At 42.1% G+C, this 99,620-nt stretch carries 116 protein-coding genes, 5 tRNA genes and 1 pseudogene (1 of these 122 cut by a window edge); 25 read left to right on the top strand and 97 right to left on the bottom strand.

Features of this window, described 5'->3' with window-relative positions; all coding sequences use genetic code 11:
• The 4 genes and pseudogenes from NRI27_RS09610 to pxpB all read right to left on the bottom strand — a co-directional run.
• Positions 1–296 (bottom strand): annotated as a pseudogene (locus NRI27_RS09610) (hypothetical protein); the annotation flags it as partial.
• An 18-nt stretch (positions 297–314) separates the two neighbouring features.
• A complete protein-coding gene (locus tag NRI27_RS09605) occupies positions 315–1,085 on the bottom strand; it encodes a LamB/YcsF family protein (protein ID WP_371390479.1) in 771 nt (256 codons plus the stop codon).
• 61 nt (positions 1,086–1,146) lie between these two features.
• Positions 1,147–2,148, bottom strand: a complete 1,002-nt coding sequence (locus NRI27_RS09600) for a 5-oxoprolinase subunit C family protein (protein WP_371390478.1) — start codon at positions 2,146–2,148, stop codon at positions 1,147–1,149.
• Positions 2,145–2,843 (bottom strand): 5-oxoprolinase subunit PxpB, encoded by a 699-nt coding sequence (pxpB, locus tag NRI27_RS09595; RefSeq protein WP_371390488.1) that lies wholly within the window; start codon positions 2,841–2,843, stop codon positions 2,145–2,147. Before pxpB ends, NRI27_RS09600 begins: the two co-directional genes overlap by 4 nt.
• Before the next feature lie 496 nt (positions 2,844–3,339).
• On the opposite strand from pxpB, the gene dacB reads away from it, so the two are divergent.
• The 5 genes from dacB to NRI27_RS09570 all read left to right on the top strand — a co-directional run bounded on the left by dacB (position 3,340) and on the right by NRI27_RS09570 (position 7,632).
• Complete coding sequence (dacB, locus tag NRI27_RS09590) at positions 3,340–4,863, top strand: D-alanyl-D-alanine carboxypeptidase/D-alanyl-D-alanine endopeptidase (RefSeq protein WP_371390477.1); 1,524 nt, start codon at positions 3,340–3,342, stop codon at positions 4,861–4,863.
• Positions 4,864–5,035: 172 nt separating this feature from the next.
• Positions 5,036–5,920, top strand: coding sequence for a hypothetical protein (locus NRI27_RS09585; protein WP_371390476.1), 885 nt, complete (start codon positions 5,036–5,038; stop codon positions 5,918–5,920).
• 8 nt (positions 5,921–5,928) lie between these two features.
• Complete coding sequence (locus NRI27_RS09580; RefSeq protein WP_371390474.1) at positions 5,929–6,399, top strand: DinB family protein; 471 nt, start codon at positions 5,929–5,931, stop codon at positions 6,397–6,399.
• Positions 6,400–6,518: 119 nt separating this feature from the next.
• Complete coding sequence (locus tag NRI27_RS09575) at positions 6,519–7,037, top strand: RNA polymerase sigma factor (RefSeq protein ID WP_371390473.1); 519 nt, start codon at positions 6,519–6,521, stop codon at positions 7,035–7,037.
• Positions 7,015–7,632 (top strand): hypothetical protein, encoded by a 618-nt coding sequence (locus NRI27_RS09570; protein WP_371390472.1) that lies wholly within the window; start codon positions 7,015–7,017, stop codon positions 7,630–7,632. Before NRI27_RS09575 ends, NRI27_RS09570 begins: the two co-directional genes overlap by 23 nt.
• 194 nt (positions 7,633–7,826) lie before the next feature.
• Here NRI27_RS09570 and NRI27_RS09565 read toward each other — a convergent pair whose 3' ends face one another.
• The 8 genes from NRI27_RS09565 to NRI27_RS09530 all read right to left on the bottom strand — a co-directional run bounded on the left by NRI27_RS09565 (position 7,827) and on the right by NRI27_RS09530 (position 12,184).
• Positions 7,827–8,213 (bottom strand): hypothetical protein, encoded by a 387-nt coding sequence (locus tag NRI27_RS09565; protein ID WP_317946858.1) that lies wholly within the window; start codon positions 8,211–8,213, stop codon positions 7,827–7,829.
• 128 nt (positions 8,214–8,341) lie between these two features.
• Complete coding sequence (locus tag NRI27_RS09560; protein ID WP_371390471.1) at positions 8,342–8,794, bottom strand: GNAT family N-acetyltransferase; 453 nt, start codon at positions 8,792–8,794, stop codon at positions 8,342–8,344.
• A gap of 81 nt (positions 8,795–8,875) precedes the next feature.
• On the bottom strand, positions 8,876–9,043 hold the full coding sequence (locus NRI27_RS09555) for a hypothetical protein (protein ID WP_317946860.1): 168 nt from the start codon (positions 9,041–9,043) through the stop codon (positions 8,876–8,878).
• A gap of 85 nt (positions 9,044–9,128) precedes the next feature.
• Positions 9,129–9,629 carry an NUDIX domain-containing protein gene (locus NRI27_RS09550; protein ID WP_371390469.1) on the bottom strand — a complete coding sequence of 167 codons (501 nt, stop codon included), beginning with the start codon at positions 9,627–9,629 and terminating at the stop codon, positions 9,129–9,131.
• A gap of 9 nt (positions 9,630–9,638) precedes the next feature.
• Positions 9,639–10,346, bottom strand: a complete 708-nt coding sequence (locus tag NRI27_RS09545; protein WP_371390468.1) for a nucleotidyltransferase domain-containing protein — start codon at positions 10,344–10,346, stop codon at positions 9,639–9,641.
• 110 nt (positions 10,347–10,456) lie between these two features.
• A complete protein-coding gene (locus NRI27_RS09540) occupies positions 10,457–10,999 on the bottom strand; it encodes a GNAT family N-acetyltransferase (RefSeq protein WP_371390466.1) in 543 nt (180 codons plus the stop codon).
• Positions 11,000–11,099: 100 nt separating this feature from the next.
• Positions 11,100–11,645 carry a GrpB family protein gene (locus tag NRI27_RS09535; RefSeq protein WP_371390464.1) on the bottom strand — a complete coding sequence of 182 codons (546 nt, stop codon included), beginning with the start codon at positions 11,643–11,645 and terminating at the stop codon, positions 11,100–11,102.
• A 2-nt stretch (positions 11,646–11,647) separates the two neighbouring features.
• Positions 11,648–12,184, bottom strand: a complete 537-nt coding sequence (locus NRI27_RS09530; protein ID WP_371390463.1) for an AAA family ATPase — start codon at positions 12,182–12,184, stop codon at positions 11,648–11,650.
• A 449-nt stretch (positions 12,185–12,633) separates the two neighbouring features.
• On the opposite strand from NRI27_RS09530, the gene NRI27_RS09525 reads away from it, so the two are divergent.
• The 4 genes from NRI27_RS09525 to NRI27_RS09510 are packed head-to-tail and all read left to right on the top strand — an operon-like array spanning position 12,634 to position 15,029.
• Complete coding sequence (locus tag NRI27_RS09525; protein WP_371390462.1) at positions 12,634–13,353, top strand: ABC transporter ATP-binding protein; 720 nt, start codon at positions 12,634–12,636, stop codon at positions 13,351–13,353.
• Between the two features lie 14 nt (positions 13,354–13,367).
• Complete coding sequence (locus NRI27_RS09520) at positions 13,368–14,111, top strand: ABC transporter permease (protein ID WP_371390461.1); 744 nt, start codon at positions 13,368–13,370, stop codon at positions 14,109–14,111.
• A 52-nt stretch (positions 14,112–14,163) separates the two neighbouring features.
• Entirely contained in the window at positions 14,164–14,622 is a 459-nt protein-coding gene (locus NRI27_RS09515; RefSeq protein WP_371390460.1) for a LytTR family DNA-binding domain-containing protein, read from the top strand.
• Positions 14,619–15,029 carry a DUF3021 domain-containing protein gene (locus NRI27_RS09510; RefSeq protein WP_371390459.1) on the top strand — a complete coding sequence of 137 codons (411 nt, stop codon included), beginning with the start codon at positions 14,619–14,621 and terminating at the stop codon, positions 15,027–15,029. The genes NRI27_RS09515 and NRI27_RS09510 overlap by 4 nt, the downstream gene beginning before the upstream one ends.
• A gap of 157 nt (positions 15,030–15,186) precedes the next feature.
• On the opposite strand, the gene NRI27_RS09505 is transcribed toward NRI27_RS09510, so the two are convergent.
• The 6 genes from NRI27_RS09505 to NRI27_RS09480 all read right to left on the bottom strand — a co-directional run bounded on the left by NRI27_RS09505 (position 15,187) and on the right by NRI27_RS09480 (position 20,551).
• Positions 15,187–15,798: a LysE/ArgO family amino acid transporter gene (locus tag NRI27_RS09505; protein ID WP_371390458.1), complete on the bottom strand. Its 612-nt coding sequence runs from the start codon at positions 15,796–15,798 to the stop codon at positions 15,187–15,189.
• Positions 15,799–16,008: 210 nt separating this feature from the next.
• Positions 16,009–17,205, bottom strand: coding sequence for a class I SAM-dependent rRNA methyltransferase (locus NRI27_RS09500; RefSeq protein ID WP_371390457.1), 1,197 nt, complete (start codon positions 17,203–17,205; stop codon positions 16,009–16,011).
• Between the two features lie 205 nt (positions 17,206–17,410).
• Complete coding sequence (locus tag NRI27_RS09495) at positions 17,411–18,007, bottom strand: hypothetical protein (RefSeq protein WP_317943566.1); 597 nt, start codon at positions 18,005–18,007, stop codon at positions 17,411–17,413.
• A gap of 354 nt (positions 18,008–18,361) precedes the next feature.
• Positions 18,362–19,087 carry a MerR family transcriptional regulator gene (locus NRI27_RS09490; RefSeq protein WP_371390487.1) on the bottom strand — a complete coding sequence of 242 codons (726 nt, stop codon included), beginning with the start codon at positions 19,085–19,087 and terminating at the stop codon, positions 18,362–18,364.
• Positions 19,088–19,221: 134 nt separating this feature from the next.
• Positions 19,222–20,028 carry a hypothetical protein gene (locus tag NRI27_RS09485; RefSeq protein WP_371390456.1) on the bottom strand — a complete coding sequence of 269 codons (807 nt, stop codon included), beginning with the start codon at positions 20,026–20,028 and terminating at the stop codon, positions 19,222–19,224.
• 100 nt (positions 20,029–20,128) lie between these two features.
• Entirely contained in the window at positions 20,129–20,551 is a 423-nt protein-coding gene (locus tag NRI27_RS09480; RefSeq protein WP_371390455.1) for a GyrI-like domain-containing protein, read from the bottom strand.
• A gap of 115 nt (positions 20,552–20,666) precedes the next feature.
• On the opposite strand from NRI27_RS09480, the gene NRI27_RS09475 reads away from it, so the two are divergent.
• Positions 20,667–20,990, top strand: a complete 324-nt coding sequence (locus tag NRI27_RS09475; RefSeq protein ID WP_317943575.1) for a YbjQ family protein — start codon at positions 20,667–20,669, stop codon at positions 20,988–20,990.
• Positions 20,991–21,050: 60 nt separating this feature from the next.
• Positions 21,051–21,404, top strand: a complete 354-nt coding sequence (locus NRI27_RS09470; protein ID WP_371390454.1) for a hypothetical protein — start codon at positions 21,051–21,053, stop codon at positions 21,402–21,404.
• Here NRI27_RS09470 and NRI27_RS09465 read toward each other — a convergent pair.
• Both NRI27_RS09465 and NRI27_RS09460 read right to left on the bottom strand, forming a co-directional pair.
• A complete protein-coding gene (locus NRI27_RS09465) occupies positions 21,376–22,119 on the bottom strand; it encodes a GyrI-like domain-containing protein (protein ID WP_371390453.1) in 744 nt (247 codons plus the stop codon). The two genes, NRI27_RS09470 and NRI27_RS09465, sit on opposite strands and share 29 nt — an antisense overlap.
• Before the next feature lie 105 nt (positions 22,120–22,224).
• Complete coding sequence (locus NRI27_RS09460) at positions 22,225–23,106, bottom strand: DMT family transporter (RefSeq protein WP_371390452.1); 882 nt, start codon at positions 23,104–23,106, stop codon at positions 22,225–22,227.
• A 719-nt stretch (positions 23,107–23,825) separates the two neighbouring features.
• Between NRI27_RS09460 and NRI27_RS09455 the strand changes: the two genes are divergently transcribed.
• Entirely contained in the window at positions 23,826–24,572 is a 747-nt protein-coding gene (locus tag NRI27_RS09455; RefSeq protein ID WP_371390451.1) for a DUF3888 domain-containing protein, read from the top strand.
• A gap of 38 nt (positions 24,573–24,610) precedes the next feature.
• On the opposite strand, the gene NRI27_RS09450 is transcribed toward NRI27_RS09455, so the two are convergent.
• The 3 genes from NRI27_RS09450 to NRI27_RS09440 form a co-directional block, all read right to left on the bottom strand.
• Positions 24,611–26,068, bottom strand: a complete 1,458-nt coding sequence (locus tag NRI27_RS09450) for a carbon starvation CstA family protein (RefSeq protein WP_371390450.1) — start codon at positions 26,066–26,068, stop codon at positions 24,611–24,613.
• Between the two features lie 133 nt (positions 26,069–26,201).
• Positions 26,202–26,933, bottom strand: a complete 732-nt coding sequence (locus tag NRI27_RS09445; RefSeq protein WP_371390449.1) for a LytR/AlgR family response regulator transcription factor — start codon at positions 26,931–26,933, stop codon at positions 26,202–26,204.
• Entirely contained in the window at positions 26,930–28,675 is a 1,746-nt protein-coding gene (locus NRI27_RS09440; protein WP_371390448.1) for a LytS/YhcK type 5TM receptor domain-containing protein, read from the bottom strand. The genes NRI27_RS09445 and NRI27_RS09440 overlap by 4 nt, the downstream gene beginning before the upstream one ends.
• A 220-nt stretch (positions 28,676–28,895) precedes the next feature.
• Between NRI27_RS09440 and NRI27_RS09435 the strand changes: the two genes are divergently transcribed.
• Positions 28,896–30,260, top strand: a complete 1,365-nt coding sequence (locus tag NRI27_RS09435; protein ID WP_371390447.1) for an IS1182 family transposase — start codon at positions 28,896–28,898, stop codon at positions 30,258–30,260.
• A gap of 156 nt (positions 30,261–30,416) precedes the next feature.
• On the opposite strand, the gene NRI27_RS09430 is transcribed toward NRI27_RS09435, so the two are convergent.
• The 5 genes from NRI27_RS09430 to NRI27_RS09410 form a co-directional block, all read right to left on the bottom strand.
• On the bottom strand, positions 30,417–30,953 hold the full coding sequence (locus NRI27_RS09430) for a GNAT family N-acetyltransferase (RefSeq protein ID WP_371390446.1): 537 nt from the start codon (positions 30,951–30,953) through the stop codon (positions 30,417–30,419).
• Positions 30,954–31,023: 70 nt separating this feature from the next.
• Positions 31,024–32,028, bottom strand: a complete 1,005-nt coding sequence (locus NRI27_RS09425) for an NAD(P)H-dependent flavin oxidoreductase (RefSeq protein ID WP_371390445.1) — start codon at positions 32,026–32,028, stop codon at positions 31,024–31,026.
• Positions 32,029–32,046: 18 nt separating this feature from the next.
• Positions 32,047–32,415, bottom strand: a complete 369-nt coding sequence (locus NRI27_RS09420; protein ID WP_371390444.1) for a DUF5412 family protein — start codon at positions 32,413–32,415, stop codon at positions 32,047–32,049.
• A gap of 9 nt (positions 32,416–32,424) precedes the next feature.
• On the bottom strand, positions 32,425–33,573 hold the full coding sequence (locus tag NRI27_RS09415) for a PstS family phosphate ABC transporter substrate-binding protein (protein ID WP_371390443.1): 1,149 nt from the start codon (positions 33,571–33,573) through the stop codon (positions 32,425–32,427).
• 171 nt (positions 33,574–33,744) lie between these two features.
• Entirely contained in the window at positions 33,745–34,722 is a 978-nt protein-coding gene (locus NRI27_RS09410; protein ID WP_371390486.1) for an aromatic ring-hydroxylating dioxygenase subunit alpha, read from the bottom strand.
• A 187-nt stretch (positions 34,723–34,909) separates the two neighbouring features.
• On the opposite strand from NRI27_RS09410, the gene NRI27_RS09405 reads away from it, so the two are divergent.
• Positions 34,910–36,247: a uracil-xanthine permease family protein gene (locus tag NRI27_RS09405; RefSeq protein ID WP_371390442.1), complete on the top strand. Its 1,338-nt coding sequence runs from the start codon at positions 34,910–34,912 to the stop codon at positions 36,245–36,247.
• A gap of 260 nt (positions 36,248–36,507) precedes the next feature.
• On the opposite strand, the gene NRI27_RS09400 is transcribed toward NRI27_RS09405, so the two are convergent.
• Entirely contained in the window at positions 36,508–36,702 is a 195-nt protein-coding gene (locus tag NRI27_RS09400) for a YwbE family protein (RefSeq protein WP_317943600.1), read from the bottom strand.
• Complete coding sequence (locus tag NRI27_RS09395; protein ID WP_371390441.1) at positions 36,702–37,310, bottom strand: class I SAM-dependent methyltransferase; 609 nt, start codon at positions 37,308–37,310, stop codon at positions 36,702–36,704. The genes NRI27_RS09400 and NRI27_RS09395 overlap by 1 nt, the downstream gene beginning before the upstream one ends.
• A gap of 194 nt (positions 37,311–37,504) precedes the next feature.
• On the opposite strand from NRI27_RS09395, the gene NRI27_RS09390 reads away from it, so the two are divergent.
• The 3 genes from NRI27_RS09390 (at position 37,505) to NRI27_RS09380 (ending at position 40,395) form a co-directional block, all read left to right on the top strand.
• Positions 37,505–37,939: a hypothetical protein gene (locus tag NRI27_RS09390; RefSeq protein ID WP_371390440.1), complete on the top strand. Its 435-nt coding sequence runs from the start codon at positions 37,505–37,507 to the stop codon at positions 37,937–37,939.
• Between the two features lie 301 nt (positions 37,940–38,240).
• Complete coding sequence (locus NRI27_RS09385) at positions 38,241–38,807, top strand: RNA polymerase sigma factor (RefSeq protein WP_371390439.1); 567 nt, start codon at positions 38,241–38,243, stop codon at positions 38,805–38,807.
• Positions 38,785–40,395, top strand: coding sequence for a DUF4179 domain-containing protein (locus tag NRI27_RS09380; protein WP_371390438.1), 1,611 nt, complete (start codon positions 38,785–38,787; stop codon positions 40,393–40,395). The genes NRI27_RS09385 and NRI27_RS09380 overlap by 23 nt, the downstream gene beginning before the upstream one ends.
• 164 nt (positions 40,396–40,559) lie before the next feature.
• Here the strand turns inward: NRI27_RS09380 and NRI27_RS09375 are convergent, their stop codons facing one another.
• From NRI27_RS09375 to NRI27_RS09355, 5 genes are all read right to left on the bottom strand, one after another.
• On the bottom strand, positions 40,560–41,453 hold the full coding sequence (locus tag NRI27_RS09375; protein WP_371390437.1) for a S16 family serine protease: 894 nt from the start codon (positions 41,451–41,453) through the stop codon (positions 40,560–40,562).
• Positions 41,454–41,557: 104 nt separating this feature from the next.
• Entirely contained in the window at positions 41,558–41,770 is a 213-nt protein-coding gene (locus NRI27_RS09370) for an RNHCP domain-containing protein (protein WP_371390485.1), read from the bottom strand.
• A gap of 21 nt (positions 41,771–41,791) precedes the next feature.
• On the bottom strand, positions 41,792–41,947 hold the full coding sequence (locus tag NRI27_RS09365; protein ID WP_371390436.1) for a hypothetical protein: 156 nt from the start codon (positions 41,945–41,947) through the stop codon (positions 41,792–41,794).
• Between the two features lie 90 nt (positions 41,948–42,037).
• Positions 42,038–43,063, bottom strand: coding sequence for a hypothetical protein (locus tag NRI27_RS09360; protein WP_371390435.1), 1,026 nt, complete (start codon positions 43,061–43,063; stop codon positions 42,038–42,040).
• Between the two features lie 41 nt (positions 43,064–43,104).
• On the bottom strand, positions 43,105–44,679 hold the full coding sequence (locus NRI27_RS09355; RefSeq protein WP_371390434.1) for an amidohydrolase: 1,575 nt from the start codon (positions 44,677–44,679) through the stop codon (positions 43,105–43,107).
• Between the two features lie 110 nt (positions 44,680–44,789).
• Between NRI27_RS09355 and NRI27_RS09350 the strand changes: the two genes are divergently transcribed.
• From NRI27_RS09350 to pstA, 5 genes are all read left to right on the top strand, one after another.
• Positions 44,790–45,230 carry a YtoQ family protein gene (locus NRI27_RS09350; protein ID WP_371390433.1) on the top strand — a complete coding sequence of 147 codons (441 nt, stop codon included), beginning with the start codon at positions 44,790–44,792 and terminating at the stop codon, positions 45,228–45,230.
• A 1,252-nt stretch (positions 45,231–46,482) separates the two neighbouring features.
• Complete coding sequence (gene pstB / locus NRI27_RS09345; RefSeq protein ID WP_371390484.1) at positions 46,483–47,292, top strand: phosphate ABC transporter ATP-binding protein PstB; 810 nt, start codon at positions 46,483–46,485, stop codon at positions 47,290–47,292.
• 253 nt (positions 47,293–47,545) lie between these two features.
• Positions 47,546–48,553, top strand: a complete 1,008-nt coding sequence (locus tag NRI27_RS09340; protein WP_371390432.1) for a PstS family phosphate ABC transporter substrate-binding protein — start codon at positions 47,546–47,548, stop codon at positions 48,551–48,553.
• Positions 48,554–48,628: 75 nt separating this feature from the next.
• A complete protein-coding gene (gene pstC / locus NRI27_RS09335; RefSeq protein WP_317943795.1) occupies positions 48,629–49,579 on the top strand; it encodes a phosphate ABC transporter permease subunit PstC in 951 nt (316 codons plus the stop codon).
• Position 49,580: 1 nt separating this feature from the next.
• Entirely contained in the window at positions 49,581–50,465 is an 885-nt protein-coding gene (pstA, locus tag NRI27_RS09330) for a phosphate ABC transporter permease PstA (protein WP_317943620.1), read from the top strand.
• 102 nt (positions 50,466–50,567) lie between these two features.
• Here the strand turns inward: pstA and glmM are convergent, their stop codons facing one another.
• The 12 genes from glmM to NRI27_RS09270 all read right to left on the bottom strand — a co-directional run bounded on the left by glmM (position 50,568) and on the right by NRI27_RS09270 (position 60,504).
• Positions 50,568–51,920, bottom strand: coding sequence for a phosphoglucosamine mutase (glmM, locus tag NRI27_RS09325; RefSeq protein ID WP_371390431.1), 1,353 nt, complete (start codon positions 51,918–51,920; stop codon positions 50,568–50,570).
• 44 nt (positions 51,921–51,964) lie between these two features.
• Positions 51,965–53,236 (bottom strand): CdaR family protein, encoded by a 1,272-nt coding sequence (locus NRI27_RS09320; protein ID WP_371390430.1) that lies wholly within the window; start codon positions 53,234–53,236, stop codon positions 51,965–51,967.
• Positions 53,226–54,062 carry a diadenylate cyclase CdaA gene (gene cdaA, locus NRI27_RS09315; RefSeq protein ID WP_371390429.1) on the bottom strand — a complete coding sequence of 279 codons (837 nt, stop codon included), beginning with the start codon at positions 54,060–54,062 and terminating at the stop codon, positions 53,226–53,228. The genes NRI27_RS09320 and cdaA overlap by 11 nt, the downstream gene beginning before the upstream one ends.
• A 214-nt stretch (positions 54,063–54,276) precedes the next feature.
• Positions 54,277–54,909, bottom strand: a complete 633-nt coding sequence (locus tag NRI27_RS09310; RefSeq protein WP_371390428.1) for an anti-sigma factor family protein — start codon at positions 54,907–54,909, stop codon at positions 54,277–54,279.
• Between the two features lie 13 nt (positions 54,910–54,922).
• Complete coding sequence (gene sigW / locus NRI27_RS09305; RefSeq protein WP_371390427.1) at positions 54,923–55,486, bottom strand: RNA polymerase sigma factor SigW; 564 nt, start codon at positions 55,484–55,486, stop codon at positions 54,923–54,925.
• Positions 55,487–55,892: 406 nt separating this feature from the next.
• Complete coding sequence (gene rocF, locus NRI27_RS09300; RefSeq protein ID WP_317943628.1) at positions 55,893–56,798, bottom strand: arginase; 906 nt, start codon at positions 56,796–56,798, stop codon at positions 55,893–55,895.
• Between the two features lie 75 nt (positions 56,799–56,873).
• The gene (locus tag NRI27_RS09295) at positions 56,874–58,973 is read right to left on the bottom strand and encodes a sensor domain-containing protein (RefSeq protein WP_371390426.1); all 2,100 of its coding nucleotides are present in this window, start codon (positions 58,971–58,973) and stop codon (positions 56,874–56,876) included.
• A gap of 845 nt (positions 58,974–59,818) precedes the next feature.
• A tRNA-Gln gene (locus NRI27_RS09290) sits at positions 59,819–59,893 on the bottom strand.
• A gap of 54 nt (positions 59,894–59,947) precedes the next feature.
• Positions 59,948–60,032 (bottom strand) — tRNA-Tyr (locus NRI27_RS09285).
• Between the two features lie 122 nt (positions 60,033–60,154).
• A tRNA-Glu gene (locus NRI27_RS09280) sits at positions 60,155–60,229 on the bottom strand.
• A 118-nt stretch (positions 60,230–60,347) separates the two neighbouring features.
• A tRNA-Thr gene (locus tag NRI27_RS09275) sits at positions 60,348–60,420 on the bottom strand.
• A gap of 9 nt (positions 60,421–60,429) precedes the next feature.
• Positions 60,430–60,504 (bottom strand) — tRNA-Asn (locus NRI27_RS09270).
• Positions 60,505–60,694: 190 nt separating this feature from the next.
• On the opposite strand from NRI27_RS09270, the gene NRI27_RS09265 reads away from it, so the two are divergent.
• Complete coding sequence (locus tag NRI27_RS09265) at positions 60,695–61,360, top strand: polysaccharide deacetylase family protein (protein WP_317943630.1); 666 nt, start codon at positions 60,695–60,697, stop codon at positions 61,358–61,360.
• Between the two features lie 256 nt (positions 61,361–61,616).
• On the opposite strand, the gene NRI27_RS09260 is transcribed toward NRI27_RS09265, so the two are convergent.
• Positions 61,617–62,297, bottom strand: coding sequence for a KinB-signaling pathway activation protein (locus tag NRI27_RS09260; protein WP_317943631.1), 681 nt, complete (start codon positions 62,295–62,297; stop codon positions 61,617–61,619).
• Positions 62,298–62,407: 110 nt separating this feature from the next.
• On the opposite strand from NRI27_RS09260, the gene gerD reads away from it, so the two are divergent.
• Positions 62,408–63,043, top strand: a complete 636-nt coding sequence (gene gerD / locus NRI27_RS09255) for a spore germination lipoprotein GerD (protein ID WP_317943633.1) — start codon at positions 62,408–62,410, stop codon at positions 63,041–63,043.
• A 19-nt stretch (positions 63,044–63,062) separates the two neighbouring features.
• Here the strand turns inward: gerD and NRI27_RS09250 are convergent, their stop codons facing one another.
• From NRI27_RS09250 to NRI27_RS09225, 6 genes are all read right to left on the bottom strand, one after another.
• The gene (locus NRI27_RS09250) at positions 63,063–64,124 is read right to left on the bottom strand and encodes a P-loop NTPase (RefSeq protein WP_317943635.1); all 1,062 of its coding nucleotides are present in this window, start codon (positions 64,122–64,124) and stop codon (positions 63,063–63,065) included.
• 75 nt (positions 64,125–64,199) lie between these two features.
• Positions 64,200–64,913 (bottom strand): N-acetylmuramoyl-L-alanine amidase, encoded by a 714-nt coding sequence (locus NRI27_RS09245; protein WP_371390425.1) that lies wholly within the window; start codon positions 64,911–64,913, stop codon positions 64,200–64,202.
• 282 nt (positions 64,914–65,195) lie between these two features.
• A complete protein-coding gene (locus NRI27_RS09240; RefSeq protein WP_371390424.1) occupies positions 65,196–65,492 on the bottom strand; it encodes a rhodanese-like domain-containing protein in 297 nt (98 codons plus the stop codon).
• Positions 65,493–65,786: 294 nt separating this feature from the next.
• Positions 65,787–66,842 carry an LLM class flavin-dependent oxidoreductase gene (locus tag NRI27_RS09235; RefSeq protein ID WP_371390423.1) on the bottom strand — a complete coding sequence of 352 codons (1,056 nt, stop codon included), beginning with the start codon at positions 66,840–66,842 and terminating at the stop codon, positions 65,787–65,789.
• A gap of 2 nt (positions 66,843–66,844) precedes the next feature.
• On the bottom strand, positions 66,845–67,789 hold the full coding sequence (locus NRI27_RS09230; RefSeq protein ID WP_371390422.1) for a ring-cleaving dioxygenase: 945 nt from the start codon (positions 67,787–67,789) through the stop codon (positions 66,845–66,847).
• Between the two features lie 52 nt (positions 67,790–67,841).
• A complete protein-coding gene (locus NRI27_RS09225) occupies positions 67,842–68,282 on the bottom strand; it encodes a MarR family winged helix-turn-helix transcriptional regulator (protein ID WP_371390421.1) in 441 nt (146 codons plus the stop codon).
• 509 nt (positions 68,283–68,791) lie between these two features.
• Here NRI27_RS09225 and NRI27_RS09220 point away from each other — a divergent pair.
• Positions 68,792–69,730, top strand: coding sequence for a nuclease-related domain-containing protein (locus NRI27_RS09220; protein WP_371390420.1), 939 nt, complete (start codon positions 68,792–68,794; stop codon positions 69,728–69,730).
• A 426-nt stretch (positions 69,731–70,156) separates the two neighbouring features.
• Here NRI27_RS09220 and rpsI read toward each other — a convergent pair whose 3' ends face one another.
• From rpsI to rpoB, 43 genes are all read right to left on the bottom strand, one after another.
• Positions 70,157–70,549, bottom strand: a complete 393-nt coding sequence (gene rpsI, locus NRI27_RS09215; protein WP_317943648.1) for a 30S ribosomal protein S9 — start codon at positions 70,547–70,549, stop codon at positions 70,157–70,159.
• A gap of 19 nt (positions 70,550–70,568) precedes the next feature.
• Complete coding sequence (gene rplM, locus NRI27_RS09210) at positions 70,569–71,006, bottom strand: 50S ribosomal protein L13 (protein ID WP_317943650.1); 438 nt, start codon at positions 71,004–71,006, stop codon at positions 70,569–70,571.
• Positions 71,007–71,175: 169 nt separating this feature from the next.
• Positions 71,176–71,922, bottom strand: coding sequence for a tRNA pseudouridine(38-40) synthase TruA (truA, locus tag NRI27_RS09205; protein ID WP_371390419.1), 747 nt, complete (start codon positions 71,920–71,922; stop codon positions 71,176–71,178).
• Positions 71,923–72,726, bottom strand: a complete 804-nt coding sequence (locus NRI27_RS09200; protein WP_317943653.1) for an energy-coupling factor transporter transmembrane component T family protein — start codon at positions 72,724–72,726, stop codon at positions 71,923–71,925.
• Entirely contained in the window at positions 72,726–73,595 is an 870-nt protein-coding gene (locus tag NRI27_RS09195) for an energy-coupling factor ABC transporter ATP-binding protein (RefSeq protein ID WP_371390418.1), read from the bottom strand. Before NRI27_RS09195 ends, NRI27_RS09200 begins: the two co-directional genes overlap by 1 nt.
• On the bottom strand, positions 73,571–74,416 hold the full coding sequence (locus NRI27_RS09190) for an energy-coupling factor ABC transporter ATP-binding protein (RefSeq protein ID WP_317943797.1): 846 nt from the start codon (positions 74,414–74,416) through the stop codon (positions 73,571–73,573). Before NRI27_RS09190 ends, NRI27_RS09195 begins: the two co-directional genes overlap by 25 nt.
• A 291-nt stretch (positions 74,417–74,707) precedes the next feature.
• The gene (rplQ, locus tag NRI27_RS09185) at positions 74,708–75,088 is read right to left on the bottom strand and encodes a 50S ribosomal protein L17 (RefSeq protein WP_317943657.1); all 381 of its coding nucleotides are present in this window, start codon (positions 75,086–75,088) and stop codon (positions 74,708–74,710) included.
• Positions 75,089–75,118: 30 nt separating this feature from the next.
• Positions 75,119–76,063, bottom strand: coding sequence for a DNA-directed RNA polymerase subunit alpha (locus NRI27_RS09180; protein WP_317943659.1), 945 nt, complete (start codon positions 76,061–76,063; stop codon positions 75,119–75,121).
• Positions 76,064–76,198: 135 nt separating this feature from the next.
• Positions 76,199–76,588 carry a 30S ribosomal protein S11 gene (rpsK, locus tag NRI27_RS09175; RefSeq protein ID WP_239430248.1) on the bottom strand — a complete coding sequence of 130 codons (390 nt, stop codon included), beginning with the start codon at positions 76,586–76,588 and terminating at the stop codon, positions 76,199–76,201.
• Between the two features lie 25 nt (positions 76,589–76,613).
• Positions 76,614–76,979 carry a 30S ribosomal protein S13 gene (gene rpsM, locus NRI27_RS09170; protein WP_317943661.1) on the bottom strand — a complete coding sequence of 122 codons (366 nt, stop codon included), beginning with the start codon at positions 76,977–76,979 and terminating at the stop codon, positions 76,614–76,616.
• 24 nt (positions 76,980–77,003) lie between these two features.
• A complete protein-coding gene (gene rpmJ / locus NRI27_RS09165; protein ID WP_076758849.1) occupies positions 77,004–77,117 on the bottom strand; it encodes a 50S ribosomal protein L36 in 114 nt (37 codons plus the stop codon).
• A 40-nt stretch (positions 77,118–77,157) separates the two neighbouring features.
• On the bottom strand, positions 77,158–77,376 hold the full coding sequence (gene infA, locus NRI27_RS09160; protein ID WP_060203457.1) for a translation initiation factor IF-1: 219 nt from the start codon (positions 77,374–77,376) through the stop codon (positions 77,158–77,160).
• Complete coding sequence (locus NRI27_RS09155) at positions 77,376–77,807, bottom strand: hypothetical protein (RefSeq protein WP_371390417.1); 432 nt, start codon at positions 77,805–77,807, stop codon at positions 77,376–77,378. Before NRI27_RS09155 ends, infA begins: the two co-directional genes overlap by 1 nt.
• A complete protein-coding gene (locus NRI27_RS09150; protein WP_317943664.1) occupies positions 77,804–78,457 on the bottom strand; it encodes an adenylate kinase in 654 nt (217 codons plus the stop codon). The genes NRI27_RS09155 and NRI27_RS09150 overlap by 4 nt, the downstream gene beginning before the upstream one ends.
• Positions 78,458–78,506: 49 nt before the next feature.
• On the bottom strand, positions 78,507–79,799 hold the full coding sequence (gene secY, locus NRI27_RS09145) for a preprotein translocase subunit SecY (RefSeq protein ID WP_317943666.1): 1,293 nt from the start codon (positions 79,797–79,799) through the stop codon (positions 78,507–78,509).
• A complete protein-coding gene (gene rplO / locus NRI27_RS09140; protein WP_317943668.1) occupies positions 79,799–80,239 on the bottom strand; it encodes a 50S ribosomal protein L15 in 441 nt (146 codons plus the stop codon). The genes secY and rplO overlap by 1 nt, the downstream gene beginning before the upstream one ends.
• A 33-nt stretch (positions 80,240–80,272) precedes the next feature.
• The gene (gene rpmD / locus NRI27_RS09135; protein WP_317943670.1) at positions 80,273–80,455 is read right to left on the bottom strand and encodes a 50S ribosomal protein L30; all 183 of its coding nucleotides are present in this window, start codon (positions 80,453–80,455) and stop codon (positions 80,273–80,275) included.
• 13 nt (positions 80,456–80,468) lie between these two features.
• Positions 80,469–80,969 (bottom strand): 30S ribosomal protein S5, encoded by a 501-nt coding sequence (rpsE, locus tag NRI27_RS09130; protein ID WP_317943672.1) that lies wholly within the window; start codon positions 80,967–80,969, stop codon positions 80,469–80,471.
• Positions 80,970–80,991: 22 nt separating this feature from the next.
• Positions 80,992–81,354 carry a 50S ribosomal protein L18 gene (gene rplR, locus NRI27_RS09125; protein WP_317943674.1) on the bottom strand — a complete coding sequence of 121 codons (363 nt, stop codon included), beginning with the start codon at positions 81,352–81,354 and terminating at the stop codon, positions 80,992–80,994.
• Positions 81,355–81,386: 32 nt separating this feature from the next.
• On the bottom strand, positions 81,387–81,926 hold the full coding sequence (gene rplF / locus NRI27_RS09120; RefSeq protein ID WP_371390416.1) for a 50S ribosomal protein L6: 540 nt from the start codon (positions 81,924–81,926) through the stop codon (positions 81,387–81,389).
• Between the two features lie 30 nt (positions 81,927–81,956).
• Entirely contained in the window at positions 81,957–82,355 is a 399-nt protein-coding gene (gene rpsH, locus NRI27_RS09115; RefSeq protein ID WP_317943676.1) for a 30S ribosomal protein S8, read from the bottom strand.
• Positions 82,356–82,384: 29 nt separating this feature from the next.
• On the bottom strand, positions 82,385–82,570 hold the full coding sequence (gene rpsN, locus NRI27_RS09110; protein ID WP_020062302.1) for a 30S ribosomal protein S14: 186 nt from the start codon (positions 82,568–82,570) through the stop codon (positions 82,385–82,387).
• Positions 82,571–82,589: 19 nt separating this feature from the next.
• On the bottom strand, positions 82,590–83,129 hold the full coding sequence (gene rplE, locus NRI27_RS09105) for a 50S ribosomal protein L5 (protein ID WP_317943677.1): 540 nt from the start codon (positions 83,127–83,129) through the stop codon (positions 82,590–82,592).
• 26 nt (positions 83,130–83,155) lie between these two features.
• Entirely contained in the window at positions 83,156–83,467 is a 312-nt protein-coding gene (rplX, locus tag NRI27_RS09100; RefSeq protein WP_371390415.1) for a 50S ribosomal protein L24, read from the bottom strand.
• A 35-nt stretch (positions 83,468–83,502) separates the two neighbouring features.
• Entirely contained in the window at positions 83,503–83,871 is a 369-nt protein-coding gene (rplN, locus tag NRI27_RS09095) for a 50S ribosomal protein L14 (protein ID WP_317943681.1), read from the bottom strand.
• A gap of 39 nt (positions 83,872–83,910) precedes the next feature.
• Complete coding sequence (rpsQ, locus tag NRI27_RS09090) at positions 83,911–84,174, bottom strand: 30S ribosomal protein S17 (protein WP_147057446.1); 264 nt, start codon at positions 84,172–84,174, stop codon at positions 83,911–83,913.
• Between the two features lie 17 nt (positions 84,175–84,191).
• Positions 84,192–84,392: a 50S ribosomal protein L29 gene (rpmC, locus tag NRI27_RS09085; protein ID WP_009499049.1), complete on the bottom strand. Its 201-nt coding sequence runs from the start codon at positions 84,390–84,392 to the stop codon at positions 84,192–84,194.
• Entirely contained in the window at positions 84,382–84,816 is a 435-nt protein-coding gene (gene rplP / locus NRI27_RS09080; RefSeq protein WP_317943685.1) for a 50S ribosomal protein L16, read from the bottom strand. The genes rpmC and rplP overlap by 11 nt, the downstream gene beginning before the upstream one ends.
• Positions 84,817–84,818: 2 nt before the next feature.
• Positions 84,819–85,475 carry a 30S ribosomal protein S3 gene (rpsC, locus tag NRI27_RS09075; RefSeq protein ID WP_317943687.1) on the bottom strand — a complete coding sequence of 219 codons (657 nt, stop codon included), beginning with the start codon at positions 85,473–85,475 and terminating at the stop codon, positions 84,819–84,821.
• A gap of 3 nt (positions 85,476–85,478) precedes the next feature.
• Entirely contained in the window at positions 85,479–85,823 is a 345-nt protein-coding gene (gene rplV / locus NRI27_RS09070; RefSeq protein WP_317943689.1) for a 50S ribosomal protein L22, read from the bottom strand.
• A gap of 19 nt (positions 85,824–85,842) precedes the next feature.
• Entirely contained in the window at positions 85,843–86,121 is a 279-nt protein-coding gene (gene rpsS, locus NRI27_RS09065) for a 30S ribosomal protein S19 (protein WP_060203421.1), read from the bottom strand.
• Positions 86,122–86,184: 63 nt separating this feature from the next.
• Positions 86,185–87,015, bottom strand: a complete 831-nt coding sequence (gene rplB, locus NRI27_RS09060) for a 50S ribosomal protein L2 (protein WP_317943690.1) — start codon at positions 87,013–87,015, stop codon at positions 86,185–86,187.
• A 33-nt stretch (positions 87,016–87,048) separates the two neighbouring features.
• Positions 87,049–87,333, bottom strand: a complete 285-nt coding sequence (rplW, locus tag NRI27_RS09055) for a 50S ribosomal protein L23 (protein ID WP_371390414.1) — start codon at positions 87,331–87,333, stop codon at positions 87,049–87,051.
• Complete coding sequence (rplD, locus tag NRI27_RS09050) at positions 87,333–87,956, bottom strand: 50S ribosomal protein L4 (protein ID WP_317943694.1); 624 nt, start codon at positions 87,954–87,956, stop codon at positions 87,333–87,335. Before rplD ends, rplW begins: the two co-directional genes overlap by 1 nt.
• A gap of 24 nt (positions 87,957–87,980) precedes the next feature.
• On the bottom strand, positions 87,981–88,607 hold the full coding sequence (gene rplC / locus NRI27_RS09045; RefSeq protein ID WP_317943696.1) for a 50S ribosomal protein L3: 627 nt from the start codon (positions 88,605–88,607) through the stop codon (positions 87,981–87,983).
• 41 nt (positions 88,608–88,648) lie between these two features.
• Complete coding sequence (rpsJ, locus tag NRI27_RS09040; RefSeq protein ID WP_060203412.1) at positions 88,649–88,957, bottom strand: 30S ribosomal protein S10; 309 nt, start codon at positions 88,955–88,957, stop codon at positions 88,649–88,651.
• A 1,498-nt stretch (positions 88,958–90,455) separates the two neighbouring features.
• Positions 90,456–91,643, bottom strand: coding sequence for an elongation factor Tu (gene tuf / locus NRI27_RS09035; protein ID WP_371390413.1), 1,188 nt, complete (start codon positions 91,641–91,643; stop codon positions 90,456–90,458).
• A gap of 125 nt (positions 91,644–91,768) precedes the next feature.
• Positions 91,769–93,847 (bottom strand): elongation factor G, encoded by a 2,079-nt coding sequence (fusA, locus tag NRI27_RS09030; protein WP_371390412.1) that lies wholly within the window; start codon positions 93,845–93,847, stop codon positions 91,769–91,771.
• A gap of 51 nt (positions 93,848–93,898) precedes the next feature.
• On the bottom strand, positions 93,899–94,369 hold the full coding sequence (gene rpsG, locus NRI27_RS09025; protein WP_207959161.1) for a 30S ribosomal protein S7: 471 nt from the start codon (positions 94,367–94,369) through the stop codon (positions 93,899–93,901).
• A 41-nt stretch (positions 94,370–94,410) separates the two neighbouring features.
• Positions 94,411–94,833 (bottom strand): 30S ribosomal protein S12, encoded by a 423-nt coding sequence (rpsL, locus tag NRI27_RS09020; protein WP_317943702.1) that lies wholly within the window; start codon positions 94,831–94,833, stop codon positions 94,411–94,413.
• A gap of 102 nt (positions 94,834–94,935) precedes the next feature.
• A complete protein-coding gene (locus NRI27_RS09015; protein WP_317943703.1) occupies positions 94,936–95,184 on the bottom strand; it encodes a ribosomal L7Ae/L30e/S12e/Gadd45 family protein in 249 nt (82 codons plus the stop codon).
• Between the two features lie 125 nt (positions 95,185–95,309).
• Positions 95,310–98,903 carry a DNA-directed RNA polymerase subunit beta' gene (rpoC, locus tag NRI27_RS09010; RefSeq protein WP_317943704.1) on the bottom strand — a complete coding sequence of 1,198 codons (3,594 nt, stop codon included), beginning with the start codon at positions 98,901–98,903 and terminating at the stop codon, positions 95,310–95,312.
• Positions 98,904–99,073: 170 nt separating this feature from the next.
• Positions 99,074–99,620: the 3' end of a DNA-directed RNA polymerase subunit beta gene (gene rpoB, locus NRI27_RS09005; RefSeq protein ID WP_371390411.1), read on the bottom strand. The gene runs 2,996 nt beyond the window's last position; only the last 547 of its 3,543 coding nucleotides appear in the window; its start codon lies off the right edge, out of view; its stop codon occupies positions 99,074–99,076.

The following is a 99,620-nucleotide window of genomic DNA, read 5'->3' as shown; positions in this document are numbered from 1 at the left end:
AGTCCGCCTGCTACGACGAGTGCCGCAAGCAAGAACCCTAAACCCGGAAACACATCGTTTGCAATATCTTGTGCCCGCTTCTCGGAAACGGCGATAATCCGCCACACGTTCATTTGTGCTCCAATATCAATAATGATAGATACCAAAATGACAAATCCAAAGCTTGCAAGTAATGTTTCTGTGAAAAACGTCGTTTGTGTCAAAAAGCCCGGCCCAATAGCAGACGTTGCCATTAGAAACGCCGCGCCTAACAAAACCCCTCTATTTGATTTTTGAATCGTATTCCCTTTTCCCATGTGAACACCCCATCCCCATTATAAAAAACTAGCGATTTTCTTGATCTCGATTCCTTCCTGTTGCAACGCACTTGGTATTCGTCTCGCAAACTCAAGTGCTGTTTTACCGTCTCCATGAATGCAAATCGTGTCGGCTTTAATGCTGACATCCGTTCCGTCGGTCGCCGTCACTTTCCCTTCTTTCACCATCTTCACAATTTGACGAATGGCAAGTTCATGATCAGTAATTAATGCATTCGGCTCCCTCCTGGACGTCAACATGCCGTCCGGTTGGTACGTCCTGTCTGAAAACACTTCACTCGCAGTCTTCAAGCCAATCCGCTCACCCGCTTTCACTAGCTCACTGCCCGCCAAACCAAAAAGGATTAGCTCCGGATTCACTTTGTACACAGCTTCTGCAATCGCTTCTGACAAACGCGCATCTTTCGCTGCCATATTGTAAAGCGCACCGTGTGGCTTCACGTGTTGCAAACGCCCCCCTTCTGCCTGAACAAAAGCAGATAATGCACCAATTTGATAGACAACGAGGTCAAACGCCTCCATTGCACTAATAGCCATTTCTCTGCGACCGAATCCACTTAAATCCTGCAACCCCGGATGTACACCAATGCCGACATTCTTCTCCAGCGCCATTCGCACCGTTTTCCGCATCGTCGTTGGATCACCCGCATGAAACCCACATGCAATATTGGCAGAAGAAATCGTCTGCAAAATCGCTTCATCGTTGCCCATCGTATAGGCACCAAAACTTTCACCCATATCACAATTCAAATCAACTGTTAAAGCCATATCCTCCACTCCTATCTCCATACATGTAAAATAACCTCACAACCTTGAACACCTTACACGCTTAGCGGAATTTATTTTCAATCGCAGCACGAAGCGCTTTCAAGCTCATTTCTTGCTTCGCGACAAGCAGTTGTGATTGTTCAATTGTCACTTCCGTAAAGGTTAGCTGATCGCCAGCTTTCGCCTGTGCCAATTTCGTAAAATTGACCGAAGCAATCTGCCCAATTTTCGGGTAGCCACCTGTCGTTTGCTTGTCTGCCGCTAAAATAATTGGATTGCCATCTGACGGCACTTGAATAGATCCATATGTCACCGCTTCGGAAACTAATTCTGCAGAAACTTTCAACGTCAATGTCGGGCCACTCATTCGATAGCCCATCCTGTCAGACTGCGAGCTCACTGTGAAAGGTTCCTGCCAAAATCGTTGCTGGCTCTCTTCCGTAAATAAGTCGTATTGCCGCCCCGGCATGACTCGAATCTCATAGTGTTTTGAGAGATTTGGTAAGAGCTTTGAGGCGATTTTCCAGTCCGTTGAACGAAAAGGTAGCGATACTCCTGAAGTTTGAAGGCGTTTATAGACGAAAGCTCCAATACCAAGCGGTTTTCCCGTCGCAAGCTTATCGGCCTTTTTCAAAGCTCTTCCCTCATATCCACCAATTCGTGCTTTCAAATATGTCGAGCGACTATTTAGCACGTCAGGCACATCGAATCCACCTGCTACCGCCAAATACGCACGACTACCAGCAAGCGCAGCACCAAACTTTACAACGCTTCCTTTTTGGACAAAGACCGGTTTCCACATCGGCACACGCTCGCCATCGATCGACGGTTGTAAATCCCCTCCACAAATTGCAATGACGAGGTCTTGTTCCATTAACAAATGTGGACCGACTAGCGTCATTTCCAAAGTAGCCATGTGCTCTTCATTTCCAACGAGAAGGTTTGCAATTCGATGAGAGTAAGGATCCATGACACCACCTACGATGACGCCAAATTTCTGATAACCATACCTTCCTAAGTCTTGAATCGTATCTTGAAGACCTGCTTTCATGACGGTAATCATTCAAAGTCACCTCTCAACGCTTCGTATTCCTCCTGTGTAATCTCGTAAAACTGAATTGTATCTCCTGCCGACAATAAACTCGGCGGATCTTCAGTTGGCAAAAATAACTCGATTGGTGTCCTACCAATAAGTTGCCATCCACCTGGCGAGTCGATAGGATAGACACCCGTCTGCATGCCAGCAATTCCGACCGTACGAGCAGGAATATGTAAACGCGGGGACTGCCGCCTTGGTGCCGCAATCTTTTCAGACATGCCGCCAATGAAAGGAAAACCTGGCGCAAAACCAATCATATGAACGGTATACGTCCCCGATGTATGAATGCGGATAACTTCCTCGGGCGTCAATCCATTATGTTCCGCAACGAAAGCAAGGTCCGGTCCATGCACTCCACCGTATACGACAGGAATCCGAACAACTTTCTGCTCGCACATCGACACTTCTTTCACTTCATTCATCAATTCCTGTATACGCTTACAAATGGAATTATACGGACGGTTCTCTTTCAACCTATCAACCTTATAAATTACAGTAACGGTCGTATAAGCAGGAATGTACTCGACCATCCAAGACGGCTTCAATTCCTCCAAAGTCGCGACAATCGCATTCACTTTTTTCTCGGTTGCTGGACTGATTTCCGTCCCTACTTCAATGACGACTGCTTCGTCACCTAACGGGCTCAAGTTGTACTTCATGCTGCTCACACGCTCCCACCACACAAGATCTTTTTACACGTACTGATTATTCTACATTATTCTACATATTTCGCAAACTAGTATTTACAAATAGGTATAAAAATTAGGTTATTATCTGGTGATTTGATAGGTGACTAGAATTTCTACGATTATAGCACGTCTGAATGACGCGAGCTTTGCGATGCGAAGCCTTTGTATTGTGTTGCGAAACGGTTGCGTTGTGATGCGACGCGGTTACGATGTGATGCGAACCGAGCTTTGCAACGCAAGAATTTCGCTATGTGCAGCCTATCCAGTTATAAAAAAGCTTTCCGAAAACGCGAATTCTCTATGTTCCCTTCGAATGAATGACCTACTGTTGCATAAACTACTAAGGAATGACTATGTGTTCCATTAGTAAAAATGCTTCAATTTAAAACTTTCTGTAATTACATCTATATATACTTACTAAGTTGCAGTACAATCAAGCTAAAGGATGAAAGGATGTGAGCTAGTAATGAAGCAGCAAAATCTAATCAAGCGAGCTTTCTTAGCAGTTTCCATTGCTTTGATTGCTTTATTTCCGGTCGCACATGAAGGAACTTTTTCCTCTGTCGCCGCATCCGGGGAAACGACTCCCGTTGCATCCATTGAATCGACATCATTAGAAAGCAAGTTACATGCATTATTGGCAGACCCTAAGCTTCAAGGTGGTATTACAGGTGTCATTGTGCGAAAAGCGGATACAAACGAGAGTATCTTTTCGCATTTTAGTGATATCCGACTCCGTCCCGCTTCCAACATGAAGTTGCTGACGGGTACGACCGCAATGGACATTTTAGGCCCTGATTATCGGTTTACGACTGAACTGTTGACGGATGGACAAGTGAAAGGCAAAATGCTTCACGGCAATTTATTCATTAGGGGGAAAGGCGATCCCACTCTCTTAAAAGAAGACTTGGATCAATTCGCAAAAGACTTGAAGGCAAAAGGCATTACGAGAATTAACGGGGACTTACTAGCAGATGATAGTTGGTATGATGACGTTCGGTATTCACAAGACCTAAATTGGTCGGATGAACACAGTTACGTTGGTGCGCAAGTTTCCGCATTGACGATTTCTCCAAATACAGACTATGACGCTGGTACAGTTATTGTGGAAGTGAATGCTGGCAATAAGGCAGGCGACCTTCCAAAAGTAACCGTTACGCCAGAAACTAGCTACGTTGAAATTGTCAATCGCGCTTCGACAACGGCAAAAGGTACAACAAAAAACATTTCCATTGAACGTGAACATGGGACAAATCGAATTTTCATCGATGGAAACATGCCACTGGAAGGAACGAGATCGCGTTCTTGGACAGCTGTGTGGGAGCCGACTGGACTTGTTCTCGATGTATTCAAAAAATCGTTGGAAGCACATGGGATCCTATTTGTCGGTAAGCACCGGATGGAAACCGGTATGACCCCTGCTAACGCCACTATGCTCGCAGAAAAAAAATCCATGCCACTTGAAGAGCTCTTCATTCCATTTATGAAGCTCAGCAATAACGGACACGCGGAAACATTGGTAAAGGAAATGGGGAAAGTGCAGCAAGGAAAAGGTACATGGGATGCAGGACTTGCAGTAATGAAAGCGAAGCTACAGGAATTCGGTGTGAATACGAATACAATTGTACTGCGTGACGGCTCGGGCATGTCCCATAAAAATCTTGTTTCGGCGGATGAACTGACTACGCTGCTTTATCAAATACAAGACAAAAGCTGGTTCCCTGCATTCGAGGCATCATTGCCGATTGCTGGTGCGCCTGATCGAATGGTAGGTGGAACCCTTCGTAACCGAATGGGCAAAGGATTAACGGCTGGTAACGTCAAAGCGAAAACCGGTTCAATAACAGGTGTCTCCACTCTTTCCGGATATGTCACTGCGAAAGACGGAACGGAATTAATTTTCTCTATTATGATAAATAATTACGTGACGGGTCCCGTAACACCGATTGAAGATGCCATTGCAACAGTACTTGCAGAGCATGAATTTTAATGAATTTCTTAGATAATTAGTTGATTCATTCATAACCGCGTGAAATTCGAGGAGATTGATCCTTGAATTCACGCTTTTTTAATTGGATAAGTCTCATCAAAATAAAGGATTTACTCATTACACTAGCGAAAGAAGAGAGAACGAATATCTTTAGAAAGTAGGGATACTATTGGTGATTGAACAACTTCAGAAAGCAGAAACATTTCTCCAAACAAAGGCTAGACCATTAGAAAAGGTTCTATATACATTTGAATTTGTGAATGGTGACGAAGAGCAAGTGTTAGATGCATTAATGACCTATCAAAATGAAGACGGTGGTTTTGGCAACGGATTGGAGCCTGACTTCAGATGCAAGGCTTCTTCTGCGCTAGCAACAACAATCGGCTTACAACATTTGATTCGCATTGGGGCAGATGATTCGGAACCAATGGTGCAAAGCGCAATCAACTATCTGTTGCATACTTTCGATGAAGAAAAGATGGGATGGGAGATCGTCCCAGAGGAAGTGGAATCTGCGCCACGGGCGATTTGGTGGAATTACGGTGGAGATTGGCCATGGGGAAATCCTAGTGCCGAGATAACTGGCTTACTCCATCATTACAAAGGGCTTGTGCCTGCCGATTTTTTAGAAACATTGACAGCTCATACAATTACCTACGTGCAGCAAGTAGACACGAACGACCATCATGTATTACAATGCCTGGTCAAATTACTAAAGGAATTACCTGCAGATCAAGCTGAGAAGATTACCGATAGAGTGCGTCATATTGCCCGAAACAGCGTGACGACAGATCCCGAAAAATGGCATGGCTATTGCTTACTTCCTCTCCAAATCGTATCGATGAAAGAATCGTTTTTGTATGAAGAATTTAAAGACGCCATCCCATCCAATATTCAGCATCTGCTAAATACGCAAGTGGAAGATGGGAGTTGGAAACCGACGTGGGCGTGGGGACAATTTGAAGAGGAATGGGAAAAAGCGAAGCAAGAATGGAGCGGCGTATTGACGATAGAAAATTTGAGAATTCTTCATGCCTACGAAAAAGGAGCAATATAGGTGAAGAGATGAATCCATACGTACAGGCAGCATTCAATCAAATCTCCATTTCAATTCAATCAATTGCTGACCTATTGGACGAACTGGAGCCAGGGGATTTAGATGCCCAACCAACAGCGGATAAACTTTCCATTGGTCAGCTATTCACTCATATGGCGTTGATATGTAAGGCGGACCTACTAATTGCGAACGAAGCTTCCGAAGAAGAAATGAGAAACTTTTATGCATCCAACCATTTTACAGCTATTGGTGACATGAAAGATGATTTGTTAACGAATTTCTCGTTATTAAAAACTCGCTACATGAATTATACGGAAGATGAATTAATGCAAAAAACAACTTCCTACTGGGGAGTGTCCTATACAAGGTATGAATGGTTGCTAGAGATTTCTTCTCACCTCTACCATCATCGCGGGCAGTTACATGCTATGCTTGTGCATTGTTTAGGAAAAAATCCGCAAATACGATTATTTGAATGAATGTAGCGTTTGCATAATGTAACTTGTCATCGGTCGATTCCGTGGCAAGTTTTTTTATGGGAAACCGTTACCGATTTATTTCGTTTGCGTCTAAATGGTTGAGAAAGGGGGATGAAAGCGTGACGAATCGTGAGCAATGGTTTCATAATCATTTCAATCAAATTTACAGCTATATTTTACTACTTGTCAATGACGCTCACACTGCCGAAGACTTAACACAAGAAACGTTTTTGAAGGCGATAAGACACGAACAAACATTTAAAGGGCAATCTTCCGTAAAAACATGGCTTTTTCGAATTGCCTATACGACGACAATTAGTTATTTCCGAAAGAAACAACCCTTCACGCACTTCCTAGATACTGCACTTTTACGGTCGAAGCATGATTTATCACCAGAAGAAACGACACTGTTGAATGCTCAGCAGAAAGAATTTTATGCAGCGCTCCAACGGTTAAAACCGAGTTACCAGCAAGTAATTGTGTTGCGTAAAATCCAAGAGTTTTCGATCTTAGAAACGGCAACTATATTAGCGTGGACGGAAGGCAAAGTGAAAATGAGTCTATCACGTGCATTAGTCGCTTTTAAGAAAGAATTGGAAAAAGGAGGTTTTACGAATGAAACTCTATTCAGAAGATGATGTAACGAGGGAATTAAAGTCACTAAACGAAGCATTTCAACCTTCAACAAGCCAAAAAGAAAGTGCTTATCGAGCAATCTTCAAACAGACCGGCAAAAAAAGATCTTTTCGGAGACAACGATTGCTGCCAGTTATTTTAACTCTCATCCTATTCTTCACGGTCGGCACAGGAATGGTTACCTTGATAACAAGCGAATATGGGAATAATCCTACACGTACGTTGTCCGAAAAAAATCGCATTGATGTCACTTCTGCTTGGAATGGTGTCATTTTAACCCAGTCCAGTCAAACGAGTCCTACAACCTACATCATTACTTTCTATGACGAACAAATTATAATTCAAGATGACTATGGTAGTTTCATCGGATTTAACCCCGATGGCCAAATTAAGGATCCTTACAAAGGTTTTGCAATAAAAGATACCGCTTTAGACGCAGGCAAATACGAAAACTACACAGTTTTACAAGAAGACGATCAGTATACGATTACCGTCACTGGAAAGGAAACATTTACGTATACATTAACGAAAACTGCTCCACGAAAATTCGTCGGCTCAGATGGAGTTGAATATTCGTCAAGAAATTATATCGAATAAATAATTCAAGCGTGCCGCTATGCCAGCGCTACGATAAAGCAGCACGCTTATTAAAATAACAGAGTTTCATTGTTTATCCCACATTCATTTCCAACCGCTATCGTTCGCTACATTTGGATAAAGACCACTTCATTCCAATAAACGGTACCGCTTAGCAAGCGACTATTACGATCCCATCTAGTACAAGGAATTCGTTACAGTTCCAACTCATCACTCATTTCAAACACATCAAATACATTTTGCTGAATAATGAGCGACATGACTTTCCCCTCTTTTTCAAAGTAATGAACGTGACCAACTCGCTTGTCTTCAAGCTCTGTCCAACCCCACCGTTCAATTTCATCCAAGTAGTCTTGCGGTGGCGTTCCTTCCTCATCACCAATATCCTTTAGCTTGTATTTCGCAGACTTGGCAATCACATTTGTACAATCTTCCGGCTTTAATTCATACGCATTTTTTGGAATTGGAAACCCTTCATTGATGACCGCCATTCGATAACCGTCTTCCTTAGCATATTCATACGAACAACCCGTCATTATAATTGTTCCAACAATAAGGATTAGCAGCAATACGTTTCGCATTTAGACATCTCCCTCTCGGAAAGTTCAACAACTGTTACTTTCAGCTTAGTAGGAGTATGGTCTGTTGTCATCCAACTTTTTTGTGAACTTTCCGACGGTTGGACTCATAATGGGATTAGGTGAATAATCTAAACGCTTATCTCTAAGCGAATCATATCCCTGCACTGAATGTCATTTTCGAAAATGCGTTCTTCGTATTGATTGACAAAGAAATCTTTTACTACACCCGAAATGCGAAAACCGCATTTTTGATAGAGTGCAAGTTGACCAATACTGGAATTCCCTGTCCCAATTTCAACGGTTGTAGAACCACTCGCTTTCGCTGTACGTAGTGCGTCAAGTAGAAGCTTTTTACCGATTCCTCGACCTTGCAAGTCCTCACGTACAGCAACATTCTTAATCTCTGTCGTTTCATCATTTAATTTCACGATTACGTAGGTGCCGATAATCTCGTCTTTTCCCTCACATACATAACAGTCACCTTGCTGCAGATACGCTTCTATTAAAACCCGAGAAGGATCGGCTAATAGTAGAAGCGTATAGGGAGGTGTTTCTTGAAGTTGTAGTTTCCTGATTTTCATGAGGTCTTTTCAACAACTCCTTCCATACAGTTTTTGGTCCTAACTTCCATCTACTCACGTCTTGCGAAGAGAAGGTCCTATTCATTTACTATTATCGTCATCTTTGTTAGCAATTTTCTTAAGCGTCGTGTTGATATTGATGAGGGCAATAAGTATAAAACCTAGCATAACAAAAGTGACAATCTCACCGGTAAAAAAAGCGATAATGCCCAAAAGTAATGCATACAACGAATACATAAAATTGTTCATTTATCCTCTCCCTTTCTTGCATGACCAAGTACTTTCATCATCTTTCATAAAAGCATCTATTTCTTCATTCCTAGCGTATTAAGCATTAAATAGACAGGTTTTCAAGACGTAGGGCCGCCTCCATGATCACTTCATATGTAGTGTGCCATCCCTTGTAGTAGGCACTTACCTCTGCCGGATGAATAAGCGTACGCTCCGTTGACTCATACGCCGCATCAAATGACATGAAATCCGTGACATCCATCCGATAAAATACTTGATAGCCCACTTTCGGATAGGGACTGGCTTCGGTCCACAAAGGGTTTTCTTCATGATTCACTTCAATCGCCCCAAGGAGATGGGAAGTACCTTGTACATAAGCTTCTTCGAACACTTCACGATGTAGACAAGCTTCTACTGCCTCATCGACTTCAATATGTCCACCAGGAAAATCCCATCCTCGATCATTCAAGTTCACCATGAGCAATTTTCCTTCGTGAAAACAAAATGCGTGGACACTTGTGATGAGGTCCCGTTCAGGCAAAAGTTGCTCAATCCATGTCAACTTTACTTGATGACCGCCCCAATCCACATACGTAATCGACATCATCATTCCTCATTTCCCTATTGAGTAGCCTTCAAATAACCTTCCGCCATGCGGTTTTAATACTTCATCCACTAACAAGATGATGCCGTGTTTGTCACCGGTTTTATAAAAAAGATCGAACGCGTCCGTAAATCTTTTTGCAAATACTTCATCGTACTGTTTCAAGGCTTTTACAATCCACTTAGACGAGCCAATCCATTGGCAATTTGTTCGTAATACAAATTCGTGGATTGCTTCCGCTAACGTATTGGCGATAAAAAGTGCCTCTGCACCATTCTTGGAGCCGATTAGATCGGCGAGCATATCCGTCAACATGTATCTCTTTGTTAAAATCGTTTCCGCAGACCAAGGTACAGGTCCATTATTTAAAAGTTCACACGCTTCATTTTTAATGCTGGAAAGTATGCCGGCATCGACAAGAACAATTCCTTCTGCAACCATTTTTGGTAATGAAGGGCGAGCCCTTTCAGCGTCCGCAAGAAAAAAGGTTTTATAGGAAGTGAGTGTATGTACAAACACTTCAATTGGCCATCCGTAGTCAATATGGGATTCACGGTAAGGGGACTGTACGTGCTTATCAAATATGACAATGTCCAAATCCGATGTCGTCGTTGCCTCTCCTCTGACGACGCTGCCTGCAAGAATAGCAGCTTGGCAATGTGGAAAATACTCATCAACAAAACGTTTAGCAGCGAATGGCGGTTTCATCCTTTTCATTTCATTGTTCCTCCGATACTTTTTCTAAATGCCGTGTTCGCTAATGCCCCTTATTACCATTTGCAAGCTCTTTTCACTTGGAGCCCCAAGTGTTAAAAATTGCTCGCCCTTCATCTCCCCCTATCAAATTCAATTAACCAACAATCCCTATATGCACCTTCATGCCACTCGTGGTGCGGAAGCAGCTTGATCTTTGTAAATCCACACTTTTCATAACAGCGGATTGCCCGCTCATTCCACGCCTGTGGATCCATAACAATGCGATCCACACATTTGACGTTCAATAAATAATCCATCATGGTCTCGACTAGTTGCGTGCCTATTCCTTTATTCCAAAAAGGCGGCTCGCCGATGAACTGATCCATTCCGTATATAATTTCCATTGTATCGTCATAGCCATATAGTCTTCTTTCCTCTTCACTTATTGGATAAGAATGCACATAACCGATCGGTTCCTGCTTATATTCTATTAAACAACGTATTTCTTCACCTGGATCTCCAAAGAAATCTTCTATGACTTGCTCCATATCTAATGGGCGATCTCTACCCTCATAATACTGAAGCACTTTTGGGTCAGACAACCATTTTGCAAGGTGAAAACGATCCTCTACCAAAAGCTGTCGAATGACTAGTTCATTCCTTTTTATAAACATCTTGTATCCTCCGAATAAACTTTTATTGACAGCTTAGTGAAATATAGCAATCATGCATGTGGATACAACTCTTCTAGTAATAGATTACCACACGCACGTTCTATTTAACAGATAATTCTTTCATAGCTAATTGAAAGACTTTATCTACAAACGCTTTTTTCGCATCGGCATAACTTTTTTCACACGTTGGAAATTTCTTAGCAAGCTCCAATTTTAGTTTTTCATAGTCAGCAGCCACATGAAGATGGTTGTTTAAATAGTCCCTGAACAGCGTATGTTGCTGCCACCAATCTCCTCCATATTCCACAATGTGATACACATGTGTTTTCGTGAGCGCTTCTAAGTCCGAAAACTTCGCATAGACAACTTTCCCTTCAATCGCTACTCGACCTAATGGATAGATAGCCGCCTCTTTTAATCGAACCTTATCGAATTGTTTTACGTCTTCTAACGTTTTAACGCCAATTAATACATCTAGCATCGGTTTCGCTGCAATCCCTGCAATTGCAGTACTGCCAATATGTTGGATATCGATAATGTGCTCACCAATCAGTTCAACTAAAATCTTTTTCTCTTCTTCAAAAAGATTTCTCCACTGTGGATTGTAGGATGATAATTGCACTACGTCCTTATTCAAACCTAACATCTTTACTTCACTTCCTGTCTTATTTCATTGCAGATGAACTCCACAATTTCTTCTATTGGCACATCATCCGTTTGAATAAAATGATGGTCATCAAAATCTTTAAATCCTTGTATGCATTTGTCCGTTTGATTAAAGCACCAATTGCCAGCCTCTTCACCACGCGCGTGAAGACGTGCATGAATGGTTTCTTTTTCAGCAGTTAAACAGAAGTGGACTGTTTCCGGGTCAATCTCTAAAAAGCCATCATAAATCCTGTTAAAATAGCGCTTGTTGTAAATCGACATCGGCACTATTAAATCTCTTCCATACGTTGCACGAAGTTGTTTTGCCACTTCAACCGTTAACGGTTTCCACATATCCAAATCTTGAAAATCCCCTGTTTGTTCGTGCGCATGTTTGATATTTTCCGGTATGATGTGTCGCAACATATAACCAACCACTTCTGGATCAAAAAGCATGGCCCCGTCCATTTTACGTAACAGTTCGTTGGCAACCGTCGTCTTCCCCACACCGAATGCGCCATTGATCATCACAATCATTCCATTTCCCCCTCATTAACAATGAATCATACATTGTAGGTCCTTCTCTTTCTATTAATTCATCATACATCGTTTATTACCAAAAACAATATGACATATACTAAAATATGGGTTCTATATAGCGAGTGATTTCATGTGTAGCTACACTTTCTGCAATACACTAACCCCAAGTTATATACACATGCCTATCATAGAACCAAAACTTACAGACGCGAAGAGTCACAAAACATATGAAATCTTCATCTGACCTGTTCCAATGAAGCATTTTGACCCCCTTCTATACTTGTTATTCTACACACAACGTTATTTATCCTTTTTCATCTGTTGCAACTTATCGTTATTTTTTTGCAAGTGACCGACCGTAATTGTCCAGTTACCGAAAATCCGAAGACGTACTCAGCATTGTTTTCTATAGTAGAAGTACAAAGAATAACAACGGAGGGATGGCAATGAATATTGTTCAGGTGAAGCAACTGAAAAAGGCTTACGGTGCAAACCAAGTATTACAGGGGATTGATTTTACAGCTCAAGCAGGGGAAATTATCGGTGTCATCGGTAAAAACGGTGCTGGCAAATCGACTTTTTTAGAAATCGTAATGACGTTAAAACCCTATGACGAAGGAACCGTTTCCGTGTTAAATCAAGAGGTACGCACCTTATCGGCACAGCAACTTGTTGAGATGCGTATGCAAATTGCAGTCGTCTTGCAGCCAACTCAATTTTATAAGTCGTTAAAGGTTGTGGAGTTGTTGAAGTTGTTTAAGGCCTATTACCAGTCGACAGTAAACATTGAAAAAATCATCACCGACTTTAAACTCCAACCTTACAGAAAAAAGTATTTCGATAAGTTATCAGGTGGCTGGAAGCAAATCGTCAGTTTGGCCATTGCGTTTTTATCGGAACCGAAAATGCTCATTTTGGATGAACCGACGACTGGACTTGATCCGCATATGCGAAATATGTTGTGGATGTACATTACCGATTACAACAAACGGACTGGAGGTACTGTCATTTTGACAACGCACAATATGGATGAAGTGGAGTTGTATTGCGATAAAGTGTTGCTCATTAATAATGGTGTTAGTGAAGTGTTTTCGACGACAAAACAGATTTTAGATGACGGGTATTCATCCATTAACGATTTTTATCTTTCGAAAGTATCAGGTTAAGAGGGGGACTAAATATGTTAGCGAATCAGTTGAAATATGATCTTTTAATGTTTTCAAGGGAGCTATTCTATCTTGTGTTCACGGTGGTCGTTCCACCTGTTACGTATCTTTTCATGGGCGAGCTATATGGCGAGTTCATGTATGCCGGGGGATTGAATTATGCAGAGACGTATACCCCTTCCTTCATCTTGCTTATCACATTCGGCGTCGTCTTTTTCGCTTTTGGATTCAATAAAGTGCTGAATCGGTCGACAGGAGTTGAAAAACGGGTCAGCTTGGCACCGGTGCCGAAAAAAGTCTTATTGCTATCCGATATTTTAAAATCAATTATTGTAACGAGTTTCGGATATTTCCTTGTATTTTCCCTAGGTATGATCCTATACGATCTTTCCTTCCAGCTTATAAGCTTTCTCGTGTCGTATGGATTTTTCATTTTATTAAACGCGTCTTTACTCATCATCTCATCTGCAATTTATTCTTTTTTCAGGAGTATCAACGGCGCACTTGTCTTTTCAATTGTCCTCTTTCAAGTCGGTATGATTTCAGGAGGATTCACAATGCCGATTGAACGAATGCCGACTTTCGTGCAAGTCATTGCAGACTTCAATCCGCTCTATCATATGAATCAGCTGTTCATCGCTGTGTGGAATGGCCAGTTTGTCTTTGAAAGCGGTACATTCATGTCAATTGGCTACATTTTAAGTTGGGTCCTCGTAGCGCTTCTCATCATTCGTTTTGCAAAAAAAGTGAGAGTTTGAGGTTTTCGATGGTACGATATGAGAAGTAAGGTTTAAGGGGAGGTTTGGGGGAATGAAAGTAACGTTGGACATTGATAGTGATTATGAGGAAACAAAAGTGACGATCCACTGCAATGAAGTGGACGAATCGATTAAAGAAATCCTCGATTTTCTAAAAGGGAAGAAAACAGAGTTTCTCGTCGGCAAAGACGGAGAGATGCAACATATTATTCGGCCAGACGCCGTGCATTATTTTCATACGGAAAACGAAGGGGTCGTTGCGGTCACTTCAGAAGGGTCGTATATGTTAAGAGAAAAATTGTATGAGCTAGAGGAAATGCTTTCTTCATCAAAGTTCATTCGCTTATCCAAGTCAGTCATTGCTAATCTTCACGAATTAAATAGATTTGAAGCCTCTTTTAACGGAACGCTATGTGTACATTTCAAATCGGGTGCAAAAGAATATGTTTCCCGCACGTATGTCCACGGCATCAAGGAAGCGCTGAAACTGAACAGGAGGAAAAATGGATGAAGACATTTTTACTACGAAGCATATTGGGTATCTTTTTTGGCTCATTTCTTACACTTGTTGTCTTATTTATTGTCATATTTGTCGGGGATCATGACACACTCGACGCGTCCATTCTTGTGAAAAATGCAATTGGGCAAGTTTTTTGTGGTTGGTTCTTCACCGTAACTCCGTTGCTTTTTGAGAATGAAAGGCTATCGTTGCCTGTTCAAACTATGTTGCATTTTCTATGTGTATCCATCCTCTATTTCATCGTCGCATTCGTACTAGGATGGGTGCCATTCACAACAACCGGCTTTCTCGCCATACTCGGTCTCTTCATCGTCATCTACGCAATCATCTGGACCGCCTTCTACATGTACTTTAAAAAACAAGCTGCAAAATTAAACAAAGAACTACGTGAATTGTAATTAAAATTATTTTCACTATTCATAATTGTGCAGGTGCCTGTCCCCCGAAAAATTCTAAATTGTCTTGGGGACTGGCACCGCTAAAAAGCCACCTCCACGGAAGTTTCCGCGGGGTGGCTTTTTTGATTGGGCATGCTTCACTTACACCTTATGATTGTTATTCAACCAAACGGAATACCATGTAGATAGCGACGCCAAAGACAACGACGGCCGAGATTTTATTTAATACGTTGATAAACGTACCACTCGTATCCAACCTACCAATAAGACGCCCTGTTAGCGCAAGACCGAAAAACCAGCACCATGCGACGAGTATTGTCGCAACCGTAAATGCCATTCTTTCATCGCCTGTGTAGCTTAAAGCGTTTGATCCAATGACACCTATTGTATCAAGGATAGCATGTGGATTGAGTAGCGAAACGGATGCTGCAAAAATAATTTGTCGTCTTGGAGAAAATCGTTCGCCTTCATGCTTTGCAGGCGAGGAGTTGGTTCTCCAGAGTGAAATGCCTATGTATAACAAAAACAAAATTCCGATCCCAATAATAATCGTCTCAAGCCACTCAAACGTTAAAATGAGTAAGGAAACGCCTGAAACTGCTGCGACTATGAGGATTGTGTCACATATTCCAGCCGTAATGACGACTGGCAAAGCTCTTGTTAACTTGGGTTGAAGTGCGCCTTGATTGAAAACAAACACATTTTGTGCACCTAACGGCAAGATTAAGCCGAACGCAAGAATAACACCATGAATAATAGCTTGAATCATTTCCCCACCTCCTCAATCCATTAAACGTCCAAACACCTAAAATTGCAATAGTACACTTGTAATTATATGAACTATTCAGAATTAAGCGGGTGCCTGTCCCCAAAACAATTCCAAATTGTTTGGGGGACTGGCACCCAAACAAATGGCACCCAAACAAATACAAAAAAAGCCACCTCCTCGGATAGTGTCCGTTGGAGGTGGCTTTTGTTTTTATTTCAATTTCTGTAAGATGACGACTTTTAAGTAGTTGAATTCAGGGAAGTCGCGATTTGTACGGAAATCCTTTGGTAGCGATGATTCTTCAAGAATTTTATAGCGCGCACCTGCATCTTCGAATCCTTTGGCAATGAATGTCTTGAATTTCTTCATGCTGAAGCTTGCATTATTCGTGGATGCAATGATGATGCCATTTTTCTCTGTAATCGCAATTGCGTCAGCGATTAACGTTGGATAATCCTTCGCTGTACTGAATGTATATTTTTTTGAGCGCGCAAAACTTGGCGGATCTAGTACGACAACGTCAAATTTTAACGCATGGCGTTTTGCGTACTTGAAGTATTCAAACACGTCCATCACTTTAATGGTTTGTGCTTCATAGTCAATTCCATTCACACTGAACTGCTCTATGGTCTTCGGCAAACTCCGTTTCGCTAAATCGACACTTGTCGTCTCACGCGCACCGCCGAGAGCGGCTGCTACAGAAAAGGCACCCGTATACGAAAATGTGTTTAATACATGTTTACCTTCCGAATACTTGTCCCTCAACGCTTTACGCACATCACGTTGATCGAGGAAAATTCCTGTCATCGCACCGTCATTCAAATCGACGGCAAAATTCATACCGTTCTCTTTCACGATTATCGGGAAATCTCCTGGCTCGCCTTTAACAAAATCATCCTGTTCAATATACTGACCTTTCGTGTCAAAACGCTTCTTCTCATAAATGGCTTTATAATCCATAAGCTTATCCAACACACCATATACATGATGTTTCATTGAATAAATGCCTTCGCTGTACCAACTAACCATCACATACCCGTCAAAAAAGTCAATTGTCAATCCACCGATTCCGTCACCTTCACCATTGAACAGACGGAAAGCGGTCGTTTCTTCATTTTCAAAGAACGCCTCACGTCTAGATAAAGCAGCAGCAATTTTCCCTTCAAAGAAAGCAAAATCGATTTCCTCCTGATCATCTCTTGTGAGCACCCAGCCAATTCCTTTGTTTTGATTGCCATAATAGCCTTTCGCAACAAATTTACGGTATTTATCAACTAAACGAATGATTGTCCCTTCTTCATGCAATACTTCAGGGTTCATCACTGCATCTTTTAATATTAAGGGATAGCCCTTTTTAAAGGCTGCTATACTTTGTGCGTTCACTTGCACATCAATTGTTTTTGTCATCGTGTCATCCTTTTTCCTTCATTTTGTTCATTATCGCACGGAATTGTACAAAAGCGAAGAACAACCGCTTCAGCAGGTAAAAATTCTACTCTCCTGAACTTCAAATCACCTGTCGACTTGGACTAAGTGTTCCAAGCACAGACCTCTTATCCGTTCATAATAAAAAAGCTTCCCCAACAAATGAGAAGCTCCCTTCCTCACCTATTTATGCTAACAAGCGAAATGCTAAACTTTTCAACAAGCCCATCCGAATCGGCCGTTGCATTTGCTGACCTCTTACAGTTTGCAAATAACCGTGCAAGTCCCCTTCATAGACAAGTTGCATATGTGGCAAAAATGCCAAATGATGCGGCATTGTTAAACAAGGATTCGTCATCATCCGATGCGCTTCGCTTTCCTGCATAACGGTCGCCACGAATTGAGAACAGAAAAAAGCCCGTTTCCGTCGAATTTCCTTATTCAGCGCTACGCCGAACAAACCGATGAAGTTGTATTTGTAGTCGTTTTGATTTCTCTCAAACTGAACGATTTTCTGCCGGATTCGCATATATGCTTCCGCGGACACTTCACATCGATAAATAGCGCAAGCAGCATCTTGAAAAATCCCTTCCGCCACATTTTCGCGGACGAAACCTCCTAAAAACGGATTATACTGCTGTTTCCGTCCAAAGCTATAGATCTCCGTCAATTGCTCATCAAATGCAATCGATGCATGATTTAAATCTCTCTGTGTATACATACCGATTGCTTTCGATAGCAATGTCCCCGTATCAGTAAGAACAATATAAATTGTTTTCCCCATAATTCCCAACCCCTAACTCTTCTCTCTACAAGTATGTACGATTTACATCGCGCGCTAAACCGTCTGCAGATTGAAAATGACTAAGCCTTAAGTTGTAGCTGCGCTATTCGTTGTAGACAGTTCGAGCTTTTCTATATATCTATTATACGTGTCAACGTCATATGAAGTTTCATTCGAATGAAAATTTCATAATCTACAAACCGATAGTATCGTGTAACTATAAGCGAGTTAACAGAAACTCATGCAACAGAAGTTTACGATCATCTACTTCAAAGAATACGTGAAAAAGCCGGTGACAGGAATCCTTTCTTCTGCACCGACCCACCTTCAATTATTTACATTTTCTACAGAGCATCATTCACCTTTTTCTGCGTACACCTTCATTGCATCCCGCATGAATACCGCCAAGCCTTCTCCAAACTTATCAATATTCGTCATAAAGCGCTCATCCGCGACATACATTTCCCCTAATCCGGCGAATGCCTCTAAAGAGTAATCGCCAATTTTATTTAAGAACGTATACCATTCACCAATCGCCTTTTGCGCTTCTTCACTAGCTGGATCTTTATCTCTAAGCGCAGCCAGTTTGAAATAGATCTCGTTCATCTCCTCTTGTGCATCCTTCCCAAACGTACTAAATTTCTCATTCGTTCGATCGACAACCGCATTCCCCCATCGATCCCTAGCTTCCTGTTCGAATGGATTTGCACCAAAATCGAACCCTTTGAACTTTTCTTCATTCGTCATTGTAATTTCTCCTCTCTCTGATTGGACTGTTTTGTCGAGTGTTTCAATCATCCTATCCAGTTGCGTCCGTTTAACAATCAGCATTTCTCGTTGCAACTCAAACGCCTCTTTCCGATTGAATGAAGGACTGCTCAACAATTCACTAATTTTCTTTAAAGGAAAGCCAAGTTCACGGAAGAACAAAATTTGTTGGAGCGTTGCTACATTTTCATCTGAATAAACCCTGTAACCCGCCTCCGTTACAGTATCCGGTACGAGTAAACCAATGTCATCATAATGGTGAAGCGTCCGCACACTCACACCCGATAATGCTGCTACTTCCTTTACTTTCATCATTCCAGCCTCCCTTCACTATGCACTTTAAAGTATGACGTAACGTGAGAGTCAAGGAAATATTTAAAAGAAAAAAGCACTACTGTTTGTAATGCTTTCACCTCAACATTCCTCTCATACACATGCTTCAATTATCAGTCTTCCAAACTTAGCCAAAAGAAAAAAATCATAGTGTACGCAAGTTTTTCATCTGAAGAAATATGTGAACCAAATCGGACATAATCGTGATGCGCCGTACTGACGAAAGCAGGATGTGTTGCATACGGAAATCGTCCGTATCGATAGGTAGCAGTCATACGCCCCTGCTCATCCGTCACATCAATATCACCAGTCATATTCTTCGCTTCAAGTTGACGCCAAATTGAACCATTTGAGCCGTAAAGCGTTCCCCGATTAACGAGAACGGATTTCGCTAATTGTTGTATGTAAGTCCCAATCAACAAGCCTTCTGAACTCCAAAGTGATAACGTTACTTGCTTCACAGTATTTTTTATGCGAAACGTCGCAATTGGAGACCCATTCATGTCACAAATCGTATAGGAGACAGGGAAAATAAGCCCTTTTTCAAACAACTTTAACACCATAAAAGGACGAGCCCAATTTCTATTCGGTACGATCATGAATTGCGGTTGTCCAAAAGAATCGACATGGACAATTTTAGGTATGAGAGCTGGTACTCTTTTCAGCGTCAGCTCTGTCACTTCCTCAAAATGGAATACGTCAGTTGAAGTTTCATCAGCAGTTTTTAGCTTGTGAAAAGCATGCCGAAAATAAAAACCTGAACCAATTGCAGCGATAGCCGCAATTCCTAATTCGACTAACAGAGCTCCATTCACCACAAATTGATCATGCCAAATAAAATAGTAGACAACGGATAAAACCGCAAGTACACAACCACCGCTAAAACTAAAAATGTATAACTTCCGATAAATGTTCTTCATTCCAACGTCCCCCCTTTACGTTTCCTAGATCCGGGAGAGTAATAGTCAACACAAAAAACTACTATAACCAACAATTTCTAATTTCCGCTATGAAAGAGTTTTACTCAATCGCAACCCAAACTTCTGTCTCGTACCCTTCTGACCCCTCTGGATGAAGATACTTCTCGAATCCATAGCTGTGTCGAAGATTAATACCTGGCATTTGCATCAGCGCACCAAATACTGCAGGAATTTGATCCACTCCCCCGTCAACTTTTGCAACAATAAAATTACCACTTGGAACGACCACTTCTTTCGAATCTACCATTCCTTCTGCAAATTCTTTCCGTACACCCGCTATATAATGAAAGTTCCCATTCTCCATTGCTAACGTAATCCCGTACGATTCTTCCGACTTGGAGGCTCCACTTTCACAAAGCGCTCCATTCAGCTTGTCCCAAAGAGCAGGAATTTGTGAGACATCACCTTTCATTTCAAACCCTTTCACAATAAAACTCTCCACTTTTTCAATACGTGTATTCATCTACATCACTCCTTTCATTAACTATAATCCAATCAAACTACTACTTGTCAATATTTTTCTAAATAATGAAACTAAAAGTAGTTCCTATCGTATAAAAGTAAAAGGAGGAATGGCAATGTTACAAACAACAACAAACACGTTACAAGGGAAAAAGATTTTGGCTTATCACGGTATAGTGAGTGGAGAAGCGATTATGGGCGCAAATATCGTTCGTGATCTATTTGCATCGGTGACCGATATTGTCGGTGGAAGAAGTGCTGCGTATGAGGATAAATTGGCTGAAGGCCGGCAAATAGCGCTGAATGAAATGACAGAACGGGCTAGAAGTTTAGGTGCGAATGGAGTAATCGGCGTCGATCTTGATTTTGAAACCGTTCGTGAGGGCATGATGATGTGTATTGCGACCGGTACAGCAATTACTTACGAGGAAGAAGTATAAAAAACAAATAAGCGGATCACCTCAATTTCTTGATCCGCTTATCCATTGAAGGAGAATCTTATGATTTATATTGTTATGGCTGCTCTACTATTGCCGTTACTGCTAATGCTCGTTATCACCTATTTAAGTGATCCTGTACTGCGACGTTTCTGGCTTGGCTGGACGCTAGTCGTTCTTAGCATTGTGTGTTTCATCGCAGCATGGGCCATGTATTATGACATGTACCACAGACCAAAAGTAGGTGTTTTAGGGTCCCGTCTTTTAGAACGGACTTTTTGGGAAGCCCAAAGTGTTTCCATTGTTATCGCGGTTGTCTCATTCATACAAGGAATCGTATTCATAAGTATTGGCCGGTATGAAGCTTCTAAAAAAAAACGCAAGCATATTACACGATCGGCATCCAAATCTCAATGATGTCTTCTGTCGAACCTTCGGGATGGACATAACGTTCAAAGTCATAGCACTCCCTCAGTTGAATGCCCTCCATTTGAATGATGTAGTCATAGGCTGCCGGAATGCCAGGGATGCCACCTTCAACTGTTGCAACAATGAATCTTCCGGGCGGAATAATTACTTCATCTTTTCCAGGCAATTGCTCCGCCAACTCTGACTTTAATCCAGCGATGTACTGAATCACATCCCCTTCCATCTTTAAGCAAACACCAAACGATTCTTCCACGACAAGCCCTTTTTCGTGAATATCACCGTTTAAGATTGCCCACTTAGCAGGAATATCCGCTACTGGCCCTTTCATTTCGTACCCACGTACAACAAACCCTTCGCTCTCTACAATTCTCGTTTGCATTTGTTTTTCCCCCTGTTCAAGTAATTGTTGAATTGCAAGCTTAGCCCCACTCAATTCCTTCATTTCCCCGTCGATTTCTTCAATGCGTTTGCGCAATAATGTCTCCATCTGTTCATCTCCTGCTTGCAAGATGGCTGAAAGAGATACTCCAAATTGCCTTAATGTCTTAATCCGCAGAAGTTGCTGTTGCTCCTTTTGAGCATAATAGCGATAACCTGATTCAGGATTCACATATGATGGACAGACCAGACCAATGTCCTCATAATGTTTAATTGCCTTAACAGTCATCCCGACAAGACGTGCCGTTTTTCCGATTGATAGCATATGTTTCCTCCTTCTACTCTCACTGTAAACGTGCCCGTTAGGTACGAGTCAACTAGATAATAGAAGTTTTTTTAGGATGAACATGCATACAAATCCACTCCCTTGTCACGTCACTCGCTTCGACCGATTTTTTGCCATAAAACTCAATTTCGTTTCCGATAAAATAATAGCTCCAAGTATTAAAACAGCACCGATGCCCATTTTAATTGTAAGCACTTCACTTAATAAAATGACGGAAAACACCATTCCCCACAATGACTCTGTCGATAGAATAATGGCCGCTTTCGTTTCGGTAATAAATTTTTGAGCCACAGTTTGCAATAAAAATGCAATGGTCGTTGAGAAAATTCCTAAATACAATAAAGACGACAATCCACCGGGTTCCATACTGAATGCCATTTCCCCTTTAAGCAGAACTACAACAAAACCGATAACTGTTGCAGCTGCCATCTGAACAATCGTCAACACAATCGGATCTTCATTCTTAACAAATTGAGACGTGTAAAAAATATGGAACGCAAATGCAATGGCACAACAGAACGATAAAAAATCACCAATATTTACCCCAGCTGACCATTGTAATGACAAGATTGCGACACCAAACATCGCTAAAAATGCGCCCATCACTTCAAATATATCAAGTTTTCGTTTATATAACGCCAAGCCGATAAACGGTACAATCACCACGTTGACAGCTGTCAAAAAAGCATTCTTTGAAGGCGTTGTAAATTGTAATCCGACCGTTTGCAATGTAAATGCTATGTATAAAAACACACCTAAGATTGTCCCTTTCAGTAACACACTTTTTGTCATGAACTTCAATTTTTTATAGAAAACCGCACATAATAAAAGCGCACCAATTAAAAATCTCCCTGCTAAAATTTGATACGGCGTGTACGTTTCCAACGCCATCGCACTACCGACAAATCCACTTCCCCAAATGATGGCCGTAATGATCAAACCGATTTCACCTATATATTTTTTCATATGCCCCTCCGTATGCACTTGATGACTTTAGACAATTATAGCGTAAACTTTACCAAATCGGTCGAGTATTTTTAAATAGAAAATGTAAGACAAAAATGTATGATTATGCAATGCTCTGTTCAAAAACACGGTAGAGAACGCTCATTGAACACCTGTTAGAACTTTTCGCAGAGAGCTTGTTTTGATTACGGTTTACATTGCCGCGCTGCATGTAGTTGGCCAATTATGGTGTCGTTTGAATAGAATGCGTCGTTTTAGGCGATTATGCCGCGTTTTGTAAAATTTTGCTGTGTTTTGTGGGATTATGCCGCGTTTGAAAGAAGTTTGCGGCGTTTCGTGGAATTATGCGGCATTACGAAGAAGTTTGCGGTATTTAAGGATATCATGAGCAGTTACAGAGAAATTTCCCTGCTTTAATTACTTGTGAGCGCGGTTTTTTTTTGTTGGTGGAGTTGGTGTCGCGCTAAATGCATTTTACAAATTAAGGGTTTTATTTTAATAAGACTAGCTATGCGGCGTTTTGCGGGATCATGCCGTGTTTTGTAGAAGTTTGCTGTGTTTGAAGGAATTATGCCGCGTTTGGATAAAGTTTGCGGCATTATAGGATTTTATGCGGCGTTCCACGTAATCGATGGCCATGTCCATATTTTTTCGGTTACGTATTGATTCTCACCTACAGGTAATCCTAACTGCAAAGTCTGATGAGGAGGTGTTTAACATTGAGAAAATTACTGTCCGCCTTTGCTATTCTTATTTTCTTTTCGTCGTTTAATTTGCACTCCGGTCACGCCAGCACAACAATTGAACAGCAATCCGTCAAAGATGCACTTCTGACCACACTTGATCCTGTTATTAGGCAAGCAGTTGTCGCACATTATGGCTACGACAAATCGTATGGTCTGTTTGATGCTGACATTTTAAAGATTGAACGAGAAGAGGTCGGAGAATTTACGTTCATTGTCGATGTACAAGTTCAAACATTTGAAAATGCACACAATCCACCAATAGGTAAGGAAACTATACAATTCCGAGTAAGTCCTCAAGGCGTTGAACAACTGAGCTTTGCACATGAAGGCGATGACGAAGAAAAAAAGATGAAGCAGTTTTACAAAGATGTGTTGATTGATATCAAAAAGACTTTTCATCTGAACTTATTGCCTTATGAACGCTATGATTACAAACAATTACGCTATAAAGCAGAAAAGCATGATGCGTATAATTCACTTGCGGCAATCGCTGAAGAAATTGTTATCAATATTTTAAGTCCTGAAATTCAACCACCCTTTAAGAACGTCATTGACCCGGTTACTTTTGTAAAAGACGACGAAGGTTTCATTCTCTTTAAAAAATCTGATGGGTCGAACGTATACTATCAAGTGCAAAGGGAAAATGGCCTGTGGAAGGTTGTTGAGCAAGAGAGCAAAGCAGGTAAAAAGATGAAATATGATTTGCTTTGGTATATGTAAAAAGAGGCGACCGAATTGGCCAGCCTCTTTTTAGTTCATCAGTTGATCGTTGCACCTTTCCAGTTTGTAATGTCTTCTTCCAAAGGAATTTGCGCAGCCCGTGCTTTTACTGCTGCGAAGAAGAACAAGACAACAAGGAAGATGGAAATAACAGTTGCTCCAATATACGCCACGTTCATTGGTAAACCGAATCCGATCGTCGCATTTAAAATGTACGTCGTCGTCGCCATGAGCATGAATGTGCCTGGAATCAATGCAACCCAATAATTTTTTCTGGCAATGAACAAATACATTGCGCCTACAAATAATGCAATAACTGCAGTCGATTGGTTTGCCCATGAGAAGTAGCGCCATAAGATATTGAAATCGACTTGCGTTAAAATGATGGAAACGACAAACAACGGTACAGCAATCCACAAACGGCTCGCCATTTTAGCTTGTGGGAATTTCAAATAATCTGCAATGATCATACGTGCACTTCGGAATGCTGTATCACCTGAAGTGATTGGAAGAACGATAACCCCTAATACTGCCAATGTTCCACCAACAGCTCCTAACATCATCGTTGACGCTTCGCTGACGATTAGTGCTGGTCCACCAGCTGCAAGCATTTCACTCAAGCCGCCATATCCATTGAATAACGCCATTCCAGCTGCTGCCCAAATCATCGCGATAATTGCTTCGGCAATCATCATACCGTAGAAAATCTTACGTCCTTGACTTTCTTTTTGTGTCGTACGAGAAATGATTGGTGATTGTGTCGCATGGAAACCAGACAATGCACCACAAGAGATTGTTAAGAATAACAATGGGAAAATCGGTAAATTGTCAGGATGGAAATTCGTTAGTGATAGCTCAGGAATCGAAACGCCTTTGATCACCATCATTCCACCAACACCAACAGCACTGATAATGAGTAGTGCACCAAAGATTGGATAGAAACGCCCGATGATTTTATCGATTGGTAATAATGTCGCAATAATATAGTAGATAAAAATCAATGCAACGATAATGCCCATCGCCATCCAACCGTTCATCAAATTGTATAACAAGCCAGCTGGTGCAGAAACGAATACTGTTCCTACTAATAAAAGAAGCAATACCGCAAATGCATTTACAATATGCTTCATGAACTTTCCTAAAAACTTGCCCGCAAGCTCAGGTAAATGTGCTCCACGGTTACGGATCGAAATCATTCCTGTTAAATAGTCATGTACAGCTCCTGCAAAAATAGCACCGACCACAATCCAGATAAAAGCGACTGGACCATAAAGTGCACCCATAATCGGCCCGAAAATAGGACCTACGCCTGCAATGTTCAACAATTGTATTAAAGAATTTTTCTTTGTGCTCATTGGCACATAGTCCACTCCATCCCCGCTCGTATAAGCAGGTGTTGCGCGGTCTTCCTTTACGCCAAACATCTTTTCGATGAATTTACCGTACGTGAAATAACCGACAATCAGTAAAACTACCCCAAATAAAAACGTAATCACTAGAACTTCCCCCTTTTGAATGATAGCGGTTTCATTCAGTTTAGAGAAAATGTTCTAAAAACGGAGGTTTTTGTCGCAACATGTCAAAAATGAAGAATAAAACGTATGAATGGCGGATTATTATGCAAGTATCTTATACTTCCAACTGTTGACGTAGATCACGTACATAATTTCTGCTCACTGATAACTTTTCACTGCGTCCTTCGAGCTCTAACTGATACGCCCCATTGAACCACGGAGTCAATTTTTTCACGTGCAGTAAATTGACGATGTAGCCTTTGTGAATCCGAAAAAAAGAAAAAGGCGTTAACTTGCTTTCCAACTCTTTCAAGGAAGTTCGTAAATCATATTCCTGCTTTGCGGTAATTACCTTCGTCACTTTTTCATCACGATACATATAAAAGATATCTCGAATTGGTATGTACTCAATTTCTCCGTCCATTTCGATCGCTAATTTTCCCAAACGACTAATGGTTTCTAAGTTCTCTTTCGGTAAAAGCTTGTCCTGGATTCGAATGATCGTTTGCTTCACTTGTTCTTCATCGTATGGCTTCAGTAAATAATCAACTGCATTAATGCGGAATGCTTCTGCTGCAAATTGCGGATAAGCTGTCGCAAAAACGATCAATGGAACCTTTTTTAGCTCCATTAACGCTTTGGCAGCTTCCATACCATTCAACTTCGGCATTTCCACATCTAAAAACAAGACATCGGGTTGTAGTTGGATCGCTTTCATAATGGCGGACTCCCCTGAATCCGCCTCCCCTACAACATCAATTCCAGTATGTTGTTCGAGCAAATACGTCAATTCTTCCCGTGCATAGCGTTCATCATCCACTACGACAACTTTTATCATCCGATTCATACAACCACTCCCATTTTCGGAATTTGGAATGATATTTCCGTCCCTGTTCCTTGCTCCCTACAACTGGCAATATGCAATGCTGACTGGTGCCCAAACGTCATGGTCAAGCGGCGATTCACATTATAGAGCCCCAGTCCAGTCCCCGTTTCTGATTCAATTACTTTCTCACAAAGAAGCGGTAATCGCTCTTTTGTAATGCCCGAACCATTGTCTTGGATGAGTATATCAATCGCATCACCACTGTCTCGGATAATAATTTGAATGACACTGTTCTTCTCCATCTCTTTAATGCCATGTTTGACGGCATTCTCGACAAGCGGCTGTAACGTAAGTGGCGGAATGAACTCTTGCAAAATCGTATGATCCACATCAATACACACTTTCAATTTATCAATGAACCTTGCTTCTTCAATTTTCAAATACGCTTCCACGTGTGCAAGCTCTTGCTCCAACGTTACTTTCTCCGCTGTCGTCCCTTCCAAGTTTTGACGCAGGAAGTATGAGAGAGATGTTAGAAGTCTGCGTGCTTCGTCAGGATTCGTCCGAATTAACGACACAATAATATTCATTGAGTTAAACAGGAAATGTGGACTGATCTGCGCTTGCAACGCCTTAATTTCAGCGTCTTTTGCCAACTGGTACGCCCGATCGGCTTCAGCAATTTCAAGTTGATTACTTAACAATGAACTGAGACCAGCAATCAACTCAATTGTCACATTCGTAATCGCTTTTTCGGATGGATAGTACAGCTTTAGCGTACCAATTGTTTCATCTCGCAATTTCAAAGGAGCTATGACGGCTGCCCCTAACGGACAATTATCTTGTACACAATGAATCGTTTGTTCACCCGCAACGACTAGCTCCCCATGTTGCAACACATCTTTCGTCACGAGCGTTTGGAGTGGACTGTTCGCCTGATGATGGTCATCAGCCATCCCGACATGTGCCAGAATCTCCGTTTTATTTGTCATGGCGACTGCACTTGGTTGCAATTCACGGAACAGGATGTTGCACACAGCAGACGCCGTCACAGTATTCATTCCTTTTCTTAAATGACCTAGTGTTTGGTCTGCAATTCGCAATGTTTTTTGTGCTTGTAGGGCTGTCGCTTTCTCTTGGTCGCTAATAACGTTATACACAATGAGCATGAAAATAGCTGTCCCAATTCCGTTGGCAAGAATCATCGGCAATCCGATTGTTTGGACTAATGACCATGCCTTTTCAAACGGTTGCGAAGTGAGAAGGATGAGACCCATTTGCATCGTTTCTGCAAACGCGCCGATTGCAAATGCAGTTAACGGCTTTACATGCTTGCCTCGTTTATAAAATGCAGCAGCCAAAAGACCCGATAGTATTGTTGAAACACCACAAGAAATCGCAGTGAATCCGCCAAGCGTCATCCGATGGATACCCGCTATTAACCCTGCCCCGATTCCTACTCTATAACCACCTAGCAAACCCGCTACGACAATACCAATCACTCGAGAGTTAGCAATTGCTTCATCTGTCGTCAATTCGATGGCAACGCTATTGAAATTCAACGTCTGCGTATTAAATGCCACACCGAAATATGTGCCAATAATTCCAAAGAAGCCGAAAAACAAAATGGCGGTCATTTCCTGTTTCCGATCTAACGAATCTTGGTGCACCATATTTTTAAAAAAGCGGAAGCGTGTCAAAATAAACGCTACCGCCACAATTGTTCCTACCCGTTCCAGCATGATCACAAGTAAATCCAACATATCCATTCCCCCAGCTACTTGCGAAGTTTGTACATAAGTATACTGCATTTGAGGATGATTATGTACAATTGTTTTAAATTGACTGATAATAGAATGAATTTCATAATGACCAGCCTATGTCTCCCAAGGGTTTGTAGACACAAAAAAGGAAGTACCTCCCCAAGTCTTGTATAATGGTAGTCGACGAAAACATTCCATAAAGACTGGAGAGGTACTCCCTATGACCATTATACGACAACAAAGCTTATTTAGCATTGAAGAATTATACGAGATGGAACCTACCCAAAAATATGAAGAGATTATGGCTGCCATCGACTTGGACGCCATTTTCTATGAAATCAACAAGAAATCCCGCGTGGGTGCGCCTACTGAGTTGAATTACGGTGCAATGATTGTAAGTATTTTCGCACGTTATATTGACCGAATTCCAACAATCAAAGACCTCATCAAGCGATTGAACGACGACCTCTCTTTCAAGCTTGATTGCGGATTCAAGGTTTCAGACAGCGTCCCTTCCGAGGCATCTTACAGCCGTCTTCTCACCAAGCTGAGTGAAACCGACGTCTTGGAAAAGGTACAGGGGACGATTGTCTTGAACGCCATCGGAGAAGGCTTTATCCAAGATGACACGGTGGCAATTGACGCTACTCACTTCGAAGCACGTGACAAAGCGCCGGCCAAACAGGAAAAAACAAAGGAAGAACCCAAGAAACGCGGCCGTAAAAAGAAGGAAGAACGTGAACAATGGCTGGCTGAACAGGCTGAACAGGCAGAACAGGAAGCGAATCTTCCGCTATACGAAAAGAAAATAGAAGCGCAGTTGGATGAACCGCTTGCCCGGCTGCGTGCTGAAGTTCCTCAAGACCCCAAATGGGGTGTCAAGAAAAACAGCGAGGGGAAGAACGTGTTCTGGTTCGGCTATAAAGGACATTTGGCAGTAGGTACGTCCAGCCAATATATTCTGCAGTCCCTATTTTCTTCTGGAAGCCTGAATGACGGCAAGGCTGCTATCCCGCTGTTAAAAGGGATCGAAGAACGAATTCCACTTCGCAAACTGATGTATCATACGATGGACGCCGGCTACGATTTTGAAGCAATCTACGAACAAGTACATCGTATGGGACACCGATCTATCATCGCTTATAATAAGCGTAATGAACCAGAGCCCCTCGGATTTGACGAATATTTCGCACCGACTTGTTTTCGAGAGTATTCGTATCGTTATGACAGCTATGATGCCAAATACGAAACGTTGAAGTATACAGGGCCAAAGGAGTGCCGAGATTGCCCGCTTGCAAACGAGGGCATCTGTCAGAAAGTGTACAAGGTGAAAATTACCACAGATTTACGAAGGTACAGTGCACCGGCACGTGGCTCGAAAGCATGGAAAACGCTTTTTAATCGTCGAACCGCTGTGGAGCGTGTCAATGCTTATCTGAAAGAGTTCTTTCAATTGAACAACGTCCGTTATCGGACAGGGAAACGCGCGAAAGTTCACTTCGATTTACTTGTGCTTGTTTACAACGCTTCAAAACTAGCCGCCGATAGGATTGGGGCACGATTGAACCACATTCAAGCCGCATGATTCTTGTTTTTTGAAATACAATCTATAAATTCTGCCCTTGTTTGTATTTTTAAAAAGAGGAATTATGAAATCGATTCAATAAATAAAAAATTCTTCCACTCGAAACAAACAGCTACACGTAACACATGTAGCTGCATCCCCTATCACTTTCTAGGCTTACTTCTTTTTCATATACTCATCCTGAAGTATTCCCATATGAACAATATCGTGCCACTGGCCGTTCCGGAATAGAGTTTGCCTGCTGCGTCCCTCGTGCATAAAACCAAGCTTGTGATATAAACTGATTGCTTTTTCGTTAAATGAAAATACGCGTAAATAAGCCCTATGTAAATTCATTTCTAAAAAGGCATAATTGAGTAATAACGATAAGGCTTCTTGTCCATAACCTTGTCCCCAATAATCCTTTTCTCCAATATCTATAATACATTCTGCATTTCTATTTTTCGCATCAATATTTATTAATGATGTAATACCAATTGGTTTAGAATTTTGTTTATCGTAAATGATATAGCTCTTTGAAGGACTGGCTTGTAAAATTATTTTTTCTACGAATTCTTTTGTTTCTTCTAGTGAATACACGTCTAATGATGGATTAGTTGAATACATTACTTGACTATCGTTTCGCCAAGCATGGTAGATTTCCACATCCTCGTTTTGCATTTTTCGCAGTCCGATTCTTTCAGACACAAACATTGAGATACCCCCCTTTCAAATTCAGCACATAATTCGATTGTTAAAAGCTAACTTTCTAATCTTTTAAGTCTCAAACAAATTCACTTATTATTTCACTAATTGATCCACCCTCCGTTTCATGCACACGTTCCCCTGCCCACATCGACATGAATTCCGGACGGTTTTGTGCAGCTGCTTCGCTCCGGATTTTCTTCGTCAAATCGTTCTGAATCGGATAAGGAGCGATTGGCTTATCCTTCATCTCTATAATAAATGGATTGCGAATGCCTCTTGCGGATTTCCCCGAGAACGCTTTCGTCAATTCTGTACATCCTTCACTTGCTTGTAATACCGCCTGTTTATAGAGTGGATGCGCACCGCTCTCTTTCGTAGCGAGTAATGCTGTCCCGATTTGTACCGCTTGTGCCCCTAAATCGATCATGCTTTTCATCTGCTCTTTATCGGCAATTCCGCCAGCTGCAATAACTGGGATTTGAACTTGTTCAACTACATCCGTGACCAATTCTTTAAGAGGGATGAGCGCTTCCCCGATGAATGAACCACGATGCCCACCGGCTTCTTTGCCCTGGACGACAACCGCATCCATCCCACACTTTTCAGCGAGAACCGCTTCTTCGACAGACGTAGCGGTGCCAATCAGAAACACATGATTCGCTTTCAATTTTCGGACATTATCTTCACTCGGTAGACCAAACGTGAACGAACAGACCGGAACGCCTTCTTCAATAACGACTTGGACTTGCTCGTCAAAACACGGTGCAGAAAACGACGTCTCCCAAGAGGGCATACCGAGCTGCTCTCCAATTGGTTGCAACTGTTCATATGCTCGACGTACAAGTTTTTCATCCATATTCATTTCTTCAGGTACAAACAAATTCACAGCGAACGGTTTATCTGTCAGTTTCCGAACGTGTTGAATAAACTCTCTCGTAGCTTCTGCTGATAAATAACCCGCACCGATTGAACCTAAGACTCCTGCATTCGCACTGGCCGCGACAAATTCAGGTGTCGTCACACCCGCCATCGGTGCTTGGATGATGGGGTGATCGATTTGTACGCTTTCTGTAAAATTCATCGGATAAGCCTCCTTCGTTCATTTATTCTTTCGCCAATCATAGGAGTCGTTTCTAACGTCTAGTTGAATCCCATTGATGGATACAATAAAGTCATCTAGCCACTCGACATCCGCATCTTCTTCACGATTGGCTTTATAAATCGTTTTCTTCTTGTCTTTATTCGTATGATCAATAACTTCTCCACGAAGCGAATTCGCTACTGTCGCATTCCCTCTTATAACATACATGTTCACTGTGTAATCTCCAGTTGGCGAAACCGTTTCGTTCAACAGTTCTCCTTTTGGCTCGTGTTGATAAATAAAGTAATTCAATATCCAAAACAAAGTAATGACAATTGCTACTACAATACCAACTAAAATCGCTGTTACTTTAAAACAGTATTTCACCCTTTTACCTCATTTCTTAATCGGTACATATCCTGTTTTTTCGATAATTTCCTGTCCTTGCTTAGACAAGACCCATTCTAAGAATGCTTTGACGTGAGGATTTTCACTACCTGCAGTGACCGCATAAAACTCGTTTGTTATTGGATAGTCACCTGACCGGATCGTGTCAAAAGTCGGTTCAATACCGTTAACATGCAGCAGGCGAATGTTATTGTTCTTCACCATTTGGGTGGAGTAATACCTGAACGTGTAGCCAATCGCATTATTGTGGTTTTTATAGTCAGCCACTTCCCCAATAACCGTTCCCATCAGCGAGGCAATATTCTCAGTTGGAGGATCCATAATTGGCGTTGTGCCCATAAAATTCTGAAGTGCTGTTTGACTCCCACTGTTTTCAGGTCTCTGGAATGCGCGAATTTCATCATTTTCCCCACCAACCTCTTGCCAATTTGTGATTTCTCCAGCATAGATTCCTTTGATTTCATCTACTGTTAATGATGTAACCGGGTTTTTCGCATTTACAAAGAACACAAAGGCTTCCTTCCCAATTGGCGTCAACGTTAATTCTTTTCCACTATTCTCAGCCTGCTTTAGTTGTTCCGCAGATGGACCGAGGACGAAAATGATATCTGCCGTCCCATTGATCAGATTTGTGTAAGCTTGCCCCGTCCTGTTTGACATCACTTCACTGCCATGTACTGCATAATCCTTTTCTGGATAAACTGCCTGTGCGAATGCGGAATAGAATGGGTACAGGGCCGTTGCACCATCTATGACCGGTAAATCATCCTCGATCTTTAATGTTGCAGGTTCAGCAAGTGCCACTGCTTTTGTCTTTTTTTGAAATGGCTTATACTCCTCCACTTCAAGCGAACCATCGCCAATGACTTGCCGCGTTTTGTCGTAAATATCTGGTGTAGCAAACAGCAATACAACAACAAAGACAGCGCCAGCACCGATGAAAAAATATTTCTTGAATCGGTGCAACTCAAAACGAGCCATGACAAGGAAGCCTCCGAGTGATATATATGCAGCGATCACCAAAGGAAATAAATAGCGAGCTTCTGAAAGATAGGTGATGAATACAATAATAGCAACTAGTGGGAATACGATTGCCATGATGAATGCAACTGATAAGATTGCCCAAAAGGTTTTCAATCTCTAGCCTCCCTGTAGTAATGTTCTTTCTATTAGAATAGCACATTTTAGAATATTTGTTTTTATCAGCAAGAATAATATAGGACATCTAAAATACGCGTGATCGCTTTGAATGAATATAAAAAAACGGCACCGAACAGCTTGTCGCTGAACGATACCGTAACGATTAATTTATGCCGTTCCCATTTTCACACCAAGTTCTTTTAAATATTGTCTATAAGCAATACTCATACGATCGCAAACAAGTGACAATTCAACTTGCAAATCAAGTGGTAGTTCTTCCGGCTTTTGATTTTCAACAATTGGCTTATCTTGTGCAAAGATTTCATCTTGGAATGCAATGATTGCTTCGTCCGTTAAGCCTGTTTCATAATTAAATGATAATATTCCGTACGCGACAGAACGCTCGTCATCTATTGGACGAACCGTTAATAAAATCGTCATTAATGTATCATTTTCTTTATCCCTTTTCGTAAAGCTCACTGTGAATGGGCTGTGGATTTCATACGTATAGTACACATATTTCGGAATGCCCGAACCATCTGGATCCGGTTGGAAAATCGCAATCTCATCAGAAAAGATACGCTTTCCTTCTTTATTAACTTTGTAGTCCATTACTTCTCGATGCGATTCTGTACCTAAGTACCCTTCATGCACGACTGCAAGATGACCAACATCTAGGAAGTTTTCAATGATTCGAGGTGGCTTGGCAAACACTTCTTGTGGGCCCCAGATGACATTACGATATTCAGCATTAGCCATCGGTTTGTAATCAAAAATAGCAGGTTCATTCCCAGCAAAGTTCACCCAAATCAGCCCGTATTTTTCCATACAGCTGTATGATGATGCTTTTGCTTTCTTAGGAATCGCTCGTCCTTCTGGCAATTGTGGAATGTGGACACACTTGCCTTCATCGTCATATTCCCATGCATGATAAGGACAAACAAGACAATCGTTTTTCACTTCACCTAACGACAACGCAGCCCCTCTATGGATACATAAGTCCCTGAAAGCATGAACGCCTTTACTGTTGCGGAAAATCGCAAGGCGTTCCCCCATTAACTTCACTTGAATCGGTTTATCTTTCACATCTTCGGAACGGCAAGCAACGAGCCAGTCTTCCAACAATACGTGATCCTCTATCATGATGTCATTTCCTCCTGACGTGTATTCCTTGTTCTTAGTTTACCGAATAACATATACGACCGTCAACCCGAAAACACGAACGAATGATTTTTTTCTAAGTTAATTATTCGGTTTTTATATACAAACGAGCGTTTATTATATATAATCCAATTGAAAAGTAACAAATCCACGAAGAAGCGGGGAAATCGTTGTGAATAAGAACAAAGCAAACGGCATTATTATTGGTGTGAATGAAAAAGTGAGTCCACCAAAAGCGTTTATTCTCGGATTACAGCACGTGTTGGCAATGGACCTTTATATTGCGCCAATTATCATTGCAGGACTTCTTTCATTAACCGTCGAAAACACAGCATTTTTTATTCAAATGTGCTTTTTAGCAACAGGTATCGCAACACTTATTCAAACGGGTGCAGGCATCAAGATGCCGGTCGTACAAGGGCCATCTTACGTACCTGTCGGAGCGATCGCCGCGATTGGAGGAAAACTTGGACTGGGCGCGATTGCAGGCAGTCTTATTCCCGGAGCTATCTTAATAGCTTTGCTTGGATATCCATTAAAATGGTTTGCCAAAGCAGTTCGAAGAGTCATACCACCATTGGTCGGTGGAACAGTTATCATCATTGTTGGAATTGCATTAATGCCGATTGGCTTGAACAATATTTTTATCGCTGAAGGAAATATTGGGGACAACATTATTATTGCATCTGTGTCTGCAAGTATTGTCATCGTTTGTATGTTACTTGGTCGTAGGCTCGGTGCAGTCGGTACCTTTTTCCGTATTGTTTCTGTTATTCTTGCAATTATTGGCGGCATTATTACCGCGATGTTTTTTGGTACAGTCGATTTTAGTCCGGTAAAAGATGCTGCGTGGTTCTCTTTACCAACGTTGCTACCTTTCGGAAAACCGGTCTTTGACATGGGTGCCATCATTTCAATGATCTTTGTCTATTTAATTATTTTAATAGAAACGACAGGTACTTGGTTTGTCGTTTCCTCTGTAACTGGTGAGGAATTAGATGAAAAACGGTTAAACCGTGCATCTGTTGGAGAAGGACTCGGTTGTTTCGCCGGAGCACTTGTTGGAAGCACACCAATGACAGGCTACTCTTCAAACGCAGGGTTGCTTGCGATTACCGGCGTTGCCAGCAGGTCCGTCATTATGGTGAGTGGTGGAATTCTCGTATGCCTTGGCCTTGTACCGAAGTTATCTACACTCATTACGTGCATACCTGAACCGGTCATTAACGGGATTTTCGGTATCGTCTGTGTAGCGATTGTAACGAACGGCATGAAAGTCATTCAGCCGATTATTATTGACGACCGCAACATGATGGTCATCGGGATTCCGATTTTGTTGACAATTGCTGTTACTGTACTTCCGAAAGAAGTGCTCGCTACTGTTCCAGATTGGGCAAACTACATCCTTTCTTCTGGAATTACAGTTGGTGCAATTGCGACGGTGCTGTTGAATTTGCTCATTCCAGCGAATAAAGAGGTTGCCGATGATTCGGAAGTGACTTCTGGGTAAGTGAGTGTTAATTGTTAACCGGTGAGGGCAATGTTCTCACCGGTTTTTAGGTTTAAATGGTGATAGTCGGTATTTCGGAGCGGGCGGCTCATCTTTGAGCGGGAAGGGGCTTGTTTATTGCGAAAGTCTTATGCGACGAACGAACTCTGTTTACTTAGCGACTACATGTATTTGCGTAAGCATGAACGCGGGCTTATCGCTATTCTAGAGTGGCAATGCCTGAACGCGATTAAACGAACAGGCACTTGCACCTCTCCAACTTACTTCAAGATCTCACACACTCTGCCGACTTGTCCGTCTTCAAGTCGTACTTTAATGCCATGTGGATGGTAGCTGGAGTTTGTGAGTAAATCTTTCACGATGCCTTCTGTTTTTACACCTGTCCGTTGGTCTTTTTTCAGGATGACGTTCACTTTTACGCCTGGTTGTACATCACTTCGATTTCTTCCGTCCATTAGTTGTCTTCCTCTCTCTTTTGAAAAATACACTGCACGACGTGGGCGATGCCTGTGTGCAGTTGTCCTTCTTCTCGATTCACTTCTCCGACATAGAAGTGCTTTGTAAAATAGTTATTGAACTGGTTGAGTAGTTCTACAGGTTCCACAAGCATTGTCTCATCTTTCGGGCCGCCTGTTTGATAGCATAGCTGTTCTTTCGTGTATAACTCGCTTATATAATAGCCGCCACGTTTAAGTGATTTTTGGATTCCTTTTATCGTCCGCTCCATCACATCTTTTGGCAAGTGGCCGAATACGTGGACGATAGCATCCCATTGTTCTGCCTCCCACTCCACATCTGCCAAATCGCGAAGTTCGGTTTGGACGGATACCCCTTTTTCATTCGCCAAACGTTCGGTTTTATCCAGGCCCGCCTGTGCGTAATCCCATGTAGCTACGTCGTGGCCGAGGGATGCCAAGTAAACTGCGTTTCGCCCTTCCCCTTCTGCGATACAAAGCACTTTTCCCTGTTGCAAGATGTGCGCAGCCCCCGCAATGAATTCATTTGGCTCTTTGCCATAGATGTATTCCTCTCCTGAAAAACGTTCATGCCATGTGTTTGTCATGCGTCATCTACTCCTTTCAGCCATTTTCGTTAAGTTTATCATATTGAAGTTAGATGCTAAGGCGTCAACGATTTTCATTGGGCAATCTACACTTGCAACAATCCTATGATTTTCATGTACGAGGGGGTCCTGCTGTTTCACCTTTTGTAGATCTGGGAATGAAAAGACAAAACGCCTTGAAAGGAGATGAATGGATGAAGACATTTTTACAATTAATCGGGATAGGAATTGTAAGCGGTGCAGTTTTAGCGATGATTATGCAGATCATTTATTCTCTAACCGGAAATGAAGCTTACATTTTACTCTATAACGTAGAGTACTTCCCTATTATCCATGTATTTAAAGACAGCTACTTATTCGGGATCGCCTTTCATTTTGTCTTTTGTATCGCTAGCGTGGTCGGCCTCTATTCCATTTTATCCTTTTGGGGCAAGCAATATAGTAGTTGGCCCTACGTGACCGTTTATACAGCGGGCAGTGGTATCCTGTATTTCCTGACACTTTTTACGGACCGGCCACCTGCTGCAAATGATGGTATGGCGTGGTTCTATTGGACAGCTAGTCATTTGGTATTCAGCCTGACGGTTGCCTGGATGATACGTCGATTCATTAAACTGAATTCAGTATAATACTAAGAAGGCTTCCTATTACTTGCCTAGCTTGTCGAATGCTTGCAAGTTGGATGTAAGCTTTGACGCACAGACAAACAGAGTCCGTAGTCTGATTTATCGACTATGGGCTCTGTTTGTCTAAACGAATACCCCTCCGGTCAAGACCCTTCTTTCTTCCTAAACACCTTTAACTATCCAATTGCTCAACAAATCCACCAATAAAATGCTGTTACATGAAATTATTCCTCCACTCAACCCGTTATACTGAATGAAAGACAAAACGACACATGCGCATGTTCGTTTTAGCAAGGAGGTCACTATGGACGAGGAACAGCTGTGGATCCAACAAGTGTTGGCTGGTGATAAAGAAGCCTATACACACATTATCAACAAATATAAAAATCAATTGTACGCAACCGTTTTACGGATGACGAGAAATCCACAAGATGCACAAGATTTTGTGCAAGATGCTTTCATAAAAGTATATCGCAATCTCGACAAATACAAAGCAGATGGTCCATTTGCAAGCTGGCTCTATCGGGTTGCTATCAACCACTGTATGGATGCATTTCGTAAGAAGCAGTATTCCACAGTGCAAGTTGAAGTAGACGAAGAGAAAGTGGTCAATCCAAATCATCCGGAAATCATTTTCTTGAAAAACGAGAAAAGCCGGCAGTTAGAGCGATTGGTTGCTACTTTACCTAGTGATGAACGTCTAATCATTCTTCTTCGGTATGTAAATGAAATGAACTACGAGGAAATTAGTGAGATTATGAACGTTCCTCTATCAACCGTACGTAATAAATTACATCGAGCAAAGAAAAAAATGAGAGAAACCGTAAAACGTGAAGGAGGCTATTTTCATGAACTGTCCAACGGTGGATAAAATTTCTCAATACGTGGATAATTTGTTAGGGAATGAGGAGCAAGAGGACGTAAAAAGACATATTCATTCGTGTGTTGCATGTGCTGAAGTTGCTAAGGCCTTTCAAAAAGAACAGCAATTTATCAAAGATACATTGCAAATGCCTACCTTGCCAGACAATTTCAATTCACTTGTCTTGGATGAGCTTGAGCCGTATCCAAAACAGCAGAAACCTCGCCGTTCCACACCATGGAAACGTGTCATGCTGACCGCTGCAGGAATCGTTTTTGCCGTCGGACTCAGTGCGACTTTCAATCCAAGTTTCGCTCAACTCATCGGAGGCATGTTCTCATCGAACCAAGTAGATGAAGGATTACAAGTTGCCGCAGAGGCTGGACTGACAAAACGGGTTGACTTAGCAGTCGAGGACCAAGGACTCACCTTAAAAGTGGAAGATGTCATTGCCGATTCTTCCAGAGTAACGCTTTCATACCAAGTGTTGAAGGATGGCAAGCCCCAGGATACGTATTTGGAATTAGCTGAATCGGACAATGCGATTACAGCAGTTGACCAGCATGGAAATGCACTGAATCGATTAGGCACAGGATGGCAAGAAGGTAGTGCGTATGGCATTGTCGAGTTTTCGTTACGCGGACAAGAGGATTTGGAGAAGCTAACGATTTCGTTTGACCTCGTCGAGTTGAATGGCGTCAAAGGGAACTGGCAGCTAGAAGTACCTGTTGATTTGCAAGAAACCCAAAAGCTGACGAAAACTGTGGATTTGAATGAATCGATCCCTAGCCATCTTGGTGTTGTGATCGATCTGAAAAAGCTTCAGATTGCACCTTCCTCCACTGAATTTATGTATGAAACCTCTTTTACACAAGAAGAACTGGCAATTGGTGAGCAAACTCGAAACCTATTTGAAAAAGATTTTGGCGCAAAACATTTGGATTCTCTCGTCTATGGTGTTGACAGTGCCATTGCGTACCATGTTGAAAACGCTGATGGTCAAACAATCTATGCCACAAGTAACCCGATGGGTGCAGACACAATTGGTATGCTACAAAGTTCTGGTGAAGACACGGCAGAGATTGGCAAGACTGTATGGAATGATTCATTTGTTCCAAGTAAAGAAGACAACTTATCCTTTGTACTGGATGGTGTTTATAAAAAAGAACCTGCAAATTTCTCACTGACGGTTCGACCGAGTGAATTAAAAAAACAACCGATATCATTTGACTATAAAGGGAATCACTTGACGATTACGAAGGTCAAAAAGAAGAATGCGTATTCCTTCAAAAAGTCGCTTAATCCAATCCAAAAGGAGACCTCTGTCGTCATTTCATTGGAAGGCGGCAAAGATGCTCAATCCTCCGACCTCGGCAGTTGGTTAGTGGTTGATGAAAAAGGGAACGTCTACCCAGGCAATCCGAGCGGCTCCGTTTTGAATAAAACAGATAAGAACGGTCGCTTCATAACAACGATTGAGTTGGAACTGGAAGGATTAGAAGAAGTTCCTGAGCAATTGACGTTACATCTTGTTTCCACGACCCAATATTATCCGGTTAAAAATGCAATGAAGGTTCCTTTGCTGGAACAAAATTAAAAACAGAGCAAGTAGCAATTTGAATAGGCTACTTGCTCTTTATACATTTCAGGGAAAGGGTTTCTGTTCATGCAGGTTACTAACTATCTACCAGTCCGATCCATCACTTGAATCGCTAATTTTTAGATTATAGATGTCCACTCCAAATATTGTTGATGCTAAAACTATTGAGCGGCCTTGTGTTTCAAATTTAATTCTTCAATTTTCCTTTGAGCTTCCTTTACATCAGAAACATAAAATATAGAAACCTTTGACTTCATTTCCTTCCGAAGTTTCTCTGCCTCTCTCTTGTTTTTAGTGGGCAACAAAGCAATGGAAATTTCGGCTTTTTCAATTATTTGAAGTTTCTCTTTGATACCTCCCACTTTAGTTACTTTTCCATCCTTATTGATGCCACCTGTTACGGCAATGGGTATATGATTCTCAAAATCTCCTCTATTGTAAAGCCCTGATAATGCTAAGCTGAGACCTGCACTATGGCCACTAATTCCTTCTTTATCCCAATTCAATACCCAATCCATTTCATTTACTAAATAATCTTGCACTGTTTCCACCATTTCCTTTGATGAATATTCTTTTCTGAGATGTAACCAGCTCAATAATTGTCTATTTTTAACACCATAAATCATCATGTTGTCAATTTTAGTAATAGAAAGTACGTCCACACCTTGCTCAGTCAGTACTGTATGGATCAACTCTTTACTATCTTTTTTATCATATTCAATCTCACCTATACCGACCGAATAAATTCCAGATCCAGCGATTGACTCATGTGGCGGGATGTAATTCTTTACAGAATAAGCTGGTGCGGATATATCAAAGAGTAGCAGAAACTCATAGGCAAACAATATACTTAACAACACAATAGAAGCACCGAATGATCTCTTTAAGCTGGTATTTTTAAAGAAAACCAGAAAAAGTACACCTACTATTATGATGCCGTACAACAAGAATACTAAGAAAACAAATGACCAAATAACATCAAAAAGGTAGAGTGACAATAAAATCGAGTAATAGACAAGCACGGATATAATTGTTAAAAGAATACTTTTTAACACAACTTCTTCCTCTCCTATTCGTTATTCACATTATTCCAGTTATCTTTTTCCTATTCATACAAGAAGCCTCCACAGTCTTAAAAAACCGGGAGGCTGAGAAACATCTAGTTGAGTGAGTATGCTGTTGTAGTCATTAAGCTCAAAATGTTATCTTCTTGAACTGTATCACGAGCAACCTTGTTTCTTTGTAATTTACCACAATTCAAGCATTCATGGACAATTTGATAACCTTTTTTACCTGAATAATCTAACCTAATCGGTCTCATCAATCCGCTGCAAATGCTTGATCGATCACCCCGTTTATAAAAACTATAAATTATTCATAGTACCGGTCCCTCTCAAAACCGGTCATCCATTTCCCTTTCTATCTTCTGATCCCCATACTTCTTTATAATCAACTTACCCACCTCAGACTTGTCGATTCCATCCTTTACCGCAAAATAGATGACAAAATATAAAATTAGCATACTAAAAATCCATACTAAGATAGCCACATAACCCCTCCAATCTTTGCTTGAAGATACTTCACACATGATCTGTAGCTACAGCAAAAAAAAACTGTCCACATCACATATCACAAGATCTTACACATCGAAGCCTATTTCCTTAAGCTTTTCCATCACCTTGGGATTAATCTGATTCTCTTCTTTATTAATCCATTTCTCTTTCCTAATATCCTTGAACACATCACCAATTGACTTTAACTGATCCAATTGCTCAGCTGTAGGAGGATTGGTAACCATTTGATACAGCAAGGCCGTCGCGTTATCTACAGAAACACTTAACTTAGGATTCAGCTCCCTAACTATATCGAACAATCGCTGAGCATTTTCCACGTCTATTAAGATTGGCTCGAGGACTGCACTTCTCTTCTGCGAATCTTGAAGGCCATTCACACCGGTTTCCAACGCTTCTTCCAACTTAGTTGTAAAAGCAGTACTCATCAACTCGTGTGCATCCTTGAAAAAGGCATAGGACGCAGGCTGATTATAGTGATCCTCCATATTCTCTTTTTTATAAAAGGTTGCTTTCTGATATCCCTCTTCTTTTTTATCGAATATGAATTTCTGGAAAGATCGATTTGCATGCTCCCCCATGAACATAACAACTCCCGGTTTCCCATCAAAAGTTGCCGTACTGAAATCGATCGACCCTAACTGAACATACTCATCAAAAAGCGGATAGGTTTTTTCCCCGTCTTTCACTACGAGCAACCAGTTCTGTCCATCATCCCAGGCAAATTGGCCATCCTCCATTTTTCCTGCATTCACATACAGTTCGATAATTTCTTCCTCACCATCCCTATCGATGTCAAGGGTCATTTCTTTATAGAGAGTTTGTGGATACTTCTCAATTTTTGTTGCTTTAATCAAAGCAGAACCATTATTTGCATCACTTGGGGGCTCCACCTCCGTTGATTCGAGCGCTTTTTTCTGCTCCTCAACGGTCTTTAATAGCTCTTCATTTTCCAAGTTAATTTGCTCGATATGCTTCTTCAGTTCCTTAATCTCTTCCGTATGATTTTCATTTGACTGATTTGCATTCGATTTTTCAATACATCCTCCTAGAATTACTGCCACACACACAGTTCCTAGTAAAAGTCTCTTCATTTACTAACCTCCTCCTATGCATAGAATCAGTAGAACTGGTATTACCCACGGGAATTATACATAACATCCCCTGCTACAATCGTCATGACAACAGCAATATCGAGCATCTCTTCTTCATCCACTTTAAACAAATCCTTATCTAAAACAGTAAAATCCGCATCAAAGCCGACTGCTAGCTTCCCACGTGAATGTTCTTTTCCGATGGTCGCAGCACTTCCCGTTGTGAATAAACCGACCGCTTCAAATCGACTCAACTTCTCTTTCGGCAAATAGCCTTCGTGCGTTTGTCCAGGCTTTCTTCGCGTTACAGCTGCGTAAATGCCTAGTAGCGGGTCAACTTCCTCAATCGGTGCATCCGACCCCGCTCCGCAAATGAATCCTTCATCTAATAGCCGTTTCCATGCATACGCCCAGTCATGAAGGTTCTCTGGTAAGCAATCCATTACCCATGGGAAATCCGACGGGACAAATGCCGGCTGAATATCAAGAACGACAGGAAGTTTCTTCATCCGCTCTACCAAATCATCACGCAACACATTCACATGTATGAGTCGATCACGTTTCCCTTCAGGCACAGGATACTTTTCAATCGCGTCCAACGCTTTTTCAACAGCTTTATCACCAATCAAATGAATGGCTACAGCTTCTCCATACTTTCTTGCAGTCGCAACCAGCGCATCAATTTCCTCATCTGTCACGACTGCATTGCCTGACGTTTCAGGTACATCGGCATATGGTTCACTCAATAATGCCGTCCGTGCTCCGAGCGATCCGTCAATGAAGAATTTCATTTCCCCCGGATCGATCCATGGCTCATTATATGTCGCATGTTCCTCCATCAACCTTGAAAAAACCGTCGACCTTCTTAATAAATGCGCACGGAATTTCTTTTGTTCTCCAATTACGTTTTTAAACGCTTGTAATGGATTGTAGTAATCTCCATAATATCCTAAATCATCCGTTACAGCCCCTGTCAAACCTAGTGACAACAAGTCATCGACAGATTTCGCCAAAGCTTCTGTCAGCATTCCTTCAGACGGCTGTGGAATTAATTGCAACAATCGATCCATTGGCCCTTCCTTTAAAAACCCAGTCGGTTCACCATTATCGTCACGCTCAACAACGCCATCTTCAGGATCAGGCGAGTCTTTCGTAATCCCAGCCAATTCTAACGCTCTTGAATTGGCAAGCGCCGCATGCCGGCATGTCCGTTTCAACACCATCGGCGATTTCGTCACCTTGTCCAATTCCCATCGCGTAAAAATCTTTTGGTCAGCGAAATTGTTTTCATTCCACCCTTCACCAATGAACCACTCTTCCTCGCTCAACTGTGTATATGCCTTCATTAACATATCCATCATCTCTTCTGAAGACGTGGCTTTCGACAAATCCAAGCTCAGTAATTTTTGTCCATGCCCAATCATATGCATATGATTGTCAATGAATCCTGGGTACAAGACTGCCCCTTTAAGATCGACAGTCTTATCTGCTTGGTCCTTCAATTGTTCATATGTACCAACTGCTAGTATTTTACCTTCTTCTGTTAGCAACGCTTCAGCTGTATCGCCTTCTCTTTCCATTGTATAAAGCGTGCCATTATGCCACATTGTCTTCATGTAAACGCCTCCTCTTCTCATCTTTTATTCTAAACTTTCATGCAACATTGAGCAATCCTACTGAATATCGATGTTATAATGAAGTTATCTAATTGAGGAGGGATATTTTTATGAGACTAACTGTTTACCTTGCAGGCGAAATCCATACGGCTTGGCGAGAAGAAGTGAAACAAAAAGTTGCCGCATTGAAATTGCCCATCGACTTCGTCGGCCCAATGGAAGACCACGATCGTTCCGATAATATCGGAGAAGAAATTCTCGGCAAACAACCGAATGCCATCTTCAAAGACGCAGCCGCATCAAGCTTCAATAACTTACGAACTGAACTGCTCATGAAAAAAGCAGATCTTGTCATTGCTCTATTTGGCGAGCAATACAAACAGTGGAACACCGCGATGGATGCAAGTGCCGCTGTTGCATACGGCAAGCCACTCATCCTCATCCGTTCCGAACAACATCATCACCCATTAAAAGAATTATCCCGTAAAGCCCACGCCACCGTCGAAACTGTGGACCAAGCCGTCAAAGCACTACATTATATTTTCGAATAAAAAACAAGGCTCTCCCCTAATCGGGACAGCCTTGTTTTCATTTCCTCATAAGAATCTCTTCATTTACTATGTATCTGCTAGCTATTTCTTCATCTAACAACTATAAATTCCGCATTCTACCCTGTACTACTGCTGACTAAATCGGGGGGCGTATGTCAATAAGTGACGTTTATCGACGCGTTAGCCTGTAATATCGGTGTTCGTGCGTTAATAAGTGGTCTTTAACGACGCGCCAGACTGCATAATCGGTGCGCGCGCGTCATTAAGTGATCTTTATCGACGCGTTAGACTGTAAAACCGGTGATCGCGCGTCATTATGTGATGTTTATCGACGCGTTAGACTGTAAAACCGGTGATCGCGCGTCATTATGTGATGTTTATCGACGCGTTAGACTGCAAATCCAGTGCTTGCGCGTCAATAAATACGTTTATCCCTGAACATCTCGGCATTTTCTAACGCCGCATAAACTCCATCTACCATCACATTTCCCCAAAATCCAACCAAAACCATAATTTGTCAAAACCCATTTAGCGCGAACCCCCCGTCACCAACTCCTACCACCCGCGGATTTAAAGATCTCTTACATCGAATGATCTAAAGTGCCTTCTTTTTAATTACTCTCTTGCATCTTACGTAACAAACAAGCTTCGAGCCAAATTGCGGCATAAACTCTTATAACTCAGCATTCTTCCTCTAAACGCCGCATAAACTCCCATAACTCAGCATTCTTCCTCTAAACGCCGCATAAATTCCCATAACTCCGCATTCTTCCTCTAAACACCGCATAAACTCCATCTACCATCACATTTCCCCAAAATCCAACCAAAACCTTAATTTGTCAAAACCCATTTAGCGCGACCACCCCGTCACCAACTCCTACCACCCGCGGATTTAAAGATCTCTTACTTCGAATGATCTAAAGTGCCTTCTTATTAATTACTATCTTGTATCTTACCTAACAAACAAAGCTTCGACAAATCGCGGCATAAACTCCCATAACTCAGCATTCTTCCTCTAAACGCCGCATAAACTCCCATATCTCCGCATACTTCTCACAAACGCCGCATAAACTCCGATAACACCGCATACTTCTCACAAACGCGGCAAATCCTCCAATAACTCAGCATATCCCCAATAAGCCCCCCACCCAAATTTACAAACTCTTTACACATCCTTCACACTCCCTCAACAATCCACCCCTATACTAAAGGAAAGCCTCAAAACAATTAGGAGGATTTCCAAATGACCTTAATGCACGAACGTATAAAAGAAAACCCACTGTCTGTCGTCCGTAATGAAAACTGGAAAAAGCCAATTTACGAAACGAATGGACTTAACCTTTGGTATGGAACATCACACGCACTCAAAAACATTGAGTTGTCCATTAATGAAAAAGAAGTAACGGCTATCATCGGACCATCTGGATGTGGAAAATCTACATTTCTTAAAACACTTAACCGTATGGTGGAAACGACAGCGGACGTGACAATCTCTGGGAACGTCACCTTTAAAGGAAACAATATTCTAGGCAAATCTATGCCCGTTGAAATCCTGCGTTCCAAAGTAGGAATGGTATTTCAAAAGCCAAATCCGTTTCCGAAATCAATTTTTGAGAATGTTGCATACGGCCCAAAAGTCCATGGCATTCGCAACAAAGCGATGCTGGAAACCATTGTTGAGGAAAGCTTGAAAAAAGCAGCTCTATGGGATGAAGTGAAAGATCGCTTGCATAAGAGTGCATACAGCTTGTCTGGCGGTCAGCAACAACGTCTCTGTATCGCTCGTTGTCTAGCAGTTGATCCGGAAGTCATTTTAATGGATGAGCCGACTTCTGCACTTGACCCCGTTTCAACGCATAAAATCGAAGAATTGATTCGTTCCATTAAAAATGACGTAACGATCGCAATCGTTACACATAACATGCAGCAAGCTTCTCGTATTTCAGATCGTACTGCTTTCTTCTTAAACGGTGAAATCATTGAAGAGAACAAAACATCGACGATCTTCAATAATCCTACTGATACGTTAACTGACGACTACGTGAATGGGCGCTTTGGTTAATAGGTGTTGAACCAAATATTCAATTGTCTTTTCCAGCTCTACATTTCTTGACTTATTCCCCTATACAGCTTTACCTGAAAGTGTTCTATGACCCCCTCATAGAACACTTTTTCTATTAAAATAACAATCACATTTACAAAACCTTTACACTTTTACAATACTCACTTAACAATCAACCGTTATGCTGTAATTGTGAGAGGGAAAACCCCCCTCATACTAAAACAGATCATTTACTTAGGGGAGGACTAGTTACATGAAGTTCAACAAGGTACTTTTATTTATGATCATTGCAGCATTCACCGTCATTATCGCAGCATGCGGATCCGAATCGGATGACAACAAGACAGATGCTGAAGCAGGTGATTCCTCAGAAAAGAATTCAGCATCAGCGAAAGAACCGGAAGCAGAAGAGCTTGAAGGAAGTGTTGTAATCGATGGATCAGGTACTGTGTATCCTTTAATGGCACGTTTAGCTGAAGAATATATGATAAACGAACAAGAAAATGTATCCGTAGAAGTTAGCCGTGCAGGTACGAGCGCAGGTTTCAAAAAATTCTTAGTAGAAAACGGTACAGACTTTAACGATGCTTCCCGCCAAATCAAAGACGAAGAAGCAGCTGAAGCAGACAAACTTGGTATTGAAGTGAAAGAATTAAAAGTAGCTTTGGATGGTCTGACATTCGTTATTAACAAAGACAATGACTGGGCTAATGAAATGACACCTGAACAATTGGTTAGTATCTTCCTTGCAGATGGCAACGTTAAAAAGTGGTCAGACATTAATCCAGAATGGCCAGATGAGAAAATCAATGCAATGGGGCCTAACGAAAACCACGGAACATATGAGTTCTTCTATGAAAAAATCCTAGATAAGCAAGATATGGCGAGTGATGTAAACTTGCAACAAGAATACTCAACACTCGTAAACTTAGTATCTGAAGACAAAAACGGAATTGCGTTCTTTGGATTTGGCTACTACGTAAACAACCAAGACAAATTGCAAGCTGTATCCGTTGATTTCGGTAACGGTCCAGTAGAACCAGCTTTGGATACAATTTCTGAAGACGGTGCTTATGCAGACTTCACACGTCCTGTGTTCACGTACTTAAACGTGAACCACGCGAAAGAAAAGCCACAAGTGAAAGATTATGCAATCTATGTCATGAACAACATTAATAAATTTGCTGGTGAAACAGGCTTTGCACCAATTCCTGAAGCAGAAGTGAAAGAAACAATCAGCTTCTTGGAAGGTCTGAAATAACCATTAGTACTTGAGGATGGGGGCTACTTCTGGCCCTCATCTTCTTGCAACTTTGCGGAAGGGGTTCCTCTTATGATGAACAGCGAATTTACAAAAACAAAATCGGTCAGCATTCGAGATATGATAGACCAAAATCAACGGAGTAATTCCTTACGCCGGAAAATTGAACGGCTCATACCTGTCTTTCTACTCGTTCTCGCCTCCCTCTCGATTCTCACTACACTTGGTATCATTTGGACACTGTTGGCTGAAACGATCGAGTTCTTTAAACGTGTTCCAATTGTAGACTTCTTTACTGGAACCGTACTGAAACCTTTAAGTCAAACGCCTGAGTTTGGCGTGCTTCCTTTATTAATGGGAACGATCACTTCTTCACTGATTGCGATGGCGGTTGCAGCTCCAATTGGTTTAATGGCTGCCATTTACTTAAGTGAATATGCATCGCCAAAAGTGCGTAAAGTCGTCAAACCACTATTGGAGTTGCTTGCAGGTGTTCCGACAATTGTTTATGGATTCTTCGCTTTTACGTTCGTGACACCGTTATTGCGTGAATTCATTCCTAGCCTTCAAGCGACGAATATTTTAAGTCCTGGAATCGTCATGGGCGTCATGATTATCCCGATGATCGCCTCGTTATCTGAAGATGCGATGAGTTCCGTACCTCGGTCCATGCGCGAAGGAGCTTATGGCTTAGGCTCAACAAAACTTGAAGTAACACGAAGAGTAGTCATTCCGGCGGCTTTATCGGGCATTATTGCATCCTTCGTACTTGGGATCTCACGTGCGATCGGAGAAACGATGATCGTGACGATCGCAAGTGGTAGTACAAAGAATTTTACATTTGATATTACACAATCGATGCAGACGATGACGGCCTATATCGTCGAGGTAACTGGAGGAGACGCAGCCTCCGGATCTACCGTCTATTACAGCTTGTATGCAGTTGCCATGACCTTATTTGTTTTCACATTGCTTATGAATCTACTTGCAAGAGCTGTTTCTAAGAAGTTCAGGGAGGAATATTAAGATGCACCAACAGAGCGAAACAACACTTATGAGACGCATGAAATTCCGTTTACTGCTTAACCAGATTTCAAAATTCATATTCATGCTCTCCGCATTTTTTGGACTGTTCTTCCTCGTCGTTTTACTTGTACGCGTTGTGTCAGAAGGTATCGGGGCAATTAACATCGACTTCCTTACTGGTAAACTTTCCACACAACCAGAACGAGCAGGCATTATGGGTGCGATCCTCGGTACGTTTTGGCTAATGCTTGTTGTCGCTCCTGTAACGATGTTCCTAGGAGTTGGTACGGCTATTTACTTGGAGATGTATGCGAAGAAAGGGAAATTGGTCGGTTTTATTCAAACAAACATTTCAAACTTAGCGGGTGTACCTTCCATCGTGTATGGAATTCTTGGTCTGACTGTTTTTGTCCGTGTACTAGACTTAGGTAGTGTCGTTCTTGCCGGTGGATTGACGATGTCTCTTCTAATTTTGCCGATTGTCATCGTTGCAAGTCAGGAAGCAATTCGAGCCATTCCGTTCCAATTAAGTGAAGCTTCATATGGGTTAGGAGCGACAAAATGGCAAACGATCCAACGCATCATTTTACCTGCAGCACTGCCTGGCATTTTGACAGGGGCAATCCTTTCATTATCTAGAGCAATCGGAGAGACTGCCCCATTAGTCGTCATTGGTATTCCAGCGCTGCTCATCCCCTTCCCGGGCGGTATAATGGATCGTTTCACTGTATTGCCAATGCAAATTTACTACTGGACGCTAGACGCTTCACTCGTTGCAGAATATGCAAATCTCGCAGCAGCTACAATCATTGTCCTGTTGGTTGCATTATTCGTCTTGAATTCAACGGCGATCATTATTCGCAATAAGTTTCAACGCGTGTTTTAATCAACCTAAACAACAAGGAAGAAGAGACCCCCCCTCTTCTCTCCCTCCTATAATTAAAAAGACTGGAAACCTCTCAACAGAGAAGTTTCCAGTCTTTTTTACTTAGCCTTCTAATCCCATTTCTTGTCGTACTGCATCTGCGATTTTATTTACATACCGCTCACATGCATCGTGATCTGGCGCTTCCACCATTACACGTACAAGTGGCTCAGTTCCTGATGGACGAACGAGGACTCTTCCGTTGCCAGCCATCTCCTCTTCAACTTCTTTAATGACAGCTGCAACTTTTTCGTTTTCAGTCACTTTATGTTTATCTGTTACCCGAACATTGACAAGTTCTTGCGGGTAAATTGTCATTTCACTTGCTAGCTCCGATAACTTCTTACCGGTTTTCTTCATAATGTTCACAAGTTGTAAAGCGGTTAACAACCCATCACCCGTCGTGTTGTAATCAAGGAAAATAATGTGGCCGGATTGCTCTCCACCAAGATTATAATTTCCTTTTTTCATTTCTTCGACGACATAGCGATCTCCAACCGCTGTTTTCACACTTGTCATACCATGCGTATCTAACGCCTTGTAGAAACCAAGATTACTCATGATCGTTGAAACAATCGTGTTTGACTTTAGACGACCTTTTGAATGCAAGTGCTGACCGATAATAAACATGATCTGATCTCCATCGACCACTCGTCCAAGTTCATCTACTGCAATGAGCCGATCTCCATCGCCGTCAAACGCTAGACCAACGTCTGCATTCTTTTCAACGACTAGCTTACAAAGTCCTTCCGGATGAGTAGAACCTACTCCGTCGTTAATATTTAATCCATTTGGTGATGCGCCAATTGTTGATAAGTCGGCATCCAAATCAGCAAATACGTGTGTTGCTAATGTTGAAGTTGCACCATGTGCGCAGTCCAATGCAATATGAAGGTCTGTGAATTCTTCATCCACTGTCTGTTTCAAGTATTGGATGTATTTATGGCCACCTTCAAAGTAATCCGTTACTGTTCCGACATCCGCACCAGTCGGTCGAGGTAAGTTATCCGTTTCAGCGTTTAAAAGTGTTTCAAATTCTTCCTCCTGCTCATCTGTCAGCTTAAAGCCATCTGCACCAAAAAACTTGATTCCGTTATCTTCCACTGGATTGTGAGATGCGGAAATCATGACACCTGCTTCAGCATTCATCGCACGAGTCAAATAAGCAACACCAGGTGTACTGATCACACCTAGTCTCATCACTTCCACGCCAGTAGATAAAAGCCCTGCAATTAGTGCATTCTCAAGCATATTGCCTGAAATCCTTGTATCGCGACCAACAAGTACTTGAGCCGCATCATGCGAATCTTTTGTTAACACATGCCCACCAATTCTTCCTAATTTAAATGCAAGCTCTGGTGTCAATTCTGTATTTGCCACTCCACGGACTCCATCTGTTCCAAAATACTTCGTCATCATTCATTCTCCCTTTCAATGCTGATTCATCAGCTTGTTCATCATCAAGCGAGCTTGATCTCAACTGTCACTTCTTCTGTAGAAAGTTCCCAAGCGACCTGATTTGGCGCTTGTACATTCAGTGGATAGACATGTTGCCCTTCACTAGCAGTCTCAGAAGCATCCACCGTTATTATAAAATCAGTTATGTCCAGCTCATTGAGTACTTCTTCTTTCGCAGTGACCGTCAGATCGACAACCCCTGACTCAGGTTTAATAAAAGTGCTCGTAAATTTTTCATCGAGCTTGTTTACAATGATCGGGATACCTTTAAATTCTCTCGTGACATCCTCTTCTTCAGGTTGTATGGAAACGTCGGTCGTCTCTTCTTCAGGTTGTACACTCGCTTCAACATTTACAGTAATCTTGCTTTCCGATAGACTTGATACGCCCTTCGGCTTCTTGAGCGTCAACTCCATAGAGCCTGATTCTTCTACTTTAGATACATCAACATCCACGCGTATTTCTTTAATCGAATCAAGGATACTCTTCGGTCCGTATAATCTTACCGTTCTTGTTTCAGTCTTCAACGCATCAATCGTTATATTGTCAGCAGGTGTTCCACGTTGACGAAGCACGATTGGTACTTCTTTATTGTTTTCTTCCACGTCAACTTTCACTACGACATCAGCAGGTTCGATCGTTACATTCAACTTATTTAACTCACGGTCAAGCACACGGACTCTCGCTTTTTGCTCAAACGATTTATTTATACCTGGATCACCTGTTGCTGAAACCTTCACAAAGCTAATTGATTCAATTACACTTTTCGCACCGGTTACTTGAACGGAGGAAGGTTCCACTTCCATATTTGCAACATAAAAATCGTCAGCGAGGAGTCTTTCATTCAATTCAGCATCTACCTTGAACGACTGTGTAATTTTTTCTTCAATGACAACATCGACAGTTGCCGGGTCTAACCGTACGTCTAACTTCTCCGATACATTTTCAGTTAGAATCTTCACTTTATGTCGACCATTCGGCAAACTTCTCAAATCGACTTTTAACGTGAAATCTTTCAGTAGTTTTGTTGTTTTCACTAAATTGGCTGGTCCATCAATTGTCATATTGACGGTCTCTGGGACGCCTGTGACGACTAAGTTTTCATTATCATAATACACTTCTACAGGAACATCATTAATAATATCTTGCATATCCCCGACAGCGTTTTTGTTTGTTTTGTCATCCTCCGCTTTGACAGAAAAGAATAGGACAATGGCAAGTGCCAAAGCTGTAAAACGAAGAAACCATGGGGAATCCATGAACTTATCCGTCATTCCGCTTCCCCCTTTTCCAGAATGAAGTAGAAGTTACCTGTTCTTCTCCACCAAACCAAACTTTCCGTAGTTGCTTTTCGAATTCTTCCATTGACAGATTACGGTTAATATCACCATTTGCTGTAATACTGACGGCACCTGTCTCTTCTGAAACAATGATTGTTATTGCATCCGTAACTTCACTAATGCCTAATGCGGCCCGATGGCGTGTACCCAGTTCTTTAGAGATAAACGGATTTTCAGAAAGTGGTAAATAGCAACCGGCTGCAGCAATACGATTTTTTTGTAAAATAACCGCTCCATCATGTAACGGTGTGTTCGGGATGAAAATATTAATGAGCAACTCGGAAGTTACGTTGGAGTTCATCTGGATGCCTGTTTCAATATATTCGCTTAGACCCGTTTCTCTTTCTATGGAAATAAGTGCGCCAATCCGACGTTTTGCCATATAACTGACAGACTTATTGAACGCTTCTATCAAACGGTCTCGTTCCTCTTCTTCCTGCATGGCCGAACGTGCAAACAATCGACCGCGGCCCAATTGCTCCAAAGCTCGCCTCAATTCAGGTTGGAAAATGATGATTACCACCAGAAAACCGTATGTAAGGACTTGCTCCATCATCCAATTCAACGTATCAAGACCTAAGTATCTGGTCAAAATATTGGCGATTAGGATAACAAATATCCCTTTTAGTAATTGAACTGCCTTCGTTCCTTTGACGATTGTAATCAGTTTATAGAAAACAAACCAAACGAGAAGCACATCCACGATATTTTTCAGTATTTCTACTGGACTTGAACTTGTAATTGACTCCCACACAGGCATGTGCTTCCCTCACTTTCATCCCAAATTCTTAATTACTAGTATAGCATACAGCTGTCCGCCAATGCTTCTGAAAACGTCAATGCATAGCGCGTGCTACGGGAGTAGTTTTTCGCTGTCATTGGTACAGAAAGACTGCAGAGTAACTCTCTACTTCCCTTTCGCAACATAAAACGATCGGACGCTTTTATGAAACGTAACCGATCGTTTTTCCTTGCTATTCTTCTACAGGTTCACTTTTTGATGAAGGTACAACTTCTTTGAAGACTTCTTTGATTTTATACCATAGCCAATCAAATACTTTATCAATTTCTTCGATGTTGCCTGTAACGACAGCAGTCGATGCCATATATTTAGAGCCGTGGATAACAGTTACATTACCGTCAACTTCTCCTTCAATACGAATGTCGCCATTTTTCACGACAAGATCTCCTATTACAACTTCACCAGCTGGAACTACGACAGTTTCGCCTTCAATGACCAGGTTCGGTTGCTTTGTGAAGGAGAATTGCTGATTGTTGTTGAAATTGGAAAAGAGCGTTGCACTCATTAATATGAAAAATAGTGCAGCGGCTGCTACTAATGGATGCCTTCTTAACAGACGCTGAAATCCTGCTTGCGATTTTTCTTTCGGGAGACGTGTCATGACGTCTGAGACAAATCCTTCCGGTGCTTGAACGGGCTCTGCACGTTGAAGGAATAGAGCCGACATTTTAAATTCTTCCATCATGTCTCTGCATTGCGGACATGCAGCTAAATGCTCTTGTAACATTTGCTCTTCTTCACGGCTAATGTCTCCGTCTAAATACGCGTGCATTAAGTGGATCACTGGTTCCTGACACGTATTCATACTTAGTTCCCTCCTACATATTACCCATTTGTTTCCGGAGTGCTTCCCGACCACGGTGAACGCGGGTCTTTACGGTACCTAATGGTAATTCTAAAATATCACTGATCTCTTGTAACGGCAATTCTTCCAAGTAACGAAGAATAATGACGGTTCGGTATTTGTCGGGGAGTCTACTGATTTCGTACTGTACGCGGTCTTGCGTCTCCATACGTTCCACTTCTTCCTCCGGCAAATCACCCGCCGCGGCAATCTGGGAGTACATATCGAGCCCATCCGTCCCCGGTACGGACGCATCTAGATAATAATCCGGTTTCTTTTTCCGAATTCGATCGATGCATAAATTTGTAGCAATCCGATACAACCATGTCGAAAATTTTCGCTTCTGATCATACGTATGAATATTAACGTACGCTCTGACAAAAGCTTCTTGGGCAATATCTTCTGCTTCTTGAGCATTTCCTAGCATTCGATAACAAACTTGATACAGCCGGTGTTGATAATACGTTACGATGTCTTCGAATGCTTCTTGATTGCCTTTGATCACTTGATTTATTCGTTTATTGATCAATTCATCCAATGAATCTCATCCTCCGCTCTATGCGGCTGTTCCTTCTATACGTTCGAAGGGTGCAACAGGTTTCATTTTTTATGTATCTTTTTTATTTTACCAAACTTTGAAAACTATTTCCTTACTTTACAATATTTTAAGAAAATAAAGTAGAGGCTGGAACAAAACATAAAAAAACTGCATATGGCTAATTCGCCGTTGGGCAGTTTTTTTTATATTTTTCCAATGTTTCTTTTCGAATTCATGAGTGAATCGGAGCGGAAAAAGGCCGACTCCTGCGGGATTGTAGCGCGAATGTTGAGACCCCGCAGGAAGCGCAGCGGACGAGGAGGCTCAAGCGCGCCCCGCGGAAAGCGTGCCTTTTGGAGCGCAGAGTAACGGTCTATTTAGAGTTTTGTCCCAGTCTCCATTTCTTTTATAGAAGCTTTTCACCGAACAACGAGCCCATTAAACCGACTGCGACATCCGCTGTTTTATTCTTTTCATCCAAAATCGGATTCACTTCAACAAATTCTGCAGATGTGATCATGTTGGAATCCTCAAGCATTTCCATCGCAAGGTGACTTTCACGATAGCTGATGCCGCCTTGAACTGGCGTACCTACACCTGGCGTATACAGTGGATCTAATCCATCAAGATCCAATGACAAATGAACGCCATCCAAGTTTTTTGATTGTAAATAAGTAATGGCATCCTTCATAACTGCTGTCATCCCATCACGATCAATTTCGTGCATAGAATATACTTTTACGCCTTTTTCTTTAATCAATTCACGTTCACCAGGGTCAACGGAACGAGCTCCGATAATGACAATGTTTTCAGGCTTCACTTTTTGACCATCTTTAAAGATATTCACTAATTTTTCATGACCTAGCCCCATCGTCACTGCTAAAGGCATTCCATGAATGTTACCTGATGGTGATGTGTCTGCCGTATTCATATCAGCGTGAGCATCATACCAAATGACACCTAAATTGTTATATTTCGCTGTTAAGCCTGCAATTGTTCCGATCGCGATGCTATGATCGCCACCGAGTACAAGCGGGAAATGCCCTTTTTCAACAACTTCAGCTACTTTATTTGCAAGCTTGCTCGTCGCTTGGACAACTTCCTCCAAGTTTTTCAAATTTGTCTCTTCACGGTCTCTTCGTTCAATCGCACTAACTTGTATATCCCCTTCGTCAGTCAGCGAATGGCCGATTGCTTCCAACCGTTTAATTGCGCCTGCATAACGTATAGCGCTAGGTCCCATATCCACCCCTCTACGGCTTTGCCCATAGTCGAGTGGTACACCTATCAATGCAATGTCTAGTTTTTTCATTTTCGCCAACCTCCCTTACGCTTACTATTGTAAAACGTTATTGAAAATGGCTCAACTTGACAAGTTTTCGGATATTTATTCATATTCCACTGTTTTAGGAATCATGTATTCACACTCATCCGCCGGAACTGGTTTACTGTAGAAGTATCCTTGCCCTTCTTTACAACCTAATGTAAGGAGCAGTTTTGCCTGCTCTTCCGTCTCAATCCCTTCAGCAATCACACGCAATCCTGCAGTGTCAGCTAGCGTAACAATCGCTTTTACGATTGCTCTACTTTGTTCATTCACATCGATGTCCTGAATAAAAGACATATCAATTTTTAACGTATCTGCAGGCAATTCTTTTATATAGCTAAACGTGCTGTATCCCGTCCCAAAATCGTCTATGGCTACAGTAATTCCTATCTCCCGAATGGCTTGTATGGTATGGCGCATTTCCTCACGATCAGCAAACGAAGATTCTGTCAGCTCAATTTCAATAAATTCTGGAGTTACGTCTTCTTCATGTAGAACGCGCTTAATAGTAGACACAATATCCGGTTCTTCAAGCTGAACCGTTGACATGTTGACGGCAATTCGAAACGGCTTGAACCCTTGTTTTCTCCATTGCCACGCCTGCTTGCAAGCTTGGCGTAAAATCCATTCACCTAACGGCACAATAATTTTTGTCTCTTCCGCAAGGGGAATGAAAGTATCAGGAGGGATACGGCCTAAGTCAGGATGATTCCAACGTACCAGCGCTTCTACGCCACTTAGTTCACCTAGTTCCAAATTCATTTTGGGTTGATATTCTAACGTAAAATGCCCCTTTTGGACACTCTTCCTCAACTCGTTCTCAAGCAATATCCGTTCCAACGTTTTCTGTGCAGTGCCCGGCTCGTACATCATCAGACTGCCGCCGCCATGTTCCTTGACAACATGCAAGGCTTTCTCAGCTTTCATTAATAAATCAGAAGGGGTACGGCCATGCTGCGGAAACATTACAATCCCACAGCTAGTTGATACTACGTACAAATCACTTCCAATCAATATCGGTTGCGCCAGTTGATTTTGTATACGTTCTGTCAAAAGGAATGCATCTTTTTCATCGTAAGCTTGTGGAAGAATGAATGCAAACTCATCACCAGAAATTCGACCTAGCATAGCCTCTCTCCCGAGCGCTTTTTTTAAGCGTTCTGCAACGACCGACAAAACATAATCCCCTGTTTCTTGACCAAAGGAATCATTTATGTGTCGAAACCGATCAATGTTCATATAGACAAGGCCGAAAGAAGAGCTTTCCCGCTCAAGCTTGGTATATAGTTTTTGGCCGAACGCATGTCGATTCAACAAAGTTGTCAACTGGTCATAGCAAGCCAAATCCTGAATGCGTAATTCTGATTCTTTTTGAGCCGTAATATCATGCATGGAAACAACAAGATTGTGGAGGTATTCACCGGTTTGTCGAATGCGTTTTAAACTTGCCTCCATTGTACGAATGGATTTTAATTGATCAATGATCCGAAACTCTACTGTTACCGATTCATGCGTATTCCCTGCCATTGCGATCGCATTATGAACTACCTCATGATCTTCTTCAATAATTAGCGCGAATAGATTGTTTGTAGTGCATGTGTCATTGCAACCACGCAACTGTTCATAAGTAGGAGAGATATATTGAAACTCCCCCGATGTGTCAATGACGGAAATGAAGTCGATGGCATTCTCCGTGATTAGCTGATACACTTCCGCATCTTTCCGAATTTGTTGCTCCATCAGCTTCCTCTCCGTAATGTCATACCGAAGCGAGATATACCGATTGGGAATTCCCAACTCATTCATGAATGGGACAATTTTCGTATCCACCCAGTAGAAACTACCATCCTTTGCACGGTTACGTATTTCACCATGCCATATCTCCCCTTTACCAATTGCAGCCCACATTTCTTTAAAAAACGATTTTGGGTGGTAGCCGGAATTAACGACTGCATGCGTTCGTCCAATTAACTCTTCCGCACTGTATTGCGATGTTTTAACGAATAAATCATTCACGTATGTAATTTTCCCGGTTCTATCCGTGATGGCAACTATGACGGATTGGTCGAGCGCATAAGCAATATCAGCCAACATTTCTTCCACTTCTTGTTTATTCGTTCTGCCCGTCATCTCATGCATCATTTCTATGTATTTCTCCATAAACTCTACACACTCACTTTTCCTCTCCTAATGTATCCGTACAAATGGGATATGTATAAAAGGACTGATTTACCTAATATGCAACACTACTTTTCTATCATACTTCCTTCGTCGTTATAATAGTAAACGGGAGTATGAACTTTTTACGAAATTGCAGTTAGTTGCGCTTTGTTTGTAGCTAAATTCACAGTAATAGATTAATAGTTTTAATGCAACGGTTAGGTATAAAGTTTTCCAAGTTACAATAGTTGATATATGGTTTCGAATTTCTAGAATTTGATAGTAAAACTCGTCCATTTAATTACCAACATCTGTAAGTGTGAAACAAAACACATCTTGTTTGCTATCAGTTTAATTTTCCGTTCTTTCCATTGATGTCTTAGACTATAAAATCGGTAAGTTAACTAGATCTTGAATGCTGACGAAATTGAAGTAAGCTGTTTCGGAAGATTGAGAATAAAATTTGTGAATAGAGATTGAAAAAGTTGGAGTCATTTTCCTAAGAGTACAGCAAGGAAATGGGCTATAGTTTCATTATACATGGTAAAAAAACTGCTCCCAATGTTAGGGAGCAGTTTTGAATAAGGTATGTTTTCAATAGAGAGGCGTGGCTACTATATGAAGAGAAGTTAATGGATCGTTTGTTTTCGACAAAATAAAAAATCCTACAGGTATAAGGATTTTGGTTGTTAGTGTTGTATTTAACTTAGTTAGATTGATCTTTAAACCCGGTTGTTCCTAATCCCTTGCGGTATTACTCGCAAATAATTCTTTAAACCCATTTGCTCCTAATCCCTTTCGGTATTACTCGCAAATTTTTCAAAACGTGGAGCGTTTTGAAAAATTGGCTGGGGTAGCTGGATTCGAACCAACGAATGACGGAGTCAAAGTCCGTTGCCTTACCGCTTGGCTATACCCCAACGTTATACTTGGTGATATGCTGCGTATCCCAAACTGCTACAAAAGAAAAAAAATGGTGGTGGGGGACGGATTCGAACCGCCGAACCCTGAGGGAGCGGATTTACAGTCCGCCGCGTTTAGCCACTTCGCTACCCCACCAGGTAAAAAAATAATAAGCTGCGCATCTCTTTGCCAGCTTTTTTTGGTTTTGTTGTTTATGTACTATTGTACATATCCATTGTTTCCAATATAGATACCTCTTTATTTAAGAGGAACAAACATGGTGACCCCTACGGGATTCGAACCCGTGTTACCGCCGTGAAAGGGCGGTGTCTTAACCGCTTGACCAAGGGGCCTTCATAATAAGTAAGTCGTTGTTATGAATCGCACAAGTGTTATAGTAACAAATTTGTTTAGTCTACGCAAGCCCATTTTTAAATTTTCTTTAGAAGGTTTCACCAAGATACTTCCAGAAGCTTCCAACCGGATTCGAACCGGTGACCTCTTCCTTACCATGGAAGCACTCTACCTACTGAGCTATGGAAGCATAAAAAAATGGCTCCGCAGGTAGGACTCGAACCTACGACCGATCGGTTAACAGCCGATTGCTCTACCACTGAGCTACTGCGGAATCGTACTAAATTTTTATTCTCCAACGACAAGATTTAGTATATCCAAAAGTCATTAAGAATGCAACTGTTTTTTTAGAAAAAGTTTTTCAACCTTCCGTTACAACTTTTTTATCGTAGCATGGTGTACTCATAATGGTCAAGCTTGCCTCATAAAGTACTCTATATGATTCGTAGCAAAGGAGATGTAACATGAAAACAAAAATAGTAATTCTTCTACTCGTAGTAAGTGTCGTTGTTCTATTTTTCCCTAATATGCCTGGCTCTGATTCATTAAAAACTGTATTTCGATTAACGGATGAGCCCGCTGAAGTAATTGTGCGAGGCATGTCCGGATCAGCATTAACAATTAATATTTCTTTTGGTGATGAAGAAGTAGAACAATTGGTCAGCGAATTGAAAGCTCCTTACCCGTTATTGTTATTAGACATGGATTGGGTAGAACGGTTTCCGGATATAGTGGAATTAATTGAAGAAAAAAATATTCCCATTGGTTTATTAGGACATGCCGGTGATTCGTACGAACAAAATACGGCATTGTTAGCAGAGCAATTGCAACTGTATGAGAAACACTTTGGCACAAAGCCTCTATGGTTCCGGACTTCTGATGAAGTGTTCCCTCTTTCTTTGCGTACAGCCCTGTGGGACAGTGAAGTGAATCCAATTGGTTCCACTGTGAAATGGTACGAAGGAGAGCCGCCACCTGTTCTAGAAGGAGAGATTATTTCCATTCCCCATTATAGAGAGAAGCGGATTAGTATGGCTGCATTTAAGAAACTGAATGAAACTCGAGAATATAAATCGCTGGAAGGTGTACTGTTTAATATGTCAATTAAGACAAAGAGAATACCGGAGTGATAGAAAACTGATCTTCTTTGTAGGTATGCTTCGTTAGATGAAAGTATGAGGCGTTTTTCTTTAGTATGCGGTGTTATCGGGCTAGTTTGCTGCGTTTTACGAGTTTATGCTGTGTTCTTGGATAGTTTGCTGCGTTTTACGAGTTATGCCGCGTTTGAGGCATGTATAAAGTGTTATTTGCAAGTTGTGCGCCGTAACGCATGTTTTTACAACAGAAAAAACACAACATCCTTAGTAGGCGTTGTGCTTTTTTCTGTTATTTCTTTTTTGTTGTGTTTTTGCTTGCTTTGCGTGCCTCTCTGCGGGCATCTAGACGTGCTTTATCGACGTCCGATTGGCGGTTATACTTCGGAAGCATAAGCAACTGGTACGCATTTACCGCTAAAAGTGGGAATAATAATATGGTGACCCAAGAATCGATGTTTCCTGAGCGGACCATAAGAGCTGGTAACCATTCGAGCGTTGTGATGACAATCATGAAGAATAGTGCAGATATGAGTGCGTGCTTTTTTGTCCACTTCGCTTTGAAATATGCTGTCACAATAGATACCGAAAGTAGTGAAAACAATAACGTAATGTATAACAGCGTACGGCCTGTGTCGCCTTCTGTCAGCTTGAATCTAAAGAAGACTAAATCGAAAAGGACGACAGCGATAATTAATAGCTGAACCCAATTCCATAGCGTCAACGATTTAAACATATTTACGCCAAACTGATGGACTGTCAAATACGCGAAGAAGCCCATTTGCGCAACGACACTCATCGTAAATCCAAGAAAGATCATCCATATGAATGCGCTAATAAAGTCAAAGTATTCTCCATTTGAAAGAAATTCCGAGAAAAACTCCCACCTTACAATTAATCCCGCGATTGCTGTGACGATTCCACCTATTAGTAATGCATTAAAAAAGAATTTAACCCAATTTCGTATGGTCACGATTGTGTTCCCCCGTTTTCAATTGCTTACATTAGTGTAACAACGTTTCACCGAAAAATCTATTTCATTGTACGTTTCATGCATATTCCCCTTTATATTGTGAACAATAAATGAAAAAGCAATCGGAAGGGATTTTGATTTCCATGATGAAAAAATGGGTTCATTACCTACTCCTCGTCCTCCTTATCGCAGGCTGTAGTCAGCAACAGCAAAGTCCCAATTATGATGAAATGAAGAAAATGATGACGGACGCTTTACAAACGGAAGAAGGGAAAAAGGCTATACGTAAAATGATGGCAGATCCCGAATTCCGAGAATTAATCGTTTTAGAGCAACCAGAAGTAAAAAAATCGATTGAGGAAACATTGCTCTCTAAAAAAGGTGAGGACTTTTGGAAACAGGCTTTTGAAGATCCGAAATTTGCCGAGTCCATTGCCAAAAGCATGAAAGAGCAACAACAGGATGTTATGTCCAAGTTGATGAACGATTCTTCATTTCAAAAAGAGATGGAAGAGTTTTTCGGTCAGCCTGACATGCAAAAACAACTCGAAACAATTTTATCGTCCGCCAACATGAAGAAACAAATCGAAAAATCTGTAGAGGAAACAATTAACAACCCACTGATGAAAGCAAAGTGGCAAGAACTTATTTTGAAGGCCGGCGAAGTGGCACCTACTGAAAAAGGTGGCGAATCTGAGGGCGGTGGAGATTCTGGCGGAGAAGAAAAAGGCGGCGGAGGTGAATAACCTCCCCGCTCATTTTATATTATGCTTTTTTCGTTTTTCCAATAATCGTTTCTGCAATCATCGCATACGTTTGCCCAATTGGATGATCTTCTGCATAGACAGAAGGCGCAAACTCTGTTTCATTCCAATCCGGTTGTCCGAGCGGAATTTGGCCTAATAGTTCCGTACGTAATTCCTCTGCGAGACGCGGACCTCCACCTTGACCAAATACATATTCCTTTTCTCCAGTAGATGGAGATTGGAACCAAGCCATGTTCTCGATTACACCTAAAATCGTATGCTCCGTTTGTAGAGCCATTGCACCGGCGCGCGCTGCAACGAATGCCGCAGTTGGATGTGGCGTTGTAACAACGATTTCTTTGGACGCAGGAATCATTTGGTGAATATCAAGCGCCACGTCACCAGTTCCAGGTGGCAAGTCAAGAATTAAGTAATCTAAATCTCCCCAATCGACATCGCGGAAAAATTGATCGAGTACTTTTCCTAGCATAGGTCCTCTCCATACAACTGGTGCATTATCCTCCACGAAGAATCCCATGGAGATAACTTTCACACCAAACCGTTCGACAGGAATGATGCGATCTTGACGAATAACCGGCAACTCCGTGATTCCCATCATATCTGGAACACTGAAGCCGTAAATATCCGCATCAATCAGACCAACTTTTTTGCCTAATCGTGCAAGGCCCACAGCCAAGTTGACAGAAACAGTAGATTTTCCGACGCCCCCTTTACCTGAAGCAATCGAAATGAATTCAATGTCATTTAGTGGAGATAATAAATCTTGCGCTTCAGCTTCCGTTGCTGTCCCACGGAATTTCTCAAGTGTTTCGGGTGGCAATTCTTCAAATCGAATACCAACCGAGTCAGCTCCTGCTGCTTTAATAACTTCTACTACTTTCATTTGCAAGTTCATTTGCTCCGCCGTGTTGATTTTAGCGATGGCCAATTTTACACTGACATGCTGTTTTTCAGGCTTCACCGATATGTTCACAATTCCATCGGTTTCAGCTAGTGTTTTATGTAAAAACGGATCCTTTAGCTCGCCCACAACTTCACGGATAATTTGTTCGTTAATCAATTTGGCCACTCCTTAGAAGTTTATTCAATCTATTCTAAGTATAACATAGTGGCACTTTATTAAATGGCGTAATGCTTAATTTTCCTCTCCCGTGTGAAATTGAATGATCCCTTCTACAATGGCATCCGCTACTTTCGCATGGTAGGACGGATTCGTCAGTAATTGACGTTCTTCAGGATTTGAAATGAAGCCGGTCTCAATTAAGACGGAAGGCATCGGTACTTTTTTTAATAAATAGACGCCTTTAATCGCCATCGCTTCTCGATCGGTGTTCTGCAAATTATCGCGGAATGAACTTTGAATGGACTTAGCGAGCATCTCGCCACCTTCATGACCTTCCGCATGATAAAACACTTGTGATCCACGCCATCTCTCATCCGGTATGGCATTAACATGTACACTTAAAAAAATATCGGGTTCTTCTTCAATCGCTATGCTTTCTCGCAATTTCAAATCGGCCATTTTCCGCTGCCGCGTCGTGCCAAACTTCTCCTTTGGTGCATGTTCCGCGATGGCATCTCCATCCTTTTCACGCGTCATCACGATAATTGCGCCTTCCTTCTCAAGCTTCTTTTTCAATTCATGTGCAATGCTTAACGTAATGTCACGCTCGACGACCTCTCCAACCGATGCACCACCATCTAATCCCCCATGCCCTGGATCAATGACAATTTTCACTCCTCCTAGCTGCTCTGGCATGAAAAAACCTCGATCTGAAGCCTGTACGCCATAAAAAACAACAAGTAAAGAAGTTGCAAACAACAAACCCATGACCAGCCATCGTTTCAACATTCACACCGCCTTTTTCCTCCACTATACGCAAAAGATGGTCAAGATATAACCACTAAAGCGAAGTGCGCTTGAACAGCTCCGACAAGTGCTGGAAAGATTGAAAAAAGGCGCTCTTTGCCATTTCTTTCAAGATCGAAGCGATTCGAGGGCTAATGCTTGTAGCTGGATGAACACTAAAGCGAAGAGCGCTTGAATAACCCCGACAAGCGATGGAGAGTTTGCATTTCAAAAGCAGTTTAAAAACAAAAAAGAAGCCCTATCGGCTCCTCTCTTCCACAATTATTTAACCTCGCCAGACCACTCTAACATGCCGCCAACCATATTGGTTACATCAAAACCATGTCCTGTCAAAAACTCTGTAGCACGTCCACTACGCCCACCTGAACGGCAAATCATAATGTACGGTTGTGATGCATCGAGTTCATTCATACGGTCTGGAATTTCCCCTAATGGAATATGGATTGCGCCTTCAATCATTCCCTCAGCCACTTCGTCCGCTTCACGAACATCAATCATATTCAGAACTGCACCGTTCTCTAACTGTTGTTGTAATTCGCTTGTTGTAATTTCTTTCATGTCAAAACCTCCTGAATAGGCATATGTCTTACCAATATCATATACACCCGGCGGTATCGAGTCCATTACTATGCTCTGCAAAAAAAATTTTTAGTCCAAAAACATTTTCTTATTTCCACCATTCTTTATGCATCATAGATCTTATCCTGCTCCGGAACAATAGCTTTATTCAATATAAGAAACAAATTCAGCAACAGGTTTCCAATATCCTCTAGGTCTTCTACTCGCAATTTACCGTTTTATCTCCCGTTACGATAATAACGGCGGATGAAGTAAGTCCTTTGTATTGACCATTTACTTTGCTGTGTATTTTTTGATAGCCGGTATAATATCATTCCCGATAATCTCGATGTTTTTCATAAGCTTTTTAAGAGGTACTCCACCAAAGTCAATTTGAGCCATAAAACGTTGCATATCGTAAAGCTCGTGTTGGTAAAGCATTTTTTCGATAATCTCTTCTTTGCTCCCAACCATTAATGCATCACGGGTATCAAGCGCTTGCACGAATTGATGTTCGGGATAGCCTCCACCACGAATAGCTTGGAAACCGCCGTTAATATGTGGGTACATGCCTTGTAAAGCTTCTTTAGACGTATCAGCAACATAAAATAGACTTGTTGTCGCAATAGGCAATGATTTCGGATCGAAGCCACTTTGTGTAGCCGCCTCTCTATAAGCATCAACGGAATGCTTAAAGTTAATGGCTGGCCCACCTAGCGTTGTCAGCATCATTGGAATCCCCATATATCCAGCTTTAATGGCACTTGCAGGGGGCCCTCCGACTGCACGCCAAATAGGAAGTGAGCCATTTTTCGGCTGTGGTAAAATTTGAGCTTTTTGTAATGGAGCTCGAAACTGCCCTTGCCATGTGATCAGTTCTTCTTCGTTTATTTTCATGAGAAGTTCTAATTTCTCTTCGAAAATTTCCTCATAGTCCTGTAAATCAACACCTAGCAATTGGTACGCACCTACACGGGAACCTCGACCAGCAACAATTTCTGCACGACCATCTGAAATTAAATCAATTGTGGCAAAGTCTTCGTACACGCGTACAGGGTCTGAAACACTAAGAACCGTTGCGGAACTTGTAATTTTAATCTTTTCTGTAGCTTGAGCAATCGCACCTAGTACGACCGTATGAGCTTGTGTTGTAAAGTACGACTGATGACTTTCACCTACTCCAAACACATCAATTCCTGCTTGTTCCGCTAATTTACTTAGCTCGATTAATTCTTTTATACGCTGTTGAGCTGAAATGGTCTCTCCAGTTAGCGGATTGGGAATGTGATCTCCAAGTGAATACAGTCCAAACTCGATTCCTTTTGAGGGATCGATACGATATTGTTCCATTGTCATTCCTCCTCTAGTGGTTGTAGCTTTTCTTCAATTTCAGCTCGACGGGTTTCTAAAAATGGCGGCAAGTCCAGTTTTTCACCAAGCGTTTCAATATCGCCTTCAATCGTGAAGCCCGGTCCGTCTGTTGCTATTTCAAATAAAATCCCATTTGACTCACGGAAATATAAGCTTTTAAAGTAGAAACGATCAACAATTCCAGTGGAAGCAAATCCGAACGACCGGACTTGTTCTTCCCAGTAAGCAAGTTCCTCATCGTTTTTAACGCGGATTGCTAAATGATGAATACTACCACGACCAGGCTTTTCAGTTGGTCCGTCGATCTTTTTCACAATGATTTCTCCAAATACTTCTCCCTGAACTGATTGGAAGACCGCTTCATCATCTGTACGTGATACTTCTACATAACCAAACATCTCTGTTAATGTTCTTGCTAATTTATCGAGTCTGCGCACGGATATTTCCACAGAACCCATGCCTTGAATCTGGTGCTCTACAGGCACATTGGATTTTACCCATGATTCCCAGTGGTCTACTTTCGCGCCATTAGAAACGAGAAGTACCATGCGTAACCCTTCAGAATCCTCAAAATGCAGCGCAGGTCGATTGACGTAATTTGTAATGTCACCATGCTGTACACCATATTCTTCAAATCGCGCTTTCCAATACAACAAGCTCTCTTCGGTTGGTACAAGTAGACCTATTTGGGTAATAGCATTGGTTCCTCTGTATGTGCGTCCAACCACTGGAATTTCAAAGAATGATAACTCCGTGCCTGCACTTCCTGTTTGATCTCCGTAAAACAAGTGATACATCGACGGATCATCTTGGTTGACTGTTTTTTTCACTCGGCGTAAGCCAAGCACCTCGCGATAAAAATAATTGTTTGTTTTTGCGTCTTTTGTAATCATTGAAATGTGGTGATGTCCAGGAATTGTGTACATTATTGTTCCTCCTTATTTTCATTTGACTAATCAAGTGATGGGGCAAAAAAAATTATTCTCCCCCCATTTTCTTTTCACTATTTTTCTGCACACGCGACATAAGCATATATAACGTTTTTTGTTCATCCTCAGTTAAACACTCATCAAAAAAAGACGATTGAAATGCAAGTTGATCCTCAAAGGCGTGATTGAGTTTATCACTACCTTTCTTTGTTAATGAAATAGATTTCGTTTTCCAATCTTGCTTGCGTTCAATGAGTCCATCTTTTTCAAGACGAGCGAGCATACGAGAAATTCCACCTTGTGTAACTGTAACTTTTTTCGCTAACTCATTTTGTGTTAATGGCTCGTAAGTTGAAATTTGCATTAACACATCAAATTGCGCGGTAGTCAGATCGAATTTCTTTAAGAATTCATTTGAAAGCAAGTTACTTTGATTCGTGAAACGAGTTAGCCGTAGCCAAATTAACGAACCCCGAGTATTCTTTTTCAACTAGTTCGACCTCCTTCTTGTATTTATCACTTTACTACTCAATTGATAGTTCCGCAAGGATTATATCTCGAATTCGAGATATATCCTCAATAAGTATTGAAGAATGCATGAATATCCGTCATTAAATATGATGCAGTTTATTATGCTTATCTTATTTCACACTTTTTCGCACGATAATTAAATCGTATTTCCGCTTTATAGGGATTGCGGAAACATCAGGTTTGACCCATTTTTAATAATTCATTTATTAATTCAGCAACAGCCGTTTTCATTCCTCATCAATAGTCATTATCTGCGTAACTTGTAACTGGTTTGTTAACAGTTTAACATTTCTTAATTTCCTTTTCGGATTCAATATGTATTTTGAATTAGCAGGTATTTTCACTTCGATGTCGAACATGAGAGATAAGATAGTCCCCCATAAATGCTATCACCATAATCTCCCTAGCATACTTTTCTCTCCTTAACACTTTTACCCATTTAAATAAATGAACAGGAGCTGTTGGACGTTGACATATGTTATAAAGGCGCGTTCATCGGCAACCGAGTTGAGCATACTGCGCTCACTCCATAGCCGTGTTGCGTTAGTGGAAAATGAGTTTAAGCGCTTTGTGAACTTGTCGAAAGGATTAGAAGGAGAAGATCAATTTATTCATCTTATCGAATCCTTGCAATCAGATACCTACCTATTGCATGACATCTGTTTCGAGCACAACCATTCTGTTTTTCAAATTGATACAATGCTAATTTCGGAAAAGGAGATATTGCTCTTTGAGGTAAAGAATTACGAAGGAGAATTTGTGTACGATGCAGGCACGTTCCGCCTAGTTTCCAATAACCAGGAAATTATAAATCCTTTGCATCAGCTGAATCGGAGTATCGCTCTTCTGCGATCCATGCTAAAAAGTAGCAACTTGTCAATCAAAGGCTATCTCGCTTTTATCAACCCAGAATTTACGCTCCTGCAAGCACCAGTGGATACGCCAATCATTTTACCAACTCAGTTAAAGCGATTCATGAAGCGTCTGGAACAAGTTCCTTCTTCCTTGAGCGCAAAACATCTCCAGCTTGCTGAAGGATTACTGAAGCTTCATCTGCCAAAATCACCGTATGTTCGAGTTCCGCATTATGCGTATGAAGAATTGAAGAAAGGCATCCTCTGCAGCTCTTGCTTTACTTTTATGGAACAGAAGGATAGTCGTTTCATGAGTTGTAAAAATTGCGGGTTGTCCGAAGTTGTAGACGACAGCATTCTGCGCAGTATTGAGGAATTACGGTTACTGTTCCCGGATAGGATGATCACTACGAGGCAAGTGTGGGATTGGTGCGGGAGTGATGTTTCAATTAAGACGATAAGAAGAGTGCTCGGCCAAAACTACACACCCAAGGGATTGAGGAGACATAGATATTTTGTTCATAAAATTCTAATAGACTCTACAACTAACTAAATTTGACTATATCTCAAGTTTAATTGACCGATAGCAACTATTCTCAGCTCTAACAGGCATTTAGAGTACTTCTATTTGACCGTGAGCTGCGGTTTTCAACTCTAACGGGCATTTAGAACACTTCTATTTGACCGCGAGCAACAGTTTTCACCGCTAACGGGCATTTAGAGTACTTCTATTTGACCGTGAGCTGCGGTTTTCACCGCTCACGGGCATTTAGAACACTTCTATTTGACCGCGAGCTGCGGTTTTCAGCACACACGGGCATTTAAAACACTTCTATTTAACCCGTAACCTTCTTTTCATGACGAATTCACATTTTACAAGCAATACTTCCTAAATCAATAACGACCATAAACTATATACAAACGCCAAAAAAAGCCCTTTCCCAACAAAGTCGGGAAAGGGCTCTGCAATAATACAAGATTAACGTTTTGAGAACTGAGGAGCTCTACGTGCGCCTTTAAGACCGTATTTTTTACGTTCTTTCATACGTGGGTCACGTGTAAGCAATCCTGCTGATTTCAAAGCGCCACGGAAGTCAGGGTCTACAGTAAGTAGAGCGCGTGCTACGCCGTGACGGATAGCGCCTGCTTGTCCAGTGTATCCGCCGCCATTGACGTTTACATGGATATCATAGCTGCCAAGAGTTTGTGTAGCGACAAGTGGTTGCTTGATCACTTCACGAAGTGTTTCGAATGGTACGTAGTCTTCTACGTCACGGTTGTTGACGACAATTTTGCCTTCGCCAGGAACGAGACGTACACGAGCTACTGAGCTTTTACGACGGCCAGTGCCGATATATTGTACTTGTGCCAAAGGTGTTTCCTCCTCTTAATTATCCACGAAGCTCGTATGCTTCTGGTTTTTGTGCCGCATGTGGATGCTCTGCTCCAGCATAGACATGAAGTTTTTTGATTGTTTGACGACCTAGAGGGCCTTTTGGAAGCATCCCTTTAATCGCAAGTTCCAACATTTTAGTTGAATAGTTTGTACGCATTTCTAGAGCTGTACGTTGTTTGATGCTACCAGTGTAGCCAGAGTGGCGGTAGTAGATCTTATCTTTTAATTTATTCCCAGTCAATTGGATCTTCTCAGCGTTGATGATGATTACGTGATCGCCAGTGTCAACGTGTGGTGTGAACGTAGGTTTATGTTTGCCGCGCAAAATTGATGCAACTTCAGAAGCAAGACGTCCAAGCGTCTGTCCTTCAGCGTCGACAACGAGCCATTTACGCTCTACTTCGTGACCTTTAGCCATGAATGTTGTACGCATGTATTGTTTCCTCCTAAAAATATCAATCTGTTCCGTTGTTTTCTCTATCCCTAAACACAAATAAACTTTCCGGGGCTTATTGTGGGGTTATTGAAATACCATTTATCATCTTATATTGAATTCAGTAATAAGTCAAGTGTTTTGTGAGAAAACACCTGGAAAAGTTGACTCAGTCATCGTAGGTGACACTCATCAAGTACAAACCGTGTGCTGGTGCGGTTTTTCCGGCCTTTTTCCGGTCTTTTGCTTCAAGGATTTCCTTCATGTCCGATGGCTCGTTCCAACCGATGCCGACCGCAAAAAGCATGCCTGCAATTGTCCGAACCATATTGTACAAAAATCCGTCGCCTTCGATTGTCATGAGCAACTCTTCACCTTGTTTTTCAAGCGTTAATTCTCGTACAGTCCGCACTTTGTTTTCCGTAGCCGTTTTTGATGAACAAAAACTTGTGAAATCATGTGTACCAATGACATACTGTGCAGCTGCCCGCATCCGTTCGATGTCAGGCGTCCATTTGCCTAAGTGCACTGCATAATTGCGTTCAAACGGACTTTGTATTCGACTTAACGACCACTTGTACAAATACGTTTTGCCGGTTGCGGAATAACGTGCATGAAAGTCATCACTGACAAATTCGGTGTCAACGATGCGTACATCTTTTGGCAATAAAACATTCAATGCCATCTGCCATCGATCTAGCGGCAGGTTAAGAGGTGTATCGAAGTGAATCACTTGGCCCCAAGCATGAACGCCTGCATCCGTTCGACCACTTGCAACCGAATAGATCGATGTGTCCTTATGCAGTTTGACAAGTGCTTTATCGATGACCGATTGAACGGTGCGCATATTCGGTTGAAATTGGTACCCTGCGTAACCTGTTCCATCGTATGCGACTGTCGCTTTTACACGTTTCATTTAACTGCCTCCTCTTAACAGGAAGAGTGCTGCAACAAGCAAGACAAACACGAGCATAGTAAACGTGTCGCGACCTTGCCAATTCAATTGTCGATAACGTGTCCTTCCTTCTCCGCCCCGATACCCTCTCACTTCCATGGCGATGGCCAGATCCTCTGCACGCTTGAATGCACTGACGAATAATGGAACAAGTAGTGGAACGACAGCTCGGATACGTTCTTTAATGGTACCGCTCGTCAAATCAGATCCTCGAGCAAGCTGAGCTTTTAGTATTTTATCCGTTTCATCCATTAAGGTTGGAATGAAACGAAGAGAAATCGACATCATCAATGCCAACTCATGGACAGGTAACTTCAATTTCTTAAAAGGATTCAATAGTGTCTCCATACCATCTGTGATTGAGATTGGTGAGGTTGTTAGTGTCAAAATGGTCGTCATTAACACGAGGACGAGGAAACGGACAGAAATGTAAATCCCTTGTCGAATGCCTTCTTCGTAAATTTTTATGAACTTCCATTCAAACAGCAATGCGCCTTCCTTTGTAAAAATGAAGTGCATGAGCAACGTAAAAATGATAAGGAATAAAATCGGTTTTAAGCCATTAAATAAAAAGTAGAGACGGATTCTGGCAACGAAAATGATGAACAACGTAAATACTAACAACAAGCTATATGTCACTGTATTATTCGCTAGAAACACTGCGATGATAAACATAAAAACAAATAGAAGTTTTGATCTTGGATCCAATTTATGGACGAATGAATCACCAGGTACATATCGGCCAAAAATCATTTTTTCTAGCATTAACGCTCACCCTCTTTCGTAAGCGCTTCTGCAATCGCAGCAGCCAATTGTTCTTCTGTCAGTGCTAACGTGTTCAACTCTTTGCCAAACAACTTTTCTATGTCCCTCTGGAATGCCACAGAACGCGGTAAACCGAGTCTGTACGTTTTTAGCTTGTCCGCATCCGCAAACACCTCTTGCGGCGGTCCAGCCATTACAGAACGACCTTCATGCATAACTAGAATTTGATCGGCATACTTTGCGGCATCTTCCATACTGTGTGTGACGAGAATCGTTGTAAGATTCTCCTCCTCATGCAACCGATGAAACAGTTCCATAATTTCTTTCCGTCCTCTTGGATCCAGTCCAGCTGTTGGTTCATCCAAAATGAGAATGGACGGTTTAAACGCCAGAACACCTGCAATGGCAACGCGCCGCATTTGCCCACCCGATAAGTCAAATGGAGATTTTTCCGCAACATCCTCTGGTAGGCCTAACAACTTGATCAGCGCATGTGCCCGTTCTCTCGCTTCTTCCGCAGGCACCCCGAAATTCAAAGGACCGAACATAATATCTTTCTCGACTGTTTCTTCAAAAAGTTGGTGTTCGGGAAATTGAAAAACAATTCCAACGTGCTGACGGATAGATTTCAACTCTTTCCCCTTTGTCTCAGATGTTATTTTTATATCGCCAACTTGTACGACACCCTCCGTCGGCTTTAGCAATCCATTTAAATGGAGCAATAACGTCGATTTCCCTGATCCGGTATGGCCGATTACAGCTGTATAGGATCCTGACTTTATTGTCGCATTAACTTCATACAACGCCTTTTTCTCAAAAGGCGTACCTTTCGCATAGGAGTAGCCTACTTGTTGAAGTGAGATGTCCATAACTCATTCACCAACTCTTCTTCTGTCATATGTTCACCTTGAAGTTGCACACCATGTTCCCGTAGCGATTTTGACACACGGTAAGCGAATGGCAAATCCAAACCGATTGCTTCAAGTTCTTCACCATGTGCAAAAATCTCTTCAGGTTTGCCTGTCATCATTAATTTTCCTTTATTCATCACAATAACTCGATCCGCCCTTAAAACTTCTTCTAAGTCATGTGTAATAGATAAAACGGTTAAACCGGTCGTGCGTTTTAAGTCATCAACGACACGAATTACTTCATCTCTACCTTGTGGGTCAAGCATTGACGTCGCTTCGTCAAGAATTAATAGCTTCGGTTGCATCGCAAGCGCTCCAGCAATGGCGACACGTTGTTTTTGTCCACCGGAAAGATGGTGAGGTTCATGATTCAGAAACCCTTCCATTTTCACTTGTGCCAATGAATCATACACACGAGGCACCATTTCCTCAAAAGGGACTCCGTTATTTTCTAAAGAGAATGCAACGTCATCTTGTACAGTGGAACCGACAAACTGGTTATCTGGATTTTGAAATACAATTCCCATTTTAGAACGAATTGACCATAGTGTGTCTGCATTTAACTGCTCTAAGAAAACGTTCACTTCTCCTTCTTCCGGAAAAAGCAGCCCAATCATAAGTTTTGCTAGCGTTGACTTGCCTGATCCGTTGTGGCCAACTATTGCAATCCACTCACCATCACGGACTGTGAACGATACATCATCTATCGCCTTACGTGGATTTGTCTCATCTGATTCATATGTATACGACACATGATCCAACGATAAAATTTCTTTCACATCTTTCACCCCCGGCATTTCTTCGATTATGTATAAAGATTGAATTCTATAATATTTCATGAGAATAAATAAAAAAAGCGCGCACCTCATCCGAAGAAATGCGCTCAATTCTATTCTGATAATGGGTGCTCAATCCTTATCAGCGGATGAGATGCGTAGAGCTAGACCGATCAGCTATACTGTCGATCGTAACACTCAGCTTTTAATATTTGTCGTATAAATCATTATTGATGAAAAGGGTGTGGCTGTGCGTATGACAGACACACCCTTACATAGTTATTTAATACAAAATTATACTAGTTCAATTACGACAACAGGTGCTCCGTCTCCACGACGAGGTCCCATCTTCATAATGCGCGTGTAACCGCCTTGGCGATCTGCGTAACGTGGTGCAACAGTATCGAACAATTTTTGAAGTGCAAAGATTTCTTTCTCATTACCTTCTTCGTCCGCAGTTGTCACCAACTCGCGACGGATGAATTGTGCAGCTTGACGGCGTGCATGCAAGTCACCGCGCTTACCAAGAGTGATCATCTTTTCAACGACTGAACGCAATTCTTTCGCACGCGCTTCAGTTGTTTGGATGCGCTCATGTACGATAAGGTCTGTCGCTAAGTCGCGAAGCATTGCTTTACGTTGTGAACTTGTGCGTCCAAGTTTTCTGTAACCCATAGAAGTTTCCCTCCCTCAATCTATATGTTCTTAATCTTCCAAGCGTAACCCAAGGTTCAACTCGTCCAATTTTGCTTTCACTTCTTCAAGTGATTTACGGCCCAGGTTGCGCACTTTCATCATTTCGTCTTCTGACTTGTTTGCAAGTTCGAGGACTGTATTGATGCCTGCACGTTTCAGGCAGTTATAAGAGCGAACAGAAAGATCGAGCTCTTCGATAGTCATCTCAAGCACTTTTTCTTTTTGGTCTTCTTCTTTTTCTACCATGATTTCTGCAGATTGTGCTTCGTCTGTCATGCCAACAAAGATGTTAAGATGCTCCGTCAGGATTTTGGCTCCGAGCGAAACAGCTTCTTTCGGACCGATGCTACCATCTGTCCAAATATCAAACGTCAACTTATCAAAGTTCGTACTTTGACCTACACGAGTATTCTCGACTTGGAAATTGACGCGTGAAACTGGAGTGTAAATAGAGTCGATCGGAATTACACCAATCGCAAGATCCTCACGTTTGTTTTGATCAGAAGGTGCATAGCCTCGCCCACGAACAGCATACATACGCATACGTAAATGGCCGTTCTTGCCGAGTGTGGCGATTTGAAGATCAGGATTTAATACTTCGACATCACTATCATGAGTAATGTCTGCAGCAGTCACCTTGCCTTCACCTTTTACATCTATTTCAATCACTTTCTCGTCATCTGAATAGATTTTAAGAGCAAGTTTCTTCACATTCAAAATAATTGTTGCAACGTCTTCAACGACACCTTCAATTGTAGAGAATTCATGAAGAACTCCGTCGATCTGGATAGATGTTACGGCAGCTCCTGGCAATGATGAAAGAAGCACGCGGCGCAAGGAATTCCCTAAAGTATTTCCGTATCCACGTTCCAATGGTTCAATAATGAACTTACCAAACTTGGAATCTTCACTGATCATAACTGTTTCAATCTTCGGTTTCTCAATCTCGATCATTTATTTACCCTCCTTCAAAACGTCTAGTATAGTGGCCGTTCCATATTGAAATCGATTATCAAATACGATCACCATGCAATCACACAATCATTTTTGCCAAAAATTGTGCTTCTCAATCAATTGGAAAACAAACCATTACACACGACGACGTTTTGGTGGGCGGCAACCGTTATGCGGAACCGGAGTTACGTCTCTAATAGCAGTTACTTCAAGACCTGCAGCTTGTAGTGAACGGATAGCAGCTTCACGACCAGCACCTGGTCCTTTAACAGTAACCTCCAAAGACTTTAAGCCGTGCTCCATAGCAGCTTTAGCAGCTGTTTCAGCAGCCATTTGTGCAGCAAACGGAGTTGATTTACGAGATCCTCTGAATCCTAATGCACCTGCACTAGACCAAGAAAGGGCATTCCCGTGGCTATCAGTGATCGTTACGATTGTATTGTTGAACGTCGAACGGATATGTGCAATACCAGTTTCAATATTCTTTTTCACACGACGTTTACGAGTTTGTTGTTTACGTGCCATGTCTACGAAAAACCTCCTTTACCTATTATTTCTTCTTGTTAGCAACTGTCCGTTTAGGACCTTTACGTGTACGTGCGTTGTTTTTCGTGTTTTGTCCACGAACAGGTAATCCACGACGGTGACGGATTCCACGGAAGCTTCCGATTTCCATCAAACGTTTGATGTTTAAAGAAGTTTCACGACGAAGGTCCCCTTCAACTTTCAAACCGTCGATTTGCTCACGGATTTTATCAAGTTCTGCTTCAGTAAGATCGCGAACGCGAGTATCTTCAGAAATACCAGCTTCAGCAAGGATCTTTTGTGCAGTTGTTTTACCAATTCCAAAAATGTATGTCAATGAAATGACTACGCGCTTATCGCGCGGTACGTCTACACCAGCAATACGTGCCATATAGATTGTGCACCTCCCTTTGTATTAGCCTTGTCTTTGTTTATGTTTTGGATTTTCACAGATTACCATTACTCGGCCGCGTCTGCGAATAACTTTACATTTTTCACAGATCGGTTTTACAGATGGCCTTACTTTCATCTTACCCAACCTCCTTCAATATTCCGGAGTTGCAAAAGTTTTATTTGAAACGGTATGTGATACGACCGCGTGTCAAATCATAAGGTGAGAGTTCCATCGTCACTTTGTCACCAGGTAGGATACGGATAAAGTGCATGCGGATCTTGCCTGAAACATGTGCAAGAATCGTATGACCGTTTTCCAATTCCACCTTGAACATCGCGTTCGGCAACGTTTCGACTACGGTACCTTCAACTTCAATTACGTCGTCCTTCGCCATCAATCCTGTCTCCCTTCTATATCCAATAAAGGTCTTAACCATCGAGCGGCAACTGTCGCCTTCAAAGCTTCCTTCAACATATGTCCGGATTGCATGAGTGATGTTCGAAAGACGTCTGTCACACTTCGTTTCCCGTTAGTCAGTCCCCGACTTTTGTTGTGGAAAATCGCATCGGAAAAGACACAAACGACAGGATTGCCGTTGGTGCACTCCAACTTTGCGGAATATTTCCGGACACATTCTACATTATATCCACCGAAATGAATATTTGCATGTACAACGTCCCAAAAACGTTCTACTAGTGGATGATCACCAATTCCTATACCGGGCACCATATGCTTTTGCAGCTCGTTAATTAAACGTTCTTTCCGTGCAATAGTGCGATGCTGCCCACAATATGGCGTGCATGAATTGCGTCCGGAAAGGATCACTGGCCACTCTCTTGTAAGATCGCGTCCAGGTCTTTAAAAACATCATTGATGTCTTTTTGACCATCTATATTCGTCAACACGCCTTTATTGTCATAAAACGCTAAGAGCGGTGCTGTTTGATTCATATTTACTTCCAGACGGTTCGTGACAGTTTCCGGATTGTCATCCGCTCGCTGATAAAGTTCCCCGCCATCCTTGTCACATACACCTTCAACCTTAGGTGGATTGAACTGTAAGTGGTAGGATGTGCCGCATACTTTACAAATTCTGCGACCGGTCAATCTAGCGATAAGTTCATCTTTTTCTACTTTGATGTTAAGCACATGCTCAATTTTCCGTCCCATGTCCAAAAGCAACGCATCGAGTGCTTCTGCTTGAGGAACTGTTCTTGGAAAACCATCAAGTAGGAATCCATTATCACAGTCGGATTTGCTTAATCGTTCACGAACGATACCAATTGTCACTTCATCAGGAACAAGAGCACCTTGATCCATGAACGATTTTGCTTTGACTCCAAGTTCCGTGCCTTCCTGAATAGCAGCACGGAACATATCGCCTGTAGAAATATGAGGGATTTCGTACTTCTCGACAATTTTGTCTGCTTGTGTACCTTTACCGGCACCCGGCAGACCCATTAAGACGATATTCATACGTCTTGCCCTCCATCCGTATTCAAAACAGGAAATCCTGAGTTGAATATTATTTCATGAACCCTTTGTAATGCCTTTTCACAAGTTGTGATTCAAGCTGTTTCATCGTTTCAAGGGCAACCCCGACGACGATAAGCAAGCTTGTTCCTCCAATTTGAAGGGACTGTGGAAGGCTAGCCAAGTTTATGAAAAGAATTGGCATGACTGCAACGACAGCTAGAAAAATCGAGCCGACAAATGTCAGTCTATACAAAGTGCTTGTTAAATAATCTTGCGTGTTTTGACCTGGACGAATGCCAGGAATATACGCGCCTTGTTTCTTCAGATTATCTGCCATGTTTTCCGGATTCACTTGAATGAATGCATAGAAATACGTGAAGGCAAGAATGAGTGCTACATACAAGATCATCCCGATCGGTTCATTGTAATCAAATGTCCGCGCGATGAATTTCGTAACACTGTTTTCTCCAAAGAAATTAGCAATTTGTTGTGGTGTAATGAAGAACGCCACCGCAAAGATTACTGGAATAACTCCTGCAGCATTCAATTTCAATGGCAAGTGAGTTTGTTGTCCAGCCGACGATTGTTGACGACCAGTCATGCGTTTTGCATATTGAATTGGAATTTTACGAAGTGCTTCTTGTACGTAAATCACTCCGACGATGATTGCTAATACAACAATTAACAACAATACCATCATTGCAATACGGATATACAACGCGTCACCCGCATCTTGAATTTGGGATGCATACAACTGTGACAATGACGTTGGAATTGCTGAGACAATTCCCGCAAAGATAATAATGGAAATCCCATTACCAACACCTTTTGCAGTAATTTGCTCACCAAGCCATAGCAAGAAAGAAGTACCCGCAGTTAACACAATCGCAATTACTACATATGTAGCAATTCCTTCATCTTTAATCAACGTACCACCAAACATTTGGTTGAATCCAAATGACATAGCAATCGCTTGAATGAAAGCAAGAACGACTGTGAAATATCTTGTAAATTGCGCAAGCTTCCGTCTACCGACATCGCCTTGCTTCGCCCATTCAGTAAACTTCGGAACAACATCCATCTGCAATAATTGCACAATGATGGAGGCAGTGATGTACGGCATGATTCCCATCGCAAAAATGGAGAACTGACCTAACGCACCACCACCAAATGTGTCCAAGAGGTTAATGAATGAGTTGTTTGACTGTTGTAAAGCCGTGGCATCAACGTTTGGGACTGGAACGAAAGATCCTAGTCTGAATACGATGAGCACTAGTAGTGTGAAAATGATTTTAGACCTGATATCTCTAACGCGCATAAAGTTGGAGATTGTCTGAAACATTAAATCACCTCAGTTTGCCCGCCCGCTTTCTCGATCGCTTCTTTTGCAGAAGCAGAGAATTTATGAGCTTTGACAGTAATCTTTTTCTCAAGAGTCCCATTGCCAAGAATCTTAATTCCTGATTTTTCATTGCTCACGATTCCAGTTTCAATCAACAATTCAGGTGTAACTTCGGTACCTTCGTCAAAACGGTTAAGTACGTCCAAGTTCACGATTGCGTATTCTTTACGGTTAATGTTCGTAAATCCACGCTTCGGAAGTCTTTGGAAAAGTGGAATTTGTCCACCCTCAAATCCAAGACGAACGCCTCCGCCAGAACGAGCGTTTTGCCCTTTATGACCTTTACCGGAAGTTTTCCCTGTACCGGAACCGATTCCACGACCAATGCGTTTACGTGATTTACGTGCGCCTTCAGCTGGTTTCATCTCGTGTAATTTCATCTTATCGGCACCTCCTTATTCTGAAAATCTAACTTATTGTTCTTTAACAGTGACTAAGTGGCTTACTTTATTGATCATGCCACGAATCGCAACATTGTCTTGATGCTCAACTGTTTGATTCATCTTACGTAGACCGAGAGCTTCAACTGTTTTACGTTGTGCCGGCTTTGCGCCGATGACACTTTTCGTAAGGGTGATTTCAAGTTTGTTTGCCATTGTGTTTCCCCCCTTAACCTAACAGTTCTTCTACGGATTTACCGCGCAATTTAGCAACGTCTTCAGCGCGTTTCAAATTCTTCAATCCTTCAATTGTAGCACGAACCATGTTAATCGGTGTGCTTGATCCTAAGGATTTTGAAAGGATATCCGTGATGCCTGCAAGTTCAAGTACCGCACGGACAGGTCCTCCGGCGATTACTCCTGTACCAGGTGCTGCAGGTTTGATAAGGATTGTTCCTGCACCAAAACGTCCAAGGATTTCGTGCGGAGTCGTTCCTTTAACCATTGGTACTTCGATTAAGTTCTTCTTCGCATCTTCGATCGCTTTACGGATCGCATCTGGAACCTCTTGTGCTTTACCAGTTCCGAAACCGACACGGCCGTTTTTATCACCGACAACGACAAGTGCTGTAAAGCGGAAACGACGTCCACCTTTCACTACTTTCGCTACGCGGTTGATCGTTACTACGCGTTCTTCGAATTCACTTCTATTCTGATCATTACGACGCATGAAATATGTCCCTCCTTCTTAATTAAAATTCCAGACCATTTTCGCGTGCTGCGTCTGCAAGAGCTTTAACACGGCCGTGAAATAAGTATCCGCCACGGTCGAAAACAACCGATTTGACATCTTTTTCAACGGCTTTCTTCGCGATCATTTCGCCAACTTTAGCTGCTGCTTCAGCATTCGCTTTAGAGTCCATTTCGAACCCTTTATCCATAGTGGAAGCACTAGCAATCGTTACGCCAGTTACGTCATCGATTAATTGTGCATAGATATGTTTGTTTGAACGATAAACATTCAAGCGTGGACGCGTTGAAGATCCGCTGATTTTCGTACGCACACGTGCGTGACGTTTTTTACGGACAGCGTTCTTATCTTGTTTCGTAATCATCGTGGTCACTCCTTCCGAATGCCTAAGCGGCATTATTTACCTGTTTTACCTTCTTTACGACGGATTTGTTCGCCTTCGTACTTAATACCTTTACCTTTATAAGGCTCTGGTGGACGTACTTTACGAATGTTCGACGCTAGAGCACCAACACGTTCTTTATTAATACCGCGAACGATAATTTTTGTATTGGCAGGAACTTCAACTTCAATTCCTTCTTCCGGTGTGAATTCAACCGGGTGAGAGTAACCAACATTCAATACTAGTTTTTTGCCTTGAAGTTGAGCACGGTACCCAACCCCGATCAATTCTAGTGTACGTTCGAATCCTTTAGATACACCAACAACCATGTTGTCTAAAAGTGAACGAGTTGTTCCGTGCATGGAACGGTGTTCTTTAGAATCAGAAGGACGAGTCAACGTAATGATGTTGCCTTCTTGTTCGATTTTAATATCAGCGTTAAATGTATTTGTAAGTTCGCCTTTAGGGCCTTTAACAGTAACTTGGTTATTATCAGCGATTGTAACCGTTACGTTTTCAGGTACCTCGATTGGGCGTTTACCAATTCGGGACATCCTATTGCACCTCCATTCAATTGTTACGGATTACCAAACGTAAGCTACGACTTCTCCGCCTACTTGTTTTGCACGTGCTTCCTTATCAGTAAGGAGACCGTTTGACGTGGATACGAGGGCGATACCTAGGCCATTCAAAACTTTAGGTACTTCATTCGTTTTTGCGTAAACGCGAAGACCAGGTTTTGAAATACGTTTAAGACCAGTGATAACACGCTCGTTGTTTTGACCATATTTAAGGAAAATGCGGATAATGCCTTGTTTGCTATCTTCCACATATTCAACATCGCGAATGAAACCTTCACGCTTTAAGATTTCTGCGATTTCTTTTTTCATGTTTGAAGCAGGTACTTCAAGCTTCTCGTGGCGAACCATGTTCGCGTTACGGATGCGTGTAAGCATGTCTGCAATCGGATCACTCATTGTCATTACATTAACCTCCTTCCCAAGTTAGGGGATTACCAGCTTGCTTTTTTGACGCCAGGAATTTGTCCCTTATATGCGAGTTCGCGGAAACAAATACGGCAAAGTTTGAATTTGCGATATACAGAATGCGGACGACCACAGCGCTCGCAACGTGTATAATCTTGAACTTTGAACTTTGGCGTACGTTTCTGTTTTGCGATCATTGATTTCTTAGCCACGTTTTCGCCTCCCTTTAGTTTACTTTTGGAACGGCATGCCGAACTGCGTTAATAACTCACGTGCTTCTTCATCGGAGTTAGCAGTCGTAACGATGACGATATCCATTCCGCGTACTTTAGATACTTTATCGTAGTCGATTTCAGGGAAAATTAGCTGTTCCTTCACACCAAGTGTGTAGTTACCGCGACCATCGAATGATTTTTTAGAAACACCACGGAAGTCACGTACACGCGGAAGTGAAACTGCAATCAGCTTATCCAGGAATTCGTACATGCGCTCACCACGAAGTGTTACTTTAGCTCCAATCGGCATTCCTTCACGTAGACGGAAACCAGCGATTGATTTCTTCGCTTTTGTAACAACTGGCTTTTGACCGGAAATGATTGTTAGATCTTCCACTGCCGCGTCAAGTGCTTTAGAGTTCTGAACAGCATCACCAACACCCATATTGATGACGATTTTTTCTACTTTAGGTACTTGCATTACTGAACTATATTCAAACTTGCTCATTAGAGCAGGTGTGATTTCTTTTGAAAACTTATCTTTTAATCGGCTCATCAGTTGGACCTCCTTTCATCCATTACTCATTTATCCAGCGCTTCACCGGATTTTTTAGCAATACGAATCTTCTTGCCATCTTCGATTTTGTATCCAACGCGAGTAGGCTCGCCTGTTTTAGGATCGATTGGCATGACATTAGATACATGGATAGCTGCCTCTTGGCTGATAATTCCGCCTTGAGGATTTGCTTGGTTCGGTTTCGTATGTTTCTTTACGATGTTGATACCTTCAACAAGCACGCGATCCTTTTTGGGGAAAGCAGCTAAGATTATGCCGGTCTTACCTTTATCTTTTCCGGTGATGACCATAACTTTATCGCCTTTTTTAACGTGCATTTTATCGCACCTCCTTGATTGGCACTGTCATGTAATTAAAGAACTTCTGGAGCAAGTGAAATGATTTTCATGAAGTTGCTGTCGCGTAGTTCGCGGGCAACAGGTCCGAAAATACGTGTTCCACGTGGACTCTTGTCATCACGGATGATAACACATGCGTTTTCGTCAAACGTAATGTAGGAGCCATCTTTACGACGCACCCCGCTTTTTGTACGGACGATAACAGCTTTGACAACTTCACCTTTCTTGACAACGCCACCAGGTGTTGCTTTTTTCACTGTTACAACAACGACATCACCGATGTTTGCAGTTTTACGACCTGTTCCACCTAGAACTTTAATCGTTAACACTTCACGTGCACCTGAGTTATCGGCAACTTTCATACGACTTTCTTGTTGAATCATTGAGGCTACCTCCTCTCGGAATTTACTTTCCGAACGATATTAGATGATGACCGCTTTTTCGACTACTTCAATGAGGCGGAAACGCTTTGTAGCTGAAAGTGGACGAGTTTCCATTATGCGAACTACGTCGCCGATTTTCGCTTCATTAAGTTCATCATGGGCCTTGAATTTTTTAGAGTACTTTACACGTTTGCCGTATAAAGAGTGTTTTTTGTGTGTTTCTACCATTACGGTAACCGTCTTATCCATTTTGTCAGATACGACACGGCCTGTGTACACTTTGCGCTGGTTACGCTCAGTCATGGCTGCAACCTCCTTCATCAGTTATTTGCACTGATCTCTCTTTGACGTATTACAGTTTTCATGCGCGCAATCGATTTGCGAACTTCACGGATGCGTGCAGTGTTTTCTAATTGTCCTGTCGCTAATTGGAAGCGAAGGTTGAAAAGCTCTTCTTTCAGTGATTTTACCTTTTGCTCGATTTCTGCAGTTGTCAAGTCACGGATTTCTTTAGCTTTCATTAGACTCACCACCAATTTCTTCTCGTTTTACAAACTTGCTCTTAACCGGCAGTTTGTGAGATGCGAGGCGTAGAGCTTCACGAGCAACTTCTTCTGACACACCTGCGATTTCGAACATTACACGACCTGGTTTTACTACTGCAACCCAGCCTTCTACAGCACCTTTACCGGAACCCATCCGGACTTCAAGAGGCTTTTTCGTATATGGCTTATGTGGGAAGATGTTGATCCAAACTTTACCGCCACGTTTCATGTAACGTGTCATTGCGATACGAGCTGATTCGATTTGTCGGTTTGTAACCCAACCAGATTCAGTTGATTGAAGACCGAATTCACCGAATTGAACAGATGCTCCGCCTTTAGTAGTTCCGCGCATTTTACCACGGAATACACGACGATATTTAACGCGTTTAGGCATTAACATAATTAGTTGCCTCCTTCCTCAGAGTTCTTCTTCACTGGAAGGACTTCTCCCCGGTAGATCCATACTTTTACGCCAAGCTTACCATATGTAGTGTCAGCTTCAGCGTGTGCATAGTCGATGTCTGCACGTAATGTATGAAGGGGAACAGTACCTTCACTATAATGTTCCGCACGAGCGATATCAGCACCGCCAAGACGTCCGGATACTTGTGTTTTAATTCCTTTTGCACCAGAACGGATTGTACGTTGAATTGCTTGTTTTTGTGCACGACGGAAAGATACACGGCTTTCTAGTTGGCGAGCAATTGATTCTGCAACCAATTTCGCGTCTAGATCAGCACGCTTGATTTCTACGATGTTGATGTGTACACGCTTGCCAGTAATGTTATTCAAAGCGTTACGAAGTGCTTCTACTTCAGAACCGCCTTTACCGATAACCATACCCGGCTTCGCAGTGTGAATTGTAATATTGACACGCTTTGCAGCACGCTCGATTTCCACTTTGGAAAGTGCAGCGTCAACTAGGCGTTTTTCGATATATTCACGGATTTTTAAGTCTTCGTGTAAAAGGTTTGCATAGTCTTTTTCAGCATACCATTTAGAATCCCAATCACGAATGACACCAACCCGTAAACCATTAGGATGTACTTTTTGACCCACGAATTACCCCTCCTTCTTTTCGGATACCACTACAGTGATGTGGCTAGTACGTTTATTGATCGCACTTGCACGGCCTTGTGCACGTGGACGGAAACGTTTCATTGTTGGACCTTCATCAACGAATACTTCGCTGACTACAAGATTCTCAACATCCATTTCATAGTTGTGTTCAGCATTAGCGATTGCTGATTTCAATACCTTTTCTACAACCGGAGATGCCGCTTTAGGCGTCAGGCGTAGAATCGCGACAGCTTCACCGATTTTCTTGCCCCGGATAAGATCAACGACCAAACGGACTTTGCGAGGAGCAATACGGACTGTGCGGGCAGTAGCTTTTGCTTGTTGCATCAGATTAACCTCCTCTCAATTAACGTCTTGTTTTCTTATCGTCAGCGCCATGACCTTTGTATGTGCGCGTAGGTACGAATTCACCTAGTTTGTGACCAACCATATCTTCAGTCACATAGACAGGTACGTGTTTGCGTCCGTCGTAAACTGCAATCGTCAATCCGATGAAAGATGGGAAGATTGTAGAACGGCGTGACCAAGTTTTAATGACCTGCTTTTTCTGTGCATCTTTTTGAGCATCGACCTTTTTCATTAGATGATCATCTGCAAAAGGTCCTTTTTTCAAGCTGCGGCCCATGTAGAAACCTCCCTCCGTGATGATCGTACTACGGTCCTTTCAACGAACCGCAGTGTCACCACATTATTTTTTACGGCGACGAACAATAAGTTTGTCGGATTTGTTGTTTTTCTTACGTGTTTTGTAACCAAGAGCTGGTTTACCCCAAGGTGTAACAGGGCTTGGACGACCGATTGGCGTACGTCCTTCACCACCACCGTGTGGGTGATCGTTAGGGTTCATGACAGATCCACGTACAGTTGGGCGTTTACCCATCCAACGAGAACGACCTGCTTTACCGATGTTGATCAATTCGTGTTGCTCGTTACCTACTTGACCGATTGTAGCGCGGCAAGTTGATAAGATCATACGAACTTCTCCTGATTGTAGACGGATGATGACATATTTGCCTTCACGACCTAGTAGTTGTGCAGAAGTTCCTGCAGAACGTACCAATTGTCCACCTTTACCAGGTTTTAGCTCAATGTTATGGATAGTAGAACCCATTGGGATGTTTTCAAGTGGTAGTGTGTTACCTACTTTGATATCCGCTTCTGGACCTGACATTACTGTCATTCCTACTTGTAATCCTTTTGGAGCTAGGATGTAACGTTTTTCCCCATCAGCATAGTTGATTAGGGCAATGTTTGCAGAACGGTTTGGATCGTATTCGATCGTAGCAACGCGTCCTGGAATGCCATCTTTCCGACGTTGGAAATCGATGACACGGTATTGGCGCTTGTGGCCTCCACCTTGGTGACGAACAGTCATTCTACCTTGGTTGTTACGTCCGCCTTTACGCTTGAGTGGTTCAAGCAATGATTTTTCCGGCTTTGTAGCTGTAATTTCAGCAAAGTCAGAAGAAGTCATGTTACGACGTCCGTTGGAGGTAGGTTTGTATTTCTTAATCGCCATTTGTGTTCCCTCCTTCGTTTATTTACGTTTCAATTACATTTCGAAAAGTTCGATGTCTTTAGAGTCAGCAGTCAATGTAACAATCGCTTTACGACGTTTGTTAGTGTATCCTGCATGTTTGCCCATACGCTTGAACTTACCTTTGTAGTTCTGAACGTTGACTTTCTCTACTTTTACTCCGAAGATTTCTTCTACAGCTTGCTTAACGTGTGTTTTGTTAGCGCGCGTATCTACTTCGAAAGTGTATTTCTTATGTTCCATTTGTTCTGAAGAACGCTCGGTAATGACCGGACGTTTTAGTACATCACGTGCTTCCATTAACCAAGCACCTCCTCAATTTTCTGTACAGCATCTTTTGTTACAACAAGGTTGTCATGTGCAACGATGTCAAGAACGTTGATGCCGTTAGCAGTAACTACGCTAACTCCAGGAATGTTACGAGCAGACAATGCTACCGCTTCATCTAAATCAGCTGTTACGAATAACGCTTTTTTATTGATTGAAAGGTCTTTAAGAACTTTCGTGAATTCTTTTGTCTTTGGTGCATCGAATGTAAGGCTATCTAACACGATGATTTCTTCATCGCGAACTTTCGTAGAAAGCGCAGATAGAAGTGCCAAACGACGAACTTTCTTAGGAAGCTTGTAGCTGTAGCTTCTTGGAGATGGTCCGAATACGATACCGCCTCCACGCCATTGTGGTGAACGGATTGAACCTTGACGTGCACGACCAGTTCCTTTTTGGCGCCATGGTTTACGGCCACCACCAGCAACTTCCGCGCGAGTTTTTGCTTTATGATTACCTTGGCGTAACGATGAACGTTGTTGAACCAAAGCTTCAAATAATACAGCTTCATTTGGCTCGATTCCGAAGATCGCTTCGCTCAATTCGATATCGCCAACTGAAGAACCTGTTTGACTTAGTACGGATACTTTAGGCATTTTTGTTTCCTCCTTCCTTAAGAATTAGTTCCCTTTAATTGCGCTTTTCACTTGGATAAGTGATTTACGTGCGCCTGGAACGTTACCTTTGATTAGTAGCAAGTTACGCTCAGCGTCAACTCGTACGATTTCAAGGTTTTGGATCGTAATTGTGTCTCCACCAGTACGTCCTGGTAATTTCTTCCCTTTGAATACACGTTGTCCGTCAACCGCACCTAGTGAACCTGGTGCACGGTGGAAACGAGAACCGTGACTCATTGGTCCGCGTGAGAATCCGTGGCGCTTAATAACACCTTGGAACCCTTTACCTTTTGATACTCCTGTAATATCGACAATATCGCCTTCTGCGAATGTATCGACTTTGACTTCCTGACCAACTTCGTACCCATTAACGTCTCCGCGGAATTCGCGAATGAAGCGCTTAGGTGCCGTTTCAGCTTTAGCAACGTGTCCTTTTTCAGGTTTGTTTGCTAGCTTTTCACGTTTGTCGTCGAATCCAAGCTGGATTGCTTCGTAACCGTCCGTTTCAATAGTCTTCTTTTGAAGAACTACGTTTGGAGCAGCTTCAATCACAGTTACTGGAATGAGATCGCCGTTTTCAGCAAAAATTTGCGTCATACCGACTTTTCTCCCTAAGATTCCTTTGGTCATTTGTCACACCTCCTGAATTTGATTAGTTTTATTTTTATCAATTAAAGTTTGATTTCAATGTCAACGCCAGATGGTAAATCAAGTTTCATTAACGCATCAACAGTTTGTGGTGTTGGGTTAACGATATCGATTAGACGTTTGTGCGTACGCATTTCAAACTGCTCGCGCGAATCTTTGTACTTATGTACCGCACGAAGTACTGTATAAACAGATCTTTCAGTTGGAAGAGGTATCGGACCTGATACGCTTGCACCTGAACGTTTTGCTGTTTCTACAATTTTTTCAGCTGACTGATCAAGAATTCTGTGATCATATGCTTTTAAACGGATACGAATCTTCTGTTTTGCCATTACTTTCCCTCCTTTTCGCCTATTTTCTAGACATTCTCCACGAAAATTTCCCACACACATGCCATGGCAAAGCGGCCGGGTGTGTCGGCAACCTCTCGCTTCATCGCAGTCAAAGACCAACATTCAACATTATACACAAGGAAATAGAATCTCGCAAGTCTTTTGGCGAAATTCTTTCTCAAGCTTTTTTATTATAATAGGATATATTATTTTTTTCAACTGTTATGAGGGAGTAAAGATTGGAAATACGCGATTCGCTGCGTAATTTGATTGCTATTCAACTTGTCCAAGTTGAATTAGCTTCACACAAATGATACTTAATTTAATCAGTAGAATGAATGCAATGATACATACGCTAGATAGGAATTTACACTGCGCACCACCATTGAATAATCTAAAGCATTTAAAGTAAGGAGGAATATAGATATTAGATTGACGAAGAGTTGATCATGATTGCGTTCGACAGCGCGTAAAGAGGAGATAATGCTTTTTATTTGTAGCTAGTGTTTTTTCAAATAAACCGCATAATTCTTTAATTCTCCGCAAAATTTGTTAGATTTCAGCATATTTAGCTAGAAGAGCGCATAGTACTGTAGTTTTCCTCATATTACTGCAAAACGCCGCAATACTTGGAATCACTCAGCGTACTAGCGAGATGCAGCGGAATTCATATAGATGCTTTGACTTTTTAGTAAGGGTATTCTTTCGCGATATGATGATTTAGGTAAAAGTTGGCTTCGATGACTATTGTTTTCTTATAGAAGAACGGTAGATGCTTGTGTTGCTTGGTTCTTTAAAGACTGACTAAGAAAATAGCGCTTAATAGATTCAATCAAACATTTTGCTAGTACCGCGCGGCAGTTGGTTGATCGGTAAATTCTCTGGTCGCGCTAAATGGGCTTTGACAAATTAACGGTTTGGTTGGAGAGGAATACTAATATGGAAGGATTTTGAGGGGTTATGCGGTGTTTCCTGTGGTTATGCTGTGTTCTGAGGAGTTTATGCCGCGTTTAAGATGATTATGCGGTGTTCTGAAGAGTTTTGCCGCGTTCGAAGTGATTATGCGGTGTTCGGAGGAGTTTTGCCGCGTTTGAAGTGATTATGCGGTGTTCTGAGGAGTTTTGCCGCGTTTGAAGTGATTATGCGGTGTTCTGAGGAGTTTTGCCGCGATTGAGACGATTATGCCGCGTTACAGAGAAATATGCGGCGTTTGATGCGAATATGCTGCGTTACAGAGAAATATGCTGCGTTTGATGGGATTATGCCGGGTTACAGGGGAATATGCTGCATTTGATGCGATTTTGCGGCGTTCTATGGAAATATGCTTTGCATGAGGCGAATATCCGACGTTCCTAGAAAATACATTGTGATTTTATTGATTATAAGTCAATCGAAAAAGTTTCGTGCTTACTAGCATGTGTAATGAAGAATCTATGGAACACGCTAATCATTCGAAAACAAAAAACCCCGCATATGCGGGGTTTTAGTTTGAAAAGGATTACTTTTCGATTGTTGCTACAACGCCAGCTCCAACTGTACGTCCACCTTCACGGATTGAGAATTTAGTTCCTTCTTCAATCGCGATTGGAGAGATTAGTTCAACTGTCATTTCAACGTTATCGCCAGGCATAACCATTTCCACGCCTTCTGGAAGTTGGATGATACCAGTTACGTCAGTTGTACGGAAGTAGAACTGAGGGCGGTAGTTAGAGAAGAATGGAGTGTGACGTCCACCTTCTTCTTTTGATAGAACGTATACTTCTGATTTGAATTTAGTGTGTGGTGTGATTGTACCTGGTTTAGCAAGTACTTGACCACGTTCGATGTCTTCACGTGCTACACCACGAAGAAGTGCACCGATGTTGTCTCCAGCTTCTGCATAGTCAAGAAGCTTACGGAACATTTCAACACCTGTTACAGTTGTTGATTTTGGCTCTTCAGTCAAACCGATGATTTCAACTACATCGCCGACTTTAACTACTCCACGCTCTACACGTCCAGTAGCAACTGTACCACGACCAGTGATTGAGAATACGTCCTCAACTGGCATCATGAATGGTTTTTCAGTGTCACGTGGTGGTGTTGGGATGTACTCGTCAACAGCGTTCATAAGCTCAACGATTTTCTCTTCCCACTCAGCTTCACCTTCAAGAGCTTTAAGAGCAGAACCTTTGATAACTGGTAGGTCATCGCCAGGGAACTCATACTCAGATAGAAGGTCACGGATTTCCATTTCAACTAGTTCAAGAAGTTCTTCGTCGTCTACCATGTCACATTTGTTCATGAATACAACAAGGTAAGGAACACCTACTTGACGTGAAAGAAGGATGTGCTCACGAGTTTGTGGCATTGGGCCGTCAGCTGCAGATACAACTAGGATCCCGCCGTCCATTTGTGCTGCACCAGTGATCATGTTTTTAACATAGTCAGCGTGACCTGGGCAGTCAACGTGTGCGTAGTGACGAGTTTCAGTTTCGTACTCGATGTGTGAAGTATTGATTGTAATACCACGCTCTTTTTCTTCTGGAGCGTTGTCTACGTCAGCGTATGATTTCGCTTCTCCACCCATTCTTTTTGAAAGAACTGTTGCGATTGCAGCAGTCAAAGTTGTTTTACCATGGTCAACGTGACCAATTGTTCCGACGTTAGCATGCTGTTTGGAACGATCGAATTTTTCTTTACCCATTATGGAATTCCTCCTTAAAAATATGAATGTTTTTAGCTTTATTGGTATGGATGCTGAAGAGAAAATTCCCTTCAACTATCCATATCTTACAAGTAATCATCTAGAGAAACAAGGATGAATTGTTATTATGCACCTTTATTTTTCTTGATAACTTCTTCTGCAATTGATTTCGGTACATCTTCGTAGTGATCGAATGACATGGAGAATACTCCACGACCTTGCGTGTTTGAACGAAGAGCTGTTGCATAACCGAACATTTCTGCAAGTGGAACCATTGCACGAACAACTTGTGCGTTACCACGAGCGTCCATACCTTCCACGCGACCACGGCGTGACGTGATGTCACCCATGATGTCGCCCAAGTATTCTTCCGGAATGATTACTTCTACTTTCATCATTGGCTCAAGAAGAACTGGGTTACATTTTGCAGCGGCATTTTTAAGTGCCATGGAAGCAGCGATCTTGAACGCCATCTCGTTGGAATCGACATCGTGGTAAGAACCATCGAAAAGACGAGCTTTAACGTCGATTAACGGATAACCAGCAAGAACACCATTGTTTAGTGAGTCACGAAGACCAGCTTCAACGGAAGGAATGTATTCACGAGGAACAACCCCACCGACGATACCGTTCGTGAATTCGAAGCCTTTTCCTTCTTCGTTTGGAGAGAATTCAATCCAAACGTGTCCGAATTGACCACGACCACCTGATTGACGTACGAACTTACCTTCAACTTCCGCAGCGCCACGGAATGTTTCACGATAAGATACTTGTGGTGCACCAACGTTTGCTTCGACTTTGAACTCACGACGTAGACGGTCAACGATGATATCAAGGTGAAGTTCACCCATACCAGCGATGATTACTTCGCCTGTTTCTTGGTCAGTGTGCGCACGGAAAGTTGGATCTTCTTCTTGCAATTTCGCAAGGGCAGTACCCATCTTGTCTTGGTCACCTTTTGTTTTTGGTTCGATTGCAACAGAGATAACCGGCTCTGGGAATTCCATGGACTCAAGGATGATTGGTGCTTTGTCGTCACAAAGTGTGTCACCTGTTCCAGTATCTTTTAAGCCGACTGCAGCTGCAATTTCTCCAGCATGTACTTCAGCGATCTCTTCACGGTGGTTTGCGTGCATTTGAAGGATACGTCCTACACGCTCACGCTTACCTTTTGTAGAGTTCTTTACATAAGAACCTGATTGAAGAACACCAGAGTATACGCGGAAGAATGTAAGCTTACCAACGTAAGGGTCTGTCATAACTTTGAATGCCAATGCAGAGAATGGCTCTTCATCGCTAGCATGACGCTCTTCTTCTTCTTCAGTATCAGGGTTGATACCTTGCATTGAAAGGATATCAGTTGGTGCTGGTAAGTAATCGACAACAGCGTCAAGTACTAGTTGAACACCTTTATTTTTGAATGCAGTACCGCAAACTACTGGATAGAATTCTACCGCTAGAGTCGCTTTACGGATTGCAGTTTTGATTTCTTCTACTGAAAGCGTTTCGCCGCCAAGGTATTTTTCCATAAGATCTTCATCGAAGTCAACAACTGCTTCAATTAACTTCTCACGGTACTCTTCAGCTTGTGCTTGATATTCTTCAGGAATATCGCCCACTTCAACGTTCATACCCGTATCATCCGGATAGAAGTTTGCTTTCATTTCGATCAAGTCGATAATTCCAGAGAATGTATCTTCTGAACCGATTGGAAGTTGGATTGGATGTGCATTTGCTTGCAAGCGATCATGTAGAGTGCTTACAGAGTAAAGGAAATCCGCACCTGTCTTGTCCATTTTGTTTACGAAAACTAGACGTGGTACGCCATAGTTTGTCGCTTGACGCCATACTGTTTCTGTTTGCGGTTCAACACCCGATTGAGCGTCAAGTACCGTTACAGCACCATCCAATACACGTAGAGAACGTTCAACTTCAACTGTGAAGTCAACGTGACCCGGAGTATCGATGATGTTTACGCGATGGCCTTTCCAACTAGCTGTTGTCGCAGCAGATGTGATTGTGATTCCACGCTCTTGCTCCTGCTCCATCCAGTCCATTTGGGAAGCACCTTCGTGTGTTTCTCCAATTTTATGGATCTTACCTGTGTAATAAAGGATCCGCTCAGTCGTTGTTGTCTTACCAGCGTCGATGTGAGCCATGATACCAATGTTACGAGTATTCTCAAGGGAGAACTCTCTAGCCATTTTGTATAACTCCTTCCGTTTCGGATTAAGGTGTTAAGAGACCATCCGATCTTACCAGCGATAGTGAGCGAATGCTTTGTTGGCTTCAGCCATTTTATGCATTTCTTCACGGCGTTTCACGGATGCACCTGTGTTGTTAGAAGCGTCAAGGATTTCATTCGCAAGACGTTCTTCCATTGTTTTCTCACCGCGTGTGCGAGAGTAGTTCACAAGGTAACGTAATCCGAGAGTCGTACGGCGCTCAGGACGAACTTCAACCGGAACTTGATAGTTAGCACCACCGACACGGCGAGCACGTACTTCAAGTACAGGCATAACGTTGTTCAAAGCAGCTTCAAATACTTCAATTGGATCTTTTCCAGAACGTTCTTTAACAAGTTCGAACGCACCATAGAGGATTTTTTGGGATGTACCTTTTTTACCGTCTACCATCATTTTGTTGATAAGACGAGTTACAAGCTTGGAATTGTAAATCGGATCTGGTAATACGTCACGTTTTGCAACAGGACCTTTACGAGGCATATTGTTTTCCTCCTTTCGAAATAATCATTTCGTAAGTATCATTAGTTTTTCTTTTCTTTAGGGCGTTTTGCTCCATATAGAGAACGGCTTTGCATACGGCCAGTAACACCAGCAGTATCAAGCGCACCACGTACGATATGGTAACGAACACCCGGTAAGTCTTTTACACGTCCTCCACGGATAAGAACAACGCTGTGCTCTTGAAGGTTGTGTCCTTCACCAGGGATATATGCGTTAACTTCCAAAGTGTTTGTCAAACGAACACGCGCATATTTACGAAGAGCCGAGTTTGGTTTCTTCGGAGTCATTGTACCCACACGAGTACAAACACCTCTTTTTTGTGGCGAGTTGACGTTTGTCATCGACTTTTTGAAGCTGTTATAGCTTTTTCCTAGAGCTGGAGCCTTTGAATTGTCCGATTTCGATTTACGAGGTTTGCGGACTAATTGATTAATTGTAGGCATTGGATTTCCTCCTTTCACTGTGCTTTTGTAAGACCACACATCCAGGTGGTTCATTTTTGGGGTAAAAACAAAGTCTTTGTGTTTCTAACAACACAAAAACTACTATACAGTAATGGCGACTACAGCCGTACCGACTTGAATGCCGCATGTTCGACCAAGCTTTTCCCTTGAATCGACATAATTTACTTGGACACCTCGGAGTTTCGCTTCTTCTAGGACAGAAGCAACGAGTTTCTCTTCAGCATCTTTGGCAATAACGACTTCTTTTACTACGCCTGTCTTTATCGCTTTAACCGTTTGCTTTGTACCGATGATCGTCTTCTTTGCCTGTTCGACTTTTTCGTAAGACATAACGTACATCCTCCAAAGTACAGACATTCAACTATCAACCTTTTGTATATTATCATCTATCAATAGCTGTGTCAACAATAAAGAAGAAAAACGGGGAGGAGTTTTTTCTCCCCGTTTTCGTAACATTAATTTTCGGTTGCGACTGCTAAATCGTCACCTTGTTCCATTTGGATTTGGCGATAACGCTGCATCCCTGTTCCAGCTGGTACGAGTTTACCGATTATGACATTCTCTTTCAATCCGAGCAATTCATCTGTTTTACCTTTAATCGCTGCATCTGTCAAGACGCGCGTTGTTTCTTGGAACGAAGCTGCCGATAGGAATGATTCCGTCTCAAGCGAAGCTTTTGTAATACCAAGGATAACTGGTCTTGAAGTTGCTGGAGCTTTGCCGTTCTTTAACACTTCAGCATTCGCTTCTGCGAACTGATGAATATCGAGCAATGAGCCTGGAAGTAAATCTGTGTCGCCTGCTTCGATTACACGAACTTTACGGAGCATTTGGCGAACCATTACTTCTACGTGCTTATCACCGATTTCAACACCTTGCATACGGTAAACTTTTTGTACTTCTTTAAGAAGATACTCTTGAACAGTTGCAACATCTTTAACAATAATCAATTCTTTCGGATCGATAGAACCTTCGGTGATGCTATCTCCTCGATCGATCATATCGCCGACTGCAACTTTCAAGCGGGCATTGTATGGAGCGAGATACTTACGTGTCTCCACTTCACCTTGAATGGTAATCTCTTTTTGGCCTTCGCGGATTTCATCAATCTCAGTGACTTCACCTTTAATTTCTGAAATGACTGCTTGCCCTTTCGGATTACGCGATTCGAAAATCTCTTGGATACGTGGAAGACCGGATGTAATATCGTCCCCGGCAACCCCACCTGTATGGAAAGTACGCATTGTAAGCTGTGTACCTGGTTCTCCGATTGACTGGGCAGCGATAATACCAACTGCCTCACCGACTTCAACCGTTTCACCTGTCGCAAGGTTAATGCCGTAACATTTCTTACAAACACCATGTTTTGTATTACATGTAAATGCAGAACGGATTGTAAGTTTTTCAATTCCAGCATCGATAATTGCATTTGCAAGGTCAGCTGTAATGAGTCCGTCTTTCGCTACAATCACTTCACCTGTTTCAGGGTGACGGATTGTTTTCTTCGTATGACGGCCTTCGATACGTTCTTCGAGGGTTTCGATAATTTCTGTTCCCTCTTTAAGTGCACTTACTTCTAAGCCACGATCTGTACCACAATCATCTTCACGCACAATTACGTCTTGTGCAACGTCAACTAGACGACGCGTCAAGTAACCGGAATCGGCAGTTTTCAGTGCTGTATCGGCAAGACCTTTACGCGCACCGTGTGTAGAGATGAAGTACTCGAGAACCGTCAGACCTTCACGGAATGATGACTTGATCGGTAGTTCGATAATACGACCAGCCGGGTTGGCCATCAATCCCCGCATTCCTGCGAGCTGTGTAAAGTTGGACGCGTTACCACGAGCTCCTGAGTCACTCATCATGTAAATCGGATTTGTATTTTCAAGAGAGTCCATCAGTTTGTCCTGGATGACGTCTTTCGCATTACTCCAATAAGAAATGACGCGATCATAACGCTCTTCTTCCGTGATGAGACCACGACGGAATTGTTGCGTCACTTTATCCACTTTACTTTGTGCTTCTTGTAAAATCTCATCCTTATTCGGCAAAACGACGATGTCGGAAATACCAACTGTAATTCCAGCACGAGTTGAATATTTAAATCCAAGGTTCTTCATACGGTCTAGCATACGAGAAGTTTCCGTAATATGGAACTTCTTGAAGATTTCCGCGATGATGTTTCCTAGAATTTTTTTACGGAACGGAAGGACAAGTTCACTATTTTGAATATGTTCCTTCACATTGACAGTCCCATCGATGAAATAGCGATCCGGCGTTTCGATTTGCAAGTTATGATTCGTCGGTTCATTGATGTAAGGGAATGTTTCAGGAAGAATTTCATTGAAAATGAGCTTCCCTACTGTCGTCAATAGGAATTTATTATTTTGAGCTTCTGTAAATGTCGGGTTGTTCAATGATCCGGCATGAATAGCAATTCTTGAGTGAAGATGTACATGACCTGTTTGGTATGCAATCAATGCCTCATTCATATTGCTGAAGATTGAACCTTCACCGATGGAACCTGCTCTTTCCAATGTCAAGTAGTAGTTCCCTAATACCATGTCTTGGGAAGGTGTAACGACAGGTTTTCCGTCTTTCGGGTTCAAGATGTTTTGCGCTGCAAGCATGAGCAAACGTGCTTCAGCTTGTGCCTCTGCAGAAAGCGGCACGTGAACAGCCATTTGGTCACCGTCGAAGTCAGCGTTATACGCTGTACATACGAGCGGATGAAGTTGAATAGCACGCCCTTCAACCAACATTGGTTCGAATGCTTGAATCCCAAGTCTGTGAAGAGTAGGGGCGCGGTTCAATAAGACCGGATGCTCTTTAATGACTTCTTCGAGTACGTCCCATACTTCAGAATGTAATCGTTCGATTTTACGCTTCGCACTTTTAATGTTATGCGCAAGACCACGTTCAACCAACTCTTTCATGACGAAAGGCTTGAACAATTCGATTGCCATTTCTTTCGGAAGTCCACATTGGTACATTTTCAAGTTAGGTCCAACGACAATTACCGAACGGCCAGAGTAGTCAACACGTTTTCCTAATAGGTTTTGACGGAAGCGACCTTGTTTCCCTTTCAACATATGAGAAAGAGACTTCAATGGACGGTTACCTGGTCCTGTTACTGGACGGCCACGACGACCATTATCGACTAACGCATCGACAGCTTCTTGCAACATACGTTTTTCGTTCTGCACGATAATACCAGGAGCACCTAAATCAAGTAGACGTTTTAACCGGTTGTTTCGGTTAATGACTCTTCGGTAAAGATCGTTCAAGTCAGAAGTTGCGAAACGACCACCGTCCAACTGTACCATCGGGCGAAGTTCTGGCGGGATGACAGGTAGTACTTCAAGAACCATCCATTCAGGACGGTTTCCAGAGTTACGGAAAGACTCGACGACTTCCAAGCGACGAATCGCACGTGTACGTCGTTGACCTTGTACAGTCTTCAACTCTTCTTTCAGCATTTCTGTTTCCTTATCCAAGTCAATCGCCATCAAAAGTTGTTCGATTGCTTCTGCACCCATAGCCGCTTGGAATTTCGAGCCGTACTTTTCACGGTATAGTCTATATTCCTTTTCGGAAAGCAGTTGTTTGCGTTCAAGCGGTGTATCTGCTGGATCTACAACTACATATGAAGCAAAATAAATAATCTCTTCCAAAGCACGTGGGGTCATGTCTAAGATGAGACCCATTCTGCTTGGAATTCCTTTGAAGTACCAGATATGTGTAACTGGAGCTGCAAGTTCGATATGTCCCATTCGTTCACGACGTACCTTTTGTCGCGTCACTTCAACGCCACAACGATCACAGACAACGCCTTTGTAACGTACACGCTTATACTTACCGCAATGACATTCCCAGTCCTTTGTAGGACCAAAAATCCGCTCACAGAATAAACCGTCTTTCTCCGGTTTCAGTGTACGGTAGTTAATTGTTTCTGGTTTTTTCACTTCACCATATGACCAAGAACGAATCTTGTCAGGTGAAGCAAGGCCGATTTTCATATACTCAAAATTGTTTACATCTATCAAGGAGCCTACCTCCCTCTTATCTTATCTCCGCGATGGATTCTCATCAATATCGTTAAAATAGGGGAGTCTTCTTCAAAACTCCCCTATCCAATTCTGGTTACTATTATCTAAGCATCTATCCTACTTGCAATTCTGTAGGATTTCATTCTTTGACCATCTGCTGCAGCGACTTATACAGTTTGATCTTCAGCCATGAGATTCAATGCGTCAGTTGGTTGCATATCGTCGTCATCATCAAGATCACGCATTTCGATTTCCTCGAATTCTTCTGTCAGCATTTTCACGTCCAAACCAAGACTTTGAAGTTCCTTGATCAATACTTTGAATGATTCAGGAACACCTGGTTGAGGTACGCTTTGTCCTTTGACGATCGCTTCGTAAGTTTTCACACGACCGACAACGTCATCCGACTTGACTGTTAGAATTTCTTGCAATGTATAAGCAGCCCCATAAGCTTCAAGCGCCCATACTTCCATCTCTCCGAAACGCTGTCCACCGAATTGAGCTTTACCGCCAAGTGGTTGTTGCGTAACAAGTGAGTAAGGACCTGTAGAACGAGCATGCAATTTATCGTCTACCATGTGCGCAAGTTTAATGAGGTACATGACACCGACAGAAACACGATTGTCAAACGGTTCACCAGAGCGTCCGTCATAAAGGATCGTTTTCCCATCACGGTTCATGCCCGCTTCTTCCATTGTAGACCACACATCTTCT

Origin of the sequence: Sporosarcina sp. OR05 (assembly GCF_041414805.1) — a bacterium.
GTDB classification, from domain to species: Bacteria; Bacillota; Bacilli; order Bacillales_A; family Planococcaceae; genus Sporosarcina; species Sporosarcina saromensis.
The sequence above is the reverse complement of the archived record's forward strand: the minus strand, read 5'-3'. Positions and strand labels throughout refer to the sequence as shown.

Bases quoted from the DNA above. Each gene is read 5' to 3' on its own strand.
- NRI27_RS09605 (WP_371390479.1), bottom strand. From the start codon at position 1,085: ATGGCTTTAACAGTTGATTTGAATTGTGATATGGGTGAAAGTTTTGGT.
- NRI27_RS09600 (WP_371390478.1), bottom strand. From the start codon at position 2,148: ATGATTACCGTCATGAAAGCAGGTCTTCAAGATACGATTCAAGACTTA.
- pxpB (WP_371390488.1), bottom strand. From the start codon at position 2,843: ATGAAGTACAACTTGAGCCCGTTAGGTGACGAAGCAGTCGTCATTGAA.
- dacB (WP_371390477.1), top strand. From the start codon at position 3,340: ATGAAGCAGCAAAATCTAATCAAGCGAGCTTTCTTAGCAGTTTCCATT.
- NRI27_RS09580 (WP_371390474.1), top strand. From the start codon at position 5,929: ATGAATCCATACGTACAGGCAGCATTCAATCAAATCTCCATTTCAATT.
- NRI27_RS09570 (WP_371390472.1), top strand. From the start codon at position 7,015: ATGAAACTCTATTCAGAAGATGATGTAACGAGGGAATTAAAGTCACTA.
- NRI27_RS09565 (WP_317946858.1), bottom strand. From the start codon at position 8,213: ATGCGAAACGTATTGCTGCTAATCCTTATTGTTGGAACAATTATAATG.
- NRI27_RS09560 (WP_371390471.1), bottom strand. From the start codon at position 8,794: ATGAAAATCAGGAAACTACAACTTCAAGAAACACCTCCCTATACGCTT.
- NRI27_RS09555 (WP_317946860.1), bottom strand. From the start codon at position 9,043: ATGAACAATTTTATGTATTCGTTGTATGCATTACTTTTGGGCATTATC.
- NRI27_RS09550 (WP_371390469.1), bottom strand. From the start codon at position 9,629: ATGTCGATTACGTATGTGGATTGGGGCGGTCATCAAGTAAAGTTGACA.
- NRI27_RS09545 (WP_371390468.1), bottom strand. From the start codon at position 10,346: ATGAAAAGGATGAAACCGCCATTCGCTGCTAAACGTTTTGTTGATGAG.
- NRI27_RS09540 (WP_371390466.1), bottom strand. From the start codon at position 10,999: ATGTTTATAAAAAGGAATGAACTAGTCATTCGACAGCTTTTGGTAGAG.
- NRI27_RS09535 (WP_371390464.1), bottom strand. From the start codon at position 11,645: ATGTTAGGTTTGAATAAGGACGTAGTGCAATTATCATCCTACAATCCA.
- NRI27_RS09530 (WP_371390463.1), bottom strand. From the start codon at position 12,184: ATGATTGTGATGATCAATGGCGCATTCGGTGTGGGGAAGACGACGGTT.
- NRI27_RS09525 (WP_371390462.1), top strand. From the start codon at position 12,634: ATGAATATTGTTCAGGTGAAGCAACTGAAAAAGGCTTACGGTGCAAAC.
- NRI27_RS09520 (WP_371390461.1), top strand. From the start codon at position 13,368: ATGTTAGCGAATCAGTTGAAATATGATCTTTTAATGTTTTCAAGGGAG.
- NRI27_RS09515 (WP_371390460.1), top strand. From the start codon at position 14,164: ATGAAAGTAACGTTGGACATTGATAGTGATTATGAGGAAACAAAAGTG.
- NRI27_RS09510 (WP_371390459.1), top strand. From the start codon at position 14,619: ATGAAGACATTTTTACTACGAAGCATATTGGGTATCTTTTTTGGCTCA.
- NRI27_RS09505 (WP_371390458.1), bottom strand. From the start codon at position 15,798: ATGATTCAAGCTATTATTCATGGTGTTATTCTTGCGTTCGGCTTAATC.
- NRI27_RS09500 (WP_371390457.1), bottom strand. From the start codon at position 17,205: ATGACAAAAACAATTGATGTGCAAGTGAACGCACAAAGTATAGCAGCC.
- NRI27_RS09495 (WP_317943566.1), bottom strand. From the start codon at position 18,007: ATGGGGAAAACAATTTATATTGTTCTTACTGATACGGGGACATTGCTA.
- NRI27_RS09490 (WP_371390487.1), bottom strand. From the start codon at position 19,087: ATGAAAGTAAAGGAAGTAGCAGCATTATCGGGTGTGAGTGTGCGGACG.
- NRI27_RS09485 (WP_371390456.1), bottom strand. From the start codon at position 20,028: ATGAAGAACATTTATCGGAAGTTATACATTTTTAGTTTTAGCGGTGGT.
- NRI27_RS09480 (WP_371390455.1), bottom strand. From the start codon at position 20,551: ATGAATACACGTATTGAAAAAGTGGAGAGTTTTATTGTGAAAGGGTTT.
- NRI27_RS09475 (WP_317943575.1), top strand. From the start codon at position 20,667: ATGTTACAAACAACAACAAACACGTTACAAGGGAAAAAGATTTTGGCT.
- NRI27_RS09470 (WP_371390454.1), top strand. From the start codon at position 21,051: ATGATTTATATTGTTATGGCTGCTCTACTATTGCCGTTACTGCTAATG.
- NRI27_RS09465 (WP_371390453.1), bottom strand. From the start codon at position 22,119: ATGCTATCAATCGGAAAAACGGCACGTCTTGTCGGGATGACTGTTAAG.
- NRI27_RS09460 (WP_371390452.1), bottom strand. From the start codon at position 23,106: ATGAAAAAATATATAGGTGAAATCGGTTTGATCATTACGGCCATCATT.
- NRI27_RS09445 (WP_371390449.1), bottom strand. From the start codon at position 26,933: ATGAATCGGATGATAAAAGTTGTCGTAGTGGATGATGAACGCTATGCA.
- NRI27_RS09440 (WP_371390448.1), bottom strand. From the start codon at position 28,675: ATGTTGGATTTACTTGTGATCATGCTGGAACGGGTAGGAACAATTGTG.
- NRI27_RS09435 (WP_371390447.1), top strand. From the start codon at position 28,896: ATGACCATTATACGACAACAAAGCTTATTTAGCATTGAAGAATTATAC.
- NRI27_RS09430 (WP_371390446.1), bottom strand. From the start codon at position 30,953: ATGTTTGTGTCTGAAAGAATCGGACTGCGAAAAATGCAAAACGAGGAT.
- NRI27_RS09425 (WP_371390445.1), bottom strand. From the start codon at position 32,028: ATGAATTTTACAGAAAGCGTACAAATCGATCACCCCATCATCCAAGCA.
- NRI27_RS09400 (WP_317943600.1), bottom strand. From the start codon at position 36,702: ATGGACGGAAGAAATCGAAGTGATGTACAACCAGGCGTAAAAGTGAAC.
- NRI27_RS09395 (WP_371390441.1), bottom strand. From the start codon at position 37,310: ATGACAAACACATGGCATGAACGTTTTTCAGGAGAGGAATACATCTAT.
- NRI27_RS09390 (WP_371390440.1), top strand. From the start codon at position 37,505: ATGAAGACATTTTTACAATTAATCGGGATAGGAATTGTAAGCGGTGCA.
- NRI27_RS09385 (WP_371390439.1), top strand. From the start codon at position 38,241: ATGGACGAGGAACAGCTGTGGATCCAACAAGTGTTGGCTGGTGATAAA.
- NRI27_RS09380 (WP_371390438.1), top strand. From the start codon at position 38,785: ATGAACTGTCCAACGGTGGATAAAATTTCTCAATACGTGGATAATTTG.
- NRI27_RS09360 (WP_371390435.1), bottom strand. From the start codon at position 43,063: ATGAAGAGACTTTTACTAGGAACTGTGTGTGTGGCAGTAATTCTAGGA.
- NRI27_RS09355 (WP_371390434.1), bottom strand. From the start codon at position 44,679: ATGAAGACAATGTGGCATAATGGCACGCTTTATACAATGGAAAGAGAA.
- NRI27_RS09350 (WP_371390433.1), top strand. From the start codon at position 44,790: ATGAGACTAACTGTTTACCTTGCAGGCGAAATCCATACGGCTTGGCGA.
- pstB (WP_371390484.1), top strand. From the start codon at position 46,483: ATGCACGAACGTATAAAAGAAAACCCACTGTCTGTCGTCCGTAATGAA.
- NRI27_RS09340 (WP_371390432.1), top strand. From the start codon at position 47,546: ATGAAGTTCAACAAGGTACTTTTATTTATGATCATTGCAGCATTCACC.
- pstC (WP_317943795.1), top strand. From the start codon at position 48,629: ATGAACAGCGAATTTACAAAAACAAAATCGGTCAGCATTCGAGATATG.
- pstA (WP_317943620.1), top strand. From the start codon at position 49,581: ATGCACCAACAGAGCGAAACAACACTTATGAGACGCATGAAATTCCGT.
- glmM (WP_371390431.1), bottom strand. From the start codon at position 51,920: ATGACGAAGTATTTTGGAACAGATGGAGTCCGTGGAGTGGCAAATACA.
- NRI27_RS09320 (WP_371390430.1), bottom strand. From the start codon at position 53,236: ATGACGGATAAGTTCATGGATTCCCCATGGTTTCTTCGTTTTACAGCT.
- cdaA (WP_371390429.1), bottom strand. From the start codon at position 54,062: ATGCCTGTGTGGGAGTCAATTACAAGTTCAAGTCCAGTAGAAATACTG.
- NRI27_RS09310 (WP_371390428.1), bottom strand. From the start codon at position 54,909: ATGAATACGTGTCAGGAACCAGTGATCCACTTAATGCACGCGTATTTA.
- rocF (WP_317943628.1), bottom strand. From the start codon at position 56,798: ATGAAAAAACTAGACATTGCATTGATAGGTGTACCACTCGACTATGGG.
- NRI27_RS09295 (WP_371390426.1), bottom strand. From the start codon at position 58,973: ATGGAGAAATACATAGAAATGATGCATGAGATGACGGGCAGAACGAAT.
- NRI27_RS09265 (WP_317943630.1), top strand. From the start codon at position 60,695: ATGAAAACAAAAATAGTAATTCTTCTACTCGTAGTAAGTGTCGTTGTT.
- gerD (WP_317943633.1), top strand. From the start codon at position 62,408: ATGAAAAAGCAATCGGAAGGGATTTTGATTTCCATGATGAAAAAATGG.
- NRI27_RS09240 (WP_371390424.1), bottom strand. From the start codon at position 65,492: ATGAAAGAAATTACAACAAGCGAATTACAACAACAGTTAGAGAACGGT.
- NRI27_RS09235 (WP_371390423.1), bottom strand. From the start codon at position 66,842: ATGGAACAATATCGTATCGATCCCTCAAAAGGAATCGAGTTTGGACTG.
- NRI27_RS09230 (WP_371390422.1), bottom strand. From the start codon at position 67,789: ATGTACACAATTCCTGGACATCACCACATTTCAATGATTACAAAAGAC.
- rplM (WP_317943650.1), bottom strand. From the start codon at position 71,006: ATGCGTACAACATTCATGGCTAAAGGTCACGAAGTAGAGCGTAAATGG.
- truA (WP_371390419.1), bottom strand. From the start codon at position 71,922: ATGAAACGTGTAAAAGCGACAGTCGCATACGATGGAACAGGTTACGCA.
- NRI27_RS09200 (WP_317943653.1), bottom strand. From the start codon at position 72,726: ATGCTAGAAAAAATGATTTTTGGCCGATATGTACCTGGTGATTCATTC.
- NRI27_RS09195 (WP_371390418.1), bottom strand. From the start codon at position 73,595: ATGGACATCTCACTTCAACAAGTAGGCTACTCCTATGCGAAAGGTACG.
- rplQ (WP_317943657.1), bottom strand. From the start codon at position 75,088: ATGGGTTACAGAAAACTTGGACGCACAAGTTCACAACGTAAAGCAATG.
- NRI27_RS09180 (WP_317943659.1), bottom strand. From the start codon at position 76,063: ATGATCGAGATTGAGAAACCGAAGATTGAAACAGTTATGATCAGTGAA.
- rpsK (WP_239430248.1), bottom strand. From the start codon at position 76,588: ATGGCACGTAAACAACAAACTCGTAAACGTCGTGTGAAAAAGAATATT.
- rpsM (WP_317943661.1), bottom strand. From the start codon at position 76,979: ATGGCACGTATTGCTGGTGTAGACGTACCGCGCGATAAGCGCGTAGTC.
- rpmJ (WP_076758849.1), bottom strand. From the start codon at position 77,117: ATGAAAGTAAGGCCATCTGTAAAACCGATCTGTGAAAAATGTAAAGTT.
- infA (WP_060203457.1), bottom strand. From the start codon at position 77,376: ATGGCGAAGGACGACGTAATTGAAGTTGAAGGTACCGTAGTCGAAACG.
- NRI27_RS09150 (WP_317943664.1), bottom strand. From the start codon at position 78,457: ATGAATATCGTCTTAATGGGTCTGCCGGGTGCCGGTAAAGGTACACAA.
- secY (WP_317943666.1), bottom strand. From the start codon at position 79,799: ATGTTTCAGACAATCTCCAACTTTATGCGCGTTAGAGATATCAGGTCT.
- rplO (WP_317943668.1), bottom strand. From the start codon at position 80,239: ATGAAATTACACGAGATGAAACCAGCTGAAGGCGCACGTAAATCACGT.
- rpmD (WP_317943670.1), bottom strand. From the start codon at position 80,455: ATGGCAAACAAACTTGAAATCACCCTTACGAAAAGTGTCATCGGCGCA.
- rpsE (WP_317943672.1), bottom strand. From the start codon at position 80,969: ATGCGTCGTAATGATCAGAATAGAAGTGAATTCGAAGAACGCGTAGTA.
- rplR (WP_317943674.1), bottom strand. From the start codon at position 81,354: ATGATTACGAAACAAGATAAGAACGCTGTCCGTAAAAAACGTCACGCA.
- rplF (WP_371390416.1), bottom strand. From the start codon at position 81,926: ATGTCCCGAATTGGTAAACGCCCAATCGAGGTACCTGAAAACGTAACG.
- rpsH (WP_317943676.1), bottom strand. From the start codon at position 82,355: ATGACAATGAGTGATCCGATTGCAGACATGCTTACACGCATCCGTAAC.
- rplE (WP_317943677.1), bottom strand. From the start codon at position 83,129: ATGAGCCGATTAAAAGATAAGTTTTCAAAAGAAATCACACCTGCTCTA.
- rplX (WP_371390415.1), bottom strand. From the start codon at position 83,467: ATGCACGTTAAAAAAGGCGATAAAGTTATGGTCATCACCGGAAAAGAT.
- rplN (WP_317943681.1), bottom strand. From the start codon at position 83,871: ATGATTCAACAAGAAAGTCGTATGAAAGTTGCCGATAACTCAGGTGCA.
- rpsQ (WP_147057446.1), bottom strand. From the start codon at position 84,174: ATGACTGAGCGTAACCAGCGCAAAGTGTACACAGGCCGTGTCGTATCT.
- rpmC (WP_009499049.1), bottom strand. From the start codon at position 84,392: ATGAAAGCTAAAGAAATCCGTGACTTGACAACTGCAGAAATCGAGCAA.
- rplP (WP_317943685.1), bottom strand. From the start codon at position 84,816: ATGTTAATGCCTAAACGCGTTAAATATCGTCGTGTATTCCGTGGTAAA.
- rplV (WP_317943689.1), bottom strand. From the start codon at position 85,823: ATGCAACAAGCAAAAGCTACTGCCCGCACAGTCCGTATTGCTCCTCGC.
- rpsS (WP_060203421.1), bottom strand. From the start codon at position 86,121: ATGGGCCGCAGCTTGAAAAAAGGACCTTTTGCAGATGATCATCTAATG.
- rplB (WP_317943690.1), bottom strand. From the start codon at position 87,015: ATGGCGATTAAGAAATACAAACCTACCTCCAACGGACGTCGTAACATG.
- rplW (WP_371390414.1), bottom strand. From the start codon at position 87,333: ATGGAAGCACGTGATGTACTAAAACGTCCGGTCATTACCGAGCGTTCT.
- rplD (WP_317943694.1), bottom strand. From the start codon at position 87,956: ATGCCTAAAGTATCCGTACTAAGTCAAACAGGTTCTTCAGTTGGCGAT.
- rplC (WP_317943696.1), bottom strand. From the start codon at position 88,607: ATGACCAAAGGAATCTTAGGGAGAAAAGTCGGTATGACGCAAATTTTT.
- rpsJ (WP_060203412.1), bottom strand. From the start codon at position 88,957: ATGGCAAAACAGAAGATTCGTATCCGTTTAAAAGCATATGATCACAGA.
- tuf (WP_371390413.1), bottom strand. From the start codon at position 91,643: ATGGGTAAAGAAAAATTCGATCGTTCCAAACAGCATGCTAACGTCGGA.
- fusA (WP_371390412.1), bottom strand. From the start codon at position 93,847: ATGGCTAGAGAGTTCTCCCTTGAGAATACTCGTAACATTGGTATCATG.
- rpsG (WP_207959161.1), bottom strand. From the start codon at position 94,369: ATGCCTCGTAAAGGTCCTGTTGCAAAACGTGACGTATTACCAGATCCG.
- rpsL (WP_317943702.1), bottom strand. From the start codon at position 94,833: ATGCCTACAATTAATCAATTAGTCCGCAAACCTCGTAAATCGAAATCG.
- NRI27_RS09015 (WP_317943703.1), bottom strand. From the start codon at position 95,184: ATGTCTTACGAAAAAGTCGAACAGGCAAAGAAGACGATCATCGGTACA.